Genomic DNA, 115,343 nt, shown 5'->3' with positions numbered 1-115,343 from the left:
TTCTTGGCGAGTTTGAGCGCGCTCTAAAAGGCTTGCTTGCGCTTTAATTTGATAAGCTAACTGCTGTTGACCTTGTGCTGAATAGCTGTCATCACCAGCATGGTTGATCCTAGCCGATGATGCCTTATGAATAGGGTAGCCAAGCTGGTTTTCTATGATATTAGCAAGATTAACTCTCGCCTGAGCTGCTTTCACTGTCATCGGTCACACTGTCCTTGCCTGTTGTTGCTAACTGCGCATGAGTTTTGATGTTATTGAGCGCCAGTTTTACTGTGTTATTGAGAATATACTGGCTTAGTAAAGCAAGGTAGCCACCAATAATAGGGGTGTTGACCTCACCTTTTAATGAACACTCAATGTTAACGTTATCGCCTTCAGGTAAATAGCGAATTGTGCCTTGGGCAATGTGTTCTTTATTAAATAAGATATTAAATGAAAGCTGGCTGTGGTCGAGTTGGGTGATGGTCATTTCACCTTCGCCAAAGCGACTTTGCCAAAATTGATGTGCACCTACACCTTGGCTAGGTTCTGCAATGGTAAATTTAATACTCGGGTCGACAGCCTGCCATGGTTGCCATTTAGGCCATTGATTAAAGTCGCCTATAAGGCTTGCAATCTCAGCACTGCTCGCATTCACTTTAATTGATTTGTGAACAGTATATTGCGGTGAAAGCATGAGCCCAATCACAAGTGAGATCAGAATGCTGATAAAAATCGCTTTTAGGGTAAAAATGAGTATTTTAATAATCTCACCTCAGGCAATTGTTTTATAACTTTCATAACATTATACGTAACATAGACTATAATCTGTTTGATACTATATAAGCTATCACTAATGTATCATAGTTAAATAAGTGATAGAATTTTGAGCATCGCTGTAAAATGGAGTGGCGCCATAGTTACAGTATTACGGGGATCACTCTAAGGAATTATTAATGGCATCAGAGAGTAACGACTTTTTGTTTAGTGACCAAGATGACGAACAGTTAGTGGATGAAACTGTCTCTGATTTTTGGGACGTATTAATTGTCGATGATGATCCAGAAATACATTCAGTTACTAAGCTTGCCCTCTCAGGCGTAGAGTTTTGGGATAAAGGGCTGCGATTCCATCATGCCTACTCAGGTGCAGAAGCGCTCGAATTACTTAAAAATGACCATACGATTTCGGTAATACTCCTTGATGTGGTTATGGAGTCAGATGATGCTGGCTTGCAAGTTGTAAAGCAGGTTAGAGAGTGCCTCAATAATCACAATGTGCGCATTATTTTACGTACCGGACAACCAGGCTATGCACCTGAAGAAAAAGTGATCCGCGAATACGATATTAACGACTACAAAACAAAAACAGAACTAACACGTAGTAAACTTATCACCGCCCTTGTAACGGCTATTCGATCTTATGAGCAAGTATGTCAGCTCGAATTTCAAAGCCGCGCGTTAAATAATATTTTGTATGCATCTAAGGCTATTCTTGGTTTTACTGATATCAAAGCCTTTTCAATGGCAGTGATTAAGCAGCTCTCAATTATTTTAGATTGCGAACCGCAAGGTTTACTGTGTGGCTCTATCGAAGATGATAACCAGGTTTATGTTTTAGGTGGTTGTGCTGAATATAATGAGTTTATTGGCCAGGGTATTGAGCAGCTTGATGATGGCCGTATTATCATGCAAGTTAATAACTGCCTAGCCCAAGGTGAGCATCAGCACACCGATGTAGACAGTACGTATTTATTAAAAAGCAAAAACCGCCAAGCAGCTATTTACTTAGAAACCGAGCACACACCAAGTCCTTCACAACTACAATTTGCAGAGATATTTTTAACCAATGTCAGTGTTGGTCTTGATAATGTTAGGTTGTTCAACCGTTTACGTGATGCAGCTTATAAAGATGTTTTAACTGGTTTATCGAATCGTAATGATTTCATGAATAAAGTGGAGCGTTACTACCAGCCGGGTAAAAGTGACTATGTCTTTTTATTAATTGATGTTGCGCAATTCTCAGATATTAATAATGGCTTAGGCCAAGAGATTGGTAACTTATTACTAAATGCCATTGTTGATAGGCTACATCAAGAATACCCAAATGCAAAGCTGCTATCGCGCATTGGTGCAGATGTGTTTGGCTTACTGTTACCCGTTGGTGAATGTGATGTTGAGCTACTACGCGAGCATTTAAGTTTGCCGTTTAATGCCGGTGAACACATTTTACCAATCAACTTTAATATTGGCCTATGTTATCAAGGTGATTTCTTACAAGCAGGGATCGAGACCTTAAAGCTGGGCTACATTGCGCTTAACCAAGCTAAAAAACAATCTTCTGAAATGGTGGTGACGTATACCCCAGACATGGAAGAGAAAATGGCTTGGCGTTTAGGGATCATCAGACAGCTTCGTCAAGATTTTGAGCAGCGTAAATTAGAGGTTTGGTTTCAGCCACAACTTGATTTAAATACACTTGAAATCATTGGCTGTGAAGCGCTACTGCGTTGGCCGTCAGGTAATGGCCAGTATATTTCGCCGGCGATTTTCGTTCCAATGGCTGAAGATGCCGGTTTAATTGTTGATATAGGGCAATGGGTGCTAGAGCAAGCATGTATGCAGCAAAAGCGCCTCGAAGCAATGGGCTTTGCAATTAGCATTGCTGTGAATGTTTCAGTGCCGCAGTTTAAAGTTAAAGGCTATGCGCAGCAGGTTAAAGACACTTTAATTAAGTACGATGTAAAGCCGCAATTTATTGAACTCGAAGTGACCGAAAGCGTGGTAATGGATGAGCTAGCTAATGTGATCACCACATTAAAAGAGCTTAAAGAGTTTGGTATCGAGATTGCGATTGACGACTTTGGTACAGGGTTCTCATCGTTAAGTTACTTGCAAAAACTTCCGCTAGACAGACTTAAAATAGATCGCGCCTTTATTAAAGATTTACCAGGTCAAGATTGTCAGGCGATTGCTGCGTTAATTATTTCTCTTGGTGCAAGGTTAGGCTTAAAAACCATAGCAGAAGGGGTCGAGACACAAGCGCAAGCAGATTATTTAGCCCAGCTTGGCTGTGATGAAGTGCAAGGCTTCATGTATGCTAAGCCTATGCCAGAAAAAGAGTTAATTACCTACCTGCAAGCTAAACAATAGAAAGTTTCAACAAAAGCATATTAATTAAACAGCGCCCTCCCATGTGAAGGGCGTTTTGTTTTCTATAATAATCTATAAGACTGAGGTATAATTCGCCCCTTTTGTTAGCAGAGTACACTTTATGAGCGCATTAAAAGCCGAGCGAGGCCTGTTTTCTTACCCTAAGTATTGGGCTGAATGCTATGGCACGGCGCCATTTTTACCAACCACTCGTGCAGAAATGGACGCGTTAGGCTGGGATAGCTGTGACGTGATCATTGTCAGTGGTGATGCGTATGTAGATCACCCAAGTTTCGGTATGGCTGTGATAGGGCGTATGCTTGAGTCACAGGGTTTTCGTGTGGGTATAATTGCACAGCCTGATTGGAACTCAAAAGATGCCTTTATGGAGTTAGGTAAGCCTAACTTATTCTTTGGTGTTACAGCGGGTAATATGGACTCGATGATCAACCGTTATACTGCTGAAAAGCGTATGCGTCATGATGATGCTTATACGCCGGGTAACATAGGCGGTAAACGTCCTGACCGTGCGGTAGTTGTATACAGCCAACGCTGTCGCGAAGCTTATAAAGATGTGCCGCTGATCATTGGTGGTATTGAGGCGAGTTTACGCCGTATTGCTCATTATGATTATTGGCAAGAAAAAGTACGCCGTAGCGTATTGTTTGATGCCAAAGCTGACATTCTAATTTACGGTAATGCTGAGCGCCCACTTGTTGAAGTTGCCCACCGTATTGCCGCGGGTGAGTCGGTAGAGACAATTCAAGATATTCGTGGTACTGCGGTTATTCGTAAAGAACCATTACCGGGTTGGCGTGGTAGTGACTCAACTGCAATAGATAAAATAGGTAAGATTGATCCAATTCCAAACCCGTATGGCGCAGATGATGTGGGTTGTAGTAAATCTGAATTTAAAAAAGCAGGTATTGATTTAAGTGCCGAGGCGGCTAAGCCAGTCACTATTCAGCCAGCTCGTCCTAAGCCTTGGGAAAAGACCTACGTTAAGCTGCCAGCGTATGAGCAAGTAAGCGTAAATAAACCGCTTTATGCCCATGCCTCGCGTATTTTGCACCAAGAAACAAACCCAGGTTGCGCCCGTGCGTTATTTCAACGCCATGGCGATCGTTCTATTTGGGTTAACCCGCCTGCATTTCCGCTTGAAACTGAAGAAATGGATGGCGTATTTGGTTTGCCATATCAGCGTATTCCACACCCAAGCTACGGCGATGAAAAAATCCCAGCCTATGAAATGATTAAAACCTCGGTGAACATCATGCGTGGTTGCTTTGGTGGCTGTTCTTTCTGTTCGATTACAGAGCACGAAGGACGTATTATTCAAAGCCGTTCTGAGCAATCAATTATTGATGAAATTGAGCAAATTCGTGACAGAGTACCGGGCTTCACTGGGGTTATCTCTGACTTAGGTGGACCGACAGCGAATATGTACAAGTTGCGCTGTAAGAGTAAAAAAGCAGAGAGTACATGCCGACGTTTATCATGTGTTTATCCTGATATCTGTAAGCACATGGACACGGATCACACCCCAACTATTGAGCTTTATAAAAAAGCCCGTGATGTAAAAGGTGTAAAGAAAATTTTGATTGCGTCTGGCGTACGTTATGACTTAGCTGTAGAAGACCCTCGCTATGTAAAAGAGTTGGTTACCCATCACGTAGGCGGGTACTTAAAAATTGCCCCTGAGCATACTGAAGATGGTCCATTGTCTAAGATGATGAAGCCGGGCATGGGAGCTTACGATAAGTTTAAAGAGCTATTTGATAAATACTCAAAAGAAGCGGGTAAAAAGCAGTATTTGATCCCGTATTTTATTTCTGCTCACCCAGGAACGAAAGACGAAGACATGGTGAACATGGCGTTGTGGTTAAAGTCTAATGACTTTAAGCTTGATCAAGTGCAAAACTTTTATCCATCGCCGATGGCCAATGCAACCACGATTTATCACACTGAGATGAACTCGCTGCGTAATATTAAGAACAATACTGAGCAAGTGCCTGTTCCAAAAGGCGCACGCCAGCGTCGCTTACACAAAGCGATTTTACGTTACCACGATCCTGCTGGTTGGCCGATGATCCGTGAAGCACTAAGAAAAATGGGCAAAGCGAATCTAATCGGTAAAGGACCGAACTGTTTGGTACCTGAAGAAGGTCGTAACGAGAAAGCTGCTAGAGGAAAGGGCGGTAAAGGCCGTGCGGCACTGACTCGTCACACCGGTTTTAGCCAGTTTAAAAAGGCCAATACCAAACCTCGAGTAGGTAAAAATAAGCAGCGCGCAAAGTAAATAGATATAAATACGGCCCTTTAAGGGCCGTTTTTATTTATACCAATTCGCTTAACTAAGTATTATTGCGAATTGGTATTAGATCAATAACCAAGTTGCAGTGCCTAAAAAGGCAAAGATACCAACAATATCAGTGACGGTTGTCAGCACTACGCTCCCTGCAAGGGCTGGGTCAATTTTCATTTTCTTAAGAATTAATGGAATGCTCGCACCCGCAATACCAGCGGCAACAAGATTCATAAACATTGCAAAGGCCAGCACTGCGCCGAGTTTAAAGTCCCACTGCCATAGGGCAACCACACCAGCAATTAATATCGACCAAATAATGCCATTCAGTGCGCCAATCGCTAACTCCTTAAGTAATAAGAAGCGTTGGTTGGTTTGGTTGATATGACCAACCGCTATACCACGAATAACCAGAGTTAGGGTTTGGCTACCCGCAACACCCCCCATTGAAGGGACGATACCATTGAGTACCGCTAAAATAGGCAAGATTGCTAAGGTGTTTTCGAAAAAGCTTGCCACAATTGCTGCTAACAATGCGGTTAATAAGTTAACCCCAAGCCAAATAGAGCGACGCTGCGAACTTTTTAGCACTGGCGCAAAGGTATCTTCTTCGTCGTCAAGACCAGCGAGGCTTAGCATGCTGTGCTCTGCATCTTCACGGATTACGTCAACGATATCATCAATAGTAATACGACCAAGCAAGTGAGCGTTATCATCCACAACAGGCGCTGAAATCCAGTTGTGACGCTCGAACAGTTGCGCTACATCACTTTCATCCATAGAGATTAGGATTGACTCACAGTCTTCATCCATTAAATCACGAACAATTTTATCTGAAGGACTGGTCAGCAATGTAGTTAATGAAAGCGCGCCTAAAAAGCAGTTATGCTTATCAACTACATATAAGTCATCGGTACCCTCTGGTAGCTCACCTCGTAAGCGTAAATAGCGCAGTACAACATCGAGAGTAACGTCAGGACGAATGGTGACCGTATCGCTGTTCATCAAGGCACCGGCTGAGCGCTCTTGATAAGAAAGTGCTTGAGTTGCTCTCTCTCTATCTTGCGAATCCATGGCACTGACAACGTCTTGATATACGGTATCAGGAAGACTACGTAAAACCTCACCTAAGTCATCGTCGTCCATATCTTCAGTGGCAGCAGCAATGTGCTCAGGCTCCATCTGGGCAATAATGCCAAGACGTACATCTTCAGAGAGTTCTTCTAGAACATCACCACGGACATCTGGATCAACCAGCTGCCAAAGCATACGACGAATTTTATGGGGAGAAGATTCAAGTAAAAGGGCTGTATCACAAGGTGCCGTTTTGGCTAACATACCGCGCACTTGAACAAATTGACCACTATTGAGTGACTTGGTCACTTGTTTGAGTTGTTGTAGTGGGTAATCTTGTTCAAAGGCTTCTGGCATTGGCGTCCTTACAACTGAAAAAAGTTTAAATAGGCTAAGCAAATACAGCATAGTTGCTTTGTAGTGTATTTGCAGAGATATCGTCGCACTGCGATAAATTTATTAAGAGTTTTGTAATTTAGAAAAGCGAGCGATATAAAAGTAGGATATTTAAAGGGAATTTTAAATATCCGAATTAAGTTTACCGTAAACCTTGAAGTCTTAGCAAATGCTATTCTTGCTCGTGGAAGCGTTGTGCAATTAATTCGCCGATTGCCGTTAATGCAGCATCGGCGTCAGGGCCTTCGCACACAACGCGAACTTCTTTACCCTGACTACTTTCAAGTAGCATTAATGCTAACACGCTGTCGCCTTCAGCTTCTTTATCATCTTGATAAAGCGTAATTTTGGCATCAAATTGCAGTGCTAATTGCGCTAAAACAGTAGCAGCACGAGCATGTAAGCCAAGTTTGTTTTGAATTAAAAAGGTATCTTCAGCGTGCATTGTTGGTGCCTAATTAAATGTCTTGTTCGCGGTGGCGAATTTTTACATTAGCATGGCTTTTGGCAAAGCTCTCACCAATTGTTTGCGCTAAGTAAACAGAGCGATGCTGGCCGCCGGTGCAACCAATAGCAATGGTCAGGTAACTGCGGTTATTACGCTCTAAATGTGGCAACCAAGTTTGCACAAAGGTTTGTATTTGCCAAGTGAACTTTTGCACTATGCTGTGGCTAGCTAGGTAATCTTTTACTGGTTGATCAAGGCCAGTTAGTGGCTTTAAATCAGGTTCCCAGTGTGGGTTAGGTAAAAAGCGTGCATCAAAAACGTAGTCAGCTTCTTTTGGAATACCATGCTTAAAGCCAAACGACATAAAAGTAATAATTAGCTTTTTATCTTTTTTACCTAAAATCTTTTCGCGAATTGATTCTGCTAACTGATGAACACTCAGATCAGTGGTATCAATCATAAAGTCAGCGCGAGTGATCAACACATCAAGCAGGATTTTTTCTTGTTTAATGGCCAGATCAAGCGGCAAAGAATCAATAGATAGTGGATGCAAGCGGCGTGTTTCTGAAAAGCGTTTGATCAGAGTTTGGTCATCACTGTCTAAATAGAATAGTGTTGGGTTTGCGAAACCTGGCAGGTACTCAAGAATATCATTAAATTCTTGCTGCTCTTTCGGTAAGTTACGTACGTCGATACTGACCGCTATTTTATCGTAGTTATCAGACACACTACGTACGAGCGAAGGCAGTAAATTAACCGGAATATTATCAACGCAATAATAGCCTAAGTCTTCAAGTACTCGTAAAGCGACCGATTTACCTGAGCCTGAGCGACCGCTGATAATTATTAATTCCATTTATGCCTCTGCTGATATGACCTGAAACAGTTGCTGATCGGTAGTAGCACTACGCAGCTGTTTACAAAATTCTTTATCTTTAAGTCTATCAGCAATTGTTGATAAGGTCTTTAGGTGAAGCTGACAGTCACCATCTGGTACGATGAGTGCCACAAAAATATCAACTGGACGATTATCAATTGCATCAAAATTAATAGGGGATTCACTCACTATCACAAATGCATGAGGCTCATCTGCGCCGCTCATTCGGCCATGTGGAATAGCAATACCTCGGCCAATGCCGGTGCTACCTAGTTTTTCTCGGTTGAGTAAAGCATCTAGGATATCTTGTTGCGATAAATGAGGAAGCTGCTGGTGGGCCAGTTCGCTGATATATTCAAGAATTCTTTTTTTGCTATTAAAAAGGACCGCAGCTTTGCTGCAGTCCTGGTTAGTAAGTGAACTTAGTTTCATAATTTAATGTCGAGCTAATTTCTCTTTGTGTTTAATGACTTGGCGATCAAGTTTATCGATCAGTGAGTCAATGGCTGCGTACATATCTTGATGTTCTGTAGAAGCGAATAATTCGCCTCCGTTTACATGTAAAGTTGCTTCTGCTTTTTGGCTTAATTTTTCTACATCTAGAATGACATGAACATTATTAATATGGTCAAAATGCCTTTCTAGTTTTGCAAACTTGGTGTTTACATAGTCTCTTAATGAATCTGTGATTTCTACATGACGACCAGTTAAATTTAGTTGCATAAGCATTTTTCCTTCTATGTAAAACGTCTAAATCAGACTCTTACGCTGATTAGACGGAGGTATTGCTAGAGACTCACGATATTTTGCAATTGTACGTCTAGCTACTTTAATTCCTTGCTCAGCCAATATATCTGCAATTTTGCTATCACTCAATGGTTTAGCTGAGTTTTCTGCAGCGACTAACTTCTTGATTAAAGCGCGTATTGCTGTAGAAGAACACTCACCACCATTTTCGGTGCTGACATGGCTTGAGAAGAAATATTTCAACTCAAAAATACCCCGTGGGGTATGCATATATTTTTGCGTTGTTACCCGTGAAATCGTCGATTCATGCATTTCGACCATTTCAGCAACATCATTTAGCACCATCGGCTTCATTGCCTCAGGGCCATGCTCAAAGAAAGCTTGTTGTTGTTGAACGATACAGTTGGTCACCTTTAATAGCGTATCGTTACGGCTTTCTAAGCTCTTAATAAACCACTTTGCTTCTTGTAAGTGAGAGCGAATAAATTGGCTGTCGCTACTTGATTTAACAGAGCGAGACATAGCTGCATATTGGCTGTTCACTCTAATCTTTGGCATACAATCTGGGTTTAACTCGACTACCCAGCGGCCTTTCACTTTTTTCACTGATACATCAGGTATAACGTACTCAGATTCTTCGCGTACTATGCTATCCGCAGGCTTAGGATTTAAGCTGTGGATGAGCGTCATCACTTCTTTAAGCTCGTTTTCTTTAAGCTTAGTCTTTTTCATCAAAGTTCGATAGTCGCGACTCGCTAATAATTCGATATGCTCAGATAAAACCATTTTAGTTTCAGCTAAATATGGCGTATCGGCATCGAATTGGCGTAGCTGAATGCACAGACATTCTTGTAAACTGCGCGCGCCAATACCCACAGGATCAAATAACTGAATTCTTTTTAAGACCGCTTCGACTTCATCAAGTTCGATTTCTTCTTCATCGTTATTTTGATTAAAGCTTTCGACGATATCTTCACAGCTTACCGTTAAAATACCTGAATCATCGATAGCTTCTACAATTGCGACAGCAATCGCTTCATCAGTAGGGCTAAATGGCGTGAGCTGTAATTGCCACATTAGGTATTCGTGAAGAGTTTCGGTTGATGCACCTTGATAGATAGACTCATCTTCAGGCATTGGCCCTGATGATGTTGAAGGGGCGGCACTCATGTACTCATCCCAAGTAACATCCATGGCTAAGTCATCGCTTACGGTGTCTTTATTGAGAGCATCACTACTTTCTTGCTCGTACTCGCTAGGTGCTTCTTCGGCAGACGCGCTGACTTGCACATCGTCAGACTCCGCTTTTTGCTCATTCTTGCCGGTGCTTTCTTCATTGTAATCCGCTTCTTCCACTTCAAGTAGGGGATTACTATCAAGCGCTTCTTGAATTTCTTGCTGGAGATCCAATGTACTGAGCTGCAACAAACGAATAGCTTGTTGCAGTTGTGGAGTCATTGTAAGTTGCTGGCCCATGCGCAGCTGTAATGATTGCCTCATGTATCCCTAACAATCCTTTTAAAGTTATCGATAACTGTGCAAACACAGTTAAGTCATTATCGATTTATTGTCATTGTTATTAGTCTAGCAGATGCTCTAGTCGCTGGCGTAATGGTTACAGCCTGAATTGCTCGCCTAGATATACATCGCGTACAGTTTGGTCTGCTAATACGTGCTCAGGTGTGCCTGATGCAATTAGCTCCCCATGAGAAACAATGTAGGCTTTTTCACAAACATCAAGGGTTTCTCGAACATTATGGTCAGTAATTAGTACACCGATACCACGATTTTTTAGGTGCTCAATAATTTTCTTTATATCTAACACTGAAATCGGATCAACACCAGCAAAAGGCTCATCTAAAAGAATAAATTTAGGATTAGCGGCTAATGCACGGGCAATTTCAACGCGGCGGCGTTCACCACCTGACAGCGCCATACCTTGGCTATCGCGAATGTGTTGGATGCTGAATTCATCGAGTAAGCTATTTAGTGTTTCTTCGCGACCTGCTTTGTTTAGATCTTTGCGGGTTTCTAAAATAGCCATCAAGTTTTGGTAAACCGTTAACTTTCGAAAAATTGACGATTCTTGTGGCAGATAGCCGATACCTAAGCGGGCACGATTGTGCATTGGCAAAAGGGTAATATCGTTATCATCAATGCTGATTTTACCTTTGTCGCTTGGAACTAGGCCTACAATCATATAGAAGGTGGTGGTTTTACCCGCACCATTTGGGCCAAGCAAGCCAACAATGCTGCCCGCTTCAACTTCAAGACCGACATTTTTAACCACTTGGCGGCCTTTATAGCTCTTAGCTAAAAGCTCTGCTTTTAATGTACTCATGGTTGGCCTTTATTGTCTTTTTTATTTTCAACAGGCACTAAAATAGTGTGTACACGATCTGTTGAGTTTTCGTCTTTTTCAGCACTGATCAGCTGCTGTGCCATATCATAGGTAATGCTTTTTGCTGTCACTTTTTGACCAGCTTGAGTAACTTCAGCTTCACCATTTAAGGTTAAGAAGCGTTTTGCAACATCATAACGAACTTCTTCGGCGCTGGCGCTCATCACGGTGCCATCAGTTTGCTTTTCTTCGAAGTAAGCAGGCTTACCTGTGGCAATAATTAACTCTACTGTACCCTCGGTGTCACCGCCGTGTGCTTCAAGGCGTTCAGCGGTAATACGACGATTACCATGCACGATCTCTACGTTACCTTCAAATATGCCAACGCCATCTTTTAGTTTACCTACTTGGCGATCTGAGCTAATGCTAATTTGAGCGCCTGTTTGCTCGGCAGCTGCGCCCGAAAAGGCAATCAATAAGCTTGGGATCAGGAGTAATTTCTTCAGTTTATTGGTCATAGTATATGGTTCGTGTATGGTTAGTTAACTCAACAATTTCGGTTTTTAAATCGGCTTTTAAGCCTTTACCGGTAATCTTTAAATTCGGTCCTGTTAGTGTCACAGGTTGCTTAGAAAACATGGTCATTTTATCAATATCGACATTAATGTTTTCTGCTTTTATATCTTCAATCATGCCGTTGTGGGTTAAGTTTTTAGCAACTACATCCCCTTCAAAAATCAGCTGATCGTTTTCATACAATGTGGCTTCTTTGGCTTTTACTTGCCAAACATGCTGGTCGCCATAAATAGTAAAAATAGGTTGCTCAAAAAAGGTAAACCCTAATTGTTGATACAACTCCATTTTAGCAGCAGCCACTTTATGACTAATTTTGCCTTGCTCATCATACGCTGTTTGCTTTAACGCCACAGCAGTGTAATCAGGTGTTGCGATGATCTCGTCTTCACTAGTTATTGTGTCTGTTGATTGGTTAAAGTACGGGTACCATAACCACACCATGCAACAAACAAAAACAATACTCAGTAAAATACGGGCTATATTCATGCGCTGGTTCCATCGCTAGTTAACGGCTTACCGTTTTCTAACATGAGTAAATCAGTTAATTCACGCACAGCTCCAAAGCCACCTGGTAATAATGTGGTGTAATGAGCCAGCTTTTTAATCAGTGGGTGTGCGTCGTTTACAGCAACAGCAAACCCTACTTTTTCCATTACTGGTAAGTCTGGACCATCATCACCAATATAGGCAATTTGTTCATCAGTCAGCCCCAGTTTATCTTTTAACTCTTGATAAGCAATCAGCTTATCTTCTTGTCCCTGATAAATGTGCTGAACTGTTAGGCTAGTCATTCGCTGCTGAACTATTTGTGAATGGCGGCCAGTAATCACAGCCACTTCAAAGCCACTATTAATGAGCGCTTTAATACCAAAGCCATCTTTAGTATTAAATGCTTTAAGCTCTTCGCCATCATTACCTAAATAAATTCGGCCATCAGAAAAAACACCATCTATATCACAGATTAGCAATTTTACTTTTTGTGCGCGCTGACTCACATCAGGGCTAAGAGGCTGGTATAGCTCGGCGAATGTCATTGCTTAAAGAACTCCTGCTTTTAATAGGTCTTGCATATTAAGGGCACCAATTGGCGTATTACTTTGATCTACCACAATTAAACCATTGATACGTTTACGTTCCATAATATTTAAAGCTTCAGCTGCAAGCATATCAGGGCGAGCAGTTGTACATGAACGAGTCATCACTTGGCTAATTGCCGTGTTATGGATATCGGTGCGCTGTTCTAAAATACGGCGTAAGTCACCATCAGTGAATAATCCGACTAACTTTTCATCTGCACCAATCACCGCGGTCATACCAAGGCCCTTGGCTGACATTTCGATTAGTGCGTCTTTAATGCTTTGGGTTTCGCGAACGATTGGCGTGGCGTCGCCTGCGTGCATCACATCATCTAATATAAGCAATAAACGTTTACCTAAGCTGCCACCCGGGTGCGAAAGCGCAAAATCATCGGCTGTGAAACCACGGGTTTCAAGTAACGCAACCGCTATTGCATCACCCATAACCAAGGTCGCTGTGGTACTTGCAGTTGGCGCAAGGCCTAATGGACATGCCTCTTGGCTTACTTTAATGCACACATGTACATCAGACAGTTTTGCCATGGTTGAGTCTGGGTTGCCTGTTAGTGAAATCATTTTTGCGCCAATGCGCTTGATAACAGGAATAATGCTAAGTACTTCGCTGGTTTCGCCTGAGTTCGAAATACACATCACCACATCATCACGGGTGATCATGCCTAAATCACCGTGGCTTGCTTCGCCAGGATGAACAAAAAATGCCGGTGTGCCAGTACTTGCAAGGGTCGCCGCAATTTTATTACCAACGTGGCCAGACTTGCCCATACCAATCACAATAATACGACCTGTACATTGGAACATTAATTGGCAAGCGTTATCGAAATCTTGATTTATATATTGCTCAATTTCTTGTAAAGCTTGTGCTTCAATTTCGAGTACGCGCTTACCCTGCGCGATAAAGCTAGGTTGTGTCATTAATTATCCTACTTGGCTGAAAATATAGCCCTGATATGCAATAAATGCGATTAACAAGAAGCAACCTTCTACTCTATTGATACGACGAGCACCTTTAAAGTTCAATGACATGGCAATCAATACAATCGTTGCTGCAATCATGATAAGTGCATCGCGGTTTGCCGCAGAAGGGTCAATAATTGATGGGTTGATAATACCCGCAAGTGGTAATACGGCGAGTAAATTGAAAATGTTTGAGCCAACGATATTCCCGAGCGCTAAATCGTCTTCGTTCTTTAATACCCCAGCAATACAGGCCGCCAGCTCTGGTAGGCTGGTACCAATAGCAATTATGGTTAAACCTATTACAAGGTCTGATAGACCAAAATATTTCGCAATATCAACGGCTGATTCAACTAAAAAGTGTGAACTAATTGGTAATAAAATCATGCCGATGACTAACCAAAATACGGCAGATTTGGTACTGACATCATTCGGAACATCTTCACATGCTTCGCTGACAAATGGGTCATCTTGGTTTTTAGCACGCAGAGAAACAATAACTAAACCACCAATAAACACAGCAAAAGCAATCATCAAGGCAATGCCTTCAGCGAACGAAAAATAGTTATCTGAGAACACATACCAAGCGGCTACTGAGATTAACAGTACCAGCGGCATTTCGCGTTTAAGTGTCATTGAAGATACTGAAAGAGGGCGTAGTAAAGCTGTGACACCAAGTACAAGTAAGATGTTAGTAATGTTAGAACCGACCGCATTACCTACCGCAGTATCTGTTTTATCAGCAAGTGCTGCCGACGCAGATACCATCATTTCAGGGGCTGATGAGCCCATAGCAACAACGGTTAAACCAATGATTAGGGTGGGGATCCCCATATTTTTTGCGAGTGCAGCCGCCCCATAAACAAACCGATCGGCACTCCAAACGAGTGCAGCAAAACCAATAATTAAAATGACAAAAGAAGTCACCATTGTGATACGCCAACATTACTTATACAGATGACTGCAAATAGTAACAAAAGCGAACCTGAAAGTATAAGTAAAAGAATGGGCTGGCGAGCATAAAGCGTGCTTAGCAAGGAAACTAAATTTCAGGTTTCGTTAAGCTCTTTGCAGCTAGCTTTAGAATTTATTGATAGAAAATATTACAAAATTTTACGATTTGTTTTTTCCATCTTGACTAAAAAACCCTTAAAATGGCAAAACTAGTGAAAAACGTTATGGAGAGCGACTTGTCGCAATCAATAGTAGAAATCAAGGATGTAACCTTTTCACGGGGCGATAGAATCATATATAAAAATATGAGTTTTAACATTCCGAAAGGCAAGATTACCGCTATCATGGGACCAAGCGGCATTGGTAAAACCACCATGTTGCGCTTAATTGGCGGTCAGCTTAAACCTGATTCTGGTGACATTTTATTTGAAGGCAACAGCATTCCTGGCATGACTCGCAAGGAACTTTATGCTGCCCGCACCAAAATGAGTATGCTGTTTCAAAGTGGCGCTTTATTTACCGATATGTCAGTGTTTGACAATATCGCCTTTCCTTTGCGCGAACATACTCAACTCAGCGAAGATTTAATCCGTCTTGTCGTTTTAATGAAATTACAAGCTGTCGGCTTACGTGGTGCACAAGACTTAATGCCGTCTGAGCTTTCTGGTGGTATGGCTCGCCGAGCTGCTTTAGCGCGTTCAATTGCTCTTGATCCAGAGCTTATCATGTACGATGAGCCATTTGCTGGCCAAGATCCTATCTCTATGGGTGTGTTAGTTAAGCTAATTAAATCACTGAATGAGGTGCTAGGTTTATCATCACTTATCGTGACCCATGATGTAACAGAGGTTATGAGCATTGCTGATCACGTGATCATCATTGCTGATCAAGGGGTGATAGGCGAAGGTTCACCAGAGCAAATGCAAAACCATGAATCTGAGCTTGTGCAACAGTTCTTAAATGGTTTATCGGATGGTCCTGTACCATTCCATTTCCCAGCTCCTGCGTATGATGATGAATTACTAGGAGTGCATAATGCTTGATCTATTCCAGAAGTTAGGTCACAAAACATTAGGGCGCTTTGCCGCGCTTGGCCGTTCAACTCAGATGCTGTTTGGTGCACTCGTTAATGTGCCGAACTTCAAAAAAGGCACGCCTTTACTTGTTCGCCAATTATATATGGTGGGCTCGCAATCTCTTTTAATCATTATGGTGTCAGGCTTATTCATCGGTATGGTGCTCGCCCTGCAGGGTTACACCGTATTAGTAGGCTATGGTGCTGAAGATAGCTTAGGGCCTTTAGTGGCATTGAGCTTATTACGGGAGTTAGGCCCTGTAGTAACTGCGTTACTGTTTGCAGGCCGCGCGGGCAGTGCACTTACTGCTGAAATTGGTTTAATGAAAGCAACCGAGCAATTATCAAGTTTAGAAATGATGGCGATTGATCCACTTAAACGCATTATTGCACCGCGTTTTTGGGCTGGTTTTATCAGTATGCCATTACTTGCATTAATATTTTCTGCGGTTGCTATTATCGGCGCTCATTTAGTGGGTGTTGATTGGCTTGGTGTTGACTCAGGAAGCTTCTGGTCAATCATGCAAGCGCAAGTGTCGTTCCAACAAGATATTGTGAACGGCATGATTAAGAGTTTTGTATTCGCCATGATTGTGACTTGGATTGCACTTTATAAAGGCTATGACTGTGTTCCTACATCTGAGGGGATCAGTAAAGCGACAACAGAAACCGTTGTGCACTCGTCATTGGCGGTATTAGGTTTTGACTTTATTTTAACAGCGGTAATGTTTACCAGCTAATTAGGGTATAAAGATGAATTCACGGAAATTAGAAATATTAGTTGGCTTTTTTGTAGCCCTTGGTATCGCTGCATTTGCATTATTAGCATTTAAAGTTGCGAATGCCGGCATTAGTGGTAGTGGTGAGACTTACCAACTGAACGCAAAGTTTGAAAACATTGGTTCTTTAAAAGCACGTGCGCCGATTAAAGTAGGTGGTGTGGTTGTTGGCCGAGTTGAATCAATCTTTATTCACCCAAAAGAGTTTGTGCCTGTGGTTAATATGGCGATTGATGCAAATTACTTATGTAAGTTTTCAGACACAACATCAATCTCTATTTTAACATCAGGTATTTTAGGTGAGCAGTACTTAGGCATTAACCCTGTTATTGCTCCTGAATCTGCTGAGCAACGCTGTATGGGTGAAGATGTAACAGCAAGTGAGCATGATACAGATCTAGATGATTTATTTGGTGTTGAGAGTAAAGCGCTTGCAGATGGTGACTACATTACTGATACAAAATCAGCGCTTGTTTTAGAAGAGTTAATCGGTCAGTTCTTATTCAACCAGGGTGGTGAATAATTATGTTTAAGAAGTTTTTATTATGTATTGCTGTGTTGTTTAGCCTAAACGCACAAGCCGCTGAACCTAAGGTTGATTTAAAAGACCCGTACAAAATGGTTCGTACAGTGTCAGATAATACTTTTGCACGTATTACTAAAGACCAACCTCTTATTGCGAAAGACAAAGAGCATCTACGCGTTATCGTAGAAGAAGAGCTAATGCCTTACATTGACTACAAGTATGCTGCACTGCGCGTACTAGGTAATCACGTGTCAAAGGTGCGTGCTATCGAAGATAAAGAGGAAAAAGCGAAAGCGATTAAAGAGTTACAACGCTTCATTGACGTTTTTCAAAAGTATTTAATTGCTACTTACGCAGGTGTGTTTACTCAATACACTAATCAAAGCGTTGAGTTTGCTCCGCCTCAGCCTTTCAAAGGCCAAGATGTGGTGGTTGTTAAAACTAAGATTGTTGAAGCCGGTAAACCTGATATCAGAATCGACTTTAAAGTACGTGAAGACCGCAGTGGTGACTGGGGCGCGTACGATATGATCGCAGAAGGTATTAGTTTGCTTGATGCTAAACAAAGTGAATTACAAGGTATTTTACGCCAACATGGTCTAGATTATGTAAGTGACTTACTAGAGCAGAAGAGCCAACTGCCAGTGCAATTTAGAGGTGATGGTGGCGATGAGTAAAGTCGAGATTACTCAACTTGAAGATAACCAGTTTCGAGTCAGTGGCGAACTGACTCGAAATTCAATTGGCCGTGAACGCCTTCTGAACGTCAAGCCAGATTCTAGCCATAAAACATGGTATTTTGACCTTTCTGGGCTATCTAGGGTTGACACAGCGGGCTTAGCTTGGTTAATTCACTCTTTCGCAGAATTAAAGCTGCAAGGTATTCACCTTGAACTGCAAAATAGCCCTGAACAACTGCAAAATTTAATGCAATTGGGTCAGGTCACAAACTTATTTGAGTGAGATTTATGGAAACAAGCCAAGTCGAAACGTTATTACGCGACGAACTAAAACTAGATGAAGTGATTGTTAAAGCAAATGGTAGCCACTACGAAGTGATTGCTGTTGGTGAGTGTTTTGATGGTTTATCTCGCGTGAAGAAGCAACAGTTGGTTTATGCTCCGTTAATGTCAACAATCTCAGACGGTACAATCCACGCTGTATCTATTAAAGCGTTCACACCGACTGAATGGAAACGCGAACAAAAATTTATTTTACCTCAATAGTCGCAGGGCCTCCTAATGGATCAATTTGTTATTCAAGGTGGCACCTCGCTGGCAGGTGAAGTCACTATTTCTGGCGCTAAAAATGCCGCTCTTCCAATTCTTTTTGCTGCGCTTTTAGGGCAGGGCAAAAGTACCTTTAGTAATGTTCCTCGTTTACGCGATATTGGCACCACAGAAGCCTTGTTAAAAACACTGGGTGCAAATGTAGAGTGGCAGCAAGACAAGCTAATCATTGATGGTGCGACGGTTGATAAAACGCTTGCACCGTACGATCTGGTAAAGCAAATGCGTGCCTCAGTACTTGCATTAGGTCCTTTAGTTGCCCGTTTTGGTGAAGCGCAAGTATCACTGCCTGGTGGTTGTGCAATTGGTGCTCGCCCAGTTGATATCCATATTCAAGGTCTTGAGCGCATGGGCGCTATCATCAAGGTTGAAAATGGTTACATCAACGCAAAGGTTGATGGTCGCTTAAAAGGCGCTGAAATCTTTATGGAGATGGTCAGTGTTGGCGCAACAGAAAACTTACTGATGGCAGCAACGCTGGCTGACGGTAAAACAGTACTTGAAAATGCAGCTCGCGAACCTGAAATTACCGATCTTGCTAATTGCTTAATTGCGATGGGTGCGAAGATCAGCGGTGCAGGCACTAGCCGTATCGAAATTGAAGGGGTTGAGTCACTATCGGGTTGTGAGTACAGCATTCTTCCTGATCGCATTGAAACAGGCACTTTCTTGGTTGCGGCGGCAATGGCTGGCGGTGAAGTGCTTTGTAAAAATACAGACCACCATAGTCTTGATCCTGTGATTGAAAAGTTGCGTGCTACCAACGCCTTGGTTGAAGTCACTGATAACAGCATTTACCTTGATATGCGTGGCCGCGAACTAAAAGCGGTTAATATTAAGACTATGCCACACCCGGGTTTCCCTACCGATATGCAAGCGCAATTTACAGCTTTAAATGTGGTAGCGAAGGGCAGTGCAACCATCACAGAAACGATTTTCGAAAACCGTTTTATGCACGTGCCTGAGTTACAGCGTATGGGCGCAAACATTCGCTTAGAAGGTAATACAGCAATTTGTGGGGATACCGAAAGCTTATCGGGCGCACAGGTAATGGCAACTGATTTACGTGCCTCGGCAAGTCTGATTCTTACTGGCATCGTTGCTCAAGGTGAGACTATTGTTGACCGCATCTATCACGTAGATCGTGGTTATCAACGCATTGAAGATAAGTTGAGTGCTCTAGGTGCCAATATCAAGCGTCGTTCAAGCTAATCGCTAAGACTTATAAAAAAGGCCTAACATCAGTTAGGCCTTTTTTATATCTGTGTTGTTTCAGTAACTACTGCTCGTCTTCGAGTTCAGCAACAGTTACCATCACTTTTAAGACTTTACCATCGCGGTAAATCTCAAATTCAAGCTCTTTACCTGGTTCTGTATTCGCAAGTTTCTCGAGCACTTGTTGTGGGTTGGCTACAGGAATACCGCCAATTTTGATTACAATGTCAGTTTCTCTGATGCCTGCTTTCCAAGCTGGGCCAAATGGATCAAGTTGAGAAATACGCATGCCTGCAACAGGTGTAAAGCTATCGCTTACATCTTTGCCCGTGCTATCAATACCTGTGCCACTGAAGCCTAAATAGCCACGAACGACACGACCATGTTTGATTAGCTTATCCATCACATCTTTGGCAATCGAGTAAGGTACCGCAAAAAAGATACCCTGAATATCGAGATTTTCATGAGTTTTAAATTGTGCCGAGGTAATACCGACTAAGTCACCTCGTGAATTGACTAACGCGCCACCTGAGTTACCTACGTTAATCGCAGCATCCATCTGTAACAGGCTGCTGTAAGGGCTATCGATTAAGTTTTGTTTACCCGTCGCACTGATTATACCTTGGGTAATGGTTTGGCCTAAGTTAAGCGGGTTTCCAATCGCTAAAACAACATCACCAACACGTGGCTTAAATTTATCATTTACTGGAATTTTTGGTAAATGCTCAGCGCTGATCTTTAATAGCGCTAAATCTGTTTGAGTATCAAAACCAATCACTTGTACATCATAAAAGCGACGGCCATCAGCCAGCGTGACGATAATGAGATCGGCATTTTTAATTACATGGTAGTTAGTCAGAATATAGCCGTCTTGGGTCATGATCACACCAGAGCCAAGAGCTTGAACGGTGTTTTGGCGTTTATAGCGCGGTTGATTGGAAATGCTTTCTGAAAAAATAGTAACAACCGACGGTGCTGCTTTTTGCACTGCATCAGCAAAGCTCATATGCTCTGATGATATCGCCGCAGGTAAATTCATATCTGGTAACAGTGTGCTACGAAGGCTTGGGCTAAATAACACCACTAAAAAGGCAATGCCTAAACCGGTGAAAAGCGGAGGAAGGATAAATTTAAAAAGTTTTAGCACAGTATTCTTATTATCAGTGAGCAATCCCTTAATGATGGCACAAAAAAAATAACAGCGGCAAGCACCGCTGTTATTTTTTCATGATTTATCAACTAGGTTTACTGGATCAGTACGAAAATAAGCTCTCTACCGCGCTTAACACCTAGTACGATGTTACCTTTGGTATTTTCGATGATCTTATTCATGTCGCGAATTGTTTCAACGCGTTGACGGTTCACTTGCATGATCACGTCACCTTCTTCAAGGCCAACGCGAGCAGCAGGAGAACGTGCTTGCACGCCGGTTACTTCAACACCTTTACCATCACTCTTCTGAGTGTTTTCTAATGTTGCACCTTGGAAAGCTGGGTGTGTCTCTTCGCCTGCGGCAGTTGTGGCTGATGCACCATCGAGCGTGACATTAACAGTTTTAACTTTGCCATCTCGGTAAATGCCCAGTTTTACTTTTTTGCCTTCACCTAGTGTAGCAATTTTACTGCGTAGTTCATGGAAGCCACTAATTTCGGTGCCATCGACACTAATAATTACATCACCGGCTTTGATACCCGCTTTACTTGCTGCGGTATCATCCATTACTTGCATAACGTAAGCGCCTTGCTTCACGTCGAGTTGTTGTGCTTTAGCAAGGCCTGCATCAAGTGGGCGACCCGAAATACCTAGCGAACCGCGACGTACTTCGCCGTGTTCGATAATTTGGTCAATAAGGTTTTTCATCATAGTAGATGGAATTGCAAAGCCAATGCCCACGTTACCGCCAGATGCACCTAAGATAGCGGTGTTGATACCAATCAGCTCACCATTAAGGTTAACTAACGCGCCGCCTGAGTTACCTTGGTTGATAGCTGCATCGGTTTGAATAAAGTCTTCATAACCTTCTATATTTAAACCGCTACGGCCAAGGGCACTGACGATACCTGATGTTACTGTGTGACTTAAACCAAATGGATTACCAATGGCAACAGCAAAATCACCTACACGTAACTGATCCGAATCGGCAATTTTAAGCGCGGTTAAGTCCTCTGCATCAATTTGCAATAAGGCAATATCTGATTCTTTGTCGCTACCGATTTTAGTTGCTTCATATTCGCGACCATCTTCTAAGGTCACCACCATTTTTTCGGCATCTTCGATAACATGGTTATTGGTTACCACGTAACCTTCGTCTGCATCAATGATCACACCTGAGCCTAGGCCACTAAACTCACGCTTTTGACTGCCACCACGAGGAACACCAAAAAAGTCATCAAAAGGAGTCGCACGGCGGCGAACTTCTTTAGAGCCTGACACTTGAATACTCACCACTCCCGGTGTGATCTGTTCAAGCATAGGTGCTAGGGTTGGCAATTGTTGACCATTTACAGCAACAGGAAGTTTTGCCATTGAAATTGCAGGACTTAATAATAAGCTAGAAGATAAAATAGCAGCACTGATAACAGATAATTTCATTTTCATAGTCTGGGTTTACTCCACTTCAGAGATAAAGCAAAAACTAAAAAGGGCTGCATAAGCAGCCCTTTTCTTGGTTTAGATATAAAGCTGTTATATCTAAAGACTATGGGGTCAAAAAAAAGTTCATCAAGAGGCTTTAGAATGTTCTGAAACTTTCTCTGAGCCAGTGAACAAGCCCGTTTCACCAACAACATAGTCAGCAGGCTGAGCTTCGGCACTTGAACGATCGCCTCTGCGGTCTTGTAATGAGTTTTGTAATTGCTCAGTCGTTTCTTTAGAAAAGAACGGCTCATTTGGATGCTGTTTTTTATCAGCAAGTAGTAGTTTATTTGTTTCTTCTACATGGTTCAGTAGCTGGTCGTAGTTATCTTTCATTTTAGATACTAGCTTACCTGTGCTCGCTAGATGATCAGCTACATCTTGACGATATTGTTCAAGCGCATTGTTAGCTTGCTCGACTTGTTGTTCTAGTTCGTCTTGCTTAAATTGTTTTTTGGTTACAAAAGCACCAATGAAGAATGCTGAAATTGCAACGATGATTAGAATACCTATCCAGGTAATTGTGCCCATAAATCTACCCCTTTGGGAAAAAATAACAAAAACAAATGCTTTAAAAGCATTTATAGTCCAATCATTATTAAAATATGCTTAATTTGATTGTGAAATCATACTGCGGGCTAATATACCCTGAGATACGATGCGTGTTAATATACTGTGCAAATTTAACTGTGTTTTATTGTAACGACCTATGACTCCTTGGCAGAAATACCAACAAGATTTACAACGTGAAGACTTTGTACATGATGCAGCGCAAGAAAATGCAGTGCGCCATTTGCAAAGACTCTATGATGACCTAACGGCAGACAAACCGGCCGCGAAGGGGTGGTTTGCCAAACTATTCTCTAAAGATAGCACGCCAAGTATAAAAGGGCTGTATTTTTGGGGTGGAGTAGGTAGAGGTAAGACCTATTTAGTTGATACTTTCTACGAAGCTTTACCTACTGATCGTAAGATGCGTGTGCACTTTCACCGTTTTATGCATCGCGTGCATGATGAGCTGAAAAAGTTAAAAAATACCAGTAATCCATTAAATGTGGTTGCAGATATCTTTAAATCAGAAACAGACATTATCTGTTTCGATGAATTTTTTGTGCAAGATATCACTGATGCAATGCTACTAGGTGGTTTGATGGAAGCATTATTTGAACGCGGTATTGTGCTGGTTGCGACATCAAACATCGTGCCTGATGAGCTATATCGAAACGGTTTACAACGTGCGCGTTTCTTACCAGCAATAGAACTGGTAAAAGCCAATACCGAAATTGTTAATGTTGATTCGGGGGTTGATTATCGCTTACGTACCCTTGAGCAAGCCGAAATTTTCCATAGTCCGCTTGATAAGCAAGCTGATGATAATTTATTTGAATACTTCGATAAGTTGTCACCTGAGCCCGGTGTGCTCGATAAAGAAATTGAAATTGAAGGGCGGATGATCAAAACCCGTAAAGTGTCTGACTGTATTGCTATGTTTGAGTTTAGTGAACTATGTGAAACAGCCCGCAGCCAAGTTGATTACATGGAAATAAGCCGACTTTATAACACGGTGATTTTGTCTAACGTAAAATCATTAGGCCAAGCCAATGATGATGCCGCACGTCGTTTTATCGCGTTAGTGGATGAATTCTACGAGCGTCATGTAACGCTGATTATTTCTGCTGAAAAGCCAATAACCGAGCTATATAGCGAAGGTAACTTAAATTTTGAATTTAAGCGTTGTATTAGCCGACTACAAGAAATGCAATCGCTAGAGTATTTAGCAAAAGAGCATCTAGCGTAGTAGAGCTGTCAGCCTTCAGCCGTCAGTTTTTAGCTGATAGCTGATAGCTGATAGCTGATAGCTGATTTTCTCGAATAAAAAACAACCATCATATAGCAATGTGGTTCAAGTGCTGGTATACTCCCGCGTCTGCCACGTTGCGTTCTATTGCCAGATATTAGTTTAGCCTCTAATTGATGGCTCAAAGTCTTAAACTCGAAGGGGTTAAAGCATTCAACTTAGAGCGGTAATTAATAATAATTACCTGTGGTTTTAATTAAAAAACATTGGATTTTAATAAATGAAAACGTTTGTTGCTAAGCCAGAAACAGTAAAACGTGACTGGTACGTAGTTGACGCTGAAGGTAAAACTTTAGGTCGCATCGCTACTGAAATCGCTCGTCGCCTACGCGGTAAGCATAAAGCTGAATACACTCCTCACGTAGATACTGGTGATTACATCATCGTTATCAACGCTGAGAAAGTTACTGTTACTGGTAATAAAGCAAAAGACAAAATGTACTACGCTCATACTGGTTTCCCAGGTGGTCTTAAGTCTACTACTTTCGACAAGCTTCAAGCTGCAAAGCCTGAAATGATCATCGAAAAAGCTGTTAAAGGCATGTTGCCACGTGGTCCTTTAGGCCGCGCAATGTACCGTAAACTTAAAGTTTACTCAGGTACTGAGCACAACCATGCTGCACAACAGCCTCAGGTTCTAGACATTTAAGGAGCACTATCATGGCAAATCAATACTACGGTACAGGTCGTCGTAAAAGTTCAAGTGCTCGCGTATTCTTACGCCCAGGCACTGGTAACATCGTAATCAACAAGCGCTCTCTAGAAGAGTACTTCGGTCGTGAGACTGCTCGCATGGTTGTTCGTCAAGCATTAGAGCACGTAGAAATGACTGAAAAGTTTGACCTACACATCACTGTTTCAGGTGGTGGTACTACTGGTCAAGCTGGTGCTATCCGTCACGGTATCACTCGTGCACTTATGGAGTTTGACGAGTCTCTACGTCCTACACTTCGTAAAGCAGGTTTCGTTACACGTGATGCACGTAAAGTTGAGCGTAAGAAAGTGGGTCTTAAGAAAGCACGTAAGCGTCCACAATTCTCAAAACGTTAATATTTACGTTTATCAGAATACCAAAAACCCAGCTTCGGCTGGGTTTTTTGTTTTTCAGAGCTGTCAGCTTTAAGCCGTCAGTTTTTAGCTGATCGAGAGAGGGCTCACTGCTTGAATGAACAAGTTCTTGCCAAGGCTTAATATTCCCATATACTTCTCGCATCTCGCATCTCGCATCTCGCATCTCGCATCTCGCTGAAGCGCAAAACCCTACCTTTTTTCGTTCGATATTTGACCACTGATAATAATTAGTACGTATTACAGTAAAAAAACTTCAAGATTTAGCAAAATTAGCTTAAATCCATCAGTTAATTGATGAAATTTTTTGCTACAATTGGGGGGCAAGTAATGTGAGTGAGTTCAACAACAGCTAATGCAGAATTCTGTTTCCTCTTAGTGAGGTTGATCTTGGTCAGTATATTGTTTTTTTATATGCGTTATCATAACCAGCGGCTTCATACTCGAGCTAACCTAAATTAATAATTCATTAAATAGGGTTTATTCGAGCATGAGACTGTGAATAACCTTGTTTTAATCAAGGGTTTTAATTATGATCGCGTCTATTTTGAAATTTCTAAAAATTAACCTGCTGTAACTGATGTTCTCAATATGGCAAGTGTTGGGAATCATAGTGGAGATAAGTGGATGAGCAATGCGCCTGTAGACAATGGCCGACGTCGCTTTTTAACCATAGCTACCTCTGTTGTTGGTGGTGTTGGTGCGGCTGGGGCTGCTGTTCCTTTTATTGCGTCTTGGAATCCAAGTGAGCGAGCTAAATCTGCGGGTGCGCCTGTAGAAGTAGATATCAGCAAGCTTGAGCCAGGACAATTAATACGTGTTGAGTGGCGAGGAAAACCTGTTTGGGTTATTAATCGTACACCAAGAATGCTTGAACAGATGAAAGAACATGAAGGTCAACTTCGTGATCCTGCGTCTGAAGAGCCTCAACAACCTGAATCATCAACCAATGAATATCGTTCGCAACGTCCTGAAATTTTCGTTGCTGTTGGTATTTGTACGCACTTAGGTTGTTCTCCTAGCTTCCTACAAGGTGGCTTTGGTGAGAAAGTAGAGGGCACAGACGACGGTTTCTTCTGTCCGTGTCACGGTTCTAAATTTGATATGGCTGGTCGTGTATTCCAATCTGTACCTGCACCATTAAATCTAGAAATTCCTCCGTATACCTTCCTTGATGACACGACTATTCTAGTCGGTGAAGAAAAAGGAGTGGCGTAATGTTTGGTAAAATTATTGGTTGGATCGACGATCGTATTCCAATGACACGTGTTTGGAACATGCATATTGCACAGTATCCAGCACCAAAAAACTTTAACTTCTGGTACTTCTTTGGCTCTTTAGCCATGTTAGTACTTGTTAACCAAATCGTAACTGGTATCTGGTTAACAATGAACTTCGTACCATCTGCTGAAGGTGCTTTCGCATCGGTAGAATACATCATGCGTGATGTAGAATACGGTTGGTTACTTCGTTACCTTCACTCAACAGGTGCATCAGCGTTCTTTATCGTTGTATACCTGCACATGTTCCGTGGCATGATCTACGGTTCTTACCAAAAACCACGTGAATTACTGTGGTTATTCGGTATGTTCATCTTCTTAGCGCTTATGGCTGAAGCTTTCATGGGTTACTTACTACCTTGGGGACAAATGTCTTTCTGGGGTGCACAGGTAATCATTTCACTATTCGGTGCGATTCCGGTTATTGGTGATGACTTAACGCTTTGGATCCGTGGTGACTACGTAATTTCTGGTGCTACGCTTAACCGCTTCTTTGCACTACACGTAATTGCATTACCTTTAGTAATCGTTATCTTAGTATTCTTACACATTGTTGCACTACACGAAGTGGGTTCAAACAACCCTGATGGTGTTGAAATTAAGCGTAAGAAAGGCACTGTAGCAGAAGAAGATAAGCCTAAATTCAAATTCCACGAGTATTACACCAACAAGAAAGACATTGTTGATGCAATCCCGTTCCACCCTTACTACACAGTAAAAGATATTGTGGGTGTGGTTGGTTTCTTAATCTTATTCTGTTGGGTTGTATTCTTTATGCCTGCGATGAATGGTTTCTTCCTAGAAGCGCCAAACTTCGAAGCAGCTAACCCGCTGAAAACACCAGAGCACATTTTCCCAGTTTGGTACTTTACGCCATTCTACGCAATCCTACGTGCAATCCCTAACAAGTTAATGGGTGTTGTGGCGATGGGTGCATCTATCGTAGTGCTTGCGTTACTACCTTGGATTGACCGTGGTTCGGTTCGCTCTATTCGTTATCGTTGTGGTTTACACAAGTTAAACATCGCACAATTCGTGGTAACTTTCGTTATCTTGGGTTGGGTTGGTGCTACACCACAAACTGATTTCAAAACGCTGTTATCACAAATCACGACTGTGACATACTTCATGTTCTTCGTATTGTTATTTGTTTACAGCAAGAATGAGAAAACTAAGCCATTACCAACGAGGTTGACGAAATGATGAAAAAGCTAATTATCGGTTTATTCGCATTGTTGCCATCGTTGACAATGGCAGCAGGTCCTTCGGTTCCTTTAATGGATGCGAACATTGACCTTAAAGATAACGCATCTTTACAGCGCGGTGCTAAATTGTTCATGAACTACTGTCTTGGTTGTCACCAAATGCAGTATCAACGTTATGAGCGTACGTTCCGCGATATCGGTATTCCTACTGAGATTGGTCAAGAGCAATTAATTTTTGATGGCTCAAAAGTAGGTAGCCACATCAAAAATGCGATTGATAAAGATGACGCAGCTAAATGGTTTGGCGCAGCGCCACCGGATCTTACGCTTGTTGCGCGAGTTCGTGGTACTGACTGGATCTACACTTATCTGAAGTCATTCTATAAAGACGAGTCTCGTCCGTTTGGCGTAAACAACGTTGTTTTCCCATCGGTAGGTATGCCACACGTTCTTCAAGAACTACAAGGTTTACCAACACCAATCACTGAAGAAGTGGAAGAACATGGTCACACTGTGACTAAAGTTGTTGGCGTTGAAACAGATGGTTCTGGTGAAATGAGTGTTGACGAGTACGATCGTGCTGCTCGTGACTTAACTAACTTCTTAGCTTACGTTGGCGAGCCGTCACGTTTAGAGTCAGAAGCGTTAGGTCTTAAGGTAATTGGTTTCCTAGTGATTCTATTTATCTTGGCATTCATGCTGAAGAAAGAATACTGGAGAGATGTTCACTAATCCTGGGCATTTTGAAAGGTAGTTTTGTGATAGGGGCTTAAGCCCCTATTGCTGTTTTTGTAATATAATGGAGGTAGGCATGGCCGTAGCTGCCAATAAGCGCCCTGTAATGACCCTGTTTTCTGGTGCTAACTGTATGTATAGCCATCAAGTACGTATCGTACTTGCTGAAAAAGGTGTAAGTGTTGACATTCACCTGGCTGAAAAGGATAACCTGCCAGAAGCACTTCATGAGATTAACCCTTACGGTACAGTACCAACACTGATCGATCGTGAGCTTGGTTTATATCAGGCAAACATCATCATGGAATACCTTGATGAACGTTTCCCTCATCCTCCACTAATGCCAGTTTATCCGGTTATGCGTGGCCGTAGTCGTCTGATGATGCATCGTATCGACACGGATTGGTATAGCCTAGCTAACAAAATCACTAGCGGTAGCAGCGAAGCTGCGCAAGCACGTAAAGAGCTTACAGAAGCGTTACTTGCAATTGCACCAATCTTCTCTGAAGCACCTTACTTCATGAGTGAAGAGTTCAGCTTAGTTGATTGTTACTTAGCACCACTACTTTGGCGTTTACCTGAGCTTGGCATTGAGCTTAATGGTGCAGGCGCGAAAGAGCTTAAAGAATACATGTTGCGTTTATTTGAGCGTGAATCATTCCAAGCTTCACTAACTGAAGCAGAGCGTGAGATCCGTTTATAATGACGCCTAATCGTCCTTATTTACTACGCGCTTTCTTTGATTGGATTGTTGATAATCAGTGCACACCACACTTAGTGGTTAACGCTGATTTTCCTGCTGTACAAGTACCAACACAGTTTGTGCAAGACGGTCAGATCGTTTTGAACATTAGCCCATCAGCGGTAACACAATTTGCAATGGACAACCAACAGCTTAGCTTTAATGCGCGCTTTGGTGGCCAACCAATGCAAGTGTACGTACCTATGGGTGCTGTGCTCGCAATTTATGCACGTGAGAATGGTGAAGGGACTGTATTTACTGCAGAAGAATTCATCGAGGACGAAGACGATTTTGCTCCGGTATTAGAAAGTGTTGAAACACCTGACGATATTACGCCAGATGATGAACCACCTGCTAAACCAGAGAAGAAAAAAGGTGCTCACTTACGAGTGATTAAGTAACCTTAGTCAGACAAAAGAAAACCCGCTATTTAGCGGGTTTTTTATTATTAATTAACTATTTAGCGTTACAGATATTCAAACACTTTAATAACACGTTCAACGCCTGATACGTTACGTGCTACATCAACCGCTAAATTCGCTTCAGAGTCGCTCACTAAGCCCATTAAAAAGACTTCGCCATTCTCTGTTACGACTTTGATGTTATTGCTGCTGATGCTTTCTGTGGTGAGCAATTGCGTTTTCACTTTAGAAGTCAACCAAGAGTCGTGCGTTTGCGTACTCATACCAATATTTGAGCCAATGCGAATTTGGTTGTGGATTTTACGAATACCATCAACGCCTTCAATAGCGCGTTGTGCTTCGTCTTTCATTTCTGCGTTAGCAACTTGGCCAATCATAAGCACAATGCCATTAACGCTAATGACGTTAACGTTAGCAAATTTATGTAGGCGCTCATTTTCGCTGATAGCAATAGAACTTTTAATTTCGATGTTGTTATCGTCGATTTGTGAACCAATCGTGCGGCGATCATTCGCAGCAGTTACAGCGCCTGCAGTACCGGCGACAACGGCAGCTGCACAGCCTTGCAGCAATAAAACGGTACCAAATACTAGTAAAGACTGTTTAAACATTAATTTTCTTCCTGTGGGAATAAGGTTAAATCGATAAGCTCACTGAGGCAGTGTAAATTCACTAAGTGTGACTCAACAATACGGCTTGGGCGTTTGGATGGAACACGAATTTCAACATCATTTGGGCCAAGTAAGCCAACTAATTCACCACCATCATCACCAACAAGCACAATCACTTTCATATCACGGGTCAGTGCCGCTTCAACGGCTGAGATAATCTGCTTTTCATTACCATTGACAGCAATTGCTAATAAAAGGTCGCCTTGCTGTGCAAATGCACGAATTTGTCGTGCAAAGGTTTCGTGCTCATCATTATTTGCGGCTGAGCCTAAGTTAACTTGATCTTGTGCAAGCGCAACTGCGGGTAGGCATGGGCGCTCGGTTTCATAAAAGTTAATTAACAGCCCAGCCATATGCTGTGCCAACATGTGGCAGCTAGGAGTGCCACAACACAGCAGTTTATTGCCATTAATAAGACTTTGTGCAATGGTGAACGCTGCCGATTCAAGTGCGCTTGGCAGTACTTCACCTGCCGCTATTTGAACTTGAATATTTTCGGTAAAGATTTTTTTTATCGTTTCTTGCATAACCTACCAAATTAAGCCGACGCCAAACGGCGTTAGTAAACATTTTTAAACCAGTTTAGGGTGCTGTTAAGCTCACCTGTTATAGCGACATAATCTATCCGCATAGCCTGGTTTGAGATCTTTTTCTCGGCAAGATAATGGCTAATCGTGCGCCTTAATCGTTGCTGCTTTTGTTTGCTGAGCGCATAGTTTGCACCACCACGCAGGGCGTTTTTTCTAAATTTTACTTCTACAAATACTAGTGTTTGCCCGTCACGCATTATTAGGTCAAGCTCACCGTATTTACATAAGTAATTACGCTCAATGGCTTTTAAGCCATGTTGTATTAAATACTGCTCTGCCTGATGTTCGTAATACAGGCCTTTCTCGCGGCTATTTTGCCACAATTGATTAAACCACGACATAGCTTCATCCTTGAGCTAATACTACGTTTTAAAAAAGGTTATTCAGCGGCATTAATCCCAATAGCAGATTGCATAAATAGCGGGATTGGTTGCTCAGTCGCTAAATCAACCGCAATGATTTTCTTATTCTTGTACTGTGCCCAATCTAGGGTGCGTGTAACATAGCCATTACTAGCAATGCTTAATTGACCACTGATACCACTAAAGCGTTTGCCTTGTACCATACTCAGTTGTTTTACATCACCGAGCATACTGGCTGCATCGAACGCCATGGCAAATAAGCGCTGGCTTATATCAGCGTTTTCTGGCCATAAGCTTTCGTACTGTTGGCGTAAATTGTGTTGCTGAATTTGACCGTCAAGCATCCAAGGTAGTTCCGTAAAATAAAGGCCATCTAAGTCGCCTTTATCGGTTCTATCAATTTGTTTACTGTGGCTTTTTGAGCTGGCATAAAGCGGGATTCGATCTGCAAAGGTACTCACGTTAACGTCTAAATACGGCTTGATTAAGCGTGTTTCGGTGGCATCACCTAAAATATAAATCACGTCAATGTCGCTGCGTGAGCGGGTTTCACTTTCTACTTCTTGCTTGAATAATGATTTGACGACTTTAATACGCTCTTTACTTTGGTCTACTTCAAGTAAGCCAGTGATGGTTTTCGGCATATCATCTTTACCTGAGTAAAACCCTATTTGTGGTTTAACTTCGCTGTATCGTTGCCACTGCGTATTAAAGTGTTCAACTAAACGCTGACCGTTACTATTATTAGGGGCTAGCAACATCGGCTTTTGATAGCCTGCTGTTAAAAATCGCTCTAATGCTTGCTGAACTTCATGCTCAGGGCTTAGTGCAAAGAAAAAGTGCTGCTGTGAAATGCGCTCACCATCAAAGGTGTTTAAATGCATTACCGGGTAATCAACCAGTGTTTGTGCGCTAGTAAGCTTTTCGATATTGCTTTTTAGTAGTGGGCCAATAATAAAATCAGCATTAAATTCGCTTAGCTTGAGTGAGATCTCTGCAGCTGATAGTGATTCATCAATAAATAGGGTTTGCTCTAATGACTGTCCATCTAAGGCCGCAAGCACACCGGCTTTTAAGGCATCACCTAATCGCTCATTAGCACCTGATTGTGGAATAAGCACAGCTAAACGGTTCACATTTAAAGGTTCAATTTGTACCAGCTCAGTCACTTTTTTTGGCAGCACTTCAGCGGCTGGGTGACCCGGGTAGCGACGCAGCCAGTTATTCATTGCTTGGTGAAGTTCTACAGGCGCACCTAAATACACTTGATGATAAAGCGCTAAATTAACCCAACCTTGTTGCACCACAGAGCCTCGGTTAAAGCGCTCAAGTGCGTACGATGAAAGCTGGGTTAGGTTTTGCCATAAATCTTTGTTTAAATTGGCAACGGTAAAGTTATTTTCGCTGCTAAGTGTTGATGCCTTAAAAAAGAAAGGCATTGCTTGTTTTGGCATACCTTGCGACGCGTAAACGCGCGCAGTCAGGTATTGATGCCATGCTTGATGCTCTGGCTGGCTTAACTGAGGCTCAAGTTGTTGTAACTGAGCTAAAGCTAAGTCGCTTTTGCCTTGATGCTCTTGCGCAAGGGCAATGTAAAGTTTGTTTTGAATTTGGTCGACACTTGGGGTTGCTTCAAGTTCGAGGCAGATTTTTTCTAGCAGTGCCCAGCGCTCTTCACTGATAGCCGCATCACGTGCAGTATATAAAAGCTGGATTTTATCGGCACCTTGACGGTTTAGCGCCGCTTGGTACATAGATTGTGCGTCGGTTAGCTGTGATAGCGCAATACTCGATTGGCTCGATTGATTTTCTGCACTATTTCGAGGTTTTTCGGTTGTGCTACAAGCCGATAACCCTGACAATACAATTAATAGACTAACAAGTTTAAGTCGCACAATGATTTCCCGATACGTTAACGCGATTTGCTTATATTACTGACTGACGCAGGAGACCTCAATGTTAAATGAGGACAATTCAGATAAAATCGGCACTCTTTACATTGTTGCCACGCCTATTGGTAACTTTGATGACATCAGCCAGCGTGCCATCCAAACCCTATCTGAGGTTGACTTAATAGCCGCTGAAGATACTCGTCATACAGGAAAGTTGTTAAGCCACTTTAATATCAAAGCAAAAACCTTTGCTCTGCATGACCATAACGAGAAACAAAAAGCGCAACAAATTGTAGATTGGTTAGAGCAAGGAATGAACATTGCGCTGGTATCTGACGCCGGCACGCCACTTATTAGCGACCCTGGTTATGCGGTGGTCAATTTATGCCGTGAACAAGGCGCGCACGTCGCGCCAGTGCCGGGAGCATGTGCTGCAATTACCGCTGTATGTTGTTCTGGTTTACCAACAGATCGTTTTCAGTTTATTGGTTTTACACCAGCAAAGAGTAAAGCAAGGCAGACCTTTTTCATTGAAGCGGTAAACTCAGGTATTACTAGCATCATGTATGAAAGTACCCACCGTATTATGGCGAGCCTTGATGATTTAGAAGCAGCACTCGGTGCAGAGCAGCCAGTAGTGTTTGCCAAAGAACTTACCAAAACTTTCGAAACCTTTTTCAATGGCACAGTTGCCGAGCTAAAACAGTTCTTAACGGATGATCCCACTAAGCAGCGTGGTGAAATCGTACTGATGCTACCGGGTAAAGCAAAGCAAAGTGACGATATTCCAGAAGATGCGCGCCGCATGCTAGGTTTACTCGAAGCCGAAATGCCACTGAAAAAAGCCTGCGGTGTTGTGGCTGAGTATTTTGGTTTGAAGAAAAACGCACTTTATAAAGCAATTATTGACGAAAAAGACTAATTCTTTACTGCATAGACGTGCGCGCTCAGGTATACTGCGCGCCGAGTCAGCCGAGATAATCGCTGCCTGCAACGAAAATGCGCAGGGGGAGGAAAGTCCGGGCTCCACAGGGCAGGGTGCCAGCTAACGGCTGGGGGGCGCGAGCCTACGACAAGTGCAGCAGAGAGGAGACCGCCAACTTCGGTTGGTAAGGGTGAAAGGGTGCGGTAAGAGCGCACCGGGCCACTGGTAACAGTTGGTTGCAAGGTAAACTCCACCCGGAGCAAGACCAAATAGGGTTCCTTATGGCGTGGCCCACGTTGGAACCGGGTAGGTTGCTTGAGCCATAGAGCAATTTATGGCCTAGACGAATGATTATCCACGACAGAACCCGGCTTATTGGCTGACTCACCAAATTATACAAGAGCCTCGGTATTTACCGAGGCTTTTTGTTTTTAGGGTGGAGAAAATCCACTCCGTGCATATAAAACAGCGGCTTATTGGCTGATTCACCAACTTATACAAGAGCCTTGGTATTTACCGAGGCTTTTTGTTTTCTAAAAGAGCCATGTTTTCGAAACCCTCAAACCAAATCGAAATTGTTTGCTCTTTATTATCAAGAGGGCACTCTTCAGTTGTTTAACCATTCTCTGCAAACTAGGAATTTTTCTTAGACTCACTAAGAAAGTCACTCATTATCATAACGGCTTGTTCTGTATATCCTTTAAATCTAATTTACTTATGCTTAATGGATTGAAAATGAGTGTTATTGAGGGAAGTACTAAGGAGTTTGGCAATACGACTATTCTTCTTCATAGCTTAGGCTCTTCTTGTTACAGAATTGAATGGTATAGCAGGATGACGGGGGCGTCGACGAGTTTAGCAAGGCTCAAGCAAGGCAAGTACGTTGTTATTCGTAAGTGGGCACAAGTGAAAAATATGTCTGATGTTTCGAGCGAATTTAGTAGTCGAAATAGCGCTTTGATACACTTTCTAAATAACGTTGATATTGTTAAATCCCATGATGACTGGATCAGTGCCGCTAAGCAGCATTGTCTAAATTTGTTTGTTGAAAACGAGGGGCTTAAACCCGTTACTAAAGCGAGTTTTCCTAAACCGAGGTTGCAAGGTGCAATTGGTAAAGAAGTTGTTGTTAAATCGAAGTTGGGCGAAAGGGAAATAGCGCATGGCTTGTTGTTACAGCTTATAGGTAATCAAGCAGAAATACAGCTTGCGAATATTAAGAAAAAATATCTTACCAAGCAGGTTTATTTAAGGTAACTAGTTGTATTCAAATATCAAAGTATACTTCAATTTTAAATCCATCTATTTCAGTAACCGTACATGTACCGCCAAGGGCAATAACCCGCTCTTCAATAAATGATAACCCGTAGCCACCAGACTCTTGCAGTGTGGTCTTGGTTTTTCCATTATCCATAATAGTAAGGCATATATACTGTTCGTGAGCCAACAAGCTGAGCCTTAGCTCTGTGGCTGTACTGTGCTTGATGCAGTTTGTGACTGCTTCTTGGCAAATTCTGTAAATAGCTGTTTGATGTTCATCTGATATTGCTGAACTTAAGTTTATTTCAGCTACGTATTTGATTGATGCTTTACTTAGCAGAGAGTTAAAGCGTCCTTCTTTAAGAGCTTGCTCTAGCCCAAGCTCATCAAGCTCTCTAGGTCTTAAGTGATGCATAATTTGATAAACAGAGTCATACATCGCCTTTGCATTTTCTTTTAGGCCTTCAACGAGGGTATTTTCATTATTTCGTTGTGCTATCGAAAGTACCGTCAGGTCAGTTTTAAGTGCTGTTAGATTTTGGCCTAATTCGTCATGAAGTTCTTGAGACAAATACTTTCGCTCATTTTCTTGCACAGTTACCATGCGTTTAGCGAGCTGTTTATTTTTCTCAAGCAGCGCAGTGAGTTTTTCGTTACTGGCTTGTAGTTGATTATTTTTGATCTTTAACTCGTTAGTGGCGGTCCCTACCAGTAACCCTGTTACTGAATTGGCCAGGATAAATAATTGGCTAATGTAAGTATTGGTCGCATCTTGGGTGAGGCCTGCTTGTGCAACGATCAGCGTATTACTTACCAAGGCGCTTGCTATTGCTCCTTTAATACCAAATTTATAAGAGAACCAAATTACCGGTAGAAGTGAGCAAAGGCGTAGCAAAGGGTAAAGATCTGAGTGGCCTAGGTAACTAACAATGTAAATAGATGCCAGTGCTAATAAGCTTAGTAAAATAACAGCATGATGACGAGAGGGCACAAGGCTGTAGCTTTGGCTAATTAACAATAATGCTGGGGCCACTAATAATGTTCCTGTCAAGTCGCCTAATGTCATATTAAGTTGATATTGTAATACTTGCTTACCTTCTAACCAGGTTGTGAATTCAAAGGCGCTCGAAAACAAAAACCATTTAAAAGAAGCTGAAAAAACGGCTAGTAGAATTAACGACAAAGCCCCGGAATTAGAGGTGATTTTTGGTGGCCAGCGGCTTTTCTTAAAGCTGTAGACGATAGCCATATAGGTTAATTCTTGAAAGAAACCGTGAAATAAATCAAAGCTCCATTCACCATTGTAATAGACACCTAAATACGACGCATAAAGTCGAGAAGCAATCCAAAGCATTAGCCAAAATCGCACTGGAAAAATAACAAAAAATGCGAGCTTCACCCCTGCTGGCAGGTATATAGCACTACTTTGGGCAACGGTTTCTAAATGATTACTCACCCAAGAGGATAAATATAAGGCTAAAAAGTAAAGCGCAAACACCAATAACTGGTTAAATGCTTCAGTTATTAAGCTAAGTGAAGAACACTTTGTTGAAACGAGCTTATGCCAGTTCATCAAGTGTGATCATCCCGGAATCTATAGCAACTTTTAATAATTCAAATGAATTAGTGACTTCAAGTTTGTTGTATATATTCGTTTTATGTACGTGGGCTGTTTTGGGCATCATATCGAGTTGTTGCGCAACTTGTTTAGCATTTAGCCCTTTGGCAAATAAGGGAAGTGCCTCTTTCTCTCTTGGTGTTAAAAAAGAAAGTTTGCTTGCAGGGGAAGTAGTATTAAATTTCACATCTTCACTGATATAGCGCCCTCCTTTAATAACTGAATTGACTGCATCAATTAAAGCTTCTGATGCTGAGCGTTTAGAAACATAACCTTGAGCGCCGAGCTTTAAGGCGTTGCTAACGTATGGCTCGTAGTCATACATAGAAGCAACAATGGTTTTTATGTCGGGAAAGTGAGTGTTTAGATAGGTAAGAAATGCGAGTCCGTTTTCACCGTCATGCATTGATATATCAACAATAAATACATTAGGTTGCTCTAAGTTAACAGCAAGTTTTGCCTCAGTGACTGAGCAGGCTTCTATGATAACTTGCCACCCGTTTTGTAGCTCTAATAATTTTTTAAAGCTATCTCTAACCAGTTGATGATCTTCAATGATTCCAATTCGCATAATCCCTCCATAGATTTTTATTATATCCCTAATTCAATAAGTTATGTCTAGGAATTATTCTTATATTAATTAAATACGCGTTCATGTGTCCTGATTTTAATGGGACTAAAGCTTAGGAACATTTCTAGTTTAAACGCTATATTTTCTGAATCGTTGTGATTATTGATCTCGGACAAGGTTACTGCGTTGACTCTGTATGTTGCAGTGGTACAGTGAAATTGAACTTAAATTCTAGCTAAAGGAGTTGCCCATGCTAGGCGAAAAACACTCGTTATTGAATGAATTCCCTGAGTTTAATGAATTAATCCATAGCCTCGCGAAACACGATGCTCACTTCAAGAAAACCATGCAACGTTACGATGATATGGATAAAGAAATTCGCTCTCTTGAGTTGCAAGACTCTCCAATAGAAGATGCGGACATGCATGAAAAGAAGCATCAACGCGCCGTGCTAAAAGATGAACTTTATGACTTTTTAAAAGCCAGTGCTTAATAAATGAATCGAATAATGCTCCTGCTAACGGTAGGAGCTTTTTCTCTCCTCTATTTTTACTCTCCAATCGTATTTAATCGCAATATCCCTTTACTCAATCAAGGTTATGGTAGTCTTAGCGCGATTTTTTAAGGCAACAATGGAATAGTGCTTTGCACTGACTGGGATTAACATGATTAAAAAAAATATTATTACTACTTCATTAGCACTCATGGGGGTTGTCGCTGTAGGTAGCGCACACGCTGATGAAGGGCAGTGGCAACCGCATCAATTAAAACAATTACAAAGCGAGTTTGACCGCGTCGGTATCGAATTACCGGCTTCACAAGTGGCAGATCTTAACCAATATCCACTCAATGCAGTGGTTGGTTTAGGCTATTGCTCTGCGTCATTTGTGTCACCAAAAGGCTTAGCTGTAACTAATCATCACTGTGCTTATGGCGCGATTCAAAATAACAGCACACCAGAAAATAACTTAATTGAAAAAGGCTTTTTAGCAGCTGACTTGTCAAAAGAATTACCAGCAGGCCCGCAAGAGCGTTTGTACGTGACTGAACAAGTGGATAATGTAACAGAACGCGTACTGGGTAATTTACCAGCAGGTCTACACGGCAAAGAGCGTTTTGAAGCGATTCAGGCAAACCGCAAAGCCTTGATCAGCGAGTGTGAGTCAGATCCTAACTATCGTTGTACAGTCCGTGATTTCCACCATGGGCTAGAGTACTTCATGATCAAACAACTGATGATCAAAGATGTGCGCTTAGTGTATGCTCCGGCAGAAGCGCTAGGTAACTTTGGTGGTGACATCGATAATTTTGAATACCCACGTCACACGGCGGATTTTACTTTTGTACGTGGCTATGTTGGTAAAGATGGTAAACCTGCAGATTACAGTGAAGATAACGTACCTTATGAGCCAAAGTCGTTCTTAAAAGTGAATTCGAGCGGCGTAAGCTTAGGTGATGGCGTGCTGGTGGCAGGTTACCCTGGTCGCACTAGCCGCTATAAGCTTGCAGATGAAGTAAATTATTCTGCGAGTTGGTATTATCCTACATTGCTTAATACTTACAACATGACCCTTGATGTGATTGCCAAGCAGAGCAAAGGCGATGAGCAAGCACAAGTTAAATATGCCTCTCGTGTAAAAAGCACTAACAACCGTTTAAAGAAACTGGAAGGCTTACAAGACGGTTTTAAAGTAACGGATATTCCGGGAATTAAAGCTACGCAAGAGCAAGAGTACCTAGCTTGGTTTGCACAAAGTGCTGAACGTAAAGCGTACGCAGATTCATATCACGCATTAAAGTCATTATTAGTTGAAGCGCACGCTCAGCAACAAAGTCATTTTTACTTTGATTACGCAAAACGCGCAGACTTATTAAGTACGGCAATTCGTTTATACCGCTTAGCTAAAGAAAGCGAAAAGCCAAATGCAGAGCGCGAAATGGGTTACCAAGAGCGCGATCTTCCTATGCTTAAAGCGCGTTTAGAGCGTTTACAAAAACAGTTTACGCCTGAAGTCGATAAAGCCTTATGGTTAAGCTACTTAGGTAACTATTTAGCGCAAGATAAAGCAGCGCAAGTTGCGGCATTAAACGACGGCTTAGGTATTACAGATACCACTACACAGGCTGAGCTTGATGCGATTATTGCTTCTTTTTATGCTAAAACAGAACTTACAGATACAGCAACGCGTGTTAGCTGGATTGGTAAATCAGTAGCCGAATTTGAAGCATCAAACGACCCATTCATAAAGTTAGCTGTTGCTCTATACGATACCAACATGGCACAAGAAGCTGATAAAAAAGAAATGGCGGGTCGCTTAGCTGAAATTCGTCCGCAATATATGCAAGCCGTGATCGCCTTTAATACAGCCAAAGGTAAGCCAGTTTACCCAGATGCAAATGGCACATTACGCGTAAGCTATGCACAAGTTGATGGTTACCCAGCAGCAGATGCTGTGTATAAAACGCCATTTACATCACTACGTGGTTTAGTGGCTAAACACACAGGTGAAAAACCATTTGTTGTTACCGATAAAGTACTTGAAGCATACAAAAAGCAAGCATTTGGCGCGTATTACCGTGGTGACTTAGGTTTGCCTGGCGTAAGTTGTAGTTTATTTAGCTTTGGTTGTGAGCCACAAGCGGCTAAACCTCTTGAAGTTAACTCAGTACCAGTCAACTTTTTAAGTAGCGCTGATACCACAGGTGGTAATTCAGGTTCACCAGTTATGAATGGTAAAGGTGAATTAGTGGGCCTTAATTTTGACTCGACTTATGAATCAATCACCAAAGATTGGTACTTTAACGCCAAGATCACCCGTGCTATTCACGTTGATATTCGATACATGCTTTGGTTAATGGAGGAAGTTGATAACGCAGGTTACCTACTTGATGAAATGACCCTAGTTAAATAGCTCCGCTATGTTAATAATAACCGCAGCAATCGCTGCGGTTTTTTTATGTCTTTAATTTTTGCCAATCTAACGTTTTTAATTTGTTTATTTTCAATACTTTTGTAATGTACAAAGCAGATACTTTTACTTGGGAAAAATAATGAGCGCCAAACAAATAATAAAAGCCATTTCAGTGAGTGTTGTGGCAATAACGGCAAGCTTTAATGCCAGTGCAGCGAATACCGAAACAATGTGGCCGGGCACGGCTTATAATCAGCAAATACCAACATTTAAACAAGTACTTGGGTACGATGTAGGTGAGCGCATTACCAATTACAACGATATGCGTCGTTATTTAAGCGCCCTTGAACAAGCTGCGCCTGATCGTATTAAAGTGTTTAAGTACGCAAACAGCTGGGAAGGTCGTGAGCTGGTTTATGCGGTGGTTGGCACCGCGGATCATATTCGCTCATTAGAAACCCTCGCCAATAACACCCAAGCCTTGGCTGATCCGCGTATTACCTCTGAAAAAGAAGCTAAGTCGCTAATTAAAAATTTACCGACGTCTGTGTGGCTTCAGTATGCCGTGCACGGTAATGAAATTAGCTCAACCGATGCTGCACTATTCACTGCATATCACTTATTAGCAGCCCCGAATGATGCCGTTAACAGTAAAATTTTAGACAACACAGTGGTGTTTATCGACCCACTACAAAACCCTGATGGCCGTGAGCGTTTTGTTACTCGTTATTATGCGACCGTAGGTCTTGAGCACAGTGCAGATAGGTTAAGTGCAGAGCATAATGAGCCATGGCCAAGAGGCCGAACAAATCATTATTTGTTTGATATGAACCGTGATTGGTTAGCGCTTACTCAGCCTGAAAGTAAAGGCAGAGTGGCAGCAATCAATAAATATAAACCACAAGTGGTGGTTGATATTCATGAAATGGGCGGCGACCAATCTTACTACTTTGCACCGGCTGCTCAGCCATTTAATCCGCATATGACGAAAACCCAAATCGCTAACATGGATGCGATTGGGCAAAATCATGCGAAGTATTTTGATGAGTTTGGCTTTGATTACTTTACCCGTGAAATCTTTGATGCCTTTTATCCAGGTTACGGTGATAGCTGGCCAGTATTTTATGGTGCATCAGCATCAACTTACGAAGTCGGCTCTGCACGTGGCCACGTGTTTGAGAAAAATACCGGTGAACTACTCACCTATTTTAATACTGTAAAGCGTCAATTTGTGGCCTCAATTTCGACTGCCGAAGGTGCTGCCAATCAACGTGAAAAACTACTAGGTGACTTTTATCAATATCAAGTTGATGCAATTGACTCGGGTAAAGATAGCAAAGAGCGTGTTTATATTTTACCTAAGCAAAGTAACCGTGAAGGCGCTCATAGACTCGCTACCTTAATGGCTGAGCATGGTGTTGAAGTTAAACAAGCAACTGAAGATTTTAAAGCCTGTGGCGTTAAATACAAAGCAGGTAGCTACTTTATTGATACCGCGCAGCCACGCGGGGTATTTGTGCGTACCACGTTTACAGACCAAGTAGATATGGCTGAAGCATTTGTGAAAGAGCAAGAAAGACGTCGTGCTCGTAACCTAGGTGATGAAATTTACGATGTCACAGGTTGGTCGCTGCCGATGATGTTTAATGTTGATAGCGATAGCTGTGGTCGCGCTGTTAGCGCAGACAGTAAAGCAGTTCAGGCCGATGACACATTGCTTGGCAAAGTGAATAATCCAGAAGCCTCTGTGGCTTATATCGTTGCTTGGGGTGATACAGCCGCAGCACGCTTTTTAACAGCAGCACTGCAAGCTGGCATTAAACTGAAAAGTGCTGATCAAGCATTTGTATTAGGTGATAAAACTAACTACCCAGCGGGTAGCTTAGTAATCGAAAAACGCCTAAACGATAAAGACTTACTCACCAAAATTAGCCAAATTGCTGAGCAAACTGGTGCAATAGTTGATGGTGTGGATTCAAGTTGGGTGATTGAAGGCCCAAGCTTTGGTAGTAACAAAACAGTGCCTATGGTAGCACCAAAAGTGGCGATTGCATGGGATGCAGCCACTCGTGAGCTAAGCGCCGGTAACACTCGTTTTGTTATCGAAAGACAGCTTGGCTACCCGGTGACAGCTATTCGCACACCCATGCTTGCTTGGGCTGATTTAAGTGATTACCAAGTGCTTATTTTACCAGAAGGTAATTACGAGCAAGCACTAGGTAAATCGGGTGCAGCTAATTTAAAAAGCTGGGTTAAAGCGGGTGGCGTGTTGATTGCCTTAGGTAATGCTAACCGCTTTACCACTAATGCTGATTACGGTTTGTTAGATGTTCAACGCGAGCAAGCTTACCGAGAAGATAAAGCAAGTAGCAGTGATGATAAAAGTAGTAAAGTGGCAGGGCAGTTATTTGCTTCTCGCGATGATTTAAAAGCAGCGAGCATTGAGCCACATACATCGCCAGACTATGTAGCCGGTGTACTTGCAAATGTTGAAGTAGACCAAGAGCATTGGTTAACCGCTGGGGTTGATAAAGACCTTGTTGCGGTAGCTTACGGTAATGATATTTACACGCCAATAAAACTGAACTCAGGTAAAAACTTAGCCTGGTTTACAGGTAAAGATGATGTGCTAGCAAGTGGTTATCTATGGCAGCAAAATAAAGCACAGCTTGCGTATAAGCCATTGCTTGTTCATCAACCGCAAGGCAAAGGCATGGTGATAGGCTTTACACAGTCACCAACCTACCGTGCCTACCTTGAAGGCATGAATGTACTGTTAACTAACACGATTTTCCGTGCTGCAGCACATGCTCAGTAAGGTTTTAGTCTAATCAAAAAGCCCGCCGATGTTGCGGGCTTTTTTGTGTTTAGATATCTATAAAACACAATTCCAAAAAGAGTGGGCAATAAAAAAGCCCGCAGGGCAAAGGGCGGGCTTTTTAGTATTCCAAGGAGAGAAAGTGCTAAGACACAATCCCTAGTGGCTTACCTGTTTGCCAAGCGCCACGGGTAAAATCTGGAATCGTTTTGCTGTTACTTCTATCTGCAACTGATGCCATACTTTGCGGGAAGATTGATGACCATGCTGCGGCATCGTATACATCTTGATCGAGTGGCTCATTATTGCGTAAGCAGTAGATCATGCGCCAAAGCATAATGAAGTCCATACCGCCGTGGCCACCGTTCTTGACCGCTTCTTCACCCATGCGTTTCCATAGTGGGTGATCAAACTCAGCACGCCACTTTTCCATATCTTGATCCCAGCTATGAAAGTTTTGCATATGTGGCTTACGACCCTGCGAACCTGCTTTTTCCCAGGCAGCGAGCTCAGCTTCATATTGCTGTTGGTAAATTTTCGCGATGGCTGGTGGCACATCTTCAAGAGCAATACGGTTAGGGAATCCAGCAAATGTGCCATTAGTACCTTGAATTAAGTTATGGCGGCTGTACGGACGAGGGCTTGTGGTGTCGTGCTGAACCATAATGCTACGACCTTTCACTGTTTTAATAATGCTAGTGTTCATGTCGCCAGCAGTAAATTTCAGTGAGCGACGTTCGTGGCCCGCAGGAAATTCACGCTCTGCGTAAGCTGCGCGGCCAAGTGCAGGTGAGCTGACTGATGTAACAAAATCAAAGCGGTCACCACGGTTGATGTTCATATACTGAGAAACTGGGCCTAAACCATGGGTTGGGTATAAGTTACCGTTTACCTTGGTATGCCAGTAAGTACGCCAAGAACCTGTGCTGCGGTCAATTTCTTTCATTTGCCAACGCAGGTCATGAATATATGCAGCTTCACCATGCAGTAACTCACCAAATACGCCTTTACGAACCATGTTTAAAACCATTAACTCGTCACGGCCGTAGTTAACGTTTTCCATCATCATGCAGTTCTTTTGCGTGCGCTCAGCAGTGTTTACTAGTTGCCAACACTCTTCCATCGTGGTTGCTGCAGGTACTTCAACAAAGGCATGCTTACCACTTTCCATGGTCTCAACACTCATCGGTGTGTGCCATTTCCAAGGGGTTGAAATGATCACAATGTCGATGTCATCGCGAGCAAGCATGTCTAAATAGGCTTTATCAGAACCCGTATAAGCAGTTGGTTTAGGTAAGCCTTTTTCAACAACATAATTAACAGACTTATCTAGCATTAGCTGATCTGTGTCGCAAATAGCTTTAATTTCAACACCTTCAATATGGCAAAGGTGTTTTACATGGCCGCTACCACGTTGACCAACTCCAATAAAACCAACACGTACCACATCCATTGCTGGCACAGCTAAGCCCATTACGCTTTTACCTTGTGCTGCAAGCGGTGTGCTTTGATTATCACCTTGTTGGCTTTTTGCACAGCCAGTCACGACTGTCGCGGCGGTAATGGCTGCGGCAGATTTTAAAAAACTACGTCTATCTATTGTCATAACGATACCTAAATCACTGAGATTATTTTAATAGTGGGTTTCAGTTGTTTCTGTTATATCGCAACTCAAAGTCAATTACAATTAAATGCTTTCAAATTCTTTCGTAACCTTGGGTTTTATCATTTTAATCCTTATTTAATTGTGTGGATAGCGTGTTTTAAACTTATTTTACACCTTTCGTTGCCTTTCGTTTTGTTGCGCAGCGTTTCGCGCTGTGCTACTGTAATTTCAAATCACGTATCTAACCATAGGCGTAAGCTGCTTGGAGAAAACCATGAATGCATTAAAAACGATTATAAATAACAATCGAGTAGGGCAAGCGCAGGGTATTTATTCTGTGTGTTGTGCACACCCGCTCGTTATCGAAGCAGCAATGTTGCAAGCTCTCAATGATGACACAGAAGTTTTAATTGAAGCTACGGCGAATCAAGTTAATCAGTTTGGTGGTTACACAGGGATGAAGCCCCATGACTTCGTTGAGTTTGTTCATACAATAGCCGAAAAAGTAGGGTTAGATACCCAGCGCGTTATTTTGGGGGGTGATCATTTAGGGCCAGTGTGTTGGGTAAATGAGCCTGCAGAGGTTGCAATGGTAAAAGCTGTTGACCTAGTAAAAGCCTATGCAAGCGCTGGTTTTAAGAAAATTCATTTAGATGCCAGTATGCCATGCGCTGACGATGGAGAACGTTTAGCTGATGCCGAAATTGCCAAGCGTGCCGCGTTGATGTGCCAAGCCGCTGAGTCGGTAGCAAAAGATAACGATATTCTTTATGTGGTGGGTACTGAGGTTCCTCCTCCGGGTGGCGCTACAGAAGAACATGAAATTATTGAGGTATCTCATGTTGAGGGAGTGCAGCAAACAATCGAATTACATCAGGCTGCATTTGCGAACTTAAATATAAGCGATGTCTGGTCACGCGTTATTGCTGTTGTTGTGCAGCCAGGAGTTGAGTTTGATAACCATCAAATTTTTGATTATCAACGTAATGAAGCTCAAAAACTAAAAGAGTTTATCACCACTGTCGATAACCTTGTTTATGAGGCTCACTCTACCGACTATCAGCCAGATCATTGCTACCACGAACTGGTACAAGATCACTTTGCCATATTAAAAGTGGGTCCTCAGCTTACCTATGCACTACGCGAAGGGTTGTTTGCATTATCTTATATTGAAGATCAATTAGTCGAAGCGGCTAAGCGCTCTAATTTACGTGATGTATGTGAGCGCATCATGCTTGAAAAGCCACATTACTGGAATAAGTTTTACCCAACACAAGGTGCTGAAGCTAAGCTGTTTAGAGCTTATAGTTATAGCGACCGTATTCGTTATTACTGGCCTGAAGATGAAATAAAACAAACTGTAGAAACACTGTTTGAAAACTTAGAAGGGCAAATTATCCCACAGACCTTGCTTAGTCAGTTTATGCCAGCGCAATACAAGGCATTGATCAATGGCCAAATTAACTCATCACCTCGTGAGTTAGTACTCAATAAAATAATGGAAGTAACGAATACCTATTCGCGTGCTTGTAATCAATAAGTGGTGTTGAGAGAGAATTAGTTATGACGCAGTATTTATCTTTAAACGAAGCAGAGCTTAAGCAGCAAAACGCATATTGGACAGCAAGAGAAATCTCTCAGCAGCCAGAGTCATGGTGCAATACAGCGGCTATTATTGAAACGCATCGAGCAGAAATAAGCGCATTTTTAGCGCCAATTTTGGCATTAAAAGGACTGCAAATCGTATTAACGGGGGCTGGCACATCAGCCTATGTTGGCGAAGCATTAGCACCACACTTATCAGCTAAAACGGATTTAAATGTGCGCGCAGTTAGTACTACAGACATTGTGTCTAACCCACATGGTTTTTTAAAGAAGGGCACACCCACTTTACTTATTTCTTATGCGCGTTCAGGTAATAGCCCTGAAAGTGTCGCGGCGGTTGATATCGCAGAGCAAGTTGTTGAAAAGTGCTATCACTTAGTCATTACCTGTAATGAAAATGGTGAATTAGCGAAAAGAGCGGCAGCTAAAAAAAATAGTTTTAGTGTACTTATGCCAAAAGAAACCCTAGATGAAAGCTTTGCTATGACCAGTAGTTTCACTTCGATGCTGCTTTCAACCTTATGTATTTTTACTCCTGATGTTAACCAGCTTGCACAAGTTGCCACGCAGACACAGCAGCTGCTCGACACGCAACTTGAAGAGATCAAAGGCTTTGCGCAAACAGATATTGAACGTTTGGTGTTTTTAGGAGCAGGCTCATTACTTGGCTATGCGAAAGAAGCGGCCTTAAAGTGCTTAGAGCTGACCAATGGTGATTTAATAAGCTACTTTGAAACCCCACTTGGTTTTCGTCATGGTCCTAAAACCATTATTAATGATAAAACCGCAGTGATGTTAATGGCCTCAAGTGATTTTTATAGTAGTTTGTATGATACTGATTTATATAATGAACTACTAAATGACCAACAGTGTTTTGCGGTTAAAAAGCTGGCGTTAAATACTGAACTGGTCGAGCTAGATGATGTTTGGCAAGGTCTGTATTATATTGTCTATTGTCAGATTTTTGCATTTTATAAATCAATGTCACTCGGTTTAACACCTGATAACCCTTGTCCTACGGGCGAAGTTAACCGTGTTGTAAAAGGGGTAACTATTTACCCATTAACTTCTCGCTAAGTAGTGTTGGGTAAAGTATGGCTGTTTACGGACTCGATATTGGTGGTACAAAAATAGAGACCTCCATTTTTAATGATAATTTAGAGCAACAGCAAAGTTGGCGTATTACTACGCCAACTGATGACTATCAGCAATTTTTGCACGCAATTTATCAGCAGGTAATTAAAGCCGATGAACTGACAGGTTGCCAAGGTGCGGTGGGCATCGGTATGCCAGGTATCGTTAATGATGAAGGTAAAGTGCTGTCGGCTAATGTGCCGTGTGCCACAGGCAAAGTGATTGCCAACGATCTTCAAGCATTATTAAAACGCCCTGTTGCGATATTAAATGACACCCGATGTTTCGCTTTATCAGAAGCAAATGGCGGAGCTGGTGAAGGTTATAGCCGAGTATTCGGTGCCATTGTTGGCACTGGTGCGGCGGGCGGTATGTGTATTGATGGAACCTTGTTTAACCAAGGTTTGGGCATGTCAGGGGAGTACGGCCATTTACCACTTTCAGCATATTTGCAGCAAAAATACCAGCTGCCAGTTTTAAAGTGCGGTTGTGGTTTAAATGGCTGTGTCGAAAGTTATATTGCAGGGCCCGGTGTACAAACCTTGCACCAGCATATTACGCAATCTCCTAAATCTGCGATTGAATGGGCAAACGATATCAAACGTGGTGATGAGCAAGCCTTAAAGGTGCTAGCTTGTTACTTAGATATTCTTGGCGAAACCTTTGCTGCTATTAGTAAAAGTTTGCACCCAGAAGTTATCGTGCTGGGGGGCGGGTTGTCGCTCATTGATGCAATAGTAGAAAAACTCCCTGACGCGATTCAAACTCATTTATTTTCAGGTTTTGCCGTGCCAGAAGTGAAGCGCGCAAAATTTGGTGATTCTAGCGGCGTAAGAGGCGCTGCAATAATAGGAAGTGTTCATGCTAATTCCAACGCATCTTAATCGTTATTACTTAAAAGCCGCAAAAGTGGTGACTGCTGATGCGGTTTTACTCGATCACGTGGTCTTGGTCGAGCAAGGTAAAATTACTGCCATTACCAAGCAAATAACGCCCGAGATCGAGGTAATTGATTTAGGTGAGCACAGTTTATTTCCGGGCTTTATCGATTTACATATTCATGGCCGGGAAGGCTGCGATATTATGGACGGCACCCCAGAATCACTAGAGACTATTTCTCGTTCTTTAGCAAAGCACGGCGTAACGGGTTTTGTTGGCACAACGGTGACCGCAGACTGGGACGTCTCAATTCAAGCTTATAAAAATATGGCGAGTGCGTATCAAAAAGGCTTGGCTGGAGCGCAGTTGCTAGGGGCTTATAACGAAGGTTTATTCTTTGCCGAAGCTCATAAAGGCGCGCATAACGAGTCATTTTTTTTAGAGCTTACTAAACAGCGATTTGATGAAATTTATGCCGCATGTGAAGGTTGCTTAAGCTCATTTGCGTTAGCGCCAGAACTACTTAAATCCCCCGATATGATCCGCTATATCACCGATAAAGGTGTGCGTGTGATGCTCGGCCATACAGATGCTAATTTTGAGCAAACAACACAAGCTCTTGCCCATGGTGCCTGCGGTGGTGTGCATATTTTTAATGGTATGCGCGGTATTCATCATCGTGATCCCGGCTGTACTGGCGCACTGTTGATGGACAACGATGCCATGGTTGAGCTTATTCCTGATGGTATTCATTTGCACCCTAGCATCATGAACATGGTTTACCGTTTAAAAGGGGCAGATAAAATTGCTCTGATCACAGATTGCGTTAGCGCCGGAGGCTTACAAGATGGTCGCTACCGCTTAGGTGAGCTTCCTATTGTGGTTGAGCAAGGTGTTGCACGCACTGAGAGCGGCTCTTTAGCGGGCAGTACATTAACCATGGAAGTTGGCGTTGAACGCTTTTATAACCTAACCGACGCAAGCCTAGTTGAAGCAACTAACATGGCCAGTTTAGTACCCGCTGAGTTTTTAAATAAAGCGGAGCAAATAGGCAGTATTGCGGTAGGTAAACAGGCTAATTTTGCCCTGCTCGATAAAGACTTCTCTGTGCAAGCAACGATCTGTGCGGGTAAGCAAATCTATTAAAAGTTAAGTGAGAATGCAGGCAAAAGTATTCGATGCCATTGTTATTGGCAGTGGCATTACTGGCGGCTGGGCTGCTAAAGAACTAACCGAAAAAGGGCTCAATGTACTGTTACTGGAACGTGGCAGGCAGGTTGTGCACGGTACAGACTATATAACTGCCTTTAAAGATGATTGGCAACTGCCATTTCGCGACAGGCCCAGCCTACTAGAAAAACAGAATCAAGCTAAACAAGCACGCACTGGCTATGCCACTAAGCAATCAATAAAACACTGGTTTGTGAATGATTTGCAGCACCCTTATCAAGAATCTCAGCGTTTTGATTGGATCAGAGGGTATCATCTTGGTGGGCGCTCATTAACTTGGGGGCGGCAATGCTTACGGCTCAGTGATATAGATTTTGCAGCCAACAAACAAGATGGTCACGGCGTTGATTGGCCTGTGCGCTATCAAGATATTGCGCCTTGGTACGATAAAGTCGAAGCCTACATCGGGGTTATTGGCGAAGCGCTGAACTTACCTCAGCTACCAGATGGACCTTACTTACCTCCTTTTGCGCTTAATGCCGTAGAGAAGCAGCTTAAACAAAGTTTATTAACTCACTACACTAATCGTCACCTCACCATCGGTCGAGTAGCCCATTTAACCAAGGCAAAGCCTGAGCAAGGTCGTGCACCATGCAGCAAGCGCAACCGCTGTATGCGAGGTTGTCCAACTGGTAGTTATTTTAGTAGTTTAGCCTCTACCTTACCTGCAGCGATGCGTACTGGGCGACTCTCTATTCAGACTCACTCCATTGCCAAAGAGATTATTTACAATCCAGATAGCGGGCAAGCCACAGGTGTGAAAGTAATTGATGCTGAATCTAAAAAAGAGCGTATCGAGCGAGCGAACATCATTTTTTGCTGTGCATCAACGGTAGCCACAACAGCCTTGTTATTAAATTCAACCTCTGCACGTTTTCCTAATGGCTTAGGGAACGATAGTGGAGAGCTTGGTCATAACCTTATGGATCACCATTTTAGGGTTGGCGCAACTGGCGAGCCTAGGGGCTTTGCTGATGACTTTAATGATGGCGACAGACCCGTTGGCTTTCATATCCCGCGTTTTCGAAACCTTGGTGATAACGAGCAGCATAGCTTTATTCGCGGCTATGGCTATCAAGGATACGCAACACGCAAAGATTGGCGACGGGGCTTTAAAGAACTTAGCTTTGGTAAGGCTTTTCGAGAAGAGCTTGCCAAGCCTGGGCCTTGGCAAGTTGCATTGATAGGTTTTGGTGAATGCCTGCCTTATCATCGTAATAAAATGAGCTTAGATCCGGTATTAAAAGATCAATGGGGATTACCTTTAGTTAATTTCGATTGCCAATTTGCTGAAAACGAGCAGCGCATGCGCGAGGATATGAAAGCGCAAGCCGTCGAGATGCTAAGCAAAGCTGGTTATCAAAATGTGCAAGCGTACGATAAAGGCTCAGCCCCGGGGCAGGCCATCCACGAAATGGGAACTGCGCGCATGGGACATGATGCTACAACCTCAGTGCTTAATCGTTACAACCAAATTCATAGTGTGCGTAACGTCTATGTCACTGACGGCTCGTTTATGTGCTCGTCGGGTTATCAGAACCCTTCGTTAACCTATATGGCATTTACTGCAAGAGCCGCCGATCATGCTGCACGACATTATCAAAATGGGGTGTTCAATGGCTGATCTACAAAGGCGAAATGCGATTAAATGTTTAGCAGCATTATTCGGTGCGGCTATTACGCCAGTGGCTGCGACTCAGCTATTTGATAAAGTGGATGACAATCATTTTGAGGTGCTTAAAACAGCGGCTCATCGGGATGTGGTCACGCAAATGCAGGCGGTTATTTTAGAGCTAGAGCCAAATGAGCAACTGTATTTTAATTTAGTTGCTTTCACAGATTTAATGCTAGCAAATACACTAACTACGACTGAACGTGCGGCATGCTTAAAAGGCGCAGAGTTGATTGCAGAAGGTGCTCTTTCATCGTCGCAATTAGCAGATAAACTCACAGGTTTATTTTCTATCTCTTTGCAGCAGCAACAGCGCATAATAGCGCAGCAAGCCTTACCTATTTCAGAAGTGAGCCCTGATAAGCGTGACGAGTACTTAATATATAAGTGTATTTTTACCCTGCGTGAACTTTTGCTACTGGGCTATTTCACATCAGAAAAATTGCAGGCTAGTTAAATAGTAAAACAACTAAGCCTGCTCATGTCGTTACTTACGCCAACTTGTTAGTTTGTGACCAATCAGTGCGTAATAAAGAATAAACGCATAGCAAGGGATCAACAGATAGTAAGCTTGTTGTGCATTGCCCGTATATTCTGCAAATACACCGTATACCAAAGGCAATAGCGCGCCACCTGAAATCCCCATAATCAGTAATGCCGCGCCGGTTTGGGTTTTATCGCCAAGATTTGCAAGGGCCATTGGCCAAATGGTCGGCCATACCAGCGCATTCGATAAGCCAAGTAATGCAACAAATAACACGGTATCTGGAAAACTGTTATCAGCAAGCCAAAAGAGCACTACGTTTGCAATCGCAGTTTGTTGCGGTTCAATCAAAATGATACCAAGTGAAAACACACAACCACTTAACGCAGAAAATATCAGCGCCTGTTGCTGACTAAAAAAGCGAGGAATTAACACGATACCTAAAATATAACCTAGCACCATAAAGCCCATGGTGTAAGAGGTGAGTTCTGCGAACTGCAATACCCCTTGTTCTTTGCCGTAAAGGCCAATGGTGTCGCCTGCAATGACTTCTGCACCTATGTAAAAGAATAGGGCTATTACGCCTAAAACTAAGTGTGGAAATTGCAGGACTGATTTACTCTCGCTGTTGTTGCTGGTTTTTGGTTGTTCAATATCAGGTAGCGGAGCCAGCATGATTAACGCGGCTAATATCACTAATGCGATTGCCATTACAAAGTAAGGAGTAATTAAACGATTAGCCAGTTCTTGTAACTGTAATTGCTTTTGAATGCTGTTTAATTGGGCCAAAGCCTCTGGACTAAAGCTGGCAATGTCGCTAAATACAATCGCTGAGAAGAGCAATGGAGCAACCACACCAGCACTCTTATTGAGAATACCCATAATGCTAATGCGCACGGCTGCCGTGTCTTTAGAGCCTATTAGCACGATGTAAGGATTCGCAGCGGTTTGTAATAAGGTGAGGCCGCTACCTAACGTAAATAAGGCAACCAAAAATAACCAATACGCTTGAATTTGTGCCGCAGGAATAAACAACAGTGCACCCAATGCCATGGTGCCTAAACCAAACGACATTCCATGTTTATAACTGAATATTTGCAAAATCTTAGCGCTTGGCAGTGCCATCACGGTATAGGCGATATAAAACACCAGTGTCACCATGTAAGCTTCAATATGGTTGAGATCGCAGACCATTTGTAAAAATGGGATCAAGGAGCCGTTAAGCCAAGTTATAAAACCAAATAAGAAAAACAAGCCACCTATGATCATCATAGGCAGTAATTGCGTGCGATTGGTGTGTTCTGTTTGCTCTAACAGTGAGCTTTGTGTTGTCATTTTTGTCACCAAAGAAGTTTGTTGTGAAATAATCATAAAACAAAATTCGTAAGTTTTGAAAGTTTTATTTTATTTCGAAACTAAATTTGGCTTTGAAACTGTAAATTGTGTAATATTGAACTACAAATTTGAAAGCAGCTATTAAAACAACAGGCCAGCTATGCTAACCACAATAGAAAGAAGACAAAAAATCGTCCTGATGACTGAGGAAAATGGCAAAGTAAATGTTAAAGATCTTGCAAAGACCTTTGATATTTCGGAGGTTAGCATTCGCCATGATCTTAACGAGCTCGGTAAGCGTGGCTTAGTTGTCCGTTCACGTGGTGGGGCAATTGCCTGCGATAAATTGGCTAAAGAGCTTTCGGTAAAAGATAAGCATAACGAAAACTATGCTGTGAAAGTGTTATTAGCGAAAGCTGTGGCAAGTTTGGTTGATGATGGCGATTCATTGATTATTGATTCTGGCACCACCACAGAAGAAGTTGCCAAAGCATTAACCAATAAGCAGGGCCTTACTGTGATGACAAACGGCCTTAATATTGCCCATGTACTGGCTGATATTGAAGATGCAAATGTGTTTATGCTGGGTGGGCAATTACGAAAGAAATCAATGTCTTTTTACTCAAATGAAGTCGAGCAAGCACTTAGTAAATATAACTTTAAAAAGGTTATTTTAGGGGTTGATGGTATCGACTCAGAAGCAGGGATCACCACCCATTATGAGCCCGAGGCAATGCTGAATCGCACCATGTGCACCCGCGCAGATAAAGTCATTGCAGTCACAGATTCAAGTAAATTTGGTAAGCGTGCTTTGTATAATGTATTGCCGCTTAAATCAATCGATGTGCTGGTCACCGACAAAAATATGCCAGCAGAGTTTGTTGAATCATTAACGAGCTTAGGTATTGAGGTGATTACTGTTTAACTCTCTAGTTAAATAGGATTAATGAAAGGTGGCTTTTGCCGCCTTTTTTATTATCCAAAATAAATCGTACCAGCCCGCCGAAAGAAAATCTTTTAAAAAAATCATTATCGTAACTTTCGAAATTAAAGTCCCATATTTAAAGGCATTCGAAGCCATTTTTTTCATATGCAAAACAAATTTCGTAACTATCGAAAGTTTCACAAGGTAATTTATTGTTGCTAGATTGTTTCATTTTGTTATAGATTAAATATAAGGCCTTACTCATTACCATTTTTATGGTGAAAAAATCTGAACATTTAAAAACAGGAAATCATCATGGCAACAACAACTAGAAAAACATATTTGAGCGTGCTGATAAGCTCGATTCTGGCCTCATCAGTCAGTTTCGCTGCAACGGCCCAACAACAAGAAAACGACAGTAAGGCCGAAGAGGATGTTGAGGTTATTGAAGTTACAGGGATCCGTAGCAGTATTAAAGAATCAAACTTTCGAAAGAAAGAAGCAACGACGGTTGTTGATGTCGTTGTCGCTGATGACATCGGTAAGTTCCCCGATGAAAACTTAGCGGAAGCATTGCAGCGTATTCCGGGCATCACCATTACTCGTAATGGCGGTGAGGGGCAAAATATTTTAGTCCGTGGTTTAGGTGGCGGCTACAACATTACCACGTTGAATGGTCGTAAACTGGCTTCTGAAAACTCAGGCCGCGACTTTAACTTTGACACCATTGCTTCAGAGTTAGTGGGTGCGCTTCAGGTGTATAAGTCGCCAGAAGCACGGTTAATTGAAGGGGGCATTGGTGCAGTTGTTGATATCGAAACGCGTAAACCACTAGACCAAGATGGCTTTACCTTGAGCGCTTCAGCAAAAGGGATTTATGAATCTCGAACAGGCGATGTACACCCGCATGCTTCATTCATCATCGGTGACAACTTTAATGATGATACTTTTGGTGTGCTTTTCTCGGGTGCGTATTCTAAGAAAACCTTACGTGCAGACACATACTCGGCAAGCGGCTTTTTTGACGAAGAAGAAGGTTGGGGGGCAGACAGCGCTGGTGTGCCAGTCGACATGAACGGCAACGGAGAAATTGATGGGCAAAGTGAAATATTTGCCTCAAAAATCCCGAGTTACATGTATTTTGCCAACGCGCAGGATGTGCGTGAACGCGTCGGTGCGACGTTAGCAATGCAATGGCGCCCAACAGATACCCTAGACATTAACTTTGATGCTCTTTATTCACGTTACAACACCGATGGTCATCGCTATCAAATTGGTTTTGTTAACTATGATGAAAGCTGGACGCCAGGCACGCCAGTGTTTACTGATGCAGAATTTGATGACTCAGGTCGTGTAGTGTCTATGACGCAAACCGGTAACACCATGGTGGAGCTACTCAACTTAACCAACCCACGTAAAACCGATACTTATCAGTTTGCCCTTAATGCCAAATGGTATCCAATGGATGGCCTTACACTGGCTGTAGATGTTGCCCATTCAAAAGCGAAAAACGAAAACGGCGGTGATAACCGCTTTATTGTTGCGCGTGGTTTTATTGACTCGATTGGGATTGATTACACCACAGGTAATATGTTGCCAGATGTGACCTTATCGCCGGGCTTAACTGCGGATCAATCTTACGGTGCACACTATAGCCGTAATACAGGTACTGGGGTTGAAGACACGGTTAATGACTTTAAGTTTACCGGTACGTTTGTGCCTGAAAGTGATTTAGTGACCCGTGTTGATTTTGGTTTAACCTACCTTGAACAAACTAAAAGTCAGCTTGAATATGCATCAAAAAATGCCAGCCAATTCAGTAATGGTGGTCAGTATTTAGAGCGCGATGGCTATGAATTTGATGACAGCACCGTGGTCAATGTTGGTGATTTTAACCTCTTTGAAATCCCAAGTGATGTGTTTGTTGAGGCAAATTTCGATAACTTTTTAGAGGGCGAAAGTAGCATTACACCAGAGCCATGGCCAAGTTTCGATTACGATAAGTTACTTGCTTATTATCGCTCAATTAATGCTGAAGCAACCGATAAGAGCATTGTTGCATCGCTTAATTCTTCGGGCACTTATGAGGTAACCGAAGAAGTTTTAACTGCGTATGCGCAAGTGACGCTCGAGAGCACTCTTGCAAATATGCCGTATATGTTAAACGTTGGTATTCGCGGCTCGCAAACTGAAGTGAGCTCTAAAGGGTCGGTTTATGATCTATCGTTAATTGACTTACAAGAAGATGGTAAACCACTTGAAAATGGTTGGCGCGAAACAGTTGAGCAATCATTTAAAGGGGACTATAGCAACATTTTACCAAGCATGAACTTTAAGCTTAGTATTACCGATGATTTAATTTACCGCTTCTCTGCGGCACAAGTGATTAGCCGCCCATCTTTAAGCTACTTACGTCCGTGGCTTGCGCCAAACTTTGATACATATCGTGAAGGCTTACCGCAACTTTCTATGGGTGATTCGTCGTTAACACCTGAAGAAGCTAATCAAGCAGATATGACTTTAGAGTGGTACTTTGAAGACAGTAGCTCGTTAAGTGGCGGGGTGTTTGTAAAAGACCTGAAATCATTTATCGATTACGTCGAAAGCCCAGTTGAAATCGAAGGTGTGCGTTACTTTGCATCTTACCCAGGTAAGAGTGAATATGGTGCAACTATTAAAGGGGCTGAGTTTGCTTATCAGCAGTCGCTAGAAAACTTACTCCCCGAACCGTTCAATGGCTTAGGCTTTCAGCTTAACTACACCTATGTTGACAGTAGTTACGATGAGCCAGAGCTAAAAGAATCAGGTTTGCCATTTAGAGGCATGTCGAAGAACTCATATAACGCCGTGGTTTACTATGAGCAATATGGTTTCCAAGCACGTTTAGCGTATAACTGGCGTAGCAAGTTCTTGTCGGATCCTGACGCATGGGGTGGTCCATATTGGATCTCTGATTATGGTCAGTTAGATGCCAGCATGAGCTATAACATCAGTGACCAATTCACAGTGTTTGCCGAAGCAACGAACTTAACTAATGAACGTTATTGGGGTTACACCAAGCGTACTGACCAAGTGAGTTACCTTGAGCGCTTTGGTACTCAAGTTGCCTTGGGTGTTCGCGCTAGTTTTTAATACCAATTCGCTTAATTAAGTGGTCTATTTTGAGGCAAGAAAACCTCGTTGATAACAAGGCAAAAATTTCGTTATTTAGTTGTGCTCGGCAATTGCTCCTGCATTGCTCTACCTTCTGCATCCATGCAGTCGTAAATCAGAAATTTTTAACGCGGGTAGCGACAGGTTTAATCCCTCAAAATGACTAAGTATTATTGCGGATTGGTATAATTTTAGTATTCCTAGTGTTAGTGTTGAACAAGCGCCTGTAAGGGCGCTTTTATTTTAAAATGAGGTTGTTATGGCAGGAATTAGTGTTTGGCAATTAGCCATTATTGCTGCAATTGTGGTGCTGTTATTTGGCACAAAAAAGTTATCCCGAATAGGTGGAGATTTAGGGACGTCAGTCAAAGGGTTTAAACGCGCTATGCAAGATAAACCTAATGATGAAGCCTAGCCCATAAGTATTTTAAATTATATTGCTACCTTGTTCTGGATCGCGAGATTGATCCGCTTGTTCGCGAATATCATCGGCATCACTGCTAACGTCATCAAGGCTGTGGTCGTCGAGTGATTTTGCCGTTTTAGGCTCTGCGTTTACATTATTGTTTGGCTGCTCATTATCGTTTTCGCTATTTAAAATAATTCGCTCGCGAGCATCATCAGGCATGCTTATTTGCTCTGCTAAATAGGTATTGACCAGCTCTCGCATTAATTGTGATGCCACTTTGATAGTACTGTGTTCGTTACTATTGACCCAAAAATAAATGGTTAGATTAAGAGTCGCTGAGCCTAATGAATCAATTAACACTTGGCTTGGCGGATCATTAATAACAGCAGGGTGTTGATTAACCACCTTCATTGCTAATTGTTGGGCATAGCGAATGTCATTATCGTAGCCAATGCCAACATTAAAGTGACCCCGCATTTTTGGGTTCGCAGTGAGGTTTTTAATGACGTTTTTATATACGGTCGCATTAGGAATTTGAATGTGATTGCCATCAAAATCAACCAAGGTGGTGGCGCGAGCCGTAACTTTTTTAACTACCCCTAAACGACCATCAACTTCGATAACATCGTCAATACGAAAAGGGCGCTGCACACTAAGCAGCATACTTGAAATAAAGTTTTCGGCGATATCGCGAAAAGCAAAACCTAAAATAAGCCCAACTAAACCAGTCCCACTCATAATCGCCACAGCAAAACTGGTGAGCCCTGCAAGACGCAAAAATAAGTACACGCCAAACAAGATGATAATGATGCTAAAAAAGCGCCTAGTCACCACATGCAAAAGTTTACTTTCACTGACAAAACCAAGCGGTTTGATTAATAAATACGACAAAGGGCGGGCTAATAAGTAGCAAACAATGATGGCTACAATACCGAGTGTCAGTGCAGGTAACATTTGCCATGTAGTATGTAAAAACTGCATAATTTGAGAGTTTAAGTCTTGCCAAGATAAGCTCTCAGGGATTGCTTGCGATGTTACCAAAATGGTGGGACTGAACAAACTAGCCAATTGATTTTTAATAAGTAAATAATAATTCATCGCACCGCTCCATGGACCTTTATACTGTTTTTATAAGCTTAGCTTAATGCAATTCAGACGCCATTATTACTGGCAAGTTGTTTGCAGTTTGAGAGTGTTAAAGGCAATTTTTTAGGTCGTTTATGAGTAAGGATAATCGAGGTTACCAAGCTCGCTCACCGATGGAGATCCCAATGCGAGGCTGGTGGGATATCTGCAAGCGGGTTTATCACAACCTATCACAAGACAATTTATCTTTTGTGGCGGCGGGTGTGGCATTTTATGCCTTGTTGGCTATTTTCCCTGCGCTGGCGGCTACTGTCTCTGTGTATGCATATTTTGCCTCGCCAACAGATATTTATGATCAGCTTGATAAAGTGATTGCCATTTTACCTGAAAGTAGCCGTGACATCATTTTGCTACAGGTTAGTGGTATCACTCAGCAATCGCAAAAGGTATTGAGTGCAAGTGCCATAGGTACTTTATTATTGACTGTTTGGAGTAGTAGCAAAGGCTGCCAAGCTCTCATCACTGCCTGTAATATTACCTACCATCAGCGTAACAAGCGCCAGTTTTTTATGGCATTAGTGGTGCGCTTTTTATTTTCGCTAGGTGCTATTGTGGTTGCGCTGGTGGCGTTATTGATCATTGGTATTTTACCGATAGTGCTTAACTTAGTTGGCTTAACTGAGCTTATCGATTTAATGATTCAGCTTATTACTTGGCCGCTATTAGCCATTATTTTTAATTGCGCATTAGCATTTTTATATCGCTATGCACCGCATAGAACGCCTGCAAAATGGCGTTGGATCACACCAGGTTCAATACTTGCCACGTTGCTGTGGATTATCGCATCAATCGGTTTTTCATATTATGTATCGCAATTTGCGAGTTATAACGAAACTTATGGTTCGTTAGGCGGTGTGGTGATCATGTTGATGTGGCTTTATATCAGCGCATACATCATCATTTTTGGTGCGGCCATTAATGCAAGTGCTGAACAACAAACCTTAGTAGATAGCACCATAGGGCCAGAGAAAGAAGTTGGAGAGCGGGGTGCTACAGTGGCTGATAGATTAACCAGACAACAAAATGAGCATTCTTAAAAATAGAATAATTAGCGCTAATTTTACTCATGGTTGTTAGTTAAATTAGCGCCTACAATCATTTCATACAATTTACGGGAGTAAAGTTATGAAAGTGATTCAACAATTAAATAGTCATGCCACACAAGATGGTGACGGCGTAAACATCAGTCGTATTCCTGGCTTTGATGGCAAGTATTTAGACCCTTTTTTAATGATCGATGAGCTTAAGTCAGATGATCACAGTGATTTTATGGGTGGCTTTCCTGCGCATCCTCACCGTGGTATTGAAACCTTTACTTATATTATTAAAGGTGGCTTTGAGCACCAAGATCAAATGGGTAACAAAAAAGCGATTCGTGCTGGTGATGTGCAGTGGATGAGTACCGGTTTTGGTGTGATCCACAGTGAAATGCCATTAGCGGATGCCAAAGAAGGCATGCACGGCTTTCAGATTTGGCTCAATATGCCAAGTGCCGAGAAACTAAGAGCACCACGTTATCAAGATACCACTGAAGCGCCAGCACCAACGACTCAAAATGAGCAAGGTGTTGAGCTTAAAGCGTTGGCTGGAAGTTGGCAATTTGCCGGTGAAGAGCAGGTATCAAGCCTACAAGACCTCGCCGCTGATGGTATGCTTGCTGATGTGACTTTACCGGCTGGTACGCAGTTTTACCATGCACCATTAGCGCAAACTAAGGTGATGATTTATATCCATACTGGAGAAATTCATACTGAACAGGGCGGCCCAGTTAAAGCAGGCAGCTTATTGATTTTAGAGCCTGGCAGCAACATTGAGTTTAACTCGCAAACTGGTGCTGGGGCGTTAATTCTAGCCGGTGAGCCGCTTAAGCAACCAATCGCTCATATGGGCCCGTTTGTAATGACAACCCAAGCTGAGTTACAGCAAGCAGTACGTGACTATCAGCTAGGTAAATTTGGCACACTATAGGAGGTTATTGTGGGATTACTAGTAAATGGCCAATGGCATGATAAATGGTACGACACCGATAACAATCAAGGTGAGTTCAAACGTGAGGCAGCCCAGTTACGTAACTGGGTTACCGAAGATGGCAGTGCAGGGCAAAGTGGTGATGCGGGCTTTAAAGCTGAGAAAGATCGTTACCATCTTTATGTCTCTTTAGCTTGCCCTTGGGCTCATCGCACTTTGATTTTTCGCCATTTAAAAGGCCTTGAAGATTATATCAGTGTGTCGGTTGTAAGTCCTGACATGCTAGAGCATGGCTGGACCTTTGATAAAGACAATCACAGCACCGGTGATGCACTTTTCGATAGCGAATTTATGCATCAAATTTATACGCGTAACAAAGCCGATTATTCAGGTCGTGTTACGGTTCCCGTGCTTTGGGATAAAAAAACGCAGCGTATTGTTAGCAACGAATCTGCTGAAATTATCAGAATGTTTAATAGCGCGTTTAATGCCCTAACAGGTAATGAACGCGACTTTTATCCGCAATCGTTACGTTCTGAAATTGATGAAGTTAATGAGTTTGTTTATCACAACATTAATAATGGGGTGTATCGTGCAGGCTTTGCGACAACGCAAGAAGCTTACACGGAAGCCTTTGATGATCTCTTTGCTGCTCTAGATAAGATTGAGCAACGCTTAACAGCTAATCGTTATTTAGTGGGTGATACATTGACTGAGGCCGACTGGCGTTTATTTACTACTTTAATTCGCTTCGACAGTGTTTATGTGGGCCACTTTAAATGTAATTTGCGTACTATTGAGAGCTATCCGGCGATCAGCAACTATTTACGTGAGCTATATCAAATTGAAGGTGTAAGTAAGACCGTTGATTTTTATCATATAAAACGTCATTACTATTTTAGCCACACCATGATCAACCCAACTCAAGTTGTGCCAAAAGGGCCTGATATAGACTATGCTCGACCACATAATCGTGGTTAATAGACTCTGATAACTAACAGTTTAATGACTGATTAAGCTGTTAGTTATAACTATCCATGACCTTGCGGATAGTGTCGATGCCAAACATCACCTTTTGAATAAATGACTCTGAACTTTTCACTAAATTAAAGTTAGGGTGCTGTGACCAAACAGCTTGCAGTTTGTCATCAAGCATTATGGCTTGCTGATCAGATTCGTTTCTAACAGGGTTATTAGAATGAATACTTTGCCCAGACTTAGCAGCTGTTTCAAAAAAGATCACTGCATCATATTGGTTAAGTTCGATTTCTAGGCTGGTGTTTAAACACTGAAAAAACTCATCTTGCTCACCGGGCCAATAGGCAAGCCCATCTAAACTACCACGATCGCAAAGCATTAAACGATCTGGGTGCATGGTTCGCTGAATATGTTCAAGGTGTTTTTGTAAGCTGAAGATAGCTTGTTGGTGAGCTTTAATTAGGTGAGTTGCATCACCACGTTCTATACCACCGCTGAACAGCATGGTCGCAGACTCTGGTACAACAACAATTTGATTAGAAAATTCACGTCTTAATAGATCGATGGCTGTTGTTTTACCACCGCCAGGGCCGCCTGTTAATACAATCCTTTTTTTCACCTTACATTCTCACAAATTGCTCGTTTGTGTTTAAGGTAATGAAAATAGGTGGCAAAGAGAAGTAAAAAGCAAACATTACATGATAAAGATCACAACAAACGCAGTAACCAGCTGAAGCGGCTGACTTGTTTCAATTTACCGTCTTTGTGGTCTGAGTTATTAAGTGCTTCGTAGCCCATTCCCGCAGTGAAGGCACTGGCAATACCTACTTTACTTACTGCAAAGCGTTTTAAACGGTATTTGAATGCTTGATGGTGTTGACGTTTAAGCTCATCTTGTAGATCCATTTGTTGGCTTAGTTCAGTCACTCTGTGCTGTGGTTTATTAATAAAATAATCAATTAACATCATTCATCCTTATTAATATTAAATAATTGGCGAACGCTTTTTAGCGTGTGATCAAAGCCTATCTTGCTACTTACATAACCAATATTTTTCCAAAGCCATGCAAGGCATAGCAGTTGTAATGCAATCAGTGAAATAGCGGCTAACCACAATGATTGGCTAAAGCTAAATATTGCGATACCTACAGTAGCAAGTAGACCAGCCCAAAGTAGCACCAAGCCGCCTGCAAAACAGACGAGTAGGATAATAGTTAAGGCGAGTGAGCGTGTTGATAAGCGCCACTCAGCAGCTGCAAGCTTTTTACAAGTTCCAGTTTGTTCACGGTAGTCAATGTATAGCTGTTTGCCGTAATCAGATAATTTAGCAAGATGATCTTGCCACTGATCAGCGTTTAACGGCTGTTCAGTGGCATCTTGCGTTTTCTCATCTGTAGATTGAGAAGACTGCATAACAATTACTTACGACGAATAAGAGCAGTTACTAACATGCCTGCAGCAAAGGCAATACCTGCTGTTGCAAGTGGGTTTTCTGATGCAAGCTTACGAGTTTTACCACTGTACTCATTAATTTTAGCGCGTGCTACAGCTTGCTTTTCAGATAGCGTTTGAGCAGAGCTCGATGCGCCTTGGCGAACACTATGTTCAGCACTTGCTGCACGAGTTGAAAGTGCATCAACAGCGTGATGTGCTGCTTCAGTTGCTTTTTCTGTGAATGGCGCCTCTACTTGAGCCGCGTTCGAGTTTGCACTGCTATTAGTTTCTGTGCTTGAGTTCGATTTAGAAGTTGCGGTAGTCATAATCATTCCTTAAAAATTGCCATTTAATTGGTAGCTAACCTATCGCAACCTTCATACCAAACAGTAAAAACTAACTTTTTCAATGCGTTATAATTTTTAATCAGCTATCGGAGGGAGAACATTCGTAACTCTTGCAGGGTGATTAAGTAAAAATTACAACATTCGATAATTTTGTAATTATTCATTGGTTATTCATTAACCATTTTTCCCTAATACATCGCCAAGAAAATTGAAAAAATATTTTTTTTCGATGTTTTCCACTTTTTCCCACGTAATTCATAGGCTTTGCTTGAGGCCTTATTTTTTCTGGCTTCACAAGGCGCTTATGATGATCTGCTTACTTGACAAAATGGCTTGTCAAGCCCTAAACTGGAGCACTGTGGTAAAAAGTGGTTTTTAGTGGATCAAACTGGATCGGAAATAATCATTAACGATTAACAACCTATTTTTAAGGCAAGTTATGTTTCGGGGTGCGAGCTCTCTGAGTTTGGATGATAAAGGACGCTTTGCGGTACCAACTAAGTACCGAGATGCGATCTTGTCTGAAGATCAGGGAACGGTTATCTGCACTGTGGCCTTAAATGAACCTTGTTTGTGGTTATACCCGCTAGCAGAATGGCTCGAAATTGAAGAACGATTATTAAAGATTTCGAACATGAATCCACGTGCTCGCCGTATGCAACGTATGCTGCTCGGTAACGCTACAGAGTATCAACTAGATAAAAATGGCCGAATTTTGCTGGCGCCGTCGTTACGCGCACATGCAGAACTTGGAAAAAAAATCATGTTGGTTGGCTTGATGAACAAGTTTGAAATTTGGGATGAAGATCGTTGGCATGAACAAATGCGCCAAGATACTGAAATTGAACGCCTAGGCGATTTTGAGGCGAATCCTGAGTTCGATAACTTCTCACTCTAACCACAATAATAAAAAGGCAAAAACTAGCTAATGACAGCGCAATTTGAACATGTCTCTGTACTGATGGACGAAACCATAGATGCTTTGGATATTAAACCCGAAGGCATTTACATGGATGGCACATTTGGTCGCGGTGGGCACTCTGGACAAATTCTTGCGCGTTTAAGTGAGCAAGGTCGTTTACAAGCAATTGACCAAGATCCACAAGCTATTAAAGCCGCCGAAAAGTTTGCTGATGATGCACGTTTTTCGATTGCCCACACTCGTTTTTCAAACCTTAAAACAGTTGCCGAAGATAACGATTTAATCGGTAAAGTAGACGGTATTTTGTTAGATATCGGTGTTTCTTCGCCACAGCTTGATGATGCTGAACGCGGTTTTAGCTTTATGAAAGATGGCCCGCTTGATATGCGCATGGACCCAACCAGTGGTCGCAGTGCTGCACAATGGCTAGCTGAAGCTGAACTTGAAGATATTACCCATGTGATTAAAACCTACGGCGAAGAAAAGTTTGGTCGCCGTATCGCTCATAAAATAATTGAAACACGTGAGCACACTGCTATCACAAGCACAAAGCAGCTTGCTGACTTAGTCGATGAAGCGGTGCCAGTGAAAGATAAACACAAACACCCAGCTACACGTACATTCCAAGCGATCCGTATTTATATCAACAGTGAACTTGAAGAAATTCAAACTGCACTGCAAGCCGCTGTTGACGTTTTAAAACCAGGTGGGCGTCTAGTCGTTATTTCGTTCCACTCGTTAGAAGATCGCATTGTTAAGCAGTTTATAAAAAAACAGAGTAAGGGAGAGGCGATACCCAGAGGTCTGCCTTTGACGGACGCACAAATAAACAAAAATCTGACGTTAAAGGCAGTGGGTAAAGCCATTAAGCCGAGTAAGGCGGAAATAGAAGTTAACCCGCGTTCACGTAGTTCTGTGCTAAGGGTTGCTCAGAGGTTGTAATGAAAGCTAAAGCGACACATCGCCAACCCAATTTATTTGTAGAGATTTTTAAAGGCCTAGGAGCTAATAAGCTGACCTTGGCCTTGTTGGTTGTGATCCTTGCTTCGAGCTTGAGTGTGGTTCAAGTGACGCATCTAGCGCGTCAACAATTGATTGAACAAGATAAATTACTGCAAGAGCGCGATGAACTTGATCTTGAGTGGCGTTACTTGCTTGTAGAAGAAGAATTTTATTCGCAGCATGCGCGTATTGAAGAAGTCGCAACCATGCAATTAGAAATGAAACGGCCAACTAGCCAAGACGAACAGGTGGTGGTACTGCAATGAGAAGCAGAGGGAAAAAGCCAACGAATACCTTGATAACATGGCGCTTTTTGCTCGTGTGCTCAGTGGTGTTGCTAGTCTTTATGACGCTGGTTGCGCGTGCCGCTTTTTTACAGGTCATTGAGCCAGATAAAGCGCGTTCAGAAAGTGATAAACGTACTGTGCGAGTTGAAAAACAACATGTGCAGCGAGGCATGATCTTCGATCGTAATGGTAAAGAGTTGGCAGTCAGCGTGCCTGTGGTAAGTGTGTATGCCGATCCTAAAGCACTACATAAATCACTGATCAGTAAGGTACTGCGTCAAGCACGTAAAAATGGTGAAGATCAACAAGCGCTTGCTGAAAACACTGTTGAGTTAGATAAACGTATTGCCGCTTATTACAATAATGATATTCGCTGGCGTGAACTTGCGGATGTATTACGTATTGACCCAAGTAAAGTTAACTCTCGCCTTCGTGATAATCCAAAGCGTCGTTTTGTCTACTTAAAACGTCAGGTTACCCCTGCTGTAGCTAACTATATTGGTGATCTTCGTTTACCAGGTATCCACTTACTTGATGAGTCAAAACGTTATTACCCTGCCGGTGAAGTGACAGCTCATGTTATTGGTTTTACTAACATTGATGGTCATGGTATTGAGGGGATCGAAAAGCTTTATGAAAAAGCGTTAACCGGTGTTGAAGGTCAGCGTACTATTCGTAAAGATGCGCAAGGCCGTGAAGTAGAAGTTCTTGATGAGCGCGAGCGTGTAGAGCCAGAGAGTATTCATTTAAGTATCGACCAACGTATTCAAGCAATTGCTTATAAAGCAGTGAAATCAGCGGTGTTATCGTACAAAGCGACCTCAGGTTCAGCCATGGTTGTGGATGTTAAAACCGGTGAAGTGTTGGCTATGGTAAATAGCCCATCGTTTAACCCAAATAACTTATCAGATGCTGCGCCGCATAAGCGTCGTAACCGTGCTATCACCGATTTATTTGAGCCAGGCTCAACTGTTAAGCCGCTAGCCATTTTAGCTGGTTTAGACTACGGCGTAATTCAACCGGATTCAATAGTTGATACTTACCCTGGCTGGATGCGAGTAGGTGGAAGCCTTGTGCAAGATACTCGTAATCATGGTGAGATGACTTTAAGAGAGATCTTAAAATATTCAAGCAATATGGGTGTGACTAAGGTCAGCCAAGAGTTACCAAAAGATTACTTTGTTGGTCTTTATCAAAAAGTCGGTTTTGGCAGCGACAGTGGTACGGGCATGGTTGGTGAAAGCAGTGGCTTATTTTATCCAAATCGCCGCTGGTCTGATCATGAAATTGCCGCACTATCATTTGGTTACAACTTAGCAGTAAGTACCGCACAAATGGCGCGTTTTTATGCCATGTTAGGTTCAGGCGGCGTTATGCGCCCATTGACTGTACTTAAACAAGAGTCGGTACCAGAAGGTGAACGCGTTTTTCAACAAAAAGATGTTGAAGCTGTTGTTCACATGATGGAAAGCGTGTTTGAGAAAGGTGGAACTGCACAAAAAGTTCACGTTGATGGTTATCGTGCTGCAGGTAAAACAGGTACCTCTAAAAAAGCCGCTGTTGGTGGTTACGGTGACGAATACGTTGGTTATTTTGCTGGTATCGCACCTGCAAGCAACCCGCGTTTAGCGGTAGTAGTATTGATTAATGAGCCGGGTGGAGATGTTTATTACGGCGGTGCGACGGCAGGTCCTGCATTTGCAGAGATTGTCTCCAATGCCTTAAGAATTCTAAACGTTGCACCGGACAAAGATGCGGTTGCGTACGTAGAAGGCAAAGATAACGATGCGTGATTTAAAACCGATTCTTAATCATATTGATGTTGAGGCCAATAGTTTAGTGGTCAATCAACTACGTCTTGATAGCCGAGATGTAAAAGCTGGCGATGTGTTTGTTGCCATAAAAGGCCATCAACTCGATGGCGGACAGTTTATTGAAAAAGCCATTGAAAATGGTGCGGTGGCAGTTATTGCTGACCGTTTATGTGAGTTCGAAAGTGAGTTTGAACCACTTTATTTAGTTACCGATTTAGCGAAAAAGCTGCCTGCACTTGCAGCTGCTTTTTACCAGCAACCATCAAAGCAGTTGGATTTAGTGGGTGTGACAGGCACCAATGGCAAGTCAACGACCACAGCGATGATCGCGCATTTAGCACAGCACTGTCATAAACGTGCGGCTGTGATTGGTACGCTCGGTTATGGGCACCCTGATAACCTGACTGAGCTTGCAAACACCACACCATCGAGCGTTGATTTACAGCGTATTTTATCTGAACTTGTAACAGAACAGCATGATGTTGTGGCTATGGAAGTCTCATCTCATGGCTTAGTTCAGCAACGTGTTGATCAGTGTAAATTTAAAGCCGCTGTGTTTACTAACCTTTCGCGTGACCACTTAGATTATCATGGCACGATGGATGCCTACGGTGATGCGAAGTTGATGTTAATGCGTGACCATATGCCTGAGCTTGTGGTGCTTAATCAAGATGATGCGCAAGTTGAAGCATGGTTAGAAAAATACGACTTCAATAACCTAATTTGTTACGGCCATAAAAACCTAACGCCTAAAAATGCGCGTTTTGTTTATTTCAGCGATGTAACATACGATAATGCCGGTATATCGGCGAAGTTCGATACCAGTTGGGGGCAGGCTGAAGTTAATTGCACCCTGTTTGGCGAGTTCAACTTATATAATTTAGCCGCTGCAATGGCTACTTTATTAGGTATGGGTTACCCACTTGATTTACTTGTTGAAGGGTGTAAATCATTGCAGCCTGTTGCTGGGCGCATGCAGGCATTTAGTGCGCCAGGTCAACCGACTTGTGTTGTTGACTATGCCCATACTCCTGATGCGTTAGCACTAGCATTACAAGCATTGCAAAAGCATGTTCCAGGTGGCGTCAGCTGTGTGTTTGGCTGTGGTGGTGACCGTGATAAAGGCAAACGCCCGATGATGGCAAAAGCTGCTGAAGCTAATGCAGACCGTATTATTGTCACTAGTGATAACCCAAGAAGTGAAGACCCTGACGCAATTATTGCTGATGTGATTGCGGGGCTTGAGCGGCCTGAACGCGCACATTGTGAAGCAGACCGCGCGCAGGCTATTAGTTATGCCATTGCGCAAGCAGGTGCTGATGATGTCATTCTAATTGCGGGCAAAGGCCACGAAGACTATCAAATTATTGGCGACCAACGAATCGACTTCTGCGATCGTCAGTATGTACAACAACAATTAAAAGAAAAATCGCAAGGGGCGCAGTTATGATCCCTATGGATTTTGATTGGCTAGCTAAAGTTCTAGCAACCGATTACCAAGGTGGTAATCAAACGGTAAAAAATATCAATACTGATACTCGTACTTTGTGCGATGATGAAGTGTTTTTAGCGCTACAAGGGCCTAATTTTGATGGTCATAAATTTGTTGCGCAAGCAAAAGAAAAAGGCGCGATAGCTGCCATCGTAGCGCGTCCTGTTAATGTCGATATTGTGCAGTTTGTGGTCAGTGATACACGAATTGCGCTTGGCCAAATTGGCGCAGCTGTGATGGCACAGGTTGCACCAAAAACAATTGCTATCACAGGTAGCGTGGGTAAAACGACCGTTAAAGAAATGTGTGCGGCGATTTTATCTGGCCATGGTGAAGTACTGGCAACAAAAGGCAACTTTAATAATGACATTGGTGTACCACTCACGTTATTACGCCTTGAACCACAACACCAATATGCGGTTATTGAATTAGGTGCAAATCACATTGGTGAAATTGCATACACAGTAGCAATGACGAAACCTGATGTTGCTGTGGTATGTAATGTTGCAGCTTCTCACTTAGAAGGCTTTGGCTCACTACAAGGTGTAGCAACGGCCAAAGGCGAAATCTATGACGGCTTAAAGCCTGATGGTGTTGCCGTAGTTAATTGCGACAGTGACTATGCCGATTTTTGGCTTGATAAATTAACTGATCGCAACGTAAAACTTTTTTCTACTAGCCAACAATTAGATTATTGGGCAGAAGATGTGGTGCTTGATGAGCAAGCCCGTGCTTCTTTTGTGCTTTGTAATAAAGATAAAAAAGTACCTGTCACTCTGGCACTACCGGGCAAACATAATATTGCAAATGCATTAATAGCCACCGCGTTAACCACTGAGCTGGGTGTAAGCCTCGAAAGTGTTGCATCAGCGCTGGCAACCATGGGTGAAGTTAAAGGTCGTGTAAACGTCCTTAAAGTGTCAGACACATTGACGGTTATTGATGATACCTACAACGCGAATGTGCAATCGGTTAAAGCGGCAATTGATTTATTAAGTGATATGCCGGGGCGTCGTATTTTTGCGTTAGGTGATATGGGCGAGCTTGGTGAAGAAGCGCGTTTTTATCATCAGCAAGTCGGTGAATATGCACAGCAAAAAGGCATTGATGAACTTTATAGCCTAGGTGTACTAAGTAAATCAGCCAGTGATGTATTTGAAAAGCCAAACCGCCACTTCTCAAGCCGTGAACAATTATTACAACAATTACAAAGTGAACTTGCTCAATCGACGCAAAAAACCACAGTTGTTGTAAAAGGTTCGCGCAGTTCTCGTATGGAGCTTGTGGTCACAGATTTAGTAAATAGCCAGCAAAATGGCAACAATGGAGTATCGTCATGTTAGTTTGGCTGGCCGAGTATTTAACACAGTATTACAGTGGTTTTAATGTTTTTTCTTACCTAACGCTGCGCGCAATTTTAGGTATTTTAACAGCACTGCTTATCTCACTTTATTTTGGCCCTAAGCTAATTCGTGCATTACAAAAAATGCAGATTGGTCAGGTGGTTCGTCACGATGGTCCAGAGTCACACCTATCTAAAAAAGGCACGCCAACTATGGGCGGTATTTTGATTTTAGGGGCGATTTTTACCAGCACATTACTGTGGGCTGACCTTTCAAATAAATATGTTTGGGCAACCTTATTTGTCGTGGGCTCGTTAGGTGTGGTTGGCTTTGTTGATGACTACCGTAAAGTGATCCGCAAAGACCCTAAAGGCTTAATTGCTAAGTGGAAATACTTTTGGCAATCAGTGATTGCGTTAGTGGTTGCCAGTGCGCTTTATTTTACCTCGCAGCAAGGCAGCGAAACCTCATTAGTTGTGCCGTTTTTCAAAGACGTGTTACCACAGCTAGGGTTGTTTTATATCGTGATGACTTACTTTGTAATTGTCGGTACGTCGAACGCGGTAAACCTAACAGATGGCCTTGATGGTTTAGCGATTGTACCAACCATTTTAGTGGCGGCAGCACTTGCCATTATTGCTTATTTAACAGGTAACGTTAATTTCTCAAGCTATCTACATATTCCGCATTTGCCACTCGCCAGTGAGCTTGTGGTTGTGTGTACAGCAATTGTGGGAGCTGGACTTGGTTTCTTATGGTTTAACACCTACCCAGCACAGGTATTTATGGGTGATGTAGGCTCATTAGCACTCGGTGGTGCTTTGGGTATTATTGCGGTGCTGGTTCGCCAAGAACTAGTACTTATCATCATGGGTGGTGTGTTCGTAATGGAAGCATTGTCGGTGATTTTACAAGTGGGCTCTTACAAATTACGTGGCCAACGTATTTTTAGAATGGCGCCTATTCACCACCATTATGAATTAAAGGGTTGGCCTGAGCCGCGCGTAATTGTGCGCTTTTGGATTATTTCAATCGTGCTAGTACTTGCTGGCCTTGCGACATTAAAGATCAGGTAAATGACAGTTATTAACGAGATTAAAAACAAACAAATTTCAGTGCTCGGACTCGGTGTAACCGGTCTGGGCATTGTGCGTTTTTTATTATCTCAGAATATTAAGCCAATTGTTGTTGATAGCCGCACAGCGCCGCCGGGTGCTGATTGGCTAAATGAGCATGCCAGTGAGTTAACGACTCACTTTGGTGATTTAGAACAGGCAGACTTAGCCAGCAATGACATTATTATCATCAGCCCAGGTCTAAGCCTCGCGACACCTGCAGTAGCAAAAGCGATTGATGCTGGTGTTGAAGTGATTGGTGACGTTGAGCTTTTTGCTCGTTTAACTGATAAACCAATTGTTGCGGTGACAGGTTCAAATGGTAAGTCGACTGTAGTTACATTGGCGTTTGAAGTGCTTAAAGCGGCCGGTTATAAAGTTGGCCTTGGTGGCAACATTGGTACTGCGGTACTTGATTTACTATCGCAAGACTATGATGTGTATGTACTTGAACTGTCGAGCTTTCAGCTTGATACCACACACAGCTTAAAAGCAAAAAGTGCCTGTGTATTGAATGTGAGTGAAGATCACCTCGATCGTTATCCAAGCTACCAAGCATACATTGACTCTAAGCAAAGTATTTATAACGGCTCTGAGCTCGCGGTAGTTAATGCCATTGATGTGGCAACTCATACTGCAAAGCAGCCCCAAGTGAGCTTTGCGCTCGCTAATGCAGATTTTGCCTTGGTTGAACATCAAGGTGAGCAATACTTTGCAGCACACGGTAAGCCAGTATTACCAGCAAGCTGCTTAAATGTTGTTGGCTCTCACAATCAACAAAACGCCTTAGCGGTCATGGCATTACTGAACCCGTTTGATATTGCTAAAGAGCATTACCAGCAAGCGTTTAGTGCTTTTACTGGGCTTGCACACCGTTGTCAGTTTGTTGCTGAAATTAATGAAGTAAAATACTTTAACGATTCTAAAGCGACCAATGTAGGTGCAACTATCGCTGCGATTGAAAGCTTAGCAGATCAAGCAAAGCAATTAGTTGTTATTGCCGGTGGTGATGCAAAAGGGGCTGATTTAGATGCCTTAAAGCCATACTTAAACAACAAAGTAAAAGCGCTTGTTTGTTTTGGTAAAGATGCTAAAGCGTTAGTGGCTCTAACTGAAAAAGGCCACCTAACCACCAACATGCATGAAGCGGTGCAACTAGCAAAACAGTTAAGCAGCAGTGGCGATATTGTTTTATTAGCACCTGCATGTGCCAGCATTGATATGTATAACAATTATATGCAACGTGGTGATGACTTTGCGCAGTGCGTATTGGCGGAGGCAGTATGATTGCATTTGCTGACATCCGTGAAGCATTAACACCAAAACAATCGCCGCAACTTTATGATGTGCCGTTATTGTATTGCATGTTGATGTTGATTGGCGTTGGCTTTGTGATGGTAACCAGTGCCTCTATGCCAACAGCAGAGCGATTATTTGATAATCCGTATCACATTATCATTCGCCATGGCATGTTCTTAATTATGGGCTTTTTCTTGTTTTGGATTGCCACTAACGTGCCTATGGATTGGTGGAAGCGCAGTAACGCCTATTTATTGTTGCTGGGTTTAGGTTTGCTCGTTTTGGTGCTGATTGTTGGCCGTGAAGTGAACGGTGCAAAGCGTTGGATACCTATTGGCCCGGTGGGCTTTCAGGTCGCTGAAGCCGCCAAGCTGTATTTCTTTAGCTACATTGCTGGTTACTTAGTGCGTAAACGTGAAGAAGTACAAGAGAACTTAAAAGGTTTCTTTAAGCCATTAGCTGTATTTGGTGTGTATGCGTTTTTGATTTTGATGCAACCAGACTTAGGAACTGTAGTTGTACTGTTTGTGACGACAGTTGGTTTGTTGTTTTTAGCGGGTGCTAAGTTATGGCAGTTTTTTGGCCTTATCTTAACGGGTATTGCTGCAGTGGTGGTGCTAATTATCGCTGAGCCATATCGTATGGCTCGTGTCACAGGCTTTTTAGAACCGTGGGAAGATCCATTCGGTAAAGGTTATCAGTTAGTACAATCGCTAATGGCGTACAGCCAAGGTGGTTGGTTTGGTCAAGGCTTAGGCAATAGCGTACAAAAACTGCAATACCTGCCAGAGGCACATAATGACTTTATCTTTGCTGTGATTGGTGAAGAACTCGGCTTTTTTGGCGTATTTAGTATTTTGATTGTACTTGCTGTATTTGTATTCAGAGCCTTGTTAATTGGCCAAAAAGCGCTGCAATGTGGCAAAGAGTACGAAGGCTATTTTGCCTTTGCTATTGGTATCTGGTTTGCGTTTCAAACCATGGTAAATGTGGGGGCAAGTGCCGGTATTTTGCCAACCAAAGGCCTAACACTACCGTTTATTTCGTACGGTGGCTCTAGCTTATTAATTATGACCATAGCAACAGGTGTACTTTTGCGAATAGATTTTGAAACAAAGATGGCGACTAAGCAGGCAACCTCACGTGGAGGTAAGCGATGAGTAAAAAATTACTTGTTGTTGCAGGCGGTACCGGTGGCCATATTTTCCCAGGCATTGCAGTTGCTGACTTTTTAAAACAGCAAGGCTGGCAAGTTAGCTGGATTGGCACGCCTGACAGAATGGAAGCAACGGTAGTACCTAAGCACAACATTGAGATTGATTTTATCAATGTGAAAGGTGTGCGCGGAAATGGAATTAAACGCCTGATTAAGGCACCTTTTATGGTGATGAATGCGGTTTTTCAAGCACGTAAAATTTTAAAAGCTCAAAAGCCAGATGTTGTTCTTGCTATGGGGGGCTATGTGACCGGACCTACTGGCATTGCAGCAAAGAGCTTAGGAATTCCTTTGGTTATTCATGAGCAAAATGCTGTTGCAGGCATGAGTAACCGCTGGCTAGCGAAGTTTGCCAACAAAGTGTTAGCCGCTTTTCCATCAGCTTTTGCAAAAGAACAATGTGAAGTAGTCGGTAACCCAGTCAGAGAAAGTGTCGCTAATGTCACTGCTAAGCAAACAACGACACCGATTAATGTGCTGGTGGTAGGTGGTTCACTCGGAGCACAGGTACTAAATGAGACTTTACCTGCTGTATTCAGTGAACTTTCAGCGCTAACAACGCTTAATATATGGCACCAAACGGGTAAAAATAATGAACCGAATGTGACTGCCAGCTATCAACAGTTAGGATTAACTGAAAATAGTAAAGTCGCTGAATTTATTGATGATATGGATAGTGCATATCAATGGGCCGATTTGGTAATTTGCCGTGCTGGTGCATTAACGGTGAGTGAGATTGCGGCAGCAGGAAGAATGGCCTTATTTGTGCCTTTTCCGCATGCTGTCGACGACCATCAAACTGCCAATGCAAAGTATTTAGTGACTGAGCAAGCAGCGTTGATTATGCAGCAAAGTGAGTTTAACCAAGCGGCGGTTGTTGAGTTATTAGCGCCTTACGTAAATGCACCAGAAAAAATTTCAACAATGGCAAGTAAAGCAAAACAGCTTGCTATTTTAGATGCCACAGCCAATGTTGCAAAACGCTGTGAGCAACTAGCAGATAGAAGAGATTAGTAGTGAAAGAAAGCACGATGAAAGAAAACAACACTCGTCCTGCGATGCGTCGTATCGACACTATCCACTTTGTGGGTATTGGTGGCGCAGGCATGGGTGGTATTGCCGAAGTACTTGCTTTTGAAGGCTACCGCATCACAGGTTCAGACATTGCGCACAGTGCGATGACTGAGCGCTTAATTAAAGTGGGTGCAGAAGTATTTATTGGTCATGATGAAAACAATGTAAAAGATGCCAGCGTGGTGGTGGTATCAAGTGCGATTAACGAGCAAAATCCTGAGATTAAAGCAGCAAAAGCGGCGCGTATTCCTATTGTTCGCCGCGCAGAAATGTTGGCTGAATTAATGCGTTTTCGCCACGGTATTGCAGTGGCAGGCACTCATGGTAAAACAACAACCACGAGTTTAATCGCGAGCATTTATGCACAAGCAGGCCTTGATCCAACCTTTATTATTGGTGGCTTGCTAAACAGTGCTGGGAGTAATGCTAAGGTTGGTAAAAGTGACTTTTTAATTGCAGAAGCTGATGAGAGCGATGCGTCATTCTTACATTTACAGCCTATGGTATCTGTGATCACAAATATTGAAGAAGATCACATGGATACGTACGGCGGTAGCTTAGAAAAAATGAAAGACACGTATGTTGATTTCATTCATAACTTACCGTTTTATGGTTTAGCTGTGGTGTGTATTGACTCTGAGGTTGCGGCAGAGCTGATCCCTCGCTTTGGGCGTCCTGTTATTACCTATGGTGAGTCGGCAGAAGCTGATTACCGAATGGTTGATTTTAGCCAAACAGCGAATACTTGTTCATTTAATGTTGTAAATAAGCAAGGTGAAAGCCTAGCTGTTACGCTTAATATGCCGGGTAAGCACAATGCGCTTAACGCGACTGCAGCGATTGCGGTCGCTAAAGATCAAAACATCGCTAATCATGCAATTTTAGAAGCGTTAACAAAATTTGAAGGGGTGGGCCGTCGTTTTCAGCATTACGGAAGCTTTGAAAATGAGCGCGGCAATGTCATGTTAGTTGATGATTATGGCCATCACCCATCAGAAGTTGCGGCGACGATTGCGGCGGTTCGTGAAGGGTGGCCAGATAAACGTTTAGTGATGATTTATCAGCCGCACCGTTATAGTCGAACCCGTGATTTATACGAAGACTTTGTCAAAGTACTGGCTGATGTCGATCAGTTATTACTGCTAGATGTGTATTCAGCGGGTGAAGAGCCAATCGTGGGAGCCGACAGCAAGAGTTTATGTCGTAGTTTACGCCAGCGTGGTAAAGAGCCATTACATGTTGCTAGTAACTCTGAGCTTGCCGGTGTCCTAGCAAATACACTGCAAGATAATGATTTAGTTTTAACACAAGGCGCTGGTAACATAGGCCAGTTAGTGAAAAAGTTAGCAGCAACCGAGTTGTCCATTGAACAACTAAAGCAGGTAAACGTATGAGCCAGTTAAGTGACAAATTTGGCAAAGTAGCGGTACTTTTTGGCGGCACATCTGCCGAAAGAGAAGTATCTCTTAAATCAGGCCAAGCTGTATTGAATGCTTTGCAAAGTGCTGGCGTTGATGCCATTGCTTTTGATCCGAAAGATCAGCCGTTATGGCAATTAAAAGAATTAAACATTGAACGTGTATTCATTGCCCTTCATGGTCGTGGTGGTGAAGATGGTACCATTCAAGGTGCACTTGAGTTTATGGGGATTCCATATACAGGCAGTGATGTTTTAGGTTCTGCGCTTGCGATGGATAAAGTACGTTGTAAGCATTTATTTAAGGCAATGGGGCTGAGCACAGCACCTTATGCTGTTGTTGATAGCCGCCATGAGTTTGATAGCCAAGCGATTATTAATGAATTTGGTAAAGTGATGGTGAAACCGTCACATGAAGGCTCAAGTATTGGTATGGCAGAAGCAAACAGCGCAGAGCAACTTGATGCTGCGCTTAACGCTGCATTTAAGTTTGATAGCCAAGTGCTTGTTGAGCAATGGATCACTGGCCGTGAATTTACTGTTGCTGTACTAGGGCAAGATGTTCAGCCTGTCATTGAGATGACGACGCCAAATGGTTTTTATGACTATCAAGCTAAGTATCAATCGAATACAACTCAGTATCATTGCCCTGCAGATATATCTGTGCAAGAAACTGAATTGTTGCAAGATATGGCATTAAAAGCGTTTGATTTAGTGGGTGCAAGTGGTTGGGGCCGTGTTGATGCGATGCGTGATCAGCAAGGTAACTTTTACTTATTAGAAGTAAATACAGTACCAGGCATGACAGAAAAGTCTTTAGTACCAATGGCAGCAAAAGCTAATGGTGCAAGCTTTGAACAATTAGTTGTTCGCATTTTGGAGCAAACCCTTTAATATGCATCCTTTTTTAGAAAAAGCGCAACAATTAAAACAGCAGCTAAATTGGTCGTTGATTTTTGGTGTGAGCTTTTTTCTAGTAGTGATTTTTGCATTAGTAAAAATCACTACAGGCGTCTCAGATTGGTTGGTAGAGAACAAAGACGCACAAATAAAGCACTTATCAGTACTTGGGCAACCCCAATATACTGATGAGAAAGCAATTATTGGTGCAATAAAAAAGGCCGACTTATCGAGTTTTTTTGAATTAGACGTAAAACATGTGCAACGCTTAGTACAAGGCTTGCCTTGGGTGGCAACGGCATCGGTCAGAAAGCAATGGCCAGATACCTTGCAAGTATACGTTGTTGAGCATCAAGCTGTAGCGCATTGGAACAGTGACTTACTGTTAAACCAAGCTGGCGAAGTGTTCCAAGCAAGTAGTGATAAATTGCCTACAAGCTTGCCACAGCTATATGGCCCAGAAGGCAGTGAAATCGAGGCGTGGACTGCTTTTAGTCAATTTCAAGAAATGCTCAAAGTGAATAACTTAGAGCTGACCAGTTTAGCGCTTTCTGAGCGCTTTTCGTGGCAGTTATGGCTTGATAACGGCATTCGCCTGAACTTAGGCCGCAAAGAAAAAGCAAAGCGTGTACAGCGTTTTATTGACGTGTATCCGCGCATGGAACAACGTGCAGATGCACAAATCGATGTTGTTGATTTACGGTATGATACCGGTCTTGCAGTGAGCTGGAAGCCAGTGCAAGAAGAACAATTAGAAAATAAGAGTAAGGCATGACCAAGTCAGCAGAAAGAAACCTAGTGATTGGATTAGACGTTGGCACATCGAAAGTTGTGGCCACCGTTGGTGAAATCACCGCAGATAACAAACTAAGCATTGTGGGTGTTGGCAGCCAAGTATCGCATGGTATGGATAAAGGCGGCGTTAACGACCTTAACCTTGTTTCTGAATCGATTCGTCGAGCTATAGATGAAGCTGAGTTGATGGCTGATTGTCGTATTAGCTCTGTTTATTTAGGTATTTCTGGAAAACATATCCAGTGCCAAAATGAAAGCGGTGTCGTGGCAATTAATAACACGGAAGTGACTGACGAAGATATTGAAAATGTCATTCACATTGCTCGTTCAGTGCCTATTTCGGCAGAACGAAAAATGCTACATGCATTGCCACAAGAATACAGCATCGATATGCAAGAGGGGATTAAAAACCCACTTGGCATGAGCGGTGTGCGTATGGAAGCTCGCGCGCACATCATTACTTGCTCAAACGATATGGCAAAGAATATCGAGAAATGTGTTGAGCGTTGTGGCCTTGAAGTGGATCAGTTGATCTTCACTGCACTGGCATCATGTTATTCAGTACTCACAGATGACGAAAAAGAGCTCGGTGTAGCCGTGTTAGATATCGGTGGTGGCACCATGGATATCACCATTTATATTAATGGTGCGCTTCGTCATTCAGCGGTTATTCCTGTGGCGGGTAACCAAGTGACTGGTGATATTGCAAAAATATTTAGAACACCTATATCACATGCTGAGTCACTCAAAGTACAATATGCGTGTGCGAGTAGCCAAATGGCAAGCAACGAAGACACAATTGAAGTACCGAGTGTTGGTGGCCGACCTGCGCGTATTATGTCGCGCCATACTTTAGCTGAGGTTGTTGAGCCACGTTTTAGAGAATTATTCGAGTTGGCGATGGAAGAAATACGCCGCTCAGGTTTTGAAGACCAAATTGCTGCAGGTCTCGTCATTACTGGCGGAACAGCAAAAATGACAGGTGCAATGGAAGTGGCAGAAGACATTTTCCAAATGCCAGTCAGAATTGGCAAACCAATCGGGATTGTTGGTTTGACAGATTATGTAGATGATCCTTCGTACGCGACCGCGGTTGGTTTGTTACAATACGGCCGTACAATGCAATCGATGAATGCACAAAAGTCGAAAGCTGAAGGTGATAATAATTGGTGGAACCGTATTACTAAGTGGTTCCAAGGTGAGTTTTAAGACTCAAGTCGGAGAGTAAACATGTTTGATATGATGGAACAGCACAGCGAAGAAGCTGTCATTAAAGTAATTGGCGTGGGCGGTGGCGGCGGTAACGCTGTTGAGCACATGGTAAAACAACAAATTGAAGGCGTACGTTTCATTGCTGCGAATACGGATGCACAAGCATTACGTAATTCATCAGCAGATGTAACTGTACAGCTAGGTACACAAATCACCTCTGGTCTAGGTGCGGGTGCTAACCCTGAAGTGGGTCGTAACTCTGCTGAAGAAGACGCTGAGACTATCCGTGCCAGCCTTGAAGGCGCTGACATGGTGTTCATCGCAGCTGGTATGGGCGGTGGTACTGGTACAGGTGCTGCGCCAGTGGTTGCTAAAATTGCTAAAGAGTTAGGCATTTTAACGGTTGCTGTTGTAACGCGCCCGTTTGACTTTGAAGGTAAAAAGCGTGCTGCAGCTGCTGAACAAGGCATTAATGAATTGTCAGAAACTGTAGACTCACTTATTACAATTCCGAACAATAAATTGCTTAAAGTTTTAGGCAAAGGCACTACACTATTAGATGCCTTCGCAAAAGCGAATGACGTGTTATTCGGTGCGGTACAAGGTATTGCAGAGCTAATCACACGTTCTGGTCTAATCAACGTGGATTTCGCCGACGTACGTACTGTAATGTCAGCGATGGGTACTGCGATGATGGGCACAGCATCTGCGTCTGGTCCTGACCGTGCGCAAGAAGCAGCAGAAGCGGCTATCTCAAGCCCACTACTTGAAGATGTCGATTTAACAGGTGCTAAAGGTATCCTAGTTAATATCACTGCAGGTATGGATATTGCGATTGAAGAATTTGAAATTGTTGGTAACCACGTTAAAGCACTTGCGTCAGAAAACGCAACAGTTGTTGTGGGTGCGGTAATTGACCCTGAAATGAGCGACGAGTTACGTGTAACGGTTGTTGCAACAGGTTTAGGCGGCGATCGTCGTCCACAGTTTGGTATTGTTGATAATGGCTTTAAGAAAGCATCAGGTTCTGATGTACAAAGCTCAATGAACCAAACAACTAGCAGCATGTATGTACCAAGCTTTGCAAGTCAAGGTAGCAGCGATGATGTAAGCATGTCATCTGCGTCTGAAAAGCAAGAGCCAGTACAACAAAGTACAACGAGCAGCTCAGTATCTAGCAGCACTGAGAGCAGCAAAAAATCTGATAAGTCAGAAGGGGGAGATTATTTCGATATCCCTGCTTTTCTTAGAAAGCAAGCTGACTAAATAGACTTTTACTGGTTATTTTGTTCGATAAATAAACAAATTGGCAGCTGGATGTATTTATGATACAATTCGCCGTCTAACTGTAACTATAAGTGAGCGAACCTATGATTAAACAGCGTACGATTGCAGAAGTAGTCAAAGCCATAGGAATTGGACTTCATAAAGGTGAGAAGGTCACTATTACTCTCCGACCTGCGAGCGCAAATACTGGGATAGTATTTCGTCGCGTAGACCTTGATCCGGTTGTTGATTTTGAAACAACACCAGAAGCCGTTGGTGATACGCAACTGTGTACCTGTTTAACAAACAAAGATGGCGTTCGCTTATCAACGACTGAGCACCTTATTGCGGCGGTAGCGGCAATGGGTATTGATAATCTAATTGTTGAATTAGACAGCTCAGAAGTACCAATTATGGATGGTAGTGCATTACCATTCATCTATTTGTTACAAAAAGGCGGCATTAAAGAAGTAAATGCAGCTAAGCGCTTTATTCGTATTAAAGAAAAAGTACGTATTGAAGAAGGCGATAAATGGGCTGAGATCGAACCATACGATGGTTTCCACATCGATTTTGAAATTGCGTTTGATCATCCAGCAATCAATGAAAGCCGCCAACGTATCGGTTTAGATATCACGGCACAAAGCTTCACTGAAGAAATCAGCCGCGCACGTACTTTCGGCTTTATGAAAGATATCGAGTATATGCACGCTAACAACCTAGCATTAGGTGGTAGCATGGATAACGCAGTTGTATTGGATGAGTTTAAAGTACTTAATCCAAACGGATTACGTTACAGCGATGAGTTTGTTAAACACAAGATCTTAGACTGTGTGGGCGATATGTTTATGACTGGCCACAACATTCTAGGTAAAATCACGGCTTATAAATCAGGCCATGATTTAAACAATAAACTACTTCGTAAAATTATGGCGACTGAGTCAGCATGGGAATGGGCAACATTCGATACCCCAGTGACTATGCCAGCACCAGGCCTAGAAGTAGCGACAGCTTAATCGCAAGCATATTACAGTTATAAAAAATGACGCTTTAAGCGTCATTTTTTTTGCCAAACTATTATCAAGATTTATAACCCTAGAATAGCTTCAAGCTCAACCAACTGATTGATCTGATAAGTTGGTTTAATGTCCTCTGGTAACTCAACCCCAGGGTGTTGTAACCAACACGTGTCGATACCTACATTGTGACCACCTAAAATATCACTGGCAGCTGTATCGCCTACCATTAAAATCTGCTCTTTTGGCGGATTCCCCATTAATTGAAATGTATGTTGAAAAATCTCTGGGGCAGGTTTTGCTTTACCGACTAACTCTGAAATAACCAGCCAATCGAACATATCCTGTAAACCGGTGTGCTCTAGGCGTTTTTGTTGTAACTTAGCAAACCCATTGGTAATAATGCCTAGCTTGGCGTGTGGTTTTAACTTTGTAAGCAAGTCAACTGCACCAGGTAATGGCACACAAATAGAGGCCATAGCATCCAAGAAGCCATCGTTAAGTTCTTTTGCTGGCACATCGAGTCTATTAGCCCATTCTGTAAAGCGAGTTATCTGTAGCTCGCTGGCGGTAATTTCATGCTTTTGATAAGCAACCCAAAGCGGCTTATTGGTTGCTTGGTAATGATGATAATCTGACTCAGTAAATTCTACGCCGTAATGTGCAAACATCACTTTTAAACCTTCGAATGCATTAAAACTAAATAGTGTTTCATCTGCATCGAATAATACGTGGCTATACTTCATGGTTATCCTAATTACTGATTAAATAGGGTAGGGTGTGAAAATGGCGCCATGGCCAATGTCAGCGCTTGTACATAAGTACTTTCGCGCGTGGCAAGATGATTGGTTAATAAGCCAATAGCACCACCTTGTTGTTTGATATTAACGGTATTGAATGCCTCATCCATGACATCACCTAGTTCTTTACCAGCTAGCAAGGCATCGTAAAAAGGTTGCGGTAACGGTAGGTTGCTACTGCGACCAACGCTAAATTGCTGCTTGTTTGCAATCACTACAAAGGCAAAGGTTGCAGCGCCATAACTAAATTGTTCTGCGCCGCCTTCCATTGCTGCATAAAAGTCGGCGTCAAAGTGATCTTGACAATACTTAACACGATTTTCAGCGCCGATACGGGTTTCATCTTCGCCTAGCGGCTGATCAGGCACACCAGAAGGTGCATCTTCACCTTTGCATTCAATGGTATGATTTGGGAAATAAAGACTAAAGACATGTTTAGCCGCGTTAATTTTAACGGGGTTCTTTGAACCAACAATAACACGTAAAGTTTGTTTCAAGCCGACGACTCCATTGTTTTCACCAGAGTCAGCAGTGTACCCGAGTGAGTTAAATCGGCAAGTCAACCGGGGCTAAATTTTCAAGGGCGCGTTTTTTCAAAATAATATCTTTGATCAACGGCGTTAGCACAAGCTCCATTGCTAAGCCCATTTTGCCTCCAGGCACCACAAGGGTATTGATACGAGACATAAAGCTGCCTTCAATCATGCTCAAATAGTACGGAAAATCTACGTCATCTATGCCACGAAAGCGAATAACAACAAAGCTTTCGTCTAAAGAAGGAATATCTTTTGCGCTGAATGGGTTTGAGGTATCAACCGTTGGCACTCGCTGGAAGTTAATATGAGTACGCGAAAATTGCGGAGTAATATGATTTATGTAATCGTCCATCGAGCGCACAATAGAGCCCATTACCGCTTCACGAGAGTGGCCTCGTTCAGAGGTGTCGCGAATAAGCTTTTGGATCCACTCAAGGTTAATAATAGGCACCATGCCAATCAATAAATCGACATGCTTAGCAACATCATGATTCTCATCGACAGCACCACCATGTAGACCTTCATAGAATAAGATATCTGTATTTGATTCTAAGTCTTGCCAAGGGGTAAATGTTCCCGGTAATTGGTTATAAGGGACCGCTTCGTCGAAAGTATGTAAGTAGCGTCTGATTTTACCTTGCCCGGTTTCGCCATATTGATAAAAAAGCTCCTCAAGGGCGCCAAAATCGTTAGCTTCTCGGCCAAAGTAGCTAATATGCTTGCCTTCTTGCTGTGCTTCACGGACTTTTTTATCCATTTCTGGACGTGTATAACGATGAAAGCTATCGCCTTCGATGAAGGCTGCATCAATGCTTAAGCTTCTAAAAATGTGCTTAATTGCATTGGTGGTTGTGGTAGTCCCCGCCCCAGATGAACCGGTAATAGCGATGATAGGGTGTTTAGCTGACATAATTATTCTCGTTATTGTTGATACCAGTCGGCTTAAATTGTTAACCATTCTAGCGTGTTAAATGGTCAGTTACTTAGCTCGATTGGTATTATCGTGCATAAAATCAATCAGTAGAAACTGATAAAAAACGAACACGTCCTAGTTATAAAGGTCGAGCATGGTAAGGTCAAGTGACTGGCGGATTAATTAACGCTATCATGGGCTGATAAAAATTAAAACGAGAGAACAACATGAAATCGATTTCGTCTTTACTTTTCGTCGCAGCAGGGACATTTTTTACCAGTCACTTACATGCAGCGATGCCTAAAAGCGAAATATTACTTGCCGAGTTAGACACCCCATATGGTATGCAGGTGTCGCGAGTAACAGATGATAAAGCTTATAATAATCAACCATTTTTAGTTGATGCAGGGCTTTACTATACCCATGAGGTTGTTGACGAAAATGGCCAGTCACAAACCGATATTGCGTTTTATGACTTTACATCTAAGAGCAGCGTGAATATCACCAACACGCCTGTCAGTGAATACTCGCCTACGCTGATGCCAAATCAGCAAGCCTTGTCGGCAATCGTGGTCGAAGCAGATGGCAAGCAAAAGTTATGGCAGTATCCATTAGCAGAAGAATCTGTTGCTAGCCGAGTTTTTGAATGGATTGAGCCGGTTGGCTACCACGCTTGGGGCGCTGATGAAGACCTGATCATGTTTATCTTAGGTGAGCCGCATACGTTGCAATACACTCGTGTTGCAGCTGCTAAACCGCGTGTCATTGCCGGTGATATTGGCCGAACTTTAATTTTTGATAAACACACAAACAGTTACTTGTTTAGTTATAACAAAAACAACCAACATTGGGTTGCACGCTTTGCGCCGCAAACTGAGGAAGTTAGTGATTTATTTAGATTACCGGAGTCGGTGCAAGACTTTGCTTTAATTGACAAAGACACTGTAGCCTATGCGGTTAATAACCGAGTTCATAAGCGCAGTTTGACAGAGCCTGAAGTGGTATCACAGTGGCTTGATTTAAGACGCTTTTGTGAAGGCTCAATCTCGCGTTTAAATTACAAACAGAGCAAACTGGCATTTGTATGTAATAAATGAGTAACGGTTTTTGCTTGATTGCTGTACTGTGGCTAAACTATCCCGTTATATGTAAGGAACGCCTTTGTCTTTTTCTGCCGAGCAAGTGAGTGTACAGCTGGTTAAAGCGGGCTGCCGCAGTAATTTTAAGATTAAAAATATTAACGAATTTATGCCAGCTAGCTCAAAAGAGGCATTTTATGTTCATGAGCAAAGTGGCCAAGCAAAAATTGTTATTAGACCTATATTTGAAGTATTCAGTGCTGATTTCGAGTCAATAGAGGGCATTACGCGTATAAAAGACTACTTTCACAGTAGTGAAATGACCCGCTTTCCAACTCGCATTCATAAAAGTGCACAGCCCATTCATTATGGTATTGCATTTAAAGTCACCTCACCTGACGCTGCTGAGCAATTTATAACTAAGTTAACTGCTATTTTAGCGCAATAAAAAAGGGCCACATTGTGGCCCTTTTTGCATTTGCTTTAATTAGCGCTTAAGGAAGCTATTCACCGAGTTTAACTCACGGTTTTTCAGTGCAATACAATCATTAATGCTTTCTTCAAGCTTACTAAGAGAACGTGCATAACCTGGTACTTCAGTGATTTTATCGTTGAAGAAGGTTTTGGTTTTCTCTAGGCTTTTCGCATCACAGCTTGCCGTCGTGAAGAACGGTAAGTTTGGAACAAAGAACGGCGGTAAGTTCTTAGTGATGGCATCGTAATTGTTGTAAATCCACTCAATAAACAGTGCTTCACGCTCTTTACCATAGCCTAACCCACCTAATAACGTACGCATATCAGAGGCTGTTACGTTATCTGTTAAGCTGTATTCTAGAACCGCTTTTTGTAACTCAGGTTTACCAAAGTAACCCATCGCTGCCAACATCTTAGTACGCACTTGTGGATCTTTGGTGGTTTTAAAGGTGTGTTTGTACTTTTCAAGTAACTTCGCATCGCCATGGTAAGCCGCAAGGTTTAAGTAAGTTGAGGCTAAATATGGGTCAACATTTTCAGGGTTGTTTAAGTACAGTGCCGCTTGTGCTTTTGCAGTATCAATGACTTTTTGGTCTTGACCATCAAAACCTAAACGGGCAATAACTTGCGCACGCAATTGCGATACCGCTGCATCTTCACCTGCTTTTGCTGTTAAACCATATTGTTTAGCAGCTGGTGCAATGCTGTTACGGATAAACTTAGGCCATAATTCACGGTTGCTGTCGTCTTCGAATACGCGTTTTTGAGCAGCAAGGTAACCTAATGCTGTGTTTGCTACTAATGGGTGAGCATCACTCACAAAGGCTTCTAAAGTTTGCATTAAGTGAGCCGCAGATATAACGCCTGCATCAAGTAATGAATCAACCGCAGAAAGTAGCGCTAAGCGTTCACGCACCGTTAGCTTGTCAGCTGCGTTCTCTAGTAGGGCATTAAACTGAGCATCATCTAATACCCAGCGGTAATAACCCATGGCACCTTGATCTGGGTAGATCCACTCAGGTTCAAAGTCGAGAGTTAGTTGCTGTGTTTCTTTATTCAGCAGTACATTTGCGGTTTTAACTTTGTCGCCCGCACCATACTTGATTGCAACCGGAACATTCCACAGTTGTGCAGGCGCATCAACGCCAGCATTTACAAAGCGGCTTTGGCTGATATTAATTTTCTTACCGTCTTGCGTTACTTTGATAAGTGGGAAAGATGACTGTTCGATAAACGATTTAAGAACACTTGCTACATCTTTATTAGACGCTTCGCCTAGTGCTTGCCATAGATCAGCAGCTTCTGCATTTTTATACGAGAATTTCTTCAAGTAAGCACGAATACCTTGCTGGAATGCCTCTTCGCCAATCCAGTTTTCAACCATAGATAAAACCGCACTCCCTTTACTGTAGGCAAGGCCAAGGCCATCCATGATGTCAGCTTCAGTTTTGATTGGCTTACGAATAGGTTTAGTACTTAGACGCGCATCTAGTGCCATCACATGGTTTTGTGGTAAGTCTAAGTGCGACTCAAATTCTGGGTTGATTTGTGCAGTGATTTTCGCTGCCATCCAACTTGCGAATGCTTCGTTTAACCATAAATCATTCCACCACTTCATAGTCACTAGGTTACCGTACCACTGGTGAGCTAACTCATGGGCAATGATTGATACATTACGCTCTTTTTTGCTGCGCGTTGCTGTTGCTAGGTCTACTAGTAAAATGTCTTCACGGTAAGTCACTAGGCCTGCGTTTTCCATTGCGCCAAATGGGAACTCTGGTACTGCCACTGAGTCTAGCTTTTTGTATACGTAAGGAATGCCAAAATAATCTTCTAGCGCTTTTAACACACGCGGCATATTTTCTTTTGCGTAATCAGCAAGGTGAATTTTACCTTGCGGAGTCAGTACACGGCCAGGGATTGGCATGCCTTTAATTTCAAGCTCTTCAAACGGACCCACAGCCATAGCGACTAAGTACGAAGGAATAGGTGGCGTTTTGTCGAAAAAGTGCGTTGTCATATCGCCGTCTACTTTGGTTTTTAAAACCGGTGTATTGGCATACACTTTTTGTGATGTTGGCGCTGTGATAGTTAGCTGAAAAGGTATTTTATAACTTGGCTCGTCAAATACCGGGAATGCACGACGCGCATCGCTCATTTCAAATTGCGTGAAAAGATAAGGTGTACCTTGATCTAAAGTTTTATATAAACCAACACTTTGACGATTATAAGGTGCGGTAAAATCAACTTTTAAAGTGTATTTTCCTGGTTGGATTTTTTCTTCACAAGCGAATTTAACTTTGCCTGTTTTTAGCATTTCAGCACTTAGGTCACAGTTTTCTGCACCTAAAATTTTCGCCATGCTAACTGCATAATCAATACCGTTTAATTCGATATAATTCGTTGCTTTTAGAACCTCTAAAGCAATTTCGGTATGACCAGAAAAATTGTCTTTGGCAGGATCAAGCGTAAGTTCTACTTGTTGTGAGCTAGGCTTGGCAAGCTTTTCGATAACATATTCATTGGCATGGGCAGAGCTAACAGCAAGTGCAACACTCACCGTTAATAGGCTTTTTAAGAACATAAGTATCCCTGATTTTTTGTTGTTAGAAAGGCACCTGCTATGAGGGGCGAATCACCATGCTATCAGGTTTTAATTTGAACAGTAATAAATAGTTAGTAACAAAGTTTGTCAGTTAATTATGGCGTTCAATGAAACGCTGCCAATGCAGTTGCGGGTTTATTTGTCGTATGTTTTGCAGCACGGTATTTAATAACTGCATATCAGTAAAGCGCTGCTCGTTGAAATCTTTAAAACCAAGCAAGTAGTTAAAGGCGTCTTTGCAGTTGGCTTGCAGTGCATGAATTCGCACTTGTTGTTCAAAGTTGAGCCGTAAACTGCTTATCGCGGTTTTCATACCTTGCTGATCAACTGTAGGAATAGCGCACTTTTGTAAATAACCAGCGCGTTCACCTTCACCCGAAAACCAAATACGTACTTTTTCGCTATAGCGACCTGATTTAGCAGGTAAATCAAACATCAGTCGTTGCTGATTTTGCTCATTTAAATAGCCTAAGTATTGGTCAAGTCCTGCATCGAGTAATGCATTGTGGATAGGGACATAGCGGGGTTTTATCTTGCCATGTGTATGAAAATCAAAGCAGCGAATTCCATCAAGGGTGACAATATTATCAAGGGTTAAATGGCCAATTTCATCGCTGTAGGCACCGGTGTAATAGGCAAATAAAGGCAGCCAAAAGTGCCAATGCTTAGCTTGTTCACGTGCTAAACGCTGATCACCATAAATGTAACCATTATACAGGGTATGTAATTCCATGGCCGAAAAGGGCCTACGACCAAGATGGGACTTCAACCTAATACCTTGATAATAAAGATGTGTCGAAGAGTATAACTGATATACCCAAACCACCTCAAGATGCGAGCTTCAGTTGGAATTAAAAGCGATTTAGGCAAGGCATTGATTGCAAGTAATAGTGGTTCTATTGTTAAAATCAATATAAGTATCAAGTTTCCAGCTAAACGACACTGCCATAAATACGGCCGTGTCGTTATAAGCTTAAGGATTGCGATTAATCGCAAAGAGCTTTAGCTAAACCAACCGGTTCGATTTCAACGCATACTTGATCATCGTTCCAGTTTAAACCAACAAGCGCATCATCTTCGTTAAGGTCTTCAACCCACTCATCAAGAAATTCGTCTAGGCCAATTTCAACAGGGGTATAGTCTTGCCACTCATCTTTACATTGCGCTTTTGCAGCGTCTTCAGTACCCCAAAGTAATAACACATCAGTGTCGCTAAATTGGTTTGATTCACAGACAACAAAACCACCATCTTCGGCACCCAGTGCCCACATAGATTCGTTCAAACGAACTTTTTCTACAAAGCTAACTAATTCTGATTCAATTTCGATATCGCTCATTTGCGTAACCCTTATCTTTATATTCGTGGATCTGTTTGTTGTACCGCCGCTTTATCGGCGAATTTATGATAAAAATCAACTAAGTTTTCTAGTTGGCTAAAATCAGTTAATTCGCGGAAGCGGATCCAATCTAGCAAGCAGTATAAACTGATGTTGAGGTATTCACAGCTTTTAAATACTGGCTCCGATAAATGAGTATTTAAATAGGCTAATGTTTCAACAATTCGCTCATTCTGTAAATTAAAAAATAGTTTGTCGCTGTTGGTATCAAACCCTGAACGCTGACTAAGTAAAATTTCTACCAGTGAATCATTGCAGGCATTGATAATGGTTAAGTAGTTCTCTTGCTGCCAGCTAAGTAACGGCTGATCAGCTTTCTCGAGCAAGTAGCGGATAATTGAGTTGGAATCACATAAGGTAAAATCATGGTCGATTAATACAGGAATTTTTCTGGCAGGGTTATGAGCAATCATGGTTTGTCTGTCTTGCTCAGAGAAAATATCCAAATTAACAAAATCAATAGGTAGGTTATTAAGTGTCGCCCAAATCCGAATACGGCGCACAAAAGGTGAGGTAGTAGAGCCTAGTAATTGCATGATGGTGTCCTTTGCAAAAAAAAGCCGCTGTGAAGCGGCTTTTTGAAATCAATTTGTTAATTAGTCAGTACGGCTTGTTACTTCTAGAAGATGATAACCAAACTGGGTTTGCACTGGGCCTTGAACTTGGTTAATTGGTGCAGAGAATACGACTTTGTCGAACTCTGGAACCATCATGCCAGGGCCAAACTCACCTAATGCGCCGCCATCTTGACCAGATGGGCAATTAGAGTGAGCACGAGCAAGCTCTGCAAAGTCAGCTCCTTGCTCAATTTGCTGTTTTAAATCTAAACAGTGAGCTTCACTGTCTACGAGAATGTGTCTTGCACTGGCTACTGCCATAACATCTCCTAATGTGTGTTTTAGTATTAAATTACTAGTTTAGTTCAATATTTACCGAACGAAAAATTAAATTTATTTTGCAGTCAGCTCAGCTTCAATTGCATCACGTAAAGTTTGCGATTGTGGCTTAGTTTTACTATTAAAGCGCTGCACTGTCTTACGGTCAGCAGACACTAAATATTTGTAAAAGTTCCAGTTAGGTGAGCTGGTTGCTTCGTTTAGGTGTTTGAATATCGGGTTTGCATCGCTACCGCGAACGGCACTGGTAGCAAGCATATTAAAGGTTACGCCATAATTAATGAAACATACTTTTGCAGTGTCTTTTTCATCGTCTTCTTCTTGGAAAAAGTCATCTGATGGAAATCCTAGTACTACTAAGCCTTGGTCTTTATATTCTTTATGAATAGCCTCTAAGCCTTCAAACTGGCCGGTAAAACCACAATTACTAGCGGTATTGACTATTAGGAGTGGTTTGTCTTTGAATTCGCAGAAGTTAATTGACTCTTTTGAGCGTAACTTTCTCATTGTAACATTGGTAAAGTCATCACATTGGCTGCTTGCTTTAGCAGTTGGCGTAGCCTCAGTAGTTTGTGCTGCAAGGTTGGTTGTTATTAGACCTGCTGCAAGTAACAAAGCATATTTATACATAGTTATTTCCCGCTAGTTATTTGTGATGAATATACGCTAATATGCAGCAAAGTGATCATTTAATTTCAGCTATTTATGACGATTCGCAAAGCAACACAAAACGACTTAACTGACATAGTCGCTATTTATAACGAGACCATCCCTGGCCGTATGGTAACCGCTGATACTGAAGAGGTGTCGGTTGCAGACAAACAAGCTTGGTTTGATAGCCATACAGAGAAAAGACCTATTTTTGTTTTTGAGCAACAAGGTAAAGTGCTTGCTTGGCTGAGTTATAAGTCGTTTTATGGTCGCCCAGCCTACGATGGTACCGTTGAAATTAGCATTTACATCACCCAGCAAGCTCAAGGGAAAGGGCTAGGTAAACAATTGCTTACATTTTCAGAACAGCATGCAAAAGCACTTGATATCAAGGTGTTATTAGCTTTTATCTTTAGTCATAACCTACCAAGTATAAAATTGTTTAATCGCTTTGATTACAAGGTCTGGGGAGAGCTTCCCGAGATTGCGATCATGGATGATAAAGCCTATAGCCTTACTATTTTAGGTAAGCGTTTAGACAGTTAATTAGCTAAAAAGCTAATAAAAAATGCGGTACAAATTGTGACCCATTGCGATTTTAGGCTACGCTAAAATAGGTATTTATTATTAAGCGAGTCTAGTCTACTGTGCGAAGAATATTGATTGTTGATAGCAATAGTGTTTTAGCAATGCGGGTCAAGGTGCTACTAGAGCTGATTGGCTGTCGAGTTGAGCTATTACATTTTGCAATGGTTGATGATGCTGTTTTAGAGCAAGATTTTGATCTTGTTGCAGCTTCTCATGGTGTACCAACCACTGTTATTAAAACGCTAATGGGAGTGTTCGCACAAGAACACTTCTTGCTGCTAGCGCCTAAAGCGCAGCGTAGTGATTTACTAGAGCATTTTAGTGAAGTAAATCGCCTATTACCTAATGCTGTGGTGATTTACCCCTTCTTTGCTAATAAAGAAATTAGCTCTTTATTAGAAGGGGTACTTGAGCTCGACAGCGATAATATTCTTCAACTTCCTACTGTGTTACTCGTTGATCACTGCGCAGAACGTTTGGCGCAAATAGCCTTAAACCTAAAAGGGGCACATATTAAAACCTTCACAGCTGATAATACTGCATCTGCTATGGATGTTATTAAAGAGCAGAACATTGATTTACTCATAAGTGATTTTACTTTTACTGATGGCACTGGACTTGAGCTCTTTAATAAGCTCAAAACATGTCAGCCTAATAGCCGCTGTTTACTTTATACTTCTAAACCTGATCAAGTCTCGATGGTGGCAGCTATTCGTCAAGGGGTAGAAGATGTGCTCATCAAGCCGGTTGATGATAATAGCCTGCTGCAATCAGTACATAAACTGTGGCAAACAGAACTATTAAGGCGTCATAACACTGAATTAGTCGAGCGTTTGCAAAATACAGTCGATGCACTCATAGAAAAAGACAGCTTACTACGCGTAATTTTTAAGCATACACCTGATGCCATTATTCTATTTGAGCGTGGTGGTAAGGTTATAGAAACTAACGACGCCTGCGAGCAGCTTTTTGAAAAACCGCTGAAAGAATTTGAGAATTGCTCTGTTTTTGAATTTTTTGATGTTGCTTCAACTGAGCGCATCAAAGATAAGATTGCGACTTTAAGTAAAAACCGACAATTTAGTTGTGACTTACGACTACTCAAGAAAAACGGCAGTGAGGTGCCTTTAGTTGGCTCGTTTAACGAAATCGACCACCACGGCGAAATTGCGCTAGCGGTGATCTTTAAAAATGTTACGCATCTTAAAGAGAAAGAAGATTTACTCGTTGAAGCTAAAGATTTGCTTGAAGAAGAGGTCAAAGCCCGCACAGCTCAGTTAGAGCATGCTAAAAATGTGGCAGAAGCGGCAAATCACAGTAAATCTGAGTTTTTAGCGAACATGTCTCATGAACTTAGAACACCTATGCATTCTATTTTAAGCTTTGCTCGCTTTGGGCTTGATAAGGTTGCTAATGACGATTTAAGTAAAGACAAGTTAAACAAGTATCTATCTAGAATTGAGCAAAGTGGTGAGCGATTATTATCGCTGCTGAATAACTTACTCGATCTCTCAAAGCTCGATGTCGGGAAATTCCCGTTCAATCCGCAAAAGCATAACTTAAGCAATATTATAAAAACCAGCATTGATGATGTGTCGGGCACAGCCCTTGAAAGAAGTATTGCTATTCGGCCTATAGGTTTTGAACAGGGCATTGTGCTTGAGTGCGACGAAGAACAAATTAATCAAATTATGCGTAACTTGATAGGTAATGCACTGAAGTTTAGTGAGCCAAATAGCGAAATTGATATTTGTTTAGCGGTGAATGAGCAGATGGCCGAAATTGCTGTTATTGACCGCGGAATAGGGATCCCTGAACAGGAACTTGAAAAGATTTTTGCTAAGTTTGAGCAAAGCAGTAAAACCAACAGTGGTGCGGGAGGCACTGGGCTTGGATTAGCTATTTGCCGGGAATTTGTAGCCTTACATCAAGGCACTATTTCGGCAAGTAACAATGAGTACGGGGGCGCCACTATTTTGGTACGGCTGCCCTTAGAAATAGACTTGCCGCAACACTTGGCAAATGAACAACAGTCTATATCGATGAATTAATAAAAGGGAAGAGATAATTATGGCCTTGAAACGTATTTTAGCGGTTGATGATGAACCATTTAATTTAGAAATTATTGAAGAGATCCTTGAAGATCTCGATTTTGAGCTGAAAATGGTTAATAGCGGCCCAGAATGCTTAGAAGTCGTTGAAGAGTTCGACCCTCAAGTGATTTTACTCGATGTGAGCATGCCACAAATGAGTGGTTACGATGTCTGTCGTAAGCTGAAAGAAAACCCCAATACACAAAAAATTATTGTGATGTTTGTCTCAGCCAGGGGCACGGTTGAGGAGCGCATGGAAGGCTATTCTGTTGGTGCAGAAGACTACATTGTTAAACCATTTAGTCATGGTGAATTAAAACTTAAGTTACAACATTTAAATCAAGTACTAATTGAAAAAGAATCGCTAGAACAACAAGTTGAAGATGCTACGTCAACGGCATTTAATGCCATGGCAAACAGCAGTGAAATGGGACAAATTGTTAATTACATCGAGCATATTGGTTCGATTGATAATGAACAAGAGCTCGGCAAAGCCTTTTTAAACTGTTTAGGTGCGTTTGATTTACAAAGTAATGTGGAGTTTAGGTTAGATAACGAAGTATTACATTTCTCTGTGTCGGGTGTGTGCTCGCCGATTGTGATCGAGCTGTTTGAAATGCTGAAAAGCAAAGGTCGATTGCATGAGTTCTCAAATCGGATTTTAGTAAACTATGAAATGATTAGTTTGCTTATCTTAAATATGCCTGGGCAAGACCCCGATAAGCATGGTCGAATTCGAGACCATATCTGTTTTTTAGTCAGTGTTACAGAGCAGCAGCTTAAAGCAATTCTCACTAAAAAAGAGCTACTTCAGCAGCAGCAACAGTTAAATGATGCTGTAAGTAAGGTGCACAGCAAATTTACAGGCTTGATTGAGCTTTTAAATGAAAACCGTATCAATAACGAAGCGATTTTTAAGCAGCTTCAAGAAGATTTAGAAAGACGCATACCAACTATGGGCTTAGATGAAGACCAAGAGGTGTTTATATATCAAAAGGTCGACGAAACCATTCAGAACTCAGTGGCTCGAGAGGAGTCTGTAAAAGGGGTTAAAGCGGCCTTTAAAGAGATTGAAAATGACTTATCGCTATTATTAACGCGATAGGGCAAAGCTTGAACTAGTCATCAAGCATCTCTGGGTAGGCCTTTTTCAACAATGCGAATTAAGCGCGCAGTTTTACGAAGCTTTAACTGGCGCTTATTTTCTTGTTTATCCAGTGCCCACTCGATATGCTCAGCGACTAAAGATGTAGCGGTTGTTAAGCGTTGCTTTAATGCCTCAATTATTTGCTCGCTGTAATCCGCGTTACCTAAGCCGACAGCAAGGTTTCTTAACCAACGCTGATGACCAATGCGGCGTATAGGGCTACCTTCGGTATTTTTAAGAAAGGTTGCTTCATCCCATGCAAATAAAGTTAGTAAGTCTTGATCTTTAAGCTGCTTTCTTGGGTGAAAGTCAGCTTCATCGGTAAGCTGACCGTAGCGATTCCATGGGCATACTAACTGACAGTCATCACAGCCATAAATGCGATTCCCTAACAGTGGGCGATACTCTTCAGGAATTGCGCCTTGCAGTTCAATAGTAAGGTAAGAGATACATTTGCGGGCATCGACTACATAAGGCTCGACAATCGCACCGGTTGGGCACAGCGTCATACAGGCAACGCATTTCCCACAGCCTTCAAAGCTATTTTCTTCATCAATAGGTAGCGGTATATCAACAAACAGCTCACCTAAGAAAAACCAAGAGCCCGCTTCTTTATTGATTAATAAACTATGTTTTCCACGCCAGCCCAAGCCTGCCTTTTCGGCTAGTTGCCTTTCAAGCACTGGGGCTGAGTCAACAAAGGGACGAAAACCGAGCTGGCCAACTTGCTGCTCTATTTTTTGGCCTAACTTTTTCAGGCGGTTGCGAATTAACTTGTGATAATCACGACCCAATGCGTAGCGACTGATATACGCTTTATCAGTCTGTTTGAGGTTCTTAGCAAAGCTTGCATCAGGCGGCAGGTAGTTCATTTTTACTGAGATGACTCGCTGCGTGCCAGGTACCAGCTCTGCTGGGCGCGCTCGCTTCATACCATGGGCTGCCATGTATTCCATCTCACCGTGATAGCCTAAATCTAACCAGCGCTGTAGCTGCGCTTCATGCTTCGTAAGGTCAATATCAGTGATCCCGACTTCTGCAAAGCCAAGGTCTTTACCCCATTGCTTTATTTGCAGTGCGAGTTGTTCATAATCAATAGCGGGTGTTGTCACGGTCAATAAAAAAGTAGCCAAGAAGCGGCTACTTTAACATAGTTTGACTCAGAGCAGCAGTTAAAAGCCGATCACACAAAGCGTTTTAACTGCTCTTGGGTTTGTTGGCTCAGTTTGTGTGATTGTTGGCAATCAGCGAGTGATTCATCAATTTGCTGCTTAGCTTGCTCACCCAAAGCAACTATTTGCTCAACCGTTTGATGGGTCTGAGTTTGGGTTTGCTCTAGTAAATGCACCGCGCTGACAATCTGTTGTAGTTGTTGTTGGTTTTGCTCAAATTCGCCAAGCATATTGCTAAAGCCTGTTGAGGTGTTGCTAATGGCAGTTTCCGCTTCACTCGAGTGGCTAATTAACTGCTCAGACTCTTTATTGGTTTCGCTAACAAGGCTATTCATTTGATTAATAAAGTCACTGATCTGGCGAGTTGCATCGTTAACTTTAACCGATAGCGATCTAACTTCATCGGCAACCACCGCAAAACCTCGGCCTGCTTCACCGGCACGTGCCGCTTCGATTGCAGCATTTAGAGCAAGTAAATTGGTTTGATCAGAAAACTCTTCAACCATTTTTAAAATGGCACGAATGTTCTCGCTGTTTTCTTTAAGGCCAGACACTGTTGCTGAGAAGTTACCCAAAATTTGGCTAATCATGGCGACCTTTTTAACTAATGCCGATAACTCAGTGGCTGAGTGCTTAACAAAGTTTAAGTGTTCACTATTAACATGGTGCACGCTGTCAGTATTTGCTGAGATATTCTCTAGGCTTGAAGTAATTTGGTTGCTTGAATCAGTAATGGTTTGACTGAATTTTATTTGCTGGTGGCTCATTTCTGCGGTTTGCTGCATCGAATGAGTCATCTTTGAACTACTATCTGCACTGGCTTGTGCACTTTGATAAGTAGTTGCTAATAGGTTTGCTAAATGAACTGTAAAGGTATTGTACTGCTCACTTAAATCACGAAATTCATCGTAGGTAAAATGCGGTAACTTGGCAGATAAATCGGCATCATGGCGGTTGATTTGCTCAAGTGTATCGCGCATTGCTTGCACTGGGCGCACAATTAAAAAGCGCATGTAGAAAATAGTAAAAATAAAGCTCGCGATGATAACAAAGGTCATTAACCAAAATAGTCCCATGCCAGCTTGTTGTTCTGAAAGGCTGCTATAAAGCCAGATCAAAGTAATGGCTTGAAACGCAAACACAAAACCTAAATTACCGACAATTTTACGTGTAAGAGTGTAAAAGAAAGTTTGTTCGATAAAATTGTAAATGCGCATATAGCTACTCATTAAGGTGTTGTGTTGATTCATTTTGGCGTAATTTTTTATTATTCAATGTCACATAATTCAACAGTATAGCTTAGTTTTGTTGAGTTACAGTGACTGCAGTGTCATTTGTGTATGACACGGAAAATTAGTAAAAATACCATCTACGCCATACTCTAGCATTAATTCGATATCTTCCACTTTATCGACCGTGTAAGCATAAACTTGAAGGCCGCGTTGTTTTGCGTCAGCAACAAACTCATGGTTTATAAAGTTTTTATCTACATGAATGCTATAGGCATGGAGTTTTTGCGCAAACTCGCTGTAATTAATTGGGATAGAAGCGGTAAGTGCACCAATCTTTACCCACGGCAATTTTTGCTTTAGCCACATCAGTTGATGGTGATCGAATGAAGAGACTAGCAGGTTATCCCGAGAAATTTTCCCTGCGCTAACGTTTGATTCTATAAGCTCTACAAATTTATCTAACGAAAAAGTATGTTTAAGCTCTAAATTAAGTAAAGTTTTATCAGCAACCCAATCGATTGCCTGTTGTAAAGTGGGCACGCACTCGCCATTGCCTGCATCGTATTGTTGAATTTGCTCTTTTGAGCAGGCGTTTACTTTACCGCGACCAGAGGTTGTACGATCAAGCCAAGTGTCGTGAATAATCATGTAATCATCAAGGCAGCTTTGCACATCAATTTCGATGCCATCTACTGCTAAATCAACAGCTGCGATAATGGCGCTTTGAGTATTTTCTGGGTAGGTACCACTGGCACCTCTGTGAGCGAATACTTTCATCATTGCTTATACCTACGAGTCACTGACCATGTTTCATAAAAAGCGGCACTAATCACCAGTGCGCCACCAATAAGAGTGCTAATTGAAGGTTGCTCATGCAAAATTAAAAAAGCGAAAAACGTACCGTATAAAGGCTGCAAACACGATATCAAACCAGCGGTTGAAGCTGATAAGTTTTTTAGGCTTGCTGCAAACAGTGAATGCGGTGCTGCTGTAAAAATAACTCCTACGGTAATTAATAGCAGCCAATTTATTGTATCAACTTGTAATGGCGGTACTTCGACAAAGGCGCATAGCATAATGCAGGCGATCCAAGTTTGATAAAGCATGGTTTGTGGGCCGCCATATTGGCTAAAGTAACGCTTGTGAACGATATTTCGAAAAGCAAAAAAGAACGCTGACAAAATACCAATAGCAATTCCGAGTGTGACATCATTGCCTAAGCTGGCATCAGGAATAAGTAAATAAATCCCAAGCATCACCACCAAGGCACTAAAAATATCTTTGAGCTGTGGTTTGCTGCCATGAAAAAAAGGTTCTAAAAACACCGTAATAACAGGGTAAGTAAAAAAGGCAATCATACCGACTGCAATACCTGCCAATTGCATACCTGCGAAGTAGGTAAGCCAATGTATTCCAACTGTGATACCAAGCAACAAGGCGATGAGATAATCACGACGTGAGTGAAGCTTAATTGCTTTCTTCTGGATTGTGAGTAACAGCAGTAGCGCACAGCCTGCAATTGCTGTTCGGTAAACGGTAATATCTAATGCACTTAAGCTGACTAGCTTGGCGAATAATGCAGTACCACCAAATAGTAGCACTGCAATGTGTAAGTATATTAGGCTCTGTTTGTGCGCCTGCATTACAAACCTTGTTATTGTTGTTATTAACTCTCTTTGTAACGGTAATCCTTTACTTTGTAAACTCCCCAAATGGGCTAATCCATTCGTTTAGTTCCAATATTTCCATCCCTGCAAGTAATAGTGCAGCACATTAGGCTCATCAAGTGTCGATACTTTTTCATTGTTAGCGCTAATATCCGGCGTAAAAATAAACAATTGTGCGTCATTTTCTGGGCGGTAAAAGCGGGTTTTAACTGGCAATACTTGTTGGTTACTGCACATCAAGTTGCAAGCCATAATAAAGCCCCATTCGCCAAAAGAGGGCACATTTAAATGATATGGCAAGGTATGCGCAAAGCCTGCTGCACTGAGTGTGTTATTGATAGACCAAAATGCTTGCTTCGCAAAAAATGGGCTGGTGGCCTGGGTCACTACTATACCGTTATTTGGTAATCGTGTTTTTACTAGTTGATAAAACTGCTGACTGTAAAGCCGTGCTAAATTGATTGCTTTTGGATCCGGTAAATCAATAAAAATAATATCGAAAAGCTGTTCGTTTTGCTCAACAAACACATAAGCATCTTGATGAATAACTGTCACTTTAGGGTCACTGAGTGAGTGCTTGTTAAGAGTTGTCAGGTTGTGATTAGTTTGCGCAAGCCTAGCGACTGCTGGGTCTAAATCGACTAGGGTAATAGATTCTATTTGCGGGTATTTCAAAAGCTCTCTGGTTGCTAAGCCATCGCCACCGCCTAAAATTAGAATACGTTTGGCATTACCATGGCGCACCATAGCGGGATGAATAAGCGCTTCGTGATAGCGATACTCATCAACCGATGAAAACTGTAAGCCACCATTTAAATAAAGCCGAATATCATCTTTATGACGAGTCAGTACGATTTGCTGATAGGGCGTTTGTTCTGAGTGTACTACACGATCATCGTAGATTTGGCTTTGCCAAAGATGGGTGAGCTGTTTACTAGCAAATAAGCAAAGCACTAATACTGAGCAGACTAAAACTAATGTGAGTCTAAGCACTTTTCGACGATTTGGGCTGATATGGTCGATAAAGTACCACAGCAATAACAGCGCAATACTTAGATTCATTAAGCCAAAGCTTAAGGCTGTTTTAAAAACCCCAAGCCAAGGTAAAAATAGAAAAGGAAACAGTAAAGTCGCGAGCAGGGCGCCAAAGTAGTCAATAGATAATACATTGGCGAGGTTTGCTTTTAGCGCATAATGTTTCTCCATTAGGCGACTTAACAGCGGAATTTCTAAGCCAATCAAAATCCCTATTAGCGTAGTGAGTAAAATACTAATTGCTTGCAGTGGTAAACCAAACGCATAGCAGAAATACAGCAATGGCACACTCAAACCGCCAAGTAGTGCAAGCGCAAGCTCAAAACCAATAAAATACACCAGCAATGGCTTATCAGGCACAAAGCGGGAAAAATAAGAGCCAACCCCCATTGCTGCCATATAGACGCCAATCGTCAGGGAAAACTGAGTGATGCTATCACCCAAAAAGTAGGCACCAGTGGTTGCGATCAGTAGCTCATAGATAATTGAGCAAAGGCCAGCAACAAAAATACTAAACAGTAAAATGTGGCTTTCGCGAATTGATTTATTTACCACCTGGGCCGCCTCGTGAACGGAAACCTGCACTACCAATACTTTGCTCACGTAATTGTTTATCAACGCTTATTGTGAGGTGGTGATAGGAGTAAACTTGCCAATCTTGCTCTTTGTCACCTTTGCTATATGCCAAGAAGGAAAAGAAGAGCACGGGTGCTAAAAACAGTAACACAATAGGCCAAACTGAGATACGCGAGTCCATTGCTTTTATAGCCTCAGGGTTTAACTTATTGATTGGTTTATAAGTAATATCAGAGCCTTCACGCTCAGCTTCTAAACGATGCAGCATTACAAATAGGGCTACACCGCCGATGAAACCAGAAATCCATAACAGCGGTAGCATAAAATTACTGTTACCTTTGATTGGGATAATACGAAACGTATAACTAAAATGTTCGGCACGCTTATTTGGGCCAAACGTACTACTGACGTAGGCGCTATATTGCCCCTTCTTTGGGAAGTGGACATCGTGATGAGTATAATCACGGTACTCAGTCCATTTGCCATCTGAATCGTGTCCGGTTTCGGCCCAAAGTTCATCAGAGTAACTAAATAAGTAGTTACCATCAGGGTCAAAAATTTCGATATCAATAGCTTTCCAAGAGTTTAAAGGCAGTCTGCCTTTAATTTCTAAGCGCATCATTTGGCCATCTTCTGGCACTGTAAATAGGTAAGCTTTGTCTTGTCCGTCGTAGTCTTTAAAGTTGCCATATTGGCCACTAATAAGTGGCGCTTGTAGATCTGCACGTATCACCAAGCAAACAACAAATGTGATAGCGGCAATAATAAAAAGCTTATAGATGTTCATCCATTACTCCATAAATAAGCTTAAATAGCGATAGTGATGATAACAGCAACACAGATTGCAATGCTGCTTTCAATAACCGCAACGGCGGTGTTTTTGTCGTGCATTGCTTGGTCGAGTGAAATTTTGCTAAAGATAATTTTATCAACGAGGTAACGCACAATTGGTAAAATTAAAAAGCCAAATAATGCGTCAATAAAGAATAAACTTAAGCTTTGTTGCCAAGTATGAAAGCCACCAATGAGCGCATGACACAAGATAATAGCTAACGCCAACATAGTGCCAGAAAAGCTAAGTGCAACGGCTTTGTTGCCTTTTTCGAGCTGTTCGTGAAGATTAAAAGCAGTGAGGTGATCATAGCCTTTGGCAAAAATGATCAGCATTAGTTGCCCTAAAAAATAAAACACAATGGCTGATAACCATGTGCCTTCGCCGGTTAATGCGCCACCAATGATCAGTGCAGCAGCCATATAGTTTGCCGCTTGTACTAGGCCTACGGCCTCGTTTTGTTGGTTAATTAATTGCTCTTGGTTGCAGAACAAGCGCAGCAGTAATTTGTCATTTAAAATACGTGAGCAGGTTAGCAGCACCATACCTAATACACTGTACAGTGATACATTCATCAAATCTCTTAGTAAACCTTGGCTAGGTCCAGCTAAAACAAAGCCATAAATAATGGTAATTGCCCCTAAGTAGCCGCCAATAGATAAACCCAAGGCACTGTTGGCATTATCGGTTAATTGGCTGGTGGTGTTATAAGGGGTTGCTAAGTTATACGACAGTTTTGCAACCGCTATGATCGCAATGAACAGACCAATATAGGCGCTGTTGTAGGCCATCGTTGCGAGGTAGTGGGTTAAGTTAATATCCATATAATTATGTTAGCTTGTTGTTATTTTCCGAAAATATTAACACAGAGTGTTTGTTGCAAAGAATATCAAAGCTTCATTTTTGGCAGAATTAATCAATTTCTTAAAAGTTTCATAGCTTTTTTATGACAATTGTCATGATGTATTGCTTACAAATGTCGTTAAACACTCATTCTTTTTTAAGTAACACTATACCTGTACCGATACATGTCGGTTTGTCATTCATTAATATAAAGGGTATAGCTATGAATCTAATTACTAAAAATATTTACGCGTTATTCGCTGCGGCAATTACATTTAACACAAATTACGTATTTGCTGAACAAAGTACTATAGATAGTATTGAACTTGCATCTCAACAGCATAACTTGTCAGAACTTACCAAAATAGCAAAAAATGCAGCAGGGTATGATGCAGCGCTTGTGAATTATCGCCTTGCTATTGCACATAATATCATGGGTGAAACTGAAAAAGCGCTTGCCTTACTTGATATTGCACAAACAGCGCTTTTAGACGATAAACTTGACGCAGATAAAAGTGAGGCAAACGCATTGCTTGCTCAAGTGTATGGTTATCGTATTTCGATTAAACCTATTACAGGTTTTTACTACGGCATAAAATCGAACAATGCGTTAAATAATGCGGTGCAAATTGACAAAAGTAATCCTCGTGCTCACCTAGTTAAAGGTATAATTGCTTTAAACACACCTAGCATGTTTGGTGGCAGTAAACAGCAAGCGCTTAGTTCATTGAATGAGTCTCTAATTCACTATCAAAATGATAATAATGATGGTTATAAATGGGGGCAGGCGGAAGCATATGTCTGGCGTGGGTTAACATATTTAGCACTAAATGATGTGCAAAAAGCAGTGCAAGATTGGCAAACATCACTTGACCTTGCACCAAACTATACATGGCCTAAAATTTTGATAAATAAAAATAAGCAGTAACTAATCGTGGGCAGCCATATGCTGCCCACGTTTAGATAAGATTTAAAAAAGCCAAAAATGGGATTGAGCATAAATGAAAAGTGATAGTTTTAGACAAAGCTTAGCAATTGAAAAAAAGCCTTACTGGGTCTGGGGGCCACTTGTTTTTTCAAGTTTTTATTTTTTACCGTTGATTCTAAGTTTTGAGCAATTCGCAGCTTTAGATATTTTTATTATAGTTATGATATATATAACTTTTATTTTTTACTATGTTAAAGCTGCTAACGCAAAAGGTGAAGATGCGCTCATTCCAGTGTCTATCATTGTTATTATCGCAACTTTTGGTACATATTTAACTCTTGGAACACAAACTTTATTTGGCTTTGCTTGCTATTTTTTGGGGTTCAACTTTAGACAAAAAAAAGGCGTTTTAGGGCTAGTTGCTGTTGCTTTAAGTATTTTTTTCGCGGTGTATTTATTTGATTTGAATAATCCATATTTTATTGCGCCAGCACTCATCATCAGCATTGCACTTTATTTTATGGGACGTGCTGAGAGGCGTGAACGAATACACCAGTTAAGTGAACAAAAAAGTCAACATCAAATAGAACAGTTGGCAATGATTGCTGAACGTGAACGCATTGCACGAGACCTTCATGATTTAGCTGGTCACAGTCTATCGTCGATTGCTCTAAAAGCAGAACTAGCCGAAAAGTTAATTGTTAATGATAACGTTGAGCAAGCACAGAGTGAAATAAAGCAAGTGGCGGCCATTAGCCGAGATTTACTCAGTGATATTCGTAAAGCAGTAACAAATATGAAACAGTTTAACCTCACTAAACAGTTAGAGTTTTTGCAAGAAGAGCTAACACAAAATGGCTTTAATGTAAAAGTAAACAATGAATTAACAAACTTATCGACAGCAACACAAAAAACCGTATCGCTTATTGTTACTGAGGCTTGCACTAATATTTTAAGGCATAGTAAAGGGAATGAAGTTTTAATTGATATTAGTAAGGAACTAATATCAATTAAGGATAACGGTATAGTAACCACATTTAAAAGTGGCAATGGCATTAATGGCATTAAGCAGCGTACTGAAGCACTTGGCGGAGAGCTTATTGTGGAAAATAAAAAAGGGTTTAACCTGACTATGAATTTTCAAGCGAATTTATCATGATTAATTTACTCATTGTTGAAGATCAGCAAATGGTTAGGGAAGCAATTAGTGCGCTTGTTGGACTTGATCCATTTATTAATGTCGTTGGGCAAGCAGAGGATGGCAAAGCTGCACTTAAATTTATTGAACAAAATAAGATTGATATGGTGTTATCAGATATTGAAATGCCCAATATGTCAGGCATCGAATTGGTAGAAATACTGAGTAAGCGCCATTCTGATATTAAAACCATGATAATAACTACATTTTCAAAGGCAGGTTATATAAAACGTGCTATGAAAGCAGATGTTCGCGCATTTATTTTAAAGGAAGCGCCATCAGAGCATTTAATTAATGCAATAAAATCAGTCAATCAAGGCCGAAGAGTCATTGATCCCGAACTTGCTTTACTTGCATTATCTGACACTGATCCATTGACTAATAAAGAACGCAAAGCATTAAAATTAGCCGGTGATGGCTTAAAAACTCAAGATATTGCAAAAACATTGTTTTTATCAGAAGGGACGGTTAGAAATTATCTTTCAGAAGCAATGAGTAAACTAAATGCGGTAAACCGAGTAGATGCTGCTCGCATAGCAAGACAAAAAGGGTGGTTATAAGGTCCTTAATTTTGCTATTAAATTATTGAACAATTTGAGTGCGAAAACTGGTTTAATCAATTTCTTAAAAGTTTCATAGCTTTTGCCTGTCTCATTGTTAGGTTATGGGTTAAAATAACAACATAACCAACTAACAAGATAGTGAATGTCAAAACAGGATCCCAATCTCAGTCGAGAACAAGAAAAGTACGAAAACCCCGTCCCTAGCCGTGAGTTTATACTTACTCACTTAGAATCTCGCGCCAAACCAGCAAACTTCACACAACTTTGTGACGAATTACATGTGAATGATACAGAGCGTCAAATTGCGTTCAAACGTCGTTTACGTGCTATGGAACGCGATGGTCAACTGTATTTCAATAAGTTTAAATGCTACGCATTGATTGATGAATCTGGCCTAGTTAAAGGCAAGGTCATTGGTCATCGTGACGGATTCGGCTTTTTAGAAGTTGAAGGTGAGAGTAAAGATTGGTTTATCGCAAAGCACCAAATGAATATGGTGTTGCACGGTGACATTGTGCTTGCTAAAGGCAATCGCAAAGGCTCAAGTGGCAAATGCGATGCACGCATCATTAAGGTATTAACCAATGAACGTGCACCGATTGTTGGCCGCTATTTTGTTGAGCATGGTATTGCAGTTGTTGTGGCTGAAGACCCACGCATAACGCAAGATATTATGATACTACCGGGTAGTGAAAATGGTGCGCGCCACAACCAAATGGTGCAGGTGCAAATTACCCAAAACCCAAGCCGACATATGAATGCGGTAGGCAAAGTCACTGAGGTACTGGGTGAGCACTTAGCACCGGGTATGGAAATTGAAGTTGCACTACGCAATCACGATATTCCTCACGTTTGGCCAGAAGCGGTTGAAAAGCAAGTTGCTCATTTAGGTGAGTTTGTTGATGAACAAGCAAAGCAAGGTCGCGTTGATTTACGTGACTTACCGCTAGTTACAATCGACGGTGAAGATGCCCGTGACTTTGACGATGCAGTTTATTGTGAGCGCAAACCATCAGGTGGTTGGCGTTTATGGGTGGCCATTGCCGATGTGTCGCACTACGTAGGAATGAACACGCCTCTGAATAAAGAAGCGATTGAACGTGGTAACTCAGTATACTTCCCTGAGCAAGTTATTCCGATGCTGCCAAAAGTGCTATCGAATGGCTTGTGCTCATTGAACCCAGAAGTTGACCGTTTATGTATGGTTGCTGAGATGACGGTGTCAGAAGCGGGTAAGTTGTCTGGGTATAAATTTTACGAAGCGGTGATGAATTCACACGCTCGTTTTACTTACACCAAAGTGAATGCGATTTTACAAGGCGATGAAAAGCTACGTGAAGAGTACGCTAAAATGGTGCCACATTTAACTGACTTACAGCAAATGTACATGGCACTTAAAGCTGCTCGCCAAGACCGTGGTGCGATTGAGTTTGAAACCTTAGAAACGCGCTTTGTGTTTAATGCACATCGTAAGATCGAATCAATCGTGCCAGTGGTTCGTAATGATGCACACAAACTTATCGAAGAGTGCATGATTTTAGCGAACGTATCGGCAGCCCGATTATTAGAAAAGCACGAGGCGAGTGCGCTTTATCGTGTGCATGATGAGCCTGATGCTGAAAAGCTGGGTTTCTTCAGAAACTTTTTATCAGAGCTTGGTATCGAAACTGCGATTTCTGATGAGCCAACACCAAAAGAAATAACGCAAGTGTTAGCTAAATTAGGCGACCGCCCAGAAGCTGAGCTTATTCAAACCATGTTGCTCCGTTCAATGAAGCAAGCGGTTTATCAGCCAGATAACATTGGCCACTTTGGTTTAGCTTTACCAGCCTATGCCCACTTTACATCGCCAATTCGTCGTTACCCTGATTTAGTGGTGCACCGTGCAATTAAAGCGGTACTTAAAGCGCAAGGTCAGCAAACATCGGGTGAGTATGCCTACACTGATGACGAAGTTGATATTTTAGGTGAGCAGTGTTCAACCACTGAACGCCGTGCTGATGATGCGACTCGCGAAGTAGCAGATTGGCTGAAATGTGAATTTATGCAAGACCATGTTGGTGACGAATTTGGTGGGGTGATCTCATCGGTAACTAACTTTGGTTTATTTGTACGCTTAGACGATTTACAAATCGACGGCATGATCCATGTAACTAAGCTGGGCAATGAGTACTTCCATTACGATGGTGCTAAGCATTGCTTAATTGGTGAACAAACTCACACCGTTTATCGTTTAGGCGATAAACTAACGGTTCAGGTGTCATCTGTCAGTCTTGACGAGCGACGCATAAACTTAGTGTTAGCAGGTGAAGCGCAACAAGACCGTTATGCGCGTCGTCGTGGCCGTAGTGCCCCTGCAAAACCAAGTGTTCGTGCCCAGCTTAAAGCAGGTAAAATTCCTGGTAAAAAAGCGCAGTCAGGCAGCTTTGAGGCAAAATCAGGCGACAAAGAGAATGAAAAACGTGGCAAGTCTTCATCTTCTAAAGGGCGTAAAAAGCCTAATAGTAAACAAGCTGATGCTGTAAAAGCTGGCAAAAAGAAGAGTAAGAAAAAAGCCACCAAAAAGGCAAAAAGACCGGGTAAGAATGCCCGTAAACGTAATGGCCGAGGAGCAAATAATACGTGAGTAATGAATTAATTTTTGGTTTTCACTCAGTTGAAGCAATATTAGCAAAAGAGCCTGAGCGCTTTTTAGAAATATACGCTTTAAAAGGGCGTGAAGATAAACGTTTAAACCCGGTTATTGACCAAGCACGTAAATTCGGTATTTCTGTACAATTTATGCAGCGTAAAGCGCTTGATAATAAAGCAAATGGTGAGCAGCACCAAGGGATTATCGCTAATGTAAAAGCGGCGCGCATGTATAACGAAAAAGATCTAGATGAGATCATTGCCCGTGAAGAAACGCCTTTCTTACTGGTACTTGATGGTATTACTGATCCACATAACTTAGGTGCCTGTTTACGTAGTGCAGATGCTGCGGGCGTGCACGCGATTATCGTTCCTAAAGATAAGTCTGCAAAACTGAACGGCACAGCGCGCAAAGTAGCATGCGGTGCAGCAGAAACAGTGCCATTAGTTCAAGTAACCAATCTTGCGCGTACGTTGCGTGAAATTAAAGATGCTGGCGTTTGGGTTGTCGGCACTGCCGGTGAAACAGATACTGAGTTATTTGATGCAAACCTAACAGGGCCAATGGCTGTTGTTATGGGTGCTGAAGGGGATGGTATGCGCCGCCTTACTCGTGAGCATTGTGATTTATTAGTTAAAATCCCAATGGCTGGTTCGGTATCTAGTTTAAATGTGTCAGTTGCGACCGGTATTTGTTTATTTGAAGTGTTACGTCAGCGTAATGCAACGCAAATCTAACTACCGCGAAAATTTCAGACACAAAAAAAGCCGATGTAACATCGGCTTTTTTGTATCTAACAGTTCTGATTAGATTTTTGCAAAAGCGTCTTGTAGTGGTGGTACTACTTGCTTCTTACGGCTTAATACGCCATCTAACCATACGCGACCGTCTTCTGATTTAACATCATAGGCAGCTTCGATTACTGATACGTCATCAGACGCAATTAGCATTTCAGAGCCTTCTTTCATGATATCGGTTAACAGGAGTAATACTGAGTGGCGACCGCCTTCTTCTTTAAGCTTTGCGATGTCAGCTTCAAGGTCTGCTTTGATCTCATCAAATACAGCAAGGTCGATAACTTCTAGCTGGCCAATACCTACTAGCTTACCGTTCATGTTGAAGTCTTTGAAATCACGCATTACTAAATCACGTGCAGGGGTGCCATCAACTGCTGATTTAACCTTGAACATTTCCATGCCAAGTTCTTTGAAATCTTCTATGCCAGCGATTTCAGCAAGTGCTTCAACACATTTGATATCAGCTGTTGTACACGTTGGTGATTTAAAGATTACAGTGTCGCTTAAGATAGCGCATAACATGATGCCTGCGATATCTTTTGGAATCTCTACGTTGTAGAAGTCATACATCATTTTGATGATAGTGTTTGAACAACCCACTGGGCGGATCCAACACTCAAGTGGTGTTGATGATGTTAAATCGCCTAATTTGTGGTGATCAACAACACCTACAACACGTGCTTCATCGATGTCATCAGGTGCTTGTGTTTTTTCTGTGTGGTCAACGATATAAACGTCTTCGCCTGCGTAGCTAAGTTTTAGCTCAGGTGCTTCGAAACCGAATTTATCTAGGATAAATTGTGTTTCAGGTGATACTTCACCTAAACGCGTCGGGATCGCAGGTTCATTGATCTGGTTTTTTAAGTATGCAAGCGCAATTGCACCGCAAATTGAATCTGAATCAGGGATCTTATGACCCACTACATACATTGACATTGACGGAACTCCTTTAAATTTGGCGGATATTTTAGCAAAGTATCGACAGATTGATACATAACAGACATGAAATTTTGTTGATCAATTACAACTGCCAATTAATGTCCTTTTTGGTTACACTTTAAGATATTGAAAACTGAGGAAGATACTGATGCGCTTGAGCCGAAAAGCATGGAATAATGTGGTGATTATTTCGATGCTATTGATGATTTTTTTCTTCAATGGCCTACATAAAAAGCTCAATACACAGCCCGTTGAAGAAGGAGTACAAGCATTACTCCCAGAGCAAAGCTTCATTTTAGCAATGGCATTTCCAGAATTAAAAATCGAGCGTATAGGCACCTCTTGGCGTAGCCAATCACTGCAAGAAACCACATGGCAAGGCGATGAGCAGCAGCTCGAACAACTCGTTGAACTTTGGCAACATCAAAAACTGACTATTGCCAGTCTCCCTGTTAGTAAAATTTCACAGACATCGGCTGATTATGTTGCCTCCGTGTGGCTAGCCGGGGAGCAGTTGCCAGCGGTGTATCAGTTGTACAACATAGATCAGCAATACTATTTATTAGATAAGCGGTTACAACGAGTATTTGAGCTTGAACAAGCTGATGCTGCTAAGTTATTTCCGTTATACCCGTTTTAAGAGAGTCACAGATGCCTGAATTACCAGAAGTTGAAGTTAGCCGTTTGGGAATAACGCCGCATGTGCTTAACCAAACAGTGACCAAAGTAAATATTCATAACGCTAGTATGCGTTGGCCTGTGCCTGATGATGTATATCAATTACAAGGACTTAAAGTTACTTCAGTGGAGCGTAGAGCAAAATATTTATTACTCGGTTGTGAGCTGGGTAGTGTTATTTTGCACTTAGGAATGTCGGGCAATTTACGAGTTGTGAGCGCAGATGAGCCATTAAAAAAGCACGACCATATCGAATTTATTTTAGCCTCTGGTAAAGCGCTAAGACTCAACGACGCGCGTCGCTTTGGTGCCTGCTTATGGCAAGCACCAGGCGAATGTCATACCTTGCTAACCAAGCTTGGACCGGAGCCTCTTACCGATGAGTTTGCTGCAAAGCGTGTTTACGAACAGTCTAGAAATAAAAAAGTACCAATTAAACAGTTTATTATGGATAACGCTGTGGTAGTTGGTGTAGGTAATATCTATGCCAATGAGTCGTTATTTAAGGCCGGAATTCACCCGAAACGAGAAGCCGGCAAGGTGTCTTTAAAGCGTTATCAGCAATTAGTGCCTATTATTAAAGAAACACTTGCTGCGGCTATCACGCAAGGCGGCACAACATTAAAAGATTTTGCTCAAAGTGATGGTAAGCCCGGTTATTTTGCCCAGCAATTACTAGTTTATGGTCGCAAAGGTGAGCCATGTGTAACGTGTAAAGAGCCATTAAAAGAAATTAGATTAGGGCAAAGAAGCACTGTGTACTGCTCTAATTGTCAAAAATAACAAAGAATCCCTCATCTATGTAGTATTGCAACAGATAGCAAGATAGAGACAGGCTTAAGGAATGAGAAGGTTGTATGCTATTAAACAAATACGTCATAGGGTGCGTGTGCTTAGCGGCACTGGTGGGTTGTTCTAAAGAGCAACCTCAAGTTATCGTTGAGGAAGTGGTTACCGCTGAGGTTAAGCAGTTTGATGTGCCGCTGTATGGGAATTACGTTGCGCGTACAGACGCATCACTTGATGTTGAAGTACGCGCACGGATCACCGGCTTTGTACAAAGTGTTGAATTTGTTGAAGGTAGTTGGGTAAACGAAGGTGATTTACTCTACACCATTGATGATAGACCCTACCGAGCTAAGCTTAATCGCGTTAAAGCCGCACTACAAAAAGACCAAGCAGCGCTGGCAAAAGCAAAGCGCGATGTTACTCGTTTAAAACCCCTCTACGAGCAAGATGCAGCAAGTCAGCTCGACTACGACAATGCAATTTCTATTCAAGAGCAAGCGCAAGCGTCATTATCAGCAACCCAAGCAGAACTTGAAGAAACCAAGCTCGATTTAGAATATACCCGTATTACGGCGCCAATTAGTGGCATGGTTGGTAGCTCTGAAGCCGATCTCGGTGCTTTGGTCGGCAGTAATGGTATTTCACTCCTTACCACCATTCAGCAAATAGACCCTATTTTCGTTAATTTTAATATGTCGGCACTTGATTATTTGAATGCTAAGCGGCGTATGACCAGCATGATGGAGCAGCTACAAGCCGAGCAACAAGGCAAGGCGCTAGAAGGCTTTGTACGTATTTCTTTGCCTGATGGCAGTGAGTATCGATATTGGGGTGATGTGAGTTTCACCGACCCTAAAATTAGCCCGAAAACGGGCACCTTTAAAGTAAGAGCAAAGCTGCCTAACCCTAATAGTGAGCTACTACCTGGGCAATATACAAAAGCACGGATTAAATTATCCGAATTGAAAGATGCCATTGTCGTCCCTGAAGAAGCTACACAAGTTGAGCAGGGCGGTATTTATGTAATGGTGGTACTTGATTCAGGTGAGATAGAGCGGCGCTTTATTGTTGTTGAGCATTACGGTGAACAAGGAATTGTTGCCAGCGGTGGCTTGAGTGCGGGTGAGCAAGTGGTGGTGAAAGGTTTGCATCGCATTCGTCATGGTCAGCAAGTAAAAGCGATTTCGTTAGCCGAGTTTGAAAAACGCCGATTAACGCCAAACACGGGCACTACTCCACTGGCGTCAGATAAACCAAGCAAACAAGATGATGAAAAAAATCAGCAGGGAGCTTAGCTATGTTTTCGCATTTTTTTATCAAGCGTCCAGTGTTTGCTATCGTTATTTCGTTAGTTATTTTACTCACAGGCTTGGTCTCGCTCTTTACCCTACCCATTGATCAATACCCAGATATTGCTCCGCCGTCGGTTAAAGTGTCTGCTTCATTCCCCGGCGCAACGGCAGAGACCGCATCTGAGTCGGTAGCCATTCCTCTTGAGCAAGAATTAAATGGCACACCGAATATGTTGTATATGGAGTCAAAGGCAACTAACTCTGGCAGTGTTGGGATCACACTCACCTTTGATGTTGGCACCGACCCAGATCTCGCCCTTGTTGATGTTCAAAACACCGCAAGCCAAGCAGGCAGTAATTTACCTGTTGATGTGCAAACTGAAGGGGTGAATGTCTCTAATGAAAGTTCCGTTGAGCTGTTGAAACTGGCACTGACCTCTGATGACCCACGCTATGACGAAATCTATTTGAGTAACTACGCTAGCATCAATGTAGAGGCGGCTTTAAAGCGTGTTCCGGGGGTTGGCAAAGTGCGAAACACCGGCTCGCGTTCATATGCTATGCGGGTCTGGTTAAAGCCTGATATTTTAGCGGGCTACGAGTTAACCGTGAATGATGTGACCGCAGCAATCAAAGCACAAAATAAAGAGGCCGCTGCTGGGGAGATCGGGGCTCAGCCAATGAGCGATGCAATTAAGCTTAACTTTCCGGTACGAGCACAAGGTCGGCTTAATAAGGTGGATGAATTTAATAACATTATGCTGCGAGTGAATAGTGATGGCTCGATGATCCGTTTGCGAGATGTTGCAAGGGTTGAGTTGGCGTCGTCAGCGTACACTTTAAATTCAAAACTAAATGAACAGCCCGCCACTATTTTGCAGGTTTATATGTTACCAGGCTCTAATGCATTAGCGGTTACAGAGCGCGTTAAGGCTGAGATGGATCGCCTGAGTGCAGCTTTTCCGAAGGGTGTGAAATGGCAGTTATTTTATGATGCCTCTGAGTTCATCAAGCTGTCGATTAATGAGGTGATCAATACCCTTATTCAAGCGCTTATCTTAGTGATTTTAGTGGTGTATTTATTTTTGCAAAACTGGCGAACAACTTTAATACCCGCTTTAGCTGTGCCAGTGTCGATAGTGGGTACCTTTATCGCCTTGGCTGCATTTGGATTTACCATAAACAATGTCAGTTTATTGGCTATGGTATTGGCAATCGGCATCGTCGTTGATGATGCGATTGTTGTAGTCGAAAGTGTTGAGCGACTGATCAATGAGCAAAATATGGAGGTAGTTGCTGCTACTAAGCAAGCGATGACAGAGCTTTCTGGCGCCATAGTGGCAACCTCTTTAGTACTGGCAGCGGTGTTTGTGCCGGTGTCATTTTTAGCCGGTATTACGGGCATTATGTACCGAGAGTTTGCGATTGCAATTACCGTTGCGGTACTCATTTCGACCCTAGTTGCGCTAACCTTGAGCCCTGCTTTATGTGCGATTTTCTTAAAACCTAGCGCCCCATCAAAGATTAAGATTTTTAATAAATTTAATAACTGGCTTGAAAGTGTTGGCGAAAAATACACTTGGCTTGTAAAGGCATGCTCTGAAAAAGCAAAACGTAGTTATATTGGCTTTTTTATAATGATAGGTGGCTGTTACTTTGTGTTTAGCCAATTACCAAGTAGCTTTATGCCGCAAGAAGATCAAGGACGCTTTTTTGTTGATATTACCTTGCCAGATGCGGCAACGGTCTCACGTACCAATGAGGTGATAAGTAAAGCTAACCAATTTGTTATGAGCCATGCTGGGGTGGCTTATTCATTCACGCTAGCGGGTGAAAACCGCCGTGCTGGTAGTGCGCAATCACATGGTCAAATGGAGGTGATTTTAAAGCCTTGGCAAGTGCGTGCAGAGCAAGGTTTTACGGTCACAAGTGTGATGAATGATATACGTAAGCAGCTCTACGCCATTCCCGATGCTGAATTTAATGTGTTTCAGCCATCGGCTGTGGCGGGGCTTGGTTCCGGCTCTGGTGTTGAGTTTGCGCTGCAAGAAAAAACAGGAGGCAACTTAACGAGTCTGGTTGAATCGCTCGAGGTACTGCTGGCAAATTTAAATAACCGCCCTGAAGTTGCTAAAGCAAGTAGCTCACTGCGTGGCTCAGTACCCCAGCTGTTTTTGGAATTAGATAGAGAAAAAGCCATGGCATTAGAGGTGCCGATTGCTGATGTTTACAGCACAATGAAAGTGCTTACTGGCTCATCAACAATTAATGACTTTAATTTATTTGGCCGGGTTTATCGGGTTAAAGTTCAGGCTGAAGATGAATTTAGGGCACGCCCTGAAAACCTCAACGAATTTTATGTGCGTTCAAAAAATGGTGCTATGGTGCCATCAAATGTGCTTGCTAAGTTAAATTTAACAACCGGTCCGTCTGCAATAAATCGCTTTAATATGTTTACCAGTGCCATGGTGAATGTATCGCCAGCTAAAGGCTATGCATCGGGTGATGTAATTAACGTAATTAAAGAAGAAATGGCAAAACTACCGCCTAACCTTGGCTATGAATGGACAGGATTAACCTATCAAGAAATTCGCTCATCGGGTCAGCTAAGTATCGCTATCAGCCTTGCTATTGTGTTTGTATTTTTATTTTTAGCGGCGCTCTATGAAAGTTGGAGCTTGCCGTTTGCTGTACTACTAATAAGCCCGATTGCTATGTTGGGAGCCTCTGTATTGACCTTAGTGACGGGGCATGAAAACAATTTATTCTTCCAAGTCGCCTTTATTGCCTTGATCGGCCTTGCGGCAAAGAACTCAATTTTGATTGTTGAGGTGGCAAATCAGCTTTATCAGGAGGGGATGGATGCTACTGATGCAGCAATAGAAGCCGCCCGTTCTCGCTTTCGGCCTATATTAATGACTGCAGCCTCTTTTGTGCTTGGTGTATTGCCGTTAGTACTTGCTTCTGGCCCCGGAGCGGTTGGTCGACAGTCGGTATCTATGCCTATTTTAGGGGGGATGTTACTGGCAAGCTCTATCGGCATAATATTAGTGCCGCTGTTTTTTATTACCGCTGCACGCTTTGTAAAAAAACAGCAAACACCGGCCTCTAAAGTAGTAGAGGAGCAAGTCGATGCATAAATTGTTACCATTGCTTTGTTTCGCTTGCAT

The 115,343-nt window shown here is 42.2% G+C and carries 112 protein-coding genes and 1 other RNA gene (2 of these 113 cut by a window edge); 66 read left to right on the top strand and 47 right to left on the bottom strand.

The genetic code is table 11. The features are described from left to right. Together AN394_RS03495 and AN394_RS03490 are read right to left on the bottom strand one after the other, a co-directional pair. Window positions 1-201, bottom strand: partial view of a TIGR03899 family protein gene (locus AN394_RS03495; protein ID WP_054561113.1) — the 5' end (the start) only. 687 nt of this gene lie to the left of the window's left edge; the window shows 201 of its 888 coding nt (coding positions 1-201); the start codon lies at window positions 199-201; its stop codon lies off the left edge, out of view. After that, window positions 170-676: an SRPBCC family protein gene (locus tag AN394_RS03490; protein WP_235576235.1), complete on the bottom strand. Its 507-nt coding sequence runs from the start codon at window positions 674-676 to the stop codon at window positions 170-172. Before AN394_RS03490 ends, AN394_RS03495 begins: the two co-directional genes overlap by 32 nt. Before the next feature lie 259 nt (window positions 677-935). On the opposite strand from AN394_RS03490, the gene AN394_RS03485 reads away from it, so the two are divergent. Both AN394_RS03485 and AN394_RS03480 read left to right on the top strand, forming a co-directional pair. Beyond that, window positions 936-3,131 carry an EAL domain-containing protein gene (locus AN394_RS03485; RefSeq protein WP_054561111.1) on the top strand — a complete coding sequence of 732 codons (2,196 nt, stop codon included), beginning with the start codon at window positions 936-938 and terminating at the stop codon, window positions 3,129-3,131. A gap of 121 nt (window positions 3,132-3,252) precedes the next feature. Beyond that, on the top strand, window positions 3,253-5,430 hold the full coding sequence (locus AN394_RS03480; protein ID WP_055020796.1) for a YgiQ family radical SAM protein: 2,178 nt from the start codon (window positions 3,253-3,255) through the stop codon (window positions 5,428-5,430). Window positions 5,431-5,508: 78 nt separating this feature from the next. Here AN394_RS03480 and mgtE read toward each other — a convergent pair whose 3' ends face one another. The 12 genes from mgtE to AN394_RS03420 form a co-directional block, all read right to left on the bottom strand. Beyond that, window positions 5,509-6,867: a magnesium transporter gene (gene mgtE / locus AN394_RS03475; RefSeq protein ID WP_054561109.1), complete on the bottom strand. Its 1,359-nt coding sequence runs from the start codon at window positions 6,865-6,867 to the stop codon at window positions 5,509-5,511. A 211-nt stretch (window positions 6,868-7,078) separates the two neighbouring features. Continuing rightward, the gene (locus AN394_RS03470; RefSeq protein WP_054561108.1) at window positions 7,079-7,351 is read right to left on the bottom strand and encodes an HPr family phosphocarrier protein; all 273 of its coding nucleotides are present in this window, start codon (window positions 7,349-7,351) and stop codon (window positions 7,079-7,081) included. 13 nt (window positions 7,352-7,364) lie between these two features. Beyond that, window positions 7,365-8,210 (bottom strand): RNase adapter RapZ, encoded by an 846-nt coding sequence (gene rapZ, locus AN394_RS03465; RefSeq protein WP_054561107.1) that lies wholly within the window; start codon window positions 8,208-8,210, stop codon window positions 7,365-7,367. Beyond that, on the bottom strand, window positions 8,211-8,663 hold the full coding sequence (gene ptsN, locus AN394_RS03460; RefSeq protein WP_054561106.1) for a PTS IIA-like nitrogen regulatory protein PtsN: 453 nt from the start codon (window positions 8,661-8,663) through the stop codon (window positions 8,211-8,213). 3 nt (window positions 8,664-8,666) lie between these two features. Further along, the gene (hpf, locus tag AN394_RS03455) at window positions 8,667-8,954 is read right to left on the bottom strand and encodes a ribosome hibernation promoting factor (RefSeq protein ID WP_036971325.1); all 288 of its coding nucleotides are present in this window, start codon (window positions 8,952-8,954) and stop codon (window positions 8,667-8,669) included. Between the two features lie 27 nt (window positions 8,955-8,981). After that, window positions 8,982-10,478, bottom strand: coding sequence for an RNA polymerase factor sigma-54 (locus AN394_RS03450; RefSeq protein ID WP_054561104.1), 1,497 nt, complete (start codon window positions 10,476-10,478; stop codon window positions 8,982-8,984). Window positions 10,479-10,593: 115 nt separating this feature from the next. Continuing rightward, window positions 10,594-11,319, bottom strand: coding sequence for an LPS export ABC transporter ATP-binding protein (gene lptB, locus AN394_RS03445; RefSeq protein ID WP_054561103.1), 726 nt, complete (start codon window positions 11,317-11,319; stop codon window positions 10,594-10,596). Further along, the gene (gene lptA / locus AN394_RS03440; protein ID WP_054561102.1) at window positions 11,316-11,837 is read right to left on the bottom strand and encodes a lipopolysaccharide transport periplasmic protein LptA; all 522 of its coding nucleotides are present in this window, start codon (window positions 11,835-11,837) and stop codon (window positions 11,316-11,318) included. The genes lptB and lptA overlap by 4 nt, the downstream gene beginning before the upstream one ends. After that, the gene (lptC, locus tag AN394_RS03435) at window positions 11,827-12,381 is read right to left on the bottom strand and encodes an LPS export ABC transporter periplasmic protein LptC (protein WP_054561101.1); all 555 of its coding nucleotides are present in this window, start codon (window positions 12,379-12,381) and stop codon (window positions 11,827-11,829) included. The genes lptA and lptC overlap by 11 nt, the downstream gene beginning before the upstream one ends. Next, on the bottom strand, window positions 12,378-12,929 hold the full coding sequence (kdsC, locus tag AN394_RS03430) for a 3-deoxy-manno-octulosonate-8-phosphatase KdsC (protein WP_054561100.1): 552 nt from the start codon (window positions 12,927-12,929) through the stop codon (window positions 12,378-12,380). Before kdsC ends, lptC begins: the two co-directional genes overlap by 4 nt. Window positions 12,930-12,932: 3 nt before the next feature. After that, window positions 12,933-13,904: a KpsF/GutQ family sugar-phosphate isomerase gene (locus AN394_RS03425; RefSeq protein WP_055020795.1), complete on the bottom strand. Its 972-nt coding sequence runs from the start codon at window positions 13,902-13,904 to the stop codon at window positions 12,933-12,935. A gap of 3 nt (window positions 13,905-13,907) precedes the next feature. Then, the gene (locus tag AN394_RS03420) at window positions 13,908-14,876 is read right to left on the bottom strand and encodes a calcium/sodium antiporter (protein ID WP_054561098.1); all 969 of its coding nucleotides are present in this window, start codon (window positions 14,874-14,876) and stop codon (window positions 13,908-13,910) included. Window positions 14,877-15,124: 248 nt separating this feature from the next. Here AN394_RS03420 and AN394_RS03415 point away from each other — a divergent pair, with 248 nt between their 5' ends. Genes AN394_RS03415 through murA form a run of 7 tightly spaced genes read left to right on the top strand, consistent with a single transcriptional unit; the run spans window position 15,125 to window position 19,781 of the window. Continuing rightward, window positions 15,125-15,943 carry an ATP-binding cassette domain-containing protein gene (locus AN394_RS03415; protein WP_082401555.1) on the top strand — a complete coding sequence of 273 codons (819 nt, stop codon included), beginning with the start codon at window positions 15,125-15,127 and terminating at the stop codon, window positions 15,941-15,943. Beyond that, window positions 15,936-16,715: a lipid asymmetry maintenance ABC transporter permease subunit MlaE gene (mlaE, locus tag AN394_RS03410; protein ID WP_054554167.1), complete on the top strand. Its 780-nt coding sequence runs from the start codon at window positions 15,936-15,938 to the stop codon at window positions 16,713-16,715. The genes AN394_RS03415 and mlaE overlap by 8 nt, the downstream gene beginning before the upstream one ends. A 13-nt stretch (window positions 16,716-16,728) precedes the next feature. After that, entirely contained in the window at window positions 16,729-17,277 is a 549-nt protein-coding gene (gene mlaD / locus AN394_RS03405) for an outer membrane lipid asymmetry maintenance protein MlaD (RefSeq protein ID WP_054561096.1), read from the top strand. A 2-nt stretch (window positions 17,278-17,279) separates the two neighbouring features. Further along, window positions 17,280-17,957: a phospholipid-binding protein MlaC gene (locus AN394_RS03400; protein WP_054561095.1), complete on the top strand. Its 678-nt coding sequence runs from the start codon at window positions 17,280-17,282 to the stop codon at window positions 17,955-17,957. Continuing rightward, window positions 17,950-18,243: a lipid asymmetry maintenance protein MlaB gene (locus tag AN394_RS03395; protein ID WP_055020794.1), complete on the top strand. Its 294-nt coding sequence runs from the start codon at window positions 17,950-17,952 to the stop codon at window positions 18,241-18,243. The genes AN394_RS03400 and AN394_RS03395 overlap by 8 nt, the downstream gene beginning before the upstream one ends. 5 nt (window positions 18,244-18,248) lie before the next feature. After that, window positions 18,249-18,506, top strand: a complete 258-nt coding sequence (locus AN394_RS03390) for a BolA family protein (RefSeq protein ID WP_054554171.1) — start codon at window positions 18,249-18,251, stop codon at window positions 18,504-18,506. Window positions 18,507-18,521: 15 nt separating this feature from the next. Continuing rightward, on the top strand, window positions 18,522-19,781 hold the full coding sequence (gene murA, locus AN394_RS03385) for a UDP-N-acetylglucosamine 1-carboxyvinyltransferase (RefSeq protein ID WP_054561093.1): 1,260 nt from the start codon (window positions 18,522-18,524) through the stop codon (window positions 19,779-19,781). A gap of 67 nt (window positions 19,782-19,848) precedes the next feature. Here murA and AN394_RS03380 read toward each other — a convergent pair whose 3' ends face one another. The 3 genes from AN394_RS03380 to AN394_RS03370 all read right to left on the bottom strand — a co-directional run bounded on the left by AN394_RS03380 (window position 19,849) and on the right by AN394_RS03370 (window position 22,949). Further along, window positions 19,849-20,931, bottom strand: a complete 1,083-nt coding sequence (locus AN394_RS03380) for a trypsin-like peptidase domain-containing protein (RefSeq protein ID WP_055020793.1) — start codon at window positions 20,929-20,931, stop codon at window positions 19,849-19,851. Between the two features lie 98 nt (window positions 20,932-21,029). Further along, window positions 21,030-22,382, bottom strand: a complete 1,353-nt coding sequence (locus tag AN394_RS03375; protein WP_055020792.1) for a Do family serine endopeptidase — start codon at window positions 22,380-22,382, stop codon at window positions 21,030-21,032. 123 nt (window positions 22,383-22,505) lie between these two features. After that, on the bottom strand, window positions 22,506-22,949 hold the full coding sequence (locus tag AN394_RS03370) for a YhcB family protein (RefSeq protein ID WP_055020791.1): 444 nt from the start codon (window positions 22,947-22,949) through the stop codon (window positions 22,506-22,508). A 178-nt stretch (window positions 22,950-23,127) separates the two neighbouring features. On the opposite strand from AN394_RS03370, the gene zapE reads away from it, so the two are divergent. The 8 genes from zapE (at window position 23,128) to AN394_RS03330 (ending at window position 29,707) form a co-directional block, all read left to right on the top strand. Then, window positions 23,128-24,216: a cell division protein ZapE gene (zapE, locus tag AN394_RS03365; protein ID WP_054561089.1), complete on the top strand. Its 1,089-nt coding sequence runs from the start codon at window positions 23,128-23,130 to the stop codon at window positions 24,214-24,216. A 280-nt stretch (window positions 24,217-24,496) separates the two neighbouring features. Continuing rightward, complete coding sequence (gene rplM / locus AN394_RS03360; RefSeq protein WP_054561088.1) at window positions 24,497-24,925, top strand: 50S ribosomal protein L13; 429 nt, start codon at window positions 24,497-24,499, stop codon at window positions 24,923-24,925. A gap of 8 nt (window positions 24,926-24,933) precedes the next feature. After that, complete coding sequence (rpsI, locus tag AN394_RS03355) at window positions 24,934-25,326, top strand: 30S ribosomal protein S9 (RefSeq protein WP_095209788.1); 393 nt, start codon at window positions 24,934-24,936, stop codon at window positions 25,324-25,326. A gap of 645 nt (window positions 25,327-25,971) precedes the next feature. Further along, window positions 25,972-26,562, top strand: a complete 591-nt coding sequence (petA, locus tag AN394_RS03350; RefSeq protein ID WP_054554178.1) for a ubiquinol-cytochrome c reductase iron-sulfur subunit — start codon at window positions 25,972-25,974, stop codon at window positions 26,560-26,562. After that, window positions 26,562-27,827 (top strand): cytochrome b N-terminal domain-containing protein, encoded by a 1,266-nt coding sequence (locus AN394_RS03345; protein WP_054554179.1) that lies wholly within the window; start codon window positions 26,562-26,564, stop codon window positions 27,825-27,827. The genes petA and AN394_RS03345 overlap by 1 nt, the downstream gene beginning before the upstream one ends. Next, window positions 27,824-28,561 (top strand): cytochrome c1, encoded by a 738-nt coding sequence (locus AN394_RS03340; RefSeq protein ID WP_054554180.1) that lies wholly within the window; start codon window positions 27,824-27,826, stop codon window positions 28,559-28,561. Before AN394_RS03345 ends, AN394_RS03340 begins: the two co-directional genes overlap by 4 nt. Before the next feature lie 79 nt (window positions 28,562-28,640). Then, a complete protein-coding gene (gene sspA, locus AN394_RS03335; RefSeq protein ID WP_054554181.1) occupies window positions 28,641-29,267 on the top strand; it encodes a stringent starvation protein SspA in 627 nt (208 codons plus the stop codon). After that, the gene (locus AN394_RS03330) at window positions 29,267-29,707 is read left to right on the top strand and encodes a ClpXP protease specificity-enhancing factor (RefSeq protein ID WP_054554182.1); all 441 of its coding nucleotides are present in this window, start codon (window positions 29,267-29,269) and stop codon (window positions 29,705-29,707) included. The genes sspA and AN394_RS03330 overlap by 1 nt, the downstream gene beginning before the upstream one ends. A 65-nt stretch (window positions 29,708-29,772) precedes the next feature. On the opposite strand, the gene dolP is transcribed toward AN394_RS03330, so the two are convergent. From dolP to AN394_RS03310, 4 genes are read right to left on the bottom strand one after another with little or no spacing between them, the layout of a single operon-like run. Continuing rightward, window positions 29,773-30,339, bottom strand: a complete 567-nt coding sequence (gene dolP, locus AN394_RS03325; protein WP_054561086.1) for a division/outer membrane stress-associated lipid-binding lipoprotein — start codon at window positions 30,337-30,339, stop codon at window positions 29,773-29,775. Further along, entirely contained in the window at window positions 30,339-30,926 is a 588-nt protein-coding gene (locus AN394_RS03320; protein ID WP_054561085.1) for an SIS domain-containing protein, read from the bottom strand. Before AN394_RS03320 ends, dolP begins: the two co-directional genes overlap by 1 nt. Before the next feature lie 32 nt (window positions 30,927-30,958). Continuing rightward, window positions 30,959-31,330 carry a YraN family protein gene (locus AN394_RS03315; protein WP_055020790.1) on the bottom strand — a complete coding sequence of 124 codons (372 nt, stop codon included), beginning with the start codon at window positions 31,328-31,330 and terminating at the stop codon, window positions 30,959-30,961. A gap of 38 nt (window positions 31,331-31,368) precedes the next feature. Then, window positions 31,369-33,246: a penicillin-binding protein activator gene (locus AN394_RS03310; protein WP_054561083.1), complete on the bottom strand. Its 1,878-nt coding sequence runs from the start codon at window positions 33,244-33,246 to the stop codon at window positions 31,369-31,371. A gap of 61 nt (window positions 33,247-33,307) precedes the next feature. Between AN394_RS03310 and rsmI the strand changes: the two genes are divergently transcribed. From rsmI to AN394_RS03300, 3 genes are all read left to right on the top strand, one after another. Continuing rightward, on the top strand, window positions 33,308-34,165 hold the full coding sequence (gene rsmI / locus AN394_RS03305; protein ID WP_054561082.1) for a 16S rRNA (cytidine(1402)-2'-O)-methyltransferase: 858 nt from the start codon (window positions 33,308-33,310) through the stop codon (window positions 34,163-34,165). Window positions 34,166-34,207: 42 nt separating this feature from the next. Further along, window positions 34,208-34,559, top strand: an RNA gene (gene rnpB, locus AN394_RS03565) — RNase P RNA component class A. A gap of 344 nt (window positions 34,560-34,903) precedes the next feature. After that, a complete protein-coding gene (locus tag AN394_RS03300; protein WP_054561081.1) occupies window positions 34,904-35,425 on the top strand; it encodes a hypothetical protein in 522 nt (173 codons plus the stop codon). A gap of 10 nt (window positions 35,426-35,435) precedes the next feature. Here the strand turns inward: AN394_RS03300 and AN394_RS03295 are convergent, their stop codons facing one another. Beyond that, entirely contained in the window at window positions 35,436-37,001 is a 1,566-nt protein-coding gene (locus AN394_RS03295) for an MASE1 domain-containing protein (protein ID WP_054561080.1), read from the bottom strand. Continuing rightward, on the bottom strand, window positions 36,988-37,617 hold the full coding sequence (locus tag AN394_RS03290; protein ID WP_054561079.1) for a response regulator transcription factor: 630 nt from the start codon (window positions 37,615-37,617) through the stop codon (window positions 36,988-36,990). The genes AN394_RS03295 and AN394_RS03290 overlap by 14 nt, the downstream gene beginning before the upstream one ends. Window positions 37,618-37,867: 250 nt before the next feature. Between AN394_RS03290 and AN394_RS03285 the strand changes: the two genes are divergently transcribed. The 3 genes from AN394_RS03285 to AN394_RS03275 all read left to right on the top strand — a co-directional run bounded on the left by AN394_RS03285 (window position 37,868) and on the right by AN394_RS03275 (window position 43,347). After that, complete coding sequence (locus AN394_RS03285; RefSeq protein ID WP_055020789.1) at window positions 37,868-38,110, top strand: YdcH family protein; 243 nt, start codon at window positions 37,868-37,870, stop codon at window positions 38,108-38,110. A gap of 172 nt (window positions 38,111-38,282) precedes the next feature. Further along, window positions 38,283-40,529, top strand: coding sequence for a S46 family peptidase (locus AN394_RS03280; protein WP_055020788.1), 2,247 nt, complete (start codon window positions 38,283-38,285; stop codon window positions 40,527-40,529). A 139-nt stretch (window positions 40,530-40,668) separates the two neighbouring features. After that, window positions 40,669-43,347: a M14 family metallopeptidase gene (locus tag AN394_RS03275; RefSeq protein WP_055020787.1), complete on the top strand. Its 2,679-nt coding sequence runs from the start codon at window positions 40,669-40,671 to the stop codon at window positions 43,345-43,347. 145 nt (window positions 43,348-43,492) lie between these two features. Here AN394_RS03275 and AN394_RS03270 read toward each other — a convergent pair whose 3' ends face one another. Continuing rightward, a complete protein-coding gene (locus AN394_RS03270) occupies window positions 43,493-44,953 on the bottom strand; it encodes a Gfo/Idh/MocA family protein (RefSeq protein WP_054561075.1) in 1,461 nt (486 codons plus the stop codon). A gap of 274 nt (window positions 44,954-45,227) precedes the next feature. On the opposite strand from AN394_RS03270, the gene AN394_RS03265 reads away from it, so the two are divergent. From AN394_RS03265 to AN394_RS03240, 6 genes are read left to right on the top strand one after another with little or no spacing between them, the layout of a single operon-like run. Beyond that, a complete protein-coding gene (locus tag AN394_RS03265) occupies window positions 45,228-46,493 on the top strand; it encodes a D-tagatose-bisphosphate aldolase, class II, non-catalytic subunit (protein WP_055020786.1) in 1,266 nt (421 codons plus the stop codon). 23 nt (window positions 46,494-46,516) lie between these two features. Further along, window positions 46,517-47,635, top strand: a complete 1,119-nt coding sequence (locus AN394_RS03260; protein ID WP_055020785.1) for an SIS domain-containing protein — start codon at window positions 46,517-46,519, stop codon at window positions 47,633-47,635. Between the two features lie 17 nt (window positions 47,636-47,652). Continuing rightward, window positions 47,653-48,576 carry an ROK family protein gene (locus AN394_RS03255; protein WP_055020784.1) on the top strand — a complete coding sequence of 308 codons (924 nt, stop codon included), beginning with the start codon at window positions 47,653-47,655 and terminating at the stop codon, window positions 48,574-48,576. Continuing rightward, window positions 48,554-49,717 carry an N-acetylglucosamine-6-phosphate deacetylase gene (nagA, locus tag AN394_RS03250; RefSeq protein WP_055020783.1) on the top strand — a complete coding sequence of 388 codons (1,164 nt, stop codon included), beginning with the start codon at window positions 48,554-48,556 and terminating at the stop codon, window positions 49,715-49,717. Before AN394_RS03255 ends, nagA begins: the two co-directional genes overlap by 23 nt. Before the next feature lie 13 nt (window positions 49,718-49,730). Continuing rightward, entirely contained in the window at window positions 49,731-51,425 is a 1,695-nt protein-coding gene (locus AN394_RS03245; RefSeq protein WP_055020782.1) for a GMC oxidoreductase, read from the top strand. Beyond that, window positions 51,418-51,930, top strand: a complete 513-nt coding sequence (locus tag AN394_RS03240) for a hypothetical protein (protein ID WP_054561069.1) — start codon at window positions 51,418-51,420, stop codon at window positions 51,928-51,930. The genes AN394_RS03245 and AN394_RS03240 overlap by 8 nt, the downstream gene beginning before the upstream one ends. 30 nt (window positions 51,931-51,960) lie before the next feature. Here the strand turns inward: AN394_RS03240 and AN394_RS03235 are convergent, their stop codons facing one another. After that, window positions 51,961-53,292 carry a sugar MFS transporter gene (locus AN394_RS03235; protein WP_055020781.1) on the bottom strand — a complete coding sequence of 444 codons (1,332 nt, stop codon included), beginning with the start codon at window positions 53,290-53,292 and terminating at the stop codon, window positions 51,961-51,963. 160 nt (window positions 53,293-53,452) lie between these two features. On the opposite strand from AN394_RS03235, the gene agaR reads away from it, so the two are divergent. The 3 genes from agaR to tatA all read left to right on the top strand — a co-directional run bounded on the left by agaR (window position 53,453) and on the right by tatA (window position 57,785). Continuing rightward, window positions 53,453-54,217, top strand: coding sequence for a transcriptional repressor AgaR (agaR, locus tag AN394_RS03230; RefSeq protein ID WP_054561067.1), 765 nt, complete (start codon window positions 53,453-53,455; stop codon window positions 54,215-54,217). A gap of 315 nt (window positions 54,218-54,532) precedes the next feature. Continuing rightward, window positions 54,533-57,349: a TonB-dependent receptor gene (locus AN394_RS03220; protein ID WP_055020779.1), complete on the top strand. Its 2,817-nt coding sequence runs from the start codon at window positions 54,533-54,535 to the stop codon at window positions 57,347-57,349. Between the two features lie 280 nt (window positions 57,350-57,629). Continuing rightward, a complete protein-coding gene (tatA, locus tag AN394_RS21600; RefSeq protein WP_082401550.1) occupies window positions 57,630-57,785 on the top strand; it encodes a twin-arginine translocase TatA/TatE family subunit in 156 nt (51 codons plus the stop codon). A gap of 12 nt (window positions 57,786-57,797) precedes the next feature. On the opposite strand, the gene AN394_RS03215 is transcribed toward tatA, so the two are convergent. Then, entirely contained in the window at window positions 57,798-58,877 is a 1,080-nt protein-coding gene (locus AN394_RS03215) for a mechanosensitive ion channel family protein (RefSeq protein WP_055020778.1), read from the bottom strand. A gap of 122 nt (window positions 58,878-58,999) precedes the next feature. Between AN394_RS03215 and AN394_RS03210 the strand changes: the two genes are divergently transcribed. The 3 genes from AN394_RS03210 (at window position 59,000) to AN394_RS03200 (ending at window position 61,874) form a co-directional block, all read left to right on the top strand. Further along, window positions 59,000-59,962: a YihY/virulence factor BrkB family protein gene (locus AN394_RS03210; RefSeq protein ID WP_055020777.1), complete on the top strand. Its 963-nt coding sequence runs from the start codon at window positions 59,000-59,002 to the stop codon at window positions 59,960-59,962. 88 nt (window positions 59,963-60,050) lie between these two features. Beyond that, entirely contained in the window at window positions 60,051-60,893 is an 843-nt protein-coding gene (locus AN394_RS03205) for a pirin family protein (RefSeq protein WP_054561063.1), read from the top strand. Between the two features lie 9 nt (window positions 60,894-60,902). Then, the gene (locus tag AN394_RS03200) at window positions 60,903-61,874 is read left to right on the top strand and encodes a glutathione S-transferase family protein (RefSeq protein ID WP_055020776.1); all 972 of its coding nucleotides are present in this window, start codon (window positions 60,903-60,905) and stop codon (window positions 61,872-61,874) included. A 40-nt stretch (window positions 61,875-61,914) separates the two neighbouring features. Here AN394_RS03200 and AN394_RS03195 read toward each other — a convergent pair whose 3' ends face one another. The 4 genes from AN394_RS03195 to AN394_RS03180 all read right to left on the bottom strand — a co-directional run bounded on the left by AN394_RS03195 (window position 61,915) and on the right by AN394_RS03180 (window position 63,630). Then, entirely contained in the window at window positions 61,915-62,490 is a 576-nt protein-coding gene (locus AN394_RS03195; protein ID WP_055020775.1) for an AAA family ATPase, read from the bottom strand. A gap of 89 nt (window positions 62,491-62,579) precedes the next feature. Then, window positions 62,580-62,837 carry a hypothetical protein gene (locus tag AN394_RS03190; protein WP_054561060.1) on the bottom strand — a complete coding sequence of 86 codons (258 nt, stop codon included), beginning with the start codon at window positions 62,835-62,837 and terminating at the stop codon, window positions 62,580-62,582. After that, the gene (locus AN394_RS03185; protein ID WP_054561059.1) at window positions 62,837-63,283 is read right to left on the bottom strand and encodes a hypothetical protein; all 447 of its coding nucleotides are present in this window, start codon (window positions 63,281-63,283) and stop codon (window positions 62,837-62,839) included. Before AN394_RS03185 ends, AN394_RS03190 begins: the two co-directional genes overlap by 1 nt. Window positions 63,284-63,288: 5 nt before the next feature. Continuing rightward, window positions 63,289-63,630 (bottom strand): hypothetical protein, encoded by a 342-nt coding sequence (locus tag AN394_RS03180; protein ID WP_054561058.1) that lies wholly within the window; start codon window positions 63,628-63,630, stop codon window positions 63,289-63,291. A gap of 460 nt (window positions 63,631-64,090) precedes the next feature. Between AN394_RS03180 and mraZ the strand changes: the two genes are divergently transcribed. The 16 genes from mraZ to lpxC all read left to right on the top strand — a co-directional run bounded on the left by mraZ (window position 64,091) and on the right by lpxC (window position 81,821). Next, complete coding sequence (gene mraZ / locus AN394_RS03175) at window positions 64,091-64,549, top strand: division/cell wall cluster transcriptional repressor MraZ (RefSeq protein ID WP_054552739.1); 459 nt, start codon at window positions 64,091-64,093, stop codon at window positions 64,547-64,549. Between the two features lie 30 nt (window positions 64,550-64,579). Beyond that, entirely contained in the window at window positions 64,580-65,515 is a 936-nt protein-coding gene (gene rsmH / locus AN394_RS03170; RefSeq protein WP_054561057.1) for a 16S rRNA (cytosine(1402)-N(4))-methyltransferase RsmH, read from the top strand. Further along, window positions 65,515-65,841, top strand: coding sequence for a cell division protein FtsL (gene ftsL, locus AN394_RS03165; protein ID WP_054561056.1), 327 nt, complete (start codon window positions 65,515-65,517; stop codon window positions 65,839-65,841). The genes rsmH and ftsL overlap by 1 nt, the downstream gene beginning before the upstream one ends. Further along, a complete protein-coding gene (locus AN394_RS03160; RefSeq protein ID WP_054561055.1) occupies window positions 65,838-67,655 on the top strand; it encodes a penicillin-binding transpeptidase domain-containing protein in 1,818 nt (605 codons plus the stop codon). The genes ftsL and AN394_RS03160 overlap by 4 nt, the downstream gene beginning before the upstream one ends. Then, entirely contained in the window at window positions 67,648-69,126 is a 1,479-nt protein-coding gene (gene murE / locus AN394_RS03155) for a UDP-N-acetylmuramoyl-L-alanyl-D-glutamate--2,6-diaminopimelate ligase (RefSeq protein WP_054561054.1), read from the top strand. Before AN394_RS03160 ends, murE begins: the two co-directional genes overlap by 8 nt. Beyond that, window positions 69,123-70,511, top strand: coding sequence for a UDP-N-acetylmuramoyl-tripeptide--D-alanyl-D-alanine ligase (gene murF, locus AN394_RS03150; protein ID WP_054561053.1), 1,389 nt, complete (start codon window positions 69,123-69,125; stop codon window positions 70,509-70,511). Before murE ends, murF begins: the two co-directional genes overlap by 4 nt. Then, window positions 70,505-71,587 (top strand): phospho-N-acetylmuramoyl-pentapeptide-transferase, encoded by a 1,083-nt coding sequence (mraY, locus tag AN394_RS03145; protein ID WP_054561052.1) that lies wholly within the window; start codon window positions 70,505-70,507, stop codon window positions 71,585-71,587. Before murF ends, mraY begins: the two co-directional genes overlap by 7 nt. Further along, on the top strand, window positions 71,588-72,913 hold the full coding sequence (gene murD / locus AN394_RS03140; RefSeq protein WP_055020774.1) for a UDP-N-acetylmuramoyl-L-alanine--D-glutamate ligase: 1,326 nt from the start codon (window positions 71,588-71,590) through the stop codon (window positions 72,911-72,913). Continuing rightward, entirely contained in the window at window positions 72,910-74,085 is a 1,176-nt protein-coding gene (gene ftsW, locus AN394_RS03135; RefSeq protein WP_054561050.1) for a cell division protein FtsW, read from the top strand. The genes murD and ftsW overlap by 4 nt, the downstream gene beginning before the upstream one ends. Beyond that, a complete protein-coding gene (gene murG, locus AN394_RS03130; protein WP_054561049.1) occupies window positions 74,082-75,155 on the top strand; it encodes an undecaprenyldiphospho-muramoylpentapeptide beta-N-acetylglucosaminyltransferase in 1,074 nt (357 codons plus the stop codon). The genes ftsW and murG overlap by 4 nt, the downstream gene beginning before the upstream one ends. 17 nt (window positions 75,156-75,172) lie before the next feature. Continuing rightward, window positions 75,173-76,609: a UDP-N-acetylmuramate--L-alanine ligase gene (gene murC / locus AN394_RS03125; protein WP_275669095.1), complete on the top strand. Its 1,437-nt coding sequence runs from the start codon at window positions 75,173-75,175 to the stop codon at window positions 76,607-76,609. Continuing rightward, on the top strand, window positions 76,606-77,526 hold the full coding sequence (locus AN394_RS03120; protein ID WP_054561047.1) for a D-alanine--D-alanine ligase: 921 nt from the start codon (window positions 76,606-76,608) through the stop codon (window positions 77,524-77,526). The genes murC and AN394_RS03120 overlap by 4 nt, the downstream gene beginning before the upstream one ends. A 1-nt stretch (window position 77,527) precedes the next feature. Beyond that, window positions 77,528-78,307, top strand: a complete 780-nt coding sequence (locus AN394_RS03115; protein WP_054561046.1) for a cell division protein FtsQ/DivIB — start codon at window positions 77,528-77,530, stop codon at window positions 78,305-78,307. Next, on the top strand, window positions 78,304-79,536 hold the full coding sequence (gene ftsA / locus AN394_RS03110) for a cell division protein FtsA (RefSeq protein ID WP_054552726.1): 1,233 nt from the start codon (window positions 78,304-78,306) through the stop codon (window positions 79,534-79,536). Before AN394_RS03115 ends, ftsA begins: the two co-directional genes overlap by 4 nt. Before the next feature lie 21 nt (window positions 79,537-79,557). Beyond that, window positions 79,558-80,805 (top strand): cell division protein FtsZ, encoded by a 1,248-nt coding sequence (ftsZ, locus tag AN394_RS03105; RefSeq protein ID WP_054561045.1) that lies wholly within the window; start codon window positions 79,558-79,560, stop codon window positions 80,803-80,805. A gap of 104 nt (window positions 80,806-80,909) precedes the next feature. Beyond that, window positions 80,910-81,821, top strand: a complete 912-nt coding sequence (lpxC, locus tag AN394_RS03100) for a UDP-3-O-acyl-N-acetylglucosamine deacetylase (RefSeq protein WP_036971181.1) — start codon at window positions 80,910-80,912, stop codon at window positions 81,819-81,821. A gap of 71 nt (window positions 81,822-81,892) precedes the next feature. Here lpxC and yjjG read toward each other — a convergent pair whose 3' ends face one another. From yjjG to AN394_RS03085, 3 genes are read right to left on the bottom strand one after another with little or no spacing between them, the layout of a single operon-like run. Beyond that, window positions 81,893-82,567: a pyrimidine 5'-nucleotidase gene (gene yjjG / locus AN394_RS03095; protein ID WP_054561044.1), complete on the bottom strand. Its 675-nt coding sequence runs from the start codon at window positions 82,565-82,567 to the stop codon at window positions 81,893-81,895. An 11-nt stretch (window positions 82,568-82,578) separates the two neighbouring features. Beyond that, complete coding sequence (gene yjjX, locus AN394_RS03090; RefSeq protein WP_054561043.1) at window positions 82,579-83,118, bottom strand: inosine/xanthosine triphosphatase; 540 nt, start codon at window positions 83,116-83,118, stop codon at window positions 82,579-82,581. A 49-nt stretch (window positions 83,119-83,167) separates the two neighbouring features. Continuing rightward, window positions 83,168-84,067 carry a phosphoribulokinase gene (locus tag AN394_RS03085; protein ID WP_054561042.1) on the bottom strand — a complete coding sequence of 300 codons (900 nt, stop codon included), beginning with the start codon at window positions 84,065-84,067 and terminating at the stop codon, window positions 83,168-83,170. A 230-nt stretch (window positions 84,068-84,297) separates the two neighbouring features. Between AN394_RS03085 and AN394_RS03080 the strand changes: the two genes are divergently transcribed. Both AN394_RS03080 and AN394_RS03075 read left to right on the top strand, forming a co-directional pair. Next, the gene (locus AN394_RS03080; RefSeq protein WP_054561041.1) at window positions 84,298-85,167 is read left to right on the top strand and encodes a hypothetical protein; all 870 of its coding nucleotides are present in this window, start codon (window positions 84,298-84,300) and stop codon (window positions 85,165-85,167) included. A 64-nt stretch (window positions 85,168-85,231) separates the two neighbouring features. Further along, window positions 85,232-85,597 (top strand): hypothetical protein, encoded by a 366-nt coding sequence (locus AN394_RS03075; protein WP_054561040.1) that lies wholly within the window; start codon window positions 85,232-85,234, stop codon window positions 85,595-85,597. Between the two features lie 39 nt (window positions 85,598-85,636). On the opposite strand, the gene AN394_RS03070 is transcribed toward AN394_RS03075, so the two are convergent. The 6 genes from AN394_RS03070 to AN394_RS03045 all read right to left on the bottom strand — a co-directional run bounded on the left by AN394_RS03070 (window position 85,637) and on the right by AN394_RS03045 (window position 91,151). Next, window positions 85,637-88,207 (bottom strand): M1 family metallopeptidase, encoded by a 2,571-nt coding sequence (locus AN394_RS03070; protein ID WP_055020773.1) that lies wholly within the window; start codon window positions 88,205-88,207, stop codon window positions 85,637-85,639. Between the two features lie 112 nt (window positions 88,208-88,319). After that, window positions 88,320-88,997: a hypothetical protein gene (locus AN394_RS03065; protein ID WP_054561038.1), complete on the bottom strand. Its 678-nt coding sequence runs from the start codon at window positions 88,995-88,997 to the stop codon at window positions 88,320-88,322. A 217-nt stretch (window positions 88,998-89,214) separates the two neighbouring features. After that, window positions 89,215-89,565 carry a DUF2750 domain-containing protein gene (locus AN394_RS03060; protein WP_054552718.1) on the bottom strand — a complete coding sequence of 117 codons (351 nt, stop codon included), beginning with the start codon at window positions 89,563-89,565 and terminating at the stop codon, window positions 89,215-89,217. Window positions 89,566-89,582: 17 nt separating this feature from the next. Continuing rightward, window positions 89,583-90,161, bottom strand: a complete 579-nt coding sequence (locus tag AN394_RS03055) for a glutathione S-transferase family protein (RefSeq protein WP_054561037.1) — start codon at window positions 90,159-90,161, stop codon at window positions 89,583-89,585. A 60-nt stretch (window positions 90,162-90,221) separates the two neighbouring features. After that, on the bottom strand, window positions 90,222-90,503 hold the full coding sequence (locus tag AN394_RS03050) for a peptidylprolyl isomerase (RefSeq protein ID WP_054552716.1): 282 nt from the start codon (window positions 90,501-90,503) through the stop codon (window positions 90,222-90,224). Between the two features lie 72 nt (window positions 90,504-90,575). Beyond that, complete coding sequence (locus AN394_RS03045) at window positions 90,576-91,151, bottom strand: glutathione peroxidase (protein ID WP_054561036.1); 576 nt, start codon at window positions 91,149-91,151, stop codon at window positions 90,576-90,578. A 75-nt stretch (window positions 91,152-91,226) separates the two neighbouring features. Between AN394_RS03045 and AN394_RS03040 the strand changes: the two genes are divergently transcribed. The 3 genes from AN394_RS03040 to AN394_RS03030 all read left to right on the top strand — a co-directional run bounded on the left by AN394_RS03040 (window position 91,227) and on the right by AN394_RS03030 (window position 94,958). Next, complete coding sequence (locus AN394_RS03040) at window positions 91,227-91,718, top strand: GNAT family N-acetyltransferase (RefSeq protein ID WP_055020772.1); 492 nt, start codon at window positions 91,227-91,229, stop codon at window positions 91,716-91,718. A 143-nt stretch (window positions 91,719-91,861) separates the two neighbouring features. Next, a complete protein-coding gene (locus tag AN394_RS03035; protein WP_055020802.1) occupies window positions 91,862-93,811 on the top strand; it encodes an ATP-binding protein in 1,950 nt (649 codons plus the stop codon). Between the two features lie 19 nt (window positions 93,812-93,830). Next, a complete protein-coding gene (locus tag AN394_RS03030; protein ID WP_055020771.1) occupies window positions 93,831-94,958 on the top strand; it encodes a PleD family two-component system response regulator in 1,128 nt (375 codons plus the stop codon). A 20-nt stretch (window positions 94,959-94,978) separates the two neighbouring features. On the opposite strand, the gene queG is transcribed toward AN394_RS03030, so the two are convergent. From queG to AN394_RS02995, 7 genes are all read right to left on the bottom strand, one after another. Continuing rightward, window positions 94,979-96,112 (bottom strand): tRNA epoxyqueuosine(34) reductase QueG, encoded by a 1,134-nt coding sequence (gene queG / locus AN394_RS03025; protein WP_055020801.1) that lies wholly within the window; start codon window positions 96,110-96,112, stop codon window positions 94,979-94,981. A gap of 71 nt (window positions 96,113-96,183) precedes the next feature. Further along, a complete protein-coding gene (locus AN394_RS03020; RefSeq protein ID WP_054561033.1) occupies window positions 96,184-97,401 on the bottom strand; it encodes a methyl-accepting chemotaxis protein in 1,218 nt (405 codons plus the stop codon). 84 nt (window positions 97,402-97,485) lie between these two features. Further along, window positions 97,486-98,184 carry a glycerophosphodiester phosphodiesterase family protein gene (locus AN394_RS03015; RefSeq protein ID WP_054561032.1) on the bottom strand — a complete coding sequence of 233 codons (699 nt, stop codon included), beginning with the start codon at window positions 98,182-98,184 and terminating at the stop codon, window positions 97,486-97,488. After that, window positions 98,181-99,047 carry a DMT family transporter gene (locus AN394_RS03010; RefSeq protein ID WP_055020770.1) on the bottom strand — a complete coding sequence of 289 codons (867 nt, stop codon included), beginning with the start codon at window positions 99,045-99,047 and terminating at the stop codon, window positions 98,181-98,183. The genes AN394_RS03015 and AN394_RS03010 overlap by 4 nt, the downstream gene beginning before the upstream one ends. 87 nt (window positions 99,048-99,134) lie before the next feature. After that, the gene (locus AN394_RS03005; RefSeq protein ID WP_200910008.1) at window positions 99,135-100,661 is read right to left on the bottom strand and encodes a polyamine aminopropyltransferase; all 1,527 of its coding nucleotides are present in this window, start codon (window positions 100,659-100,661) and stop codon (window positions 99,135-99,137) included. Then, on the bottom strand, window positions 100,651-101,469 hold the full coding sequence (locus tag AN394_RS03000) for a hypothetical protein (protein WP_055020768.1): 819 nt from the start codon (window positions 101,467-101,469) through the stop codon (window positions 100,651-100,653). Before AN394_RS03000 ends, AN394_RS03005 begins: the two co-directional genes overlap by 11 nt. A 20-nt stretch (window positions 101,470-101,489) precedes the next feature. After that, on the bottom strand, window positions 101,490-102,338 hold the full coding sequence (locus tag AN394_RS02995; protein WP_055020767.1) for a DUF350 domain-containing protein: 849 nt from the start codon (window positions 102,336-102,338) through the stop codon (window positions 101,490-101,492). Window positions 102,339-102,580: 242 nt separating this feature from the next. Between AN394_RS02995 and AN394_RS02990 the strand changes: the two genes are divergently transcribed. The 5 genes from AN394_RS02990 (at window position 102,581) to rlmB (ending at window position 108,415) form a co-directional block, all read left to right on the top strand. Continuing rightward, a complete protein-coding gene (locus AN394_RS02990) occupies window positions 102,581-103,285 on the top strand; it encodes a tetratricopeptide repeat protein (RefSeq protein ID WP_055020766.1) in 705 nt (234 codons plus the stop codon). Between the two features lie 73 nt (window positions 103,286-103,358). Then, window positions 103,359-104,444 carry a sensor histidine kinase gene (locus AN394_RS02985; protein WP_055020765.1) on the top strand — a complete coding sequence of 362 codons (1,086 nt, stop codon included), beginning with the start codon at window positions 103,359-103,361 and terminating at the stop codon, window positions 104,442-104,444. After that, window positions 104,441-105,043, top strand: a complete 603-nt coding sequence (locus AN394_RS02980) for a DNA-binding response regulator (RefSeq protein ID WP_054561025.1) — start codon at window positions 104,441-104,443, stop codon at window positions 105,041-105,043. Before AN394_RS02985 ends, AN394_RS02980 begins: the two co-directional genes overlap by 4 nt. A gap of 145 nt (window positions 105,044-105,188) precedes the next feature. Continuing rightward, entirely contained in the window at window positions 105,189-107,672 is a 2,484-nt protein-coding gene (rnr, locus tag AN394_RS02975) for a ribonuclease R (protein ID WP_055020764.1), read from the top strand. Then, on the top strand, window positions 107,669-108,415 hold the full coding sequence (gene rlmB / locus AN394_RS02970; RefSeq protein ID WP_054561023.1) for a 23S rRNA (guanosine(2251)-2'-O)-methyltransferase RlmB: 747 nt from the start codon (window positions 107,669-107,671) through the stop codon (window positions 108,413-108,415). Before rnr ends, rlmB begins: the two co-directional genes overlap by 4 nt. A 69-nt stretch (window positions 108,416-108,484) precedes the next feature. Here the strand turns inward: rlmB and AN394_RS02965 are convergent, their stop codons facing one another. Continuing rightward, on the bottom strand, window positions 108,485-109,411 hold the full coding sequence (locus AN394_RS02965) for a manganese-dependent inorganic pyrophosphatase (protein ID WP_055020763.1): 927 nt from the start codon (window positions 109,409-109,411) through the stop codon (window positions 108,485-108,487). 151 nt (window positions 109,412-109,562) lie between these two features. Here AN394_RS02965 and AN394_RS02960 point away from each other — a divergent pair, with 151 nt between their 5' ends. The 5 genes from AN394_RS02960 to AN394_RS02940 all read left to right on the top strand — a co-directional run. Continuing rightward, a complete protein-coding gene (locus tag AN394_RS02960; RefSeq protein WP_054552702.1) occupies window positions 109,563-110,054 on the top strand; it encodes a hypothetical protein in 492 nt (163 codons plus the stop codon). An 11-nt stretch (window positions 110,055-110,065) separates the two neighbouring features. Continuing rightward, window positions 110,066-110,875 (top strand): bifunctional DNA-formamidopyrimidine glycosylase/DNA-(apurinic or apyrimidinic site) lyase, encoded by an 810-nt coding sequence (gene mutM / locus AN394_RS02955; RefSeq protein WP_054552701.1) that lies wholly within the window; start codon window positions 110,066-110,068, stop codon window positions 110,873-110,875. A 74-nt stretch (window positions 110,876-110,949) separates the two neighbouring features. Then, window positions 110,950-112,176: an efflux RND transporter periplasmic adaptor subunit gene (locus tag AN394_RS02950; protein ID WP_082422937.1), complete on the top strand. Its 1,227-nt coding sequence runs from the start codon at window positions 110,950-110,952 to the stop codon at window positions 112,174-112,176. Between the two features lie 2 nt (window positions 112,177-112,178). Continuing rightward, the gene (locus AN394_RS02945) at window positions 112,179-115,313 is read left to right on the top strand and encodes an efflux RND transporter permease subunit (RefSeq protein ID WP_055020762.1); all 3,135 of its coding nucleotides are present in this window, start codon (window positions 112,179-112,181) and stop codon (window positions 115,311-115,313) included. Next, window positions 115,306-115,343, top strand: partial view of an efflux transporter outer membrane subunit gene (locus tag AN394_RS02940; RefSeq protein ID WP_055020761.1) — the beginning only. It continues 1,360 nt past the right edge of the window; only the first 38 of its 1,398 coding nucleotides appear in the window; it begins with the start codon at window positions 115,306-115,308; the stop codon falls past the right edge of the window. Before AN394_RS02945 ends, AN394_RS02940 begins: the two co-directional genes overlap by 8 nt.

It is taken from the genome of Pseudoalteromonas sp. P1-26 (assembly GCF_001401795.1).
Classification (GTDB): Bacteria; Pseudomonadota; Gammaproteobacteria; order Enterobacterales; family Alteromonadaceae; genus Pseudoalteromonas.
Note: the sequence above shows the minus strand (reverse complement) of the source record. Positions and strands in the feature narration are given on the sequence as shown.

What these genes read in the sequence shown, in the direction of transcription:
- AN394_RS03490 (WP_235576235.1), bottom strand. Translation starts at nt 676, where the DNA reads ATGCTTTCACCGCAATATACTGTTCACAAATCAATTAAAGTGAATGCG.
- AN394_RS03485 (WP_054561111.1), top strand. Translation starts at nt 936, where the DNA reads ATGGCATCAGAGAGTAACGACTTTTTGTTTAGTGACCAAGATGACGAA.
- AN394_RS03480 (WP_055020796.1), top strand. Translation starts at nt 3,253, where the DNA reads ATGAGCGCATTAAAAGCCGAGCGAGGCCTGTTTTCTTACCCTAAGTAT.
- mgtE (WP_054561109.1), bottom strand. Translation starts at nt 6,867, where the DNA reads ATGCCAGAAGCCTTTGAACAAGATTACCCACTACAACAACTCAAACAA.
- AN394_RS03470 (WP_054561108.1), bottom strand. Translation starts at nt 7,351, where the DNA reads ATGCACGCTGAAGATACCTTTTTAATTCAAAACAAACTTGGCTTACAT.
- rapZ (WP_054561107.1), bottom strand. Translation starts at nt 8,210, where the DNA reads ATGGAATTAATAATTATCAGCGGTCGCTCAGGCTCAGGTAAATCGGTC.
- ptsN (WP_054561106.1), bottom strand. Translation starts at nt 8,663, where the DNA reads ATGAAACTAAGTTCACTTACTAACCAGGACTGCAGCAAAGCTGCGGTC.
- hpf (WP_036971325.1), bottom strand. Translation starts at nt 8,954, where the DNA reads ATGCAACTAAATTTAACTGGTCGTCATGTAGAAATCACAGATTCATTA.
- AN394_RS03450 (WP_054561104.1), bottom strand. Translation starts at nt 10,478, where the DNA reads ATGAGGCAATCATTACAGCTGCGCATGGGCCAGCAACTTACAATGACT.
- lptB (WP_054561103.1), bottom strand. Translation starts at nt 11,319, where the DNA reads ATGAGTACATTAAAAGCAGAGCTTTTAGCTAAGAGCTATAAAGGCCGC.
- lptA (WP_054561102.1), bottom strand. Translation starts at nt 11,837, where the DNA reads ATGACCAATAAACTGAAGAAATTACTCCTGATCCCAAGCTTATTGATT.
- lptC (WP_054561101.1), bottom strand. Translation starts at nt 12,381, where the DNA reads ATGAATATAGCCCGTATTTTACTGAGTATTGTTTTTGTTTGTTGCATG.
- kdsC (WP_054561100.1), bottom strand. Translation starts at nt 12,929, where the DNA reads ATGACATTCGCCGAGCTATACCAGCCTCTTAGCCCTGATGTGAGTCAG.
- AN394_RS03425 (WP_055020795.1), bottom strand. Translation starts at nt 13,904, where the DNA reads ATGACACAACCTAGCTTTATCGCGCAGGGTAAGCGCGTACTCGAAATT.
- AN394_RS03420 (WP_054561098.1), bottom strand. Translation starts at nt 14,876, where the DNA reads ATGGTGACTTCTTTTGTCATTTTAATTATTGGTTTTGCTGCACTCGTT.
- AN394_RS03415 (WP_082401555.1), top strand. Translation starts at nt 15,125, where the DNA reads ATGGAGAGCGACTTGTCGCAATCAATAGTAGAAATCAAGGATGTAACC.
- mlaE (WP_054554167.1), top strand. Translation starts at nt 15,936, where the DNA reads ATGCTTGATCTATTCCAGAAGTTAGGTCACAAAACATTAGGGCGCTTT.
- mlaD (WP_054561096.1), top strand. Translation starts at nt 16,729, where the DNA reads ATGAATTCACGGAAATTAGAAATATTAGTTGGCTTTTTTGTAGCCCTT.
- AN394_RS03400 (WP_054561095.1), top strand. Translation starts at nt 17,280, where the DNA reads ATGTTTAAGAAGTTTTTATTATGTATTGCTGTGTTGTTTAGCCTAAAC.
- AN394_RS03395 (WP_055020794.1), top strand. Translation starts at nt 17,950, where the DNA reads ATGAGTAAAGTCGAGATTACTCAACTTGAAGATAACCAGTTTCGAGTC.
- AN394_RS03390 (WP_054554171.1), top strand. Translation starts at nt 18,249, where the DNA reads ATGGAAACAAGCCAAGTCGAAACGTTATTACGCGACGAACTAAAACTA.
- murA (WP_054561093.1), top strand. Translation starts at nt 18,522, where the DNA reads ATGGATCAATTTGTTATTCAAGGTGGCACCTCGCTGGCAGGTGAAGTC.
- AN394_RS03375 (WP_055020792.1), bottom strand. Translation starts at nt 22,382, where the DNA reads ATGAAAATGAAATTATCTGTTATCAGTGCTGCTATTTTATCTTCTAGC.
- AN394_RS03370 (WP_055020791.1), bottom strand. Translation starts at nt 22,949, where the DNA reads ATGGGCACAATTACCTGGATAGGTATTCTAATCATCGTTGCAATTTCA.
- zapE (WP_054561089.1), top strand. Translation starts at nt 23,128, where the DNA reads ATGACTCCTTGGCAGAAATACCAACAAGATTTACAACGTGAAGACTTT.
- rplM (WP_054561088.1), top strand. Translation starts at nt 24,497, where the DNA reads ATGAAAACGTTTGTTGCTAAGCCAGAAACAGTAAAACGTGACTGGTAC.
- petA (WP_054554178.1), top strand. Translation starts at nt 25,972, where the DNA reads ATGAGCAATGCGCCTGTAGACAATGGCCGACGTCGCTTTTTAACCATA.
- AN394_RS03345 (WP_054554179.1), top strand. Translation starts at nt 26,562, where the DNA reads ATGTTTGGTAAAATTATTGGTTGGATCGACGATCGTATTCCAATGACA.
- AN394_RS03340 (WP_054554180.1), top strand. Translation starts at nt 27,824, where the DNA reads ATGATGAAAAAGCTAATTATCGGTTTATTCGCATTGTTGCCATCGTTG.
- sspA (WP_054554181.1), top strand. Translation starts at nt 28,641, where the DNA reads ATGGCCGTAGCTGCCAATAAGCGCCCTGTAATGACCCTGTTTTCTGGT.
- AN394_RS03330 (WP_054554182.1), top strand. Translation starts at nt 29,267, where the DNA reads ATGACGCCTAATCGTCCTTATTTACTACGCGCTTTCTTTGATTGGATT.
- dolP (WP_054561086.1), bottom strand. Translation starts at nt 30,339, where the DNA reads ATGTTTAAACAGTCTTTACTAGTATTTGGTACCGTTTTATTGCTGCAA.
- AN394_RS03320 (WP_054561085.1), bottom strand. Translation starts at nt 30,926, where the DNA reads ATGCAAGAAACGATAAAAAAAATCTTTACCGAAAATATTCAAGTTCAA.
- AN394_RS03315 (WP_055020790.1), bottom strand. Translation starts at nt 31,330, where the DNA reads ATGTCGTGGTTTAATCAATTGTGGCAAAATAGCCGCGAGAAAGGCCTG.
- rsmI (WP_054561082.1), top strand. Translation starts at nt 33,308, where the DNA reads ATGTTAAATGAGGACAATTCAGATAAAATCGGCACTCTTTACATTGTT.
- AN394_RS03300 (WP_054561081.1), top strand. Translation starts at nt 34,904, where the DNA reads ATGAGTGTTATTGAGGGAAGTACTAAGGAGTTTGGCAATACGACTATT.
- AN394_RS03295 (WP_054561080.1), bottom strand. Translation starts at nt 37,001, where the DNA reads ATGAACTGGCATAAGCTCGTTTCAACAAAGTGTTCTTCACTTAGCTTA.
- AN394_RS03290 (WP_054561079.1), bottom strand. Translation starts at nt 37,617, where the DNA reads ATGCGAATTGGAATCATTGAAGATCATCAACTGGTTAGAGATAGCTTT.
- AN394_RS03285 (WP_055020789.1), top strand. Translation starts at nt 37,868, where the DNA reads ATGCTAGGCGAAAAACACTCGTTATTGAATGAATTCCCTGAGTTTAAT.
- AN394_RS03280 (WP_055020788.1), top strand. Translation starts at nt 38,283, where the DNA reads ATGATTAAAAAAAATATTATTACTACTTCATTAGCACTCATGGGGGTT.
- AN394_RS03275 (WP_055020787.1), top strand. Translation starts at nt 40,669, where the DNA reads ATGAGCGCCAAACAAATAATAAAAGCCATTTCAGTGAGTGTTGTGGCA.
- AN394_RS03270 (WP_054561075.1), bottom strand. Translation starts at nt 44,953, where the DNA reads ATGACAATAGATAGACGTAGTTTTTTAAAATCTGCCGCAGCCATTACC.
- AN394_RS03265 (WP_055020786.1), top strand. Translation starts at nt 45,228, where the DNA reads ATGAATGCATTAAAAACGATTATAAATAACAATCGAGTAGGGCAAGCG.
- AN394_RS03260 (WP_055020785.1), top strand. Translation starts at nt 46,517, where the DNA reads ATGACGCAGTATTTATCTTTAAACGAAGCAGAGCTTAAGCAGCAAAAC.
- AN394_RS03255 (WP_055020784.1), top strand. Translation starts at nt 47,653, where the DNA reads ATGGCTGTTTACGGACTCGATATTGGTGGTACAAAAATAGAGACCTCC.
- nagA (WP_055020783.1), top strand. Translation starts at nt 48,554, where the DNA reads ATGCTAATTCCAACGCATCTTAATCGTTATTACTTAAAAGCCGCAAAA.
- AN394_RS03245 (WP_055020782.1), top strand. Translation starts at nt 49,731, where the DNA reads ATGCAGGCAAAAGTATTCGATGCCATTGTTATTGGCAGTGGCATTACT.
- AN394_RS03240 (WP_054561069.1), top strand. Translation starts at nt 51,418, where the DNA reads ATGGCTGATCTACAAAGGCGAAATGCGATTAAATGTTTAGCAGCATTA.
- AN394_RS03235 (WP_055020781.1), bottom strand. Translation starts at nt 53,292, where the DNA reads ATGACAACACAAAGCTCACTGTTAGAGCAAACAGAACACACCAATCGC.
- agaR (WP_054561067.1), top strand. Translation starts at nt 53,453, where the DNA reads ATGCTAACCACAATAGAAAGAAGACAAAAAATCGTCCTGATGACTGAG.
- AN394_RS03220 (WP_055020779.1), top strand. Translation starts at nt 54,533, where the DNA reads ATGGCAACAACAACTAGAAAAACATATTTGAGCGTGCTGATAAGCTCG.
- tatA (WP_082401550.1), top strand. Translation starts at nt 57,630, where the DNA reads ATGGCAGGAATTAGTGTTTGGCAATTAGCCATTATTGCTGCAATTGTG.
- AN394_RS03215 (WP_055020778.1), bottom strand. Translation starts at nt 58,877, where the DNA reads ATGAATTATTATTTACTTATTAAAAATCAATTGGCTAGTTTGTTCAGT.
- AN394_RS03210 (WP_055020777.1), top strand. Translation starts at nt 59,000, where the DNA reads ATGAGTAAGGATAATCGAGGTTACCAAGCTCGCTCACCGATGGAGATC.
- AN394_RS03205 (WP_054561063.1), top strand. Translation starts at nt 60,051, where the DNA reads ATGAAAGTGATTCAACAATTAAATAGTCATGCCACACAAGATGGTGAC.
- AN394_RS03190 (WP_054561060.1), bottom strand. Translation starts at nt 62,837, where the DNA reads ATGTTAATTGATTATTTTATTAATAAACCACAGCACAGAGTGACTGAA.
- AN394_RS03185 (WP_054561059.1), bottom strand. Translation starts at nt 63,283, where the DNA reads ATGCAGTCTTCTCAATCTACAGATGAGAAAACGCAAGATGCCACTGAA.
- AN394_RS03180 (WP_054561058.1), bottom strand. Translation starts at nt 63,630, where the DNA reads ATGACTACCGCAACTTCTAAATCGAACTCAAGCACAGAAACTAATAGC.
- mraZ (WP_054552739.1), top strand. Translation starts at nt 64,091, where the DNA reads ATGTTTCGGGGTGCGAGCTCTCTGAGTTTGGATGATAAAGGACGCTTT.
- rsmH (WP_054561057.1), top strand. Translation starts at nt 64,580, where the DNA reads ATGACAGCGCAATTTGAACATGTCTCTGTACTGATGGACGAAACCATA.
- ftsL (WP_054561056.1), top strand. Translation starts at nt 65,515, where the DNA reads ATGAAAGCTAAAGCGACACATCGCCAACCCAATTTATTTGTAGAGATT.
- AN394_RS03160 (WP_054561055.1), top strand. Translation starts at nt 65,838, where the DNA reads ATGAGAAGCAGAGGGAAAAAGCCAACGAATACCTTGATAACATGGCGC.
- murE (WP_054561054.1), top strand. Translation starts at nt 67,648, where the DNA reads ATGCGTGATTTAAAACCGATTCTTAATCATATTGATGTTGAGGCCAAT.
- murF (WP_054561053.1), top strand. Translation starts at nt 69,123, where the DNA reads ATGATCCCTATGGATTTTGATTGGCTAGCTAAAGTTCTAGCAACCGAT.
- mraY (WP_054561052.1), top strand. Translation starts at nt 70,505, where the DNA reads ATGTTAGTTTGGCTGGCCGAGTATTTAACACAGTATTACAGTGGTTTT.
- murD (WP_055020774.1), top strand. Translation starts at nt 71,588, where the DNA reads ATGACAGTTATTAACGAGATTAAAAACAAACAAATTTCAGTGCTCGGA.
- ftsW (WP_054561050.1), top strand. Translation starts at nt 72,910, where the DNA reads ATGATTGCATTTGCTGACATCCGTGAAGCATTAACACCAAAACAATCG.
- murG (WP_054561049.1), top strand. Translation starts at nt 74,082, where the DNA reads ATGAGTAAAAAATTACTTGTTGTTGCAGGCGGTACCGGTGGCCATATT.
- murC (WP_275669095.1), top strand. Translation starts at nt 75,173, where the DNA reads ATGAAAGAAAACAACACTCGTCCTGCGATGCGTCGTATCGACACTATC.
- AN394_RS03120 (WP_054561047.1), top strand. Translation starts at nt 76,606, where the DNA reads ATGAGCCAGTTAAGTGACAAATTTGGCAAAGTAGCGGTACTTTTTGGC.
- AN394_RS03115 (WP_054561046.1), top strand. Translation starts at nt 77,528, where the DNA reads ATGCATCCTTTTTTAGAAAAAGCGCAACAATTAAAACAGCAGCTAAAT.
- ftsA (WP_054552726.1), top strand. Translation starts at nt 78,304, where the DNA reads ATGACCAAGTCAGCAGAAAGAAACCTAGTGATTGGATTAGACGTTGGC.
- ftsZ (WP_054561045.1), top strand. Translation starts at nt 79,558, where the DNA reads ATGTTTGATATGATGGAACAGCACAGCGAAGAAGCTGTCATTAAAGTA.
- lpxC (WP_036971181.1), top strand. Translation starts at nt 80,910, where the DNA reads ATGATTAAACAGCGTACGATTGCAGAAGTAGTCAAAGCCATAGGAATT.
- yjjG (WP_054561044.1), bottom strand. Translation starts at nt 82,567, where the DNA reads ATGAAGTATAGCCACGTATTATTCGATGCAGATGAAACACTATTTAGT.
- AN394_RS03085 (WP_054561042.1), bottom strand. Translation starts at nt 84,067, where the DNA reads ATGTCAGCTAAACACCCTATCATCGCTATTACCGGTTCATCTGGGGCG.
- AN394_RS03080 (WP_054561041.1), top strand. Translation starts at nt 84,298, where the DNA reads ATGAAATCGATTTCGTCTTTACTTTTCGTCGCAGCAGGGACATTTTTT.
- AN394_RS03070 (WP_055020773.1), bottom strand. Translation starts at nt 88,207, where the DNA reads ATGTTCTTAAAAAGCCTATTAACGGTGAGTGTTGCACTTGCTGTTAGC.
- AN394_RS03060 (WP_054552718.1), bottom strand. Translation starts at nt 89,565, where the DNA reads ATGAGCGATATCGAAATTGAATCAGAATTAGTTAGCTTTGTAGAAAAA.
- AN394_RS03055 (WP_054561037.1), bottom strand. Translation starts at nt 90,161, where the DNA reads ATGCAATTACTAGGCTCTACTACCTCACCTTTTGTGCGCCGTATTCGG.
- AN394_RS03050 (WP_054552716.1), bottom strand. Translation starts at nt 90,503, where the DNA reads ATGGCAGTAGCCAGTGCAAGACACATTCTCGTAGACAGTGAAGCTCAC.
- AN394_RS03045 (WP_054561036.1), bottom strand. Translation starts at nt 91,151, where the DNA reads ATGTATAAATATGCTTTGTTACTTGCAGCAGGTCTAATAACAACCAAC.
- AN394_RS03040 (WP_055020772.1), top strand. Translation starts at nt 91,227, where the DNA reads ATGACGATTCGCAAAGCAACACAAAACGACTTAACTGACATAGTCGCT.
- AN394_RS03035 (WP_055020802.1), top strand. Translation starts at nt 91,862, where the DNA reads ATGCGGGTCAAGGTGCTACTAGAGCTGATTGGCTGTCGAGTTGAGCTA.
- AN394_RS03030 (WP_055020771.1), top strand. Translation starts at nt 93,831, where the DNA reads ATGGCCTTGAAACGTATTTTAGCGGTTGATGATGAACCATTTAATTTA.
- AN394_RS03020 (WP_054561033.1), bottom strand. Translation starts at nt 97,401, where the DNA reads ATGAGTAGCTATATGCGCATTTACAATTTTATCGAACAAACTTTCTTT.
- AN394_RS03015 (WP_054561032.1), bottom strand. Translation starts at nt 98,184, where the DNA reads ATGATGAAAGTATTCGCTCACAGAGGTGCCAGTGGTACCTACCCAGAA.
- AN394_RS03010 (WP_055020770.1), bottom strand. Translation starts at nt 99,047, where the DNA reads ATGCAGGCGCACAAACAGAGCCTAATATACTTACACATTGCAGTGCTA.
- AN394_RS03000 (WP_055020768.1), bottom strand. Translation starts at nt 101,469, where the DNA reads ATGAACATCTATAAGCTTTTTATTATTGCCGCTATCACATTTGTTGTT.
- AN394_RS02995 (WP_055020767.1), bottom strand. Translation starts at nt 102,338, where the DNA reads ATGGATATTAACTTAACCCACTACCTCGCAACGATGGCCTACAACAGC.
- AN394_RS02990 (WP_055020766.1), top strand. Translation starts at nt 102,581, where the DNA reads ATGAATCTAATTACTAAAAATATTTACGCGTTATTCGCTGCGGCAATT.
- AN394_RS02985 (WP_055020765.1), top strand. Translation starts at nt 103,359, where the DNA reads ATGAAAAGTGATAGTTTTAGACAAAGCTTAGCAATTGAAAAAAAGCCT.
- AN394_RS02980 (WP_054561025.1), top strand. Translation starts at nt 104,441, where the DNA reads ATGATTAATTTACTCATTGTTGAAGATCAGCAAATGGTTAGGGAAGCA.
- rnr (WP_055020764.1), top strand. Translation starts at nt 105,189, where the DNA reads ATGTCAAAACAGGATCCCAATCTCAGTCGAGAACAAGAAAAGTACGAA.
- AN394_RS02965 (WP_055020763.1), bottom strand. Translation starts at nt 109,411, where the DNA reads ATGTCAATGTATGTAGTGGGTCATAAGATCCCTGATTCAGATTCAATT.
- AN394_RS02960 (WP_054552702.1), top strand. Translation starts at nt 109,563, where the DNA reads ATGCGCTTGAGCCGAAAAGCATGGAATAATGTGGTGATTATTTCGATG.
- mutM (WP_054552701.1), top strand. Translation starts at nt 110,066, where the DNA reads ATGCCTGAATTACCAGAAGTTGAAGTTAGCCGTTTGGGAATAACGCCG.
- AN394_RS02950 (WP_082422937.1), top strand. Translation starts at nt 110,950, where the DNA reads ATGCTATTAAACAAATACGTCATAGGGTGCGTGTGCTTAGCGGCACTG.
- AN394_RS02945 (WP_055020762.1), top strand. Translation starts at nt 112,179, where the DNA reads ATGTTTTCGCATTTTTTTATCAAGCGTCCAGTGTTTGCTATCGTTATT.